Genomic DNA, 109372 nt, shown 5'->3' on the forward strand with positions numbered 1-109372 from the left:
CATCAGGGGCCGCGATACATTCAACAGCGAGCGTGTTAAACGCTGGCACCTCGTGATCCCAGCTTTCCGCCACACCATCAAAGCGCAACTCATCCTTACCGCCCATCGCAGCCAAGACTGTCAGCTTCGATTGTCCAAACCCACGTTCCGTCAGGAACGCCGCGATCTGCGCGGGCGTTTGCGCCCCCGTCGTCAGCACCAACAACCGTGCATCCGGCTGGATGAAGGCAATCATTTGCTCCACAGGACGACCATGCACGGTCAACGTCTCAACATCCGGTAACGACCATCCCATACGGGCAGACGCCAGCTGGAAGGCAGACAATTGCGGATGATACACGATCTCCGCCGGATCAATCGCGCGCCCAATACGCGCCCCCACAGAAAACCACAGTGGATCGCCGGTAACGAGGATGACAGCACGCTTGCCCCGCAGACCCTCAATCGTCTCGATCATCGCATCAAAGGGCGTCGGCCACGCGATCCGTTCGGCCTGCACCGCCTCGGCCAGCGCATGATGCCGCTCGCCGCCAAGGATCACTTCAGCCGCTTCCACAACAGCACGGGTCGCCGGCACAAGACCATCAAGTCCGTCTTCGCCAATCCCCACAACATGCAACCAAGGCGTTGTCGTCATACTTTGTCCTCCGGAAGACCAGCAGCCAGCGCATTGACAGCGGCGGAGGCCATCGCCGATCCACCCTTTCGTCCACGCAGCGCAATGAAATCACAACCACGCGGATCAGCGGCAAGCTCTGCCTTGCTTTCAGCAGCGCCAATAAACCCTACAGGAAACCCGAGGATCACAGCAGGTTTCGGCGCACCCGCATCAATCAACTCAAGCAGATGGAACAGCGCAGTCGGCGCGTTGCCAATCGCCACAACAGCCCCGTCCAGATGATCAGCCCACAGTTCAACCGCGGCAGCAGAACGCGTATTCCCGATATCCTTCGCACGATCAGGTACAGACGGATCATTCAACGTCACAATCACATCGTTATCCGCAGGCAAATAACGACGAATAATCCCCGCACCAACCATTTCGCAGTCACACAACACAGGTTTACCTGCCCGCAATGCGTCATGCCCCCGAACGGCGGCATCAGGCGAAAACGCTAGGCGATCCGCAATCTCGACCATGCCGCAGCTATGGATCAACCGCGTGACAACGGGCTGCATCGCAGGGGCAAAGCGATCCAGCTTTGCCTCGCGCCGCACGGTCGCAAAGCTGGCCGCATAAATAGCACTTGGATCTTTTTCATACGGTCGCACTGTCTGGCCTTCTGATCAGGATTTCGATTTCCGCGCGCTTTCCGGCCCGTGCGGATGTTTCGCATGGGGGTATTCTGCGTGGTGGTGATGGTCGTGATCATGGTGATGATGATCGTGGCTATGCCCATGGTCGTGATGATGATGGTGGTGGTGGTCCGCCTCAACCAGTCGGCACATCCCCGTACAGAACGTATCACACAACGCACAATCCGCGACATTCGACCCCGGCGCATTTGCCCCTTGGCCCTCAACATGGTGGTGGTGGCTTTCTTGAACGGCCCCCACTTCGCCTTCAAACCCAACGACGCCCGTGCGGTACTTGCACAGCACGCAGGTGGGCGGCGGCACGGCAGCAAAAGCGGGATGATCGCCACCCGACAATTGTTCGCGCTGTTCAGGCGTAATCTTGCGCACGTCACCGCCGCCGATCTCAAGCACCTGCGTCCGATACTGGCATGTCCCGCAATTCGGCGGCGGGTTGTCACCAACCTGCTCGATGATCCGCTCTGCAAACGTCGCCAGCACCTGCGGATGATCCCCAAGATAACCGGCCTTCACAAAATCAATGTCGGGATATTCGACGGCAACCTGATCCGTAAACCCATAAATCCGGTCGATCAAAATGCCCGAGAATAGGAAATACGGAAACACAATCACACGCTTGTATCCAAGCCGCGTCACATGCTGCAAACACGGCTCGACCAGCGGGAAGGTCACACCGGAAAAACCAACCTCGTGCCAGCCAAACCCCATGCCTTCGGCGACCATGCGGGCGATCTTGGCCACATTGCCATTCGCATCAGGGTCAGACGCACCACGGCCAATCACGACCAAACAGGTCTCTTCCAACGGCAATTCACCCAGATCGGCATTCGCTTGATCAACTGCTTCGCGAATACGACCAGCGGCAGCCGCGATCATCTTGGGATCAACACCCAATTCACGGCCATAAGACACGGTGATGCCGTGCTTCGCCGCGTAGGTATTCAAAACAGTCGGAATGTCATTCTTTGCATGCATCGCCGCGAACAACATGCCCGGCACGGCCAGCACGCGGTCGCAACCTGCTTCGCGCAACTTGTCCAAACCATCGCGGATCACAGGGTTTGCGAATTCCAGATAGCCGTAGTCGGTCATCCAATCGTCGGGCAACAACGCAGGCAGTTTATCCGCCAAGGTCGCAAATTCATCGACCGCAGATTGGCTGCGCGACCCGTGGCCGCAAATCATGACACCTGTTTTCACGCGGGTTCCCCTTCTTCTTCCAATTCGGGTTCGACCTCTGCGTCGGTCTCTTTCTTGCCCTTTAGGGCCCCGTAAATGCCGGTCAGGATCGCCAGACCAATCGCAGCCCCAGCAACCCAATGGTCGTGACCTGCCAAATCGGCCAAATGCCCCGGATGGGCCTGCGCCGATGATCCGGCAACCGCCAAGAGAAGTGTCAAAATGATCCGCATCTGATCCTCCAAGTTCTGCCCTATACGCCAGAAACCCCACGCAACCGCATGAGGGAGGTCCGACGACGTGATCCATGGTCCCCTCTAGGGTCAACCGGACGGATCACCAACCTCTCTGGCCCTTTCGGGCTTCGTCTATTGGGGTGGTATATGGACCAACGGCATGACCCGCAATGGGACAAAACGGCAGTCGCGCGCCGAATGCGACGCGTAGATGTGTGCATCAATGCGCAGAACCTGCGCTTGAACAGGGGTTTGTCGGCAGTCCGACCTCGCCTAAATCAGTCACAACACAGTTTTGAAAGGACATCCCCAATGGGACAACTTGTTGACGGCGAATGGCATGACGTTTGGTACGACACAAAGAAATCCGGCGGGGCATTTGTGCGGTCCACCGCAAAGTTTCGCAATTGGATCACCGCAGACGGGTCTGCGGGACCAACAGGCGACGCAGGCTTCAAAGCCGAAAGCGGGCGCTATCATCTCTATATTTCAAACGCTTGCCCATGGGCGCACCGGACAATGGTGTTTCGCGCCTTGAAAGACCTTACCGAACACATCGACGTGTCTGTTGTGCATCCCGAAATGCTGTCGGAAGGATGGACATTCGAGGTGGATGGCAACGGGGCGACAGGCGACAAACTATTCGGCCTGCCGTTTGCCCGCGACATTTACCTGAAAGCTGACCCGCAAATTTCGGGCCGTGTGACGGTGCCGATCCTGTGGGACAAAAAGCAGAACACAATCGTGTCTAACGAATCGTCCGAAATCATTCGGATGTTCAACAGCGCGTTTAACGACATCACCGGTAACACCGCCGATTTCTGGCCAGAGGCCCAGCGCGACACGATCGAAGAAATCAACACGCGAATCTATGACACTGTGAACAACGGCGTCTACAAATCCGGCTTCGCGACCACGCAAGACGCTTATGATGCCGCCGTTGGTCCGTTGTTCGATAGCCTTGACTGGATCGAAGGCATTTTGGCCGAAAACCGCTACCTGACCGGCGACACGATCACCGAAGCAGATTGGCGGCTTTGGACGACCCTGATCCGGTTCGACATGGTTTATCACCAGCACTTCAAATGTAACCGCAAACGGATCATTGATTACCCGAATATCTGGGGGTTCACACGCGAACTATATCAATGGCCGGGCGTGAAAGAGACGGTGAACATGGATCACATCGTGCGTCACTATCACTACAGTCACGAAACGATTAACCCGAACCGGATCATCCCGACCAATCCTGTGATTGATTTTGATGCGCCGCACGGGCGCGGGTGATCAAAAGGCGCTTGCTGCGCGGGCGTCCCGGCTAGCGGAATTGCCATAATGATGAACGATCGCCGCCAAGTCACTTGGCGGCGTTCCTGTTTCAACAAAGGCGCGGGCGTTGGCGCTGTGCGAAAAAATCGATCCATCCGAAAAGAAGGTCGTATCTGTCACAAAAACGACATTTGCGCGTGGTTGATTAAAATTAGCAAAGTCCGCGACGGTCAGCGCACTGCCTTCGCGCAGGACCAGATCAAGCACGATCACGTCGAAGGTCTGCTTTTGGAGAAGAACAAGCGCGTCGTCACCCGTTTCGACGACCGTCACAGTAGCCTGCAATCGTTCCAAGTGGCGGGCCCACAAGGCCCCCAATTCGGTCTTACTTTGTACGATCAATACACGCATGGCACCTTCTCACTAAACTTTGGTTCGAGGAATCGAACGGTTACCACTACAATCATTAACGGCTGCTCAAGCTTTCTGTGCCTAAAATCCTAAGGAATGGTTAACTGCCAATCAGCCTGCGTTCAAAACAGGCACGATCCCGCCAATTCGCTTGCCGAACCGGCCAAAATCAGCTTGAAACGCATCAAAATTGTATGAGGCACGTCAAGAATGACAACTTGGATCACGGTTTGCGACACCTGTAAGCGTCCGGAATGGACCGAAGGCGAAGACACAATCACCGACGGAGAACAGCTCGCCAGCCTTGTTGAAGCCGCCGCTGCAGGCGTGCCAGACATCAAAACACGACGTGTGTCCTGCCTGATGGGCTGCAAACACGGCTGCAACGTGTCGATCCAAGCTCACGGGAAACTGGCCTACACCTTGGGCGACTTCACACCGGAACAGGACGCTGCCGAGGGTATTGTGACCTACGCGACATCACACGCGGCATCCGAAACAGGCCAAGTGCCCTACCGCACATGGCCGCAAGCGATCAAAGGGCACTTCGTCACGCGCCACCAGCCGATCCCAACTGACGACACCACAGAATGATTGATGCCCCTGCAAAACGCGACCACGGCGGCGGGCTGGATGCGGCAATTGCCCAGTACGGCGGCACGCGCGCGCAATGGCTGGACCTATCCACGGGTATAAATCCTGTGCCCTACCCGATCCCGACGCTGTCGCCCGACGCATGGACAGCCCTGCCTGACAGCGGCGCATTTGACCTGATCACAGCGCGCGCCCGCGCCTATTGGTCCGTTCCCAAAGGGGCAGCCTGTCTCGCAACGGCAGGCGCATCATCGGTCATTGCGCAACTGCCGCGCCTGACAACTGCTGGCCGCGTCAATATTCCTGGCCCGACGTACAATGAACATGCGGCCGCGTTTCAATCCGCGAACTGGTTTGCTGATCCGGACGGAGCAAATGCGACCGTCGCCGTGAATCCAAATAACCCAGACGGGCGGATATGGCAGGCGTCAGACATCACGGGCGACCTGCGGATCATCGACGAAAGCTTTGCTGACGTGATTCCCGATCAATCCCTCATCGCAGAAGCCGCCAAACCCGGCACGGTCATCCTGAAAAGCTTTGGCAAATTCTGGGGGCTCGCGGGGCTGCGTCTTGGTTTCGCCATTGGCGATCCGGCGATCATCACCGCCCTAAAAGAAGCCTTAGGCCCATGGCAGGTGTCCGGCCCAGCCTTGCAAATCGGGGCAGAGGCGTTAGCCGATCCCCAATGGGCGGATGAAACCCGCGCCCGCCTGTCCGCAGATGCAAACCGCTTGGACGCCCTACTGGAAAGCAAAGGCGCGATCACTCTTGGTGGCACAAGCCTGTTCCGCCTGTACGAAGTCGATGATGCAAAAGCCGCCCAAGCCCAGCTTGCGCAATCCAAAATCTGGTCGCGGACATTTCCATACGATAACACATGGCTCCGCCTTGGATTGCCTGCACCTGATCAGTGGGACCAGCTTGAAGGTGCCTTTTGACCGTTCTTTTCGCGATGATCCTTGATGGGATCTTTGGCGAACCCAAATGGCTGTGGTCGCGCGTCCCACACCCTGCTGTCATCATGGGAAAGGCCGTCGGCCATATCGACACGACATACAACACAGGCACAAACCGCAAAACCAAAGGCGCGATCAGTTTCGCGGCCTTGGCGATTGCCGCGCTGATACTTGGCATGATCATCGCCGCCATTCCGGGCATTTGGGCGGACGTTATTCTTGGGGCGATGCTGATCGCACAGCGATCCCTTGTCGAACACGTGGCCGCCGTCGGCACTGGCCTGCGCATGTCTCTACAACAAGGGCGCCGTGCCGTGGCGATGATCGTCAGCCGCGACACGCGTGACATGACCACATCAGACGTCACCCGCAGCGCGATCGAAAGCGGGTCCGAGAATTTCAGCGACGGCGTCATCGCCCCGATCTTCTGGTTCGCAATTGGCGGCCTTCCGGCCTTGCTGGTCTATAAGATCACCAATACCGCCGACAGCATGATCGGGTACAAAACACCGCGCCACCTTCAATTCGGCTGGGCAGCGGCGCGTTTCGACGATCTGCTGAACTGGGTGCCTGCCCGCCTGACAGCACTGCTGATCTGGGCGACAGATCGCCAAACACCATTTGCCAAAATCGCCGACGACGCAAACCTGCACAGGTCCCCCAACGCAGGTTGGCCAGAGGCCGCGATGGCCTACAAGCAAAACGTCGCACTGGCCGGCCCACGCAGTTACGACGGCAAACTAACGCTATTCCCCTATGTCAACGAGGCGGGCAAGCACACCCTCGGCCCCGACGACATCGCCCAAATTACGCAAACGTTGTGGGCGGCGTGGTGGATGACGCTCGTCATCGCGCTGTTTGTCGCCATCATCTAATCACAACCGTTGCGCGCAGTGGCACGGCTGTTACCTTTCGCAAAACCTAACTGACAGGAACCGCCATGCGCCGCCTCGCTTTCGCCCTTTCCATGCTCGCAAGCCCTGCTGTGGCGCAAACCTGCGGTGGACCGCTTCCCGCGTTTCTCGCAGGCGTCAAAGCCGAAGCCGTCGCGAACGGTTTGTCCCCCACCGCCGCTGATCGCGTGCTGAACGGCGCGCAAATTGATCAACGCGTGCTGAACGCGGATCGGTCCCAAGGCGTGTTTCAAAAAGATTTCATCGCGTTTTCCCGTGCTTTGATCAGCCAAAACCGGATCGACAATGGCGTTGCGGCTGCACGACGCAACGCTGCCACCTTTGACCGGATCGAAGCGCAATTCGGCATCCCCCGCGAAGTCATTCTGGCCTTTTGGGCCTTTGAAACCGACTACGGCAGCTTCCAAGGCGATTTTAACACACGCAACGCGCTTGTGACGTTGGCGCATGATTGCCGCCGCCCCGAACTGTTCCGCCCGCAGTTAATCGCAGCGATTGAATTGAACGAACGCGGCAATTTTAACCCCGACACAACAACAGGCGCATGGGCAGGCGAAATTGGCCAAGTCCAAATGCTGCCCGGCGATATCATCGAAAGCGGATTGGACGGCGACGGGGACGGCAAAATTGATCTGAAAGGATCAGCCGCCGATGCGCTGATGTCCGGCGCAAATGTGTTGTCAGGTTTAGGATGGAAACCTAACCAACCTTGGTTGCAAGAAATCCGCGTGCCAGACACCTTGGATTGGGCACAAACCGGTCTGAAACACCCCAAAACCGTTGCCGAATGGAACGCACTTGGCGTGTCGTCCCGCGACGGAACCGCCCCCACGAACCTGACGGCCCGCGTCGTTCTGCCAATGGGGCGCAACGGGCCAGCGTTCTTCGCCTACGACAACTTCGACGTCTATTTCGAATGGAACCAAAGCTTCGTTTACGTCACCACCGCCGCCTATTTCGCGACACGGCTCGCAGGTGGTCCGGTCTACGATGCAGGCAACCCGACAGCGGGCCTGTCGGGCGATCAAATGCAAGCGCTCCAAAGCAAACTTGCGGCTCGCGGGCATGACGTGGGCGGCATCGACGGCATCCTCGGCGCGAAAACCCGCGATGCGATCCAAGTGGAACAACAACGGCTGGGCCTACCTGCGGACGCATGGCCAACCACCGGACTTTTGAACGCACTATGAAACGGTTTTTCAAAGCATTCGCTGTTCTCGTTCTTATCGCAATTGCTGCGTTCTTCTATTTCGCGCCGTCTTATGTCGCCGCCGAACGCAATGCCCTGCGACCACACGCGCCCTACCAGATCAGCGATCAGGCACAGGCGCTTCACGACAGTCTGATCATCGGCGATTGGCACGCAGACGCGCTGCTTTGGGATCGCAATCTGCTCAAACGCAGCGACATCGGACACGTCGACATCCCGCGTCTGCTAGAAGGTAATGTCGCCATCCAGATGTTCACGGCTGTCACGAAAAGTCCGGCGGGCCAAAACATCCATGAAAATTCGGCCGACGCCACAGACAACATCACATTGTTGGCAATCGGACAGCTCTGGCCGCCCCGCACATGGAACAGCCTATTGGAACGAGCGCTGTACCAAGCCGAAAAACTGCACCACTTCGCGGACAAGAGCGAACAGTTGCGGGTCATCGAAACGCAATCCGACCTCGAACAGCTCCTCGCGGATCGGGCTGCAGGCCAAAACGTGGTCGGCGGGCTTCTGGGCATCGAAGGCGCGCATCCGCTCGAAGGTGATATCGCCAACCTCGAAAAACTCACCGACGCGGGCCACCGCATGATCGCGCTGCAACATTTCTTCGACAACGCACTCGGCGGATCGCTGCATGGCGAAAACAACGCAGGGCTCACCGATTTTGGCCGCGAAGTTGTGACGCAAGTCGAACAACGCAACCTGATCCTTGATCTGGCCCATTCGTCGCCTCAGGTCGCACGCGATGTGCTTGCGATCACGGACATGCCCATCGTAGTCAGCCACACTGGCATTTTTGGGGCCTGCCCGAGCGAACGGAACTACGACGACGCACTGATGCAAGATATCGCAGCCAGAGGCGGTGTCATCGCAATTGGTTATTGGCGCACGGCCGTCTGTGATGACAGTCCAGCGGGCATCGCACGCAGCATTCAGACAGCGATTGATCTGGTTGGCGAAAACCACGTCAGCCTCGGGTCAGATTTCGACGGGTCGGTCACAACATCGTTCGACACATCTGAACTGGCGGCCATCACGCAGGCGCTTGTCGACATCGGGACTCCCGAAACGCAAATTCGCAAAGTCATGGGTGAAAACATGCTGCGGGTGTTGCGGGCACGGCTGCCAAGCTAGCGCGATAGTCAAAGCCCCACACAACAACTCCACGCTGTGGTCAAAATCCTGACACAGGGCTCGGTCACCCTTTTAGGACAATTATTCCTAACGAGTATTCGAGCAAATCCAATGATAGCACTCCGCGCAATTCCGTTTTCGTTCAACATCCTGTGGCAATACATCATCGTTTTCCCGATCATGGTGTGCGGACTGGCGGGGCTTTCGTTTCTCGCGATCATCGTGGCCTTTCAATTATTCTTCCGGTCGGGCAGCAGCGAAGCTGGCGCATTTGCTGTCGGTGCGCTTTTCGTGACATTGCTTGCTGCGATCTATTCGTTCCCAATGCTGATCGGCATGCGACTGGGGTTAACGACACGCGGACACAAACCCGCCGGAAACTTCTGGAGCCTGATTATTCCGGCAAGCGGTTACGGCCTTCTTGTTGGTCTCATGACCGCGCTGATTTCCCTCGCACTGGCCTTTTTCTACATGCGCAGCATATCCATGTCTGTGACCGACATCCGCGTGTTGTTTGAAAACGCGTCACCCGAATACATTGCCAGATACGTGCTTTCCGACATCCCGCTCTTGGTTAAATTCGTGGTCATTGGTTGGGTTATCTTCACTGCATTCTATGCAGCACTGCTTGTGCCGCTCGCATCCGTCGCCATTGGCCGCGACCCAAGCGGCAATCCACATACGCCGTTTGCGGGTTTCGGGGCGGGTTTCGTTCCGCTACTCGCCCTCGTGCTATTAGGCTACGCTTTGTCAGAAATCAGCGTACCCGCCGCAGAATGGTTCGCTGGTCTCATCGGGCAAGGTGACCGCCTAGCCGGAATTCTGACGATCATCGACTTGATGGCGGATGACCAAATCCCGCTCCAATGGAACTGGGAAATCGGAGCTGTTCTGATCATGGGCCTCATCTTTTGGCTCTGGACGATCAGCCTGCTCAGCGCAGGCGCCACGCTCGTCTACATTGATCGTTTTGACAAACACAAAGCCGAACGCGCGGAAAAGATGAAGGTCGAACGCCTTGCACCAGAAGAAGCACGCGCTTTGTGGAAACAACGTATGCCAGGTCACGCACCAACATAACGGGACGGCGGGAGGGGCGTCGTGCTTGCACGCGCGTCTCCCAGCCGTTTAGGCAACCATCGCCTCGGCCTTCTTCAGGTCTACGGACACAAGCTGCGACACACCCTGTTCGCCCATCGTCACACCGAACAGCCGATCCATGCGCGACATCGTCACCGCGTGGTGGGTGATGATCAAGAACCGCGTATCTGTGCGGCGTGTCATCTCGTCCAGCATATCACAGAACCGGTTCACGTTGGCATCATCCAACGGCGCATCCACCTCATCAAGAACACAGATCGGCGCAGGGTTCGCGAGGAACACCGCAAAGATCAGTGCCATCGCAGTCAGGGTCTGTTCCCCACCCGACAACAGCGACAACGTGGACAGCTTCTTACCGGGTGGCTGGCACAGAATCTCTAGCCCCGCATCCAATGGATCGTCCGATTCCACCAACTCGAGCCGCGCTTCACCGCCACCAAACAGGTGCGTAAACAGCAAACCAAAATTCTCGTTCACCTGTTCAAACGCTGTCAGCAGCCGTTCACGACCTTCTTTGTTCAACGATGCAATCCCCGTGCGCAGCGTTGCAATCGCGCCTTCTAGATCGCTTTTTTCGTTCACCAGAAGGTCATGCTCTTCCTGCACTTCCTTCGCGTCTTCTTCGGCCCGCAGGTTCACGGCGCCCAGCGCATCACGTTGCCGCTTATACTGGTTCACCTGACCTTCGATCACATCAACGGCAGGCATGCTGTCCACGTCAACATCCAATCGCGTCAGCAGTTCAGCAGGCGACATTTCTTGCGCTTCCATGATCCGTTCTTCGGCATAAGCCACGGTTTCCTTAGCGGCATCTGATCGCGCCTCGGACCGCGCCCGCGCCTCACGCGCCTCTGACGCCGTGCGTTCCGAATCCCGCTCGGCCACCGCCGCATTGCGCAACGCCGTCTCAGCCGTGACCAACACATCAGACGCCGCCGCACGCCGCCCTTCAGCCTCATCCACGGCATCCGCCAATTCGGCACGTTTTTCTGCAATCTCTTCCGGTGCCGCAGCCGCCTCAGCCAATTCTGCCTCGGACGCAGCCCTGCGATCCGCCAGTTCCGACGTCCGTTTATTCGCCGTTTCAAGCCGGTATTTCCAGCCGGACACTTCCTTCGTGATTTCCTGCGACCGCTTCAACCGCGCATCACCCTCGCGGCGCAATTCATCATAGGCGGACCGGCGGGTCATCATCATGATCCTTGCGGCTTCCACGGTCATCTTAATATCTTCAACGCGTCCGCGCGCCTCATCCAGATCCTCAAGACCCGTCGCCGCGGCTTCCGCCTCGGTCAGCGCCTTACGCGCGATCATCGCCTCTTCGACATAGCGCTTCATCGCAAGGTTGGACGCTTCCAACTTCCCGCTCGCGAGATCGCGATCCGCCTCAGCACGCGACGCCGCCCTGTTCGCCTCGGCCACCAAACGATCCGCATCACGCCGCGCCGTCCGCGCCGTTTGATCCGCAGCCGTCAAATCCGCCAAACGACGCGTCAAAATCTCATGGGCCTGTGCGGCACCCGTGGCCTTCGCCGCAACCTCTTCCAGATCCCGTTTCAATTCGACCAACCGGTTCAACTGCTGCAACCGCAATGCAGCCGCAGACGGGGCATCCTCTGACGCGGCACGGAAACCGTCCCAGCGCCAAACATCACCCTCAACAGACACCAGCCGCTGCCCCGGTTTCAAAACCGCCTGCAACTGCGCGCCTTCTTCCTGCTTCACCAGCCCGACCTGCGACATCCGCCGTTCCAGCACCTCAGGCACATCAACGAATTCGGTCAACGGCTTCACAGAATCCGGCAAAGCCTGCACCGACAAATACGCAGGCAAATTAGCCCAACCCGATGCGGCATCAGGCGAAATCGCAGGGGCCCGCAGATCATCGGCCAAAGCCGCACCAAGCGCCTTTTCATACCCCGACTGCACCGTCAGCAGATCAAGCACCTGCCCACCCTCAGCCGTATCCCGTTCAACCAATTTCGCCAGCGCATTAACCTCGGCCCGCAGCGCATTTGCCTCGCCTTCAGCCTCTGACCGTTGGGACCGCGCATCGCTTTCCATCGTCTGGCATTCAGCACGGGCGGCTTCGGTTTCCACCAGCGTTTCATCTGCATTCGCAGCCGTCATTACCGCCTGCTCTTCCGCAGCTTCGGCCATCTCGAAATCCGCCTCGGCCTTTTCCAAGGCCTGCGTTGCCGCTTCCATCGCTTCTTTCGCGCGGGCGGCTTCCGTTTCGTTCTTTTCCAGTGTCGTGCGGCTATCGTCCAACAGACGTTTCGCGGACTGGTGACGGGCAGCAAGCCGCGCCACATCTTCGGTCAACGTTTGCAGATCATCTTCACGCTCTTGCAGCTTTGCGGCCCCTTCGCGGGCACCGTCATTCGCTTCCTCAAGCGCATCCTCATGGCCAACACCGGCCTTCGCAATCTCTGCCGCTTCCCATTCCAGCCGCTCAATGGTGTCGCCCGCATCGCGGTTCAACCCGCCTTCGCGTTCCATATCCTTGGTCAGCTGTTCGATACGGGATTCGAGCGTCGCAATCGTTTCGACCGCGCGGCTTTCCTGCTCGGACAAGGTATCGCGCTGCACCATCAACCGCTGCAAAACCGCTGCAGCAATCGCTTCTTCTTCGCGTAACGCAGGCAACGCTTCTTCCGCCAATTGGCGTGCAGTCGTGGCCTGTAACGCCTCTTTTTCCGCAGCCGCCGCAGCAACCGTACGCTCACGCAACTGACCAGCAGCAGCGATCAAGCCTTCGTCGGCCTCGCGCCAACGCCGATAAAGCAACATGCCTTCGGCCTGACGCAACGCATCGCCAATTTCGCGATAACGGGCAGCTTGGCGCGCCTGACGGGCAAGCTGCGACAGTTGTGACGCCAACTGCTCAACCACATCATCAACGCGCACGAGGTTTGTCTCTGCGCCCTTCAGCTTCAGTTCCGCCTCGTGACGCCGCTGATACAGCCCCGAAATCCCGGCGGCTTCTTCCAAAATCCGACGGCGGGCTTTGGGCTTCGCATTGATCAGCTCTGAAATCTGACCCTGACGGACCAAGGCAGGCGAATGCGCACCTGTTGATGCATCCGCGAACAACATCTGCACATCACGCGCGCGGACATCTTTCGTGCTGACCTTATACGCAGACCCCGCATCGCGTGTGATCCGGCGCACAACTTCCAGATTATCCGAATCGTTGAACGCAGCGGGCGCGAGCCTGTCAAAGTTATCAATCTGCAACGACACTTCGGCAAAGTTACGGGCAGGACGGGTCGCTGTGCCCGCAAAAATCACATCTTCCATCCCGCCACCGCGCATCGCCTTGGCCCGATTCTCGCCCATAACCCAGCGCAAAGCCTCAAGAAGGTTAGATTTTCCGCATCCATTCGGGCCCACAACGCCAGTCAGCCCATCCGCGATAATCAAATCGGTCGGATCGACAAAGCTTTTAAAGCCATTCAAGCGAAGCTTACTAAAACGCACAGATACAGGGCCTACAGTGATTCTAACGGTCCGAAACCATCGCCCGCGACAGCGGACAAAGTCAACAAATCCACCCCGCATATGGCCAAATCCAGCCACTTATCCACAAGATATTGCGCAAATCGACCTTTCGCCTGTTCAAGACGCCGCCCGCCGGAGACATCCGATTTTTCTGGATAAATCGTGCCCCAGCCACTGCTGACGCCGCATCACAGACAAATCGCGTCGGTTTCATCCTTGACCCGCCGCCCCGCACAGCGCACAAAACACAGGCATGGTTCCCCGCACGGTGCAAAGCATCAGGGGATCAAACGGGAATGTGGACAGGGCCGATCCCAATTCGGAGGCCCAAAACCACAGCCGCCCCCGCGACTGTATGCGGAGAGTGCTTTGTTAAGACGCCACTGGGAAACCGGGAAGGCAACAAAGCGCATCGACCCGCAAGCCAGGAGACCGGCCTTGCATGACGACAACCCATCCCCGTCGGGTGTGACGGGCAAAGGAGAAAAGACATGAAGACCGAAGCACGCGCAATCGCCGCTCCACAAACTAAATCCGTATCCTCGACATTGTCGTTGTTTGCCGCCGCATTTATCGGCCTTGGCATCATCGCTGTCGCTGGCCACGTACAGGCATCCACATTGCATGACGCTGCACACGACGTGCGTCACGCAACTGGCTTTCCCTGCCACTAAACACACCACACATCATGTTTAGCAAAGTTGTCGTCAGCGCATTGATCGCTGGCTTTGGGGCAGGTCTGTTCGCAGCCGTGCTCCAATTCGCATTCGTGCAGCCTATTCTGCTACACGCTGAATTGTTTGAAACCGGTGCGTTGACCCATTTCGGTTCTGATCCGTCCGCCGCGCATGTCGCACACGAGGGCGGTATCGACATTATGCGCGATGGTCTCAGCATCATGTTCTCTGCACTGATCTACGTGGGCTACGCGCTTATGCTGCTGGCCTTGATGGTCTTCGCTGAAGAACGCGGTCAACCCATCACAGCACGCACAGGACTGATCTGGGGCATCGCGGGCTGGATCACCGTACAAATGGCACCCGCCTTTGGTCTTGCGCCTGAATTGCCCGGCATGAACGCCGCTGATGTCGAAGCGAGGCAAATCTGGTGGTTCGCCACGGTTGCGGCAACGGGCCTTGGCCTGTGGTTCATCGCGTTTGGGCGCAATTGGGCGATGTGGGGCGTTGCCATCATCCTGCTCGCTGCACCGCATATCATCGGCGCACCAATGCCCGACACGCTGACCGGACCGGCCCCACCTGAACTGGGCGCAGAATTCGCAGCTCGGGCCATAGGCACGGGCCTTGCCGTCTGGGCGGTGCTTGGCCTGCTGTTAGGCGCTGTCTGGTCCAAAAACCTAGGAGAAGCGTGATGCGTCTGCTCCTCCTCTTTATCATCGGTCTCACCTTCGGCTTTGGCGGCGGCTTCCTTGTAGCTGGCGGCATGGGCCCGTCATCACACGACCACGCTGGTCACGGCGATATGGGCCACGACATGTCCGGCCTACTGGAATGGGAAGGCACAGCACCCGACCTGTCCATCATGCTGATGCCCGACATGGGCGACGCGGCTAACCTGCATATCATGGCGGACGGTTTCACCTTCACGCCAGAAACGGTCAACACGGACCCGACCCAAGGCACGGGCCACGCCCACATCTACATCGACGGGGTGAAACTGGCGCGCACCTACAGCAACTGGTTCCACATCGATCATATCGAGACCGGTCAAGTGATCCGCGTCACGCTCAACGCCGACAATCACGCGGAATGGGGCAAAAACGGGCAACCACTGGCCGTCGAGATCACAGCCCCATGACCTACAGTGCTGGCACCCGCGTCTTGAGACAAAACCGGAGCCGTCCGGCAGGCCGGGCGTCAGCCACCCATCCATCCGACGTGTCGTCATACAACCGCGCAAACGCCACCGCATCGTCCGCATCCGCGTCGGTCAGTCCGGCAAACACATACGTGGCCTTCCCATCCGCTTGGACGGCCATCGACACAGGCTCTGCACAGGCCGACAGGCATTCGTGCATCACAACTTCCCAACCTGTCGCCCGTCCACGCAACGCATCTGCTAGCGCCACACCGGGTCCGTCACAGGTTTTACAAATCACAAGTCGCTTGGTCATAATGACCCCATACCAAGCCACCCAGACATTGGACATACATCATGGCAGCTAAAATTCCCGCCACCGTCGTCACTGGCTTCCTTGGCGCCGGTAAAACCACGCTCATCCGGCACATGCTGCAAAACGCAGAAGGCAAACGGATCGCATTGATCATCAACGAATTCGGTGATCTCGGCGTTGATGGTGACATTCTCAAAGGGTGCGGTGATGAGGTTTGCACCGAAGACGATATCGTTGAACTGTCCAACGGCTGCATCTGCTGCACCGTGGCCGACGACTTCATCCCAACGATGGAACAGCTTCTGGCGCGTGACCCAAAACCCGACCACATCGTGATCGAAACCTCCGGCCTCGCCCTGCCGCAACCACTTGTCCGCGCTTTCAACTGGCCGGGCATTTCCACCAAAGTCACCGTCGATGGCGTCGTTACCGTGGTTGACGGGCGTGCTGTCACCGACGGCCAATTCGCGCACAACATCGCGGCAGTGGACGCACAACGGGCGCAAGACGAAAACCTCGACCACGAAACACCGCTGTCTGAATTGTTCGAAGACCAAATCGCCTGCGCCGACATGATCGTCGTGAACAAGGCAGACCTGCTATCCGACGACGAGGTCACAACGCTCACCACCAAACTCAAAACCGACAGCCGCGCTGGCGTACAGGTGGTTAAGGCCGCCATGGGCGCCCTACCCGTCGACGTGCTGCTTGGCCAAGGCATCGGATCAGAGGCTGACCTCGAAGCTCGCCACGAAATCCATCACCATCATCACCACCATGATGATGACCACCACGACGACGATCATCACCATGATCACGAACATGAACACGGCCACGACGAATTCGAATCCTTCATCGTCACACGCGGCGAAATCGCTGATGCGGCAGCCTTCGCAACCCAAGTCAGCGACACAATCCGCGCGTACAACATCCTGCGTCTCAAAGGCTTCGTCGCGGTCACAGGCAAACCCATGCGGCAAACGCTGCAGGCGGTTGGCCCGCGCGTAGACACCTACTTCGACCAACCCTTCGGCGACGCACCACGCGAAACCCGTCTGGTTGTCATCGGCGAAGCAGGACTTGACCAAGCAGCCATCACAAAGGCCCTGACAGCATGATCATAGTGGCGGAAACAGACCCGCGTGAACCGGCAACCACAGCGCTACTCAAAGCAAGCCATGCGTTGATGGAATCCCTGTTTCCGCCCGAAGATAACTTCTACCTCGACGTGAACGACCTCGTGTCACCGGATATCAAATTCTACACGGCACGCGAAAATGGCACCGTTCTGGGAACAGGCGCAATCGCGCTCAAACCAGACTACGCCGAAGTCAAATCCATGTTCGTGTCCGAAGACGCACGCGGCAAAGGCGTGGCAGGCGCAATCCTGCGCCAACTCGAAGACACAGCGCGGGACGCGGGTGCAACAATGATGAAACTGGAAACCGGCGACGTCTTACACGCGGCCCACAAACTCTACGAATCCCACGGATTCAAACGCTGCGACGCATTCCCGCCCTACAATGCAGCAGGTTCTTCCATCTTCATGGAAAAACCCCTGACATGACGTGCCCCGGCGGCTCTTCTTTTGGTCAAAAATACCTCGGGGGTTTGGGGGCTGGCCCCCATTCTCACTTTGCTTTCTTCGCTTCAGCCGCGGCTTTCATCCGCGCCAGCAATTCCGCTTTCGTTTCCCGCGCACCAAACGGCTTTTTGCCGGACCCGTGTGCGTTGTGTTCACTATGACGCGGTTGGTTTTTTCCCTTCTTAGGGGCACCCGCAGCTTTATAATCCATGATCCAAACCTCTCATTTGAGGCGCACCTAACACGAGGTTCAACCAGATGCACCTGCTAGCCGCCACCCCCGGTGCAATCGACGACGGGCAAGAACCGGTCGACCTCGGGCAAACCCCTGCGGACGTCATCGTGATCTCTGCGGCGGACACAGAACTGGCCGCCTTGTCTGAGGCGCGTGCCGAAATGGACAGCCCACCGTCCCTGCGGCTCGCCAATATGATGCACCTCCAGCATCCGATGTCGGTCGACCTGCACCTCGACAATTGCGCAACCAAATCGCGGCTCGTGATCGCGCGTGTTCTGGGCGGTGCGGGTTATTGGAAATACGGCCTTGTGCAATACGCCGCGCGCCTGCGCGAGGCGGGTATCACCTTCGTGGCCCTACCCGGTGACGACAAGCCCGACCAAGAACTGCGTGATCTCAGCACATGCACAAACGACGACTACGACGCGCTCTGGTCCTATTTGGTCGAAGGCGGGCCGCAGAACAGCACGAACTTCCTCAGCTATGCGCAGGCCATCATTGATGGCGGGACCAAACCGCAGGCCGCGTCGCCACTCTTACGGGCAGGCGTTTACTGGCCTGGAACTGGCATTTCGTCGGTCGCGGCGGTGCACGCATTGTGCACGCCTTGTGCACGCGTTGTGCCAATCATTTTTTACCGCGCATTGGTGCAGGGCGGCGGGCTTAATCCGATCAATCGTCTGGTGAAATCCCTGCTGCGTGCGGGGCTTCAACCGATGCCAATCTTCGTGGCGTCATTGAAGGATCCACTGTCCGTGGCAACGCTCGACCAGATCTTTCAAGACGCGCCACCTTCGGTGATCCTGAACTGCACAGCCTTCGCCGTTGGGTCGCCGCACGATGGCGACGACAGCCCGCAAAACCCTTTAATTATGGCCTCTGCAAACAATGCACCGGTGTTCCAGGTCATCCTGTCCAGCGCTTCCGAAGACGCATGGACAGACAGCCCCCAAGGCCTGTCCGCACGCGACATCGCGATGAACGTAGCTCTGCCCGAAGTCGACGGGCGCGTGCTGTCCCGCGCGGTCAGCTTCAAGGGCGAAGCCTTCTTCGACGAAGCCACCGAATGCCCGATTGCCACCTACCAAGCCCGCGGCGACAGAATTGATTTCGTCACACAGCTTACCGCAAACTGGGCGCAGCTACGGGAAACGCCCGCGCAGGACAAAAAGACCGCCTTCATTCTTGCCAATTATCCGAACAAAGACGGACGGTTAGCAAATGGCGTGGGCCTCGATACACCCGCCGCGACAATCCACGCGCTCACGCTTTTGAAAGACGCAGGGTACAAAGTCGACGCCCCAAGTGACGCCAAATCTCTGATGGATCAGATCATGGCAGGGCCGACAAACTGGCTCACAGATCGGGCAGATACCGACGGCGGATCGTACCTGCCGCTTGATGTCTATGAAAAGCACTTCAACGCGCTCCCATGGGACATCAAACAACAGATCACAGACAGATGGGGGGCGCCCGATACCGATCCCTTCATCAGCGGAAAGACGGATGCGCAATCTGCGGGTTTCAAGCTCAGCATCCATAACTTCGGAAATGCCGTCGTGGCCCTGCAACCGGCGCGGGGCTACAACATCGACCCGACCGAAACCTACCATTCTCCGGACCTCGTACCGCCGCACAACTACCTCGCCTTCTACTTCTACCTGCGGCACCACTGGGGCGCTGACGCCCTTATTCACATGGGCAAACACGGCAACCTCGAATGGCTGCCGGGCAAAGCGGTGGCGCTTTCGGAAACCTGCTGGCCTGAAGCCGTCTTTGGCCCAACGCCCCATATCTACCCCTTCATCGTCAACGATCCGGGCGAAGGAACCCAAGCCAAACGACGGACATCAGCGGTCATCATTGACCACCTGACGCCACCGCTAACGCGGGCGGAAAGCTATGGACCACTGCGCGATCTCGAAGCGCTGGTCGACGAATACTATGAGGCTGCAGGCGTTGACCCACGTCGCATCGACCACCTGCGCCGCGAAATCCTATCGCTTTCAGATGTCAGCGGATTGTCCAAAGATGCAGCCTTCACCGGCGACCAAGACGGCGATCTGGCAAAGCTTGACGCCTACCTATGTGAATTGAAAGAAGCGCAAATTCGGGACGGGCTGCATATCTTCGGACAATCGCCGACTGCTGATCTTGCGCGTGACCTGACAATCGCCTTAGCACGCGTGCCGCGCGGTGAAGGGAAAGATGGAAATGCTTCGCTACTTCGGGCGATCGCGTCAGACCTCGACCTAACAATTGATCCGCTTGATTGCGATCTGGCGGCACCCGCACTTGAAAAACCTGAACTGCTTGAGCGGCTTACAACTGACACATGGCGGACAAACGGGGATACGGTCGAACGCCTTGAAATTCTGTCTCAGCACCTCCTGCGGGACGGGGGGTGGGGTGATGTGGGCGTAATCCCGCGAGCGTCACAACCCGTCCTCGACGAAATTGCCGCGAACATAACGCCCAAAGTCACGCAATGCGGCCCGGCAGAGTCGGCGGCGCTCCTCACCGCCCTTGCAGGGCACTTCGTCACACCGGGCCCGTCCGGCGCACCCACCCGCGGGCGGCTTGATACGCTTCCTACAGGGCGCAATTTCTACAGCGTCGATAGCCGGGCCGTGCCCACACCGACGGCTTGGGCGCTCGGGTGGAAATCGGCAAACCTACTCATTGAAAAACATCTGCAAGACCACGGCGACTGGCCGCGCACCATGCTTCTGACCGCTTGGGGCACCGCCAACATGCGCACAGGCGGCGACGACATCGCCCAAGCCCTTGCGCTCATGGGCGTCAAACCGAAATGGGACAGCGCCAACCGTCGCGTCACAGGCTTCGAAATCCTTCCGCAAGGCGTGCTTGGCCGCCCACGCGTCGACGTGACCCTGCGGATTTCTGGTTTCTTCCGCGATGCGTTCCCGCAACTGATCGCGCTCGTCGATTCCGCCGCCAAAGCCGTCCAAGAGCTTGATGAGCCGGCTGATCTCAACCCCGCCGCCGCACGCGCCCAAAAGGGCGAAGACACCGCCCGTGTCTTCGGATCAAAACCGGGCGCATATGGTGCGGGCCTGCAAGCCATGATCGACGAACGCCTTTGGGCCGACAAATCAGACCTTGGCGAGGCCTACCTGACTTGGGGGTCATACGCCTATGGCGCTGGCAATGATGGCGCAGAAAAGCGGGCTGCATTTGAACAACGCCTGACCCAGACCGAAGCCGTCGTGCAAAACCAAGACAACCGCGAACACGATATCCTCGATAGTGACGATTATTACCAATTCGAAGGCGGGGCCGCTGCTGCCATCAGCACGTTGCAAGGCCAGGATCGTCCGATCTACCACAACGACCATTCCCGCCCCGAACGTCCTGTCATTCGTACGCTCGAAGATGAAATCGGTCGCGTTGTGCGGTCCCGAGTAGTGAATCCTAAATGGATCAACGGGGTCATGCGGCACGGCTACAAAGGCGCTTTTGAGATGGCCGCGACCGTGGATTATCTATTCGCCTTCGCGGCAACGACTGGTGCCGTTCGCAATCACCATTTCGATCTAGTCGAGAACGCATTTTTGGAGGACGACACCGTCCGAGATTTCATCAACAAGCATAACGCGCCCGCATTGATTGAAATTGCACAAAGGTTGCAAGAAGCGATTGATCGCGATCTTTGGCAGCCGCGATCCAATTCGGCCGCGGCACGCATTCAAGAAATCATCGCCGCGGTTCCGTAACCGCTACGCCATGTTGTGTTGCTGTAGCTGCATCTCGAGCACAGCGTTCTTGATCCATGTGCGGACTGCTGCCAGCCGCTGGCTCAACCGACGGGTTTCGTGGATGACGCTCCAGACTTCGCGGTGAACCGGTGATGTATCCGGCATGGTTTCCAATTGGCCGCCTTCGCGCATGATCACCGATGGTCCCACTGTGGCGTGGCCCGTTGCTATCGCGGCTTCACGGGCTGCGGCATATGACGACACGCGCAAGATCGGAGGCTTTCCGAAGTGCCCAACGCCGCGACGCATGTCCGGCGTCCAATCTAGATCCTCTTGAAGACCAATCCATTCTTTTGGCTTTGTTCCGCGTAACTGGACCAAATCAAAAGAAATGTCCGCAATTTTGCTGGTAATGAGATGGCCTTCTGTCGGCCGACCAAAACGCAATGCGATGTCTGCTTCGCCATACGCCAAAGACAACCGTCGATCCGCGGCGACCAGCGACAATTTCGTATCGGGAAAGCAATTCATTCCGCTTTCAATTTTCGGCGACAGATAATGGGTCAACAAGAATTCAAGCGACGTAATGACAATTGTCTCGCACTCTGTAGAACCACCTTCACCAAGTTGAAATTGATCCAAACCCTTTTTGAAATTCTTTGCTAAAGTCGTCAGTTCTTCGCCTTGCGTCGTGAGAACCCATTTCCCACCCTTCTGCATCTTAAACAGGTCTGTCTCGAAATGGGTCGCGATCCTCTTAATATGTCTCGAAACCGTCGTAGGGTCTGTTCTCAATAGTATAGCGGCCTGCTTCATTGTTCCGCCTTCTTTCAAAGCCAATACATATTGCAGGTCGTTCCAATCCATCATTTCGGTTGATCCCCATCATGGTAATTCCAAAACTAACCATTTGACGTATGGGGCATGCCTAACGATCAGAGAACAGGTGCAAGAGACTAAGAAGCGCCCCAACAGCGCATTTAACCTGACCGTAAGTATAGTGCGCCTATGCGCATTACCCACAAATATCCGGCTGCAGAATTGCAGACGTACTGCTGCAAATGTTCTCGTCGCCATGAGGATTGTTGTTACGTAAGGTAACGATACGAAAGAGTAGGATACAAAATGACTTACAGAACGCCAAAGCAACGCAACCCGCGCTACCTGTCTATACCGACACTTATGGCGTCGCTTGTGTGTGCACATCTCGTGCAGATGGCTTGCGAGCCATTAGAACTGAATGCAATCGCCTGCATCATCGCCTACTTGTTTGGCCTTGCGCTTCCCATCGTCTTGAAGCGCGCCTTGATGCCTGACGACGAATACGCTGACCGTGGTTCGCTAGACCCAAACGACGTCCACAGGCTACCAACCAGCCGTTTTATTACGACCCCCAATGAACGTGCCCCATAACCACAGTGACCGCTCACAGAGTACGTAACCCACTGAATGCGCTACTCCGCACAGTGAACCTACAGGGACTTCGGTCCCTGTTTTTTTGTTTGGGATTGGAAAGGAGAGAAGGCTTAAACGCCAGCTGCCAATACCGCTACGCCCAGATAACTCGCAAAAAGAACCATAGAAAATAAACGCATCTGTCTGCCTCGGCTTGTCTTATCTCGTTTTTTGCCTTGATATCGCCTTATTCACAGAACCGTGAGGGGAAAAATCACAAGGTGACGCCATGTCTTGTGATTGTGGTCAACACGTAACACACTGGGTAGACCACCCACAAAGGATGCCCCGATGACCGACACCCCCCAGCCCGACGACCGCCACGCAATGAAAATGGCCAAGAAGAAGGCCGCGCGCGATAAAATCATGGCGACAAAGACCGACAAAAAGGGTCTCGTGATCGTCCACACCGGCAAAGGTAAGGGTAAATCGTCTGCTGCTTTCGGGATGATTTTCCGGTGCATTGCGCATGATATGAAGTGTGGCGTGGTTCAGTTCATCAAAGGCGGTATGTCAACGGGCGAACGCGATCTGATCCTGTCGAAATTCAGCGACGAATGTGCGTTCCACACAATGGGCGAAGGGTTCACGTGGGAAACGCAGGATAAGAGCCGTGACACCGAAATGGCACAAGCGGCATGGGCCAAGGCGAAAGAACTGATTTTGGACGAGACCAACCAAATGGTCCTGCTGGATGAGATCAACATCGCGATCCGCTACGATTATGTGGATATCAACGAAGTCGTAGAATTCCTTGCCACCCAAAAGCCAGACATGACCCACGTTGTGCTAACAGGCCGCAACGCCCACGCCGACCTGATCGAAATCGCGGACTTGGTGACCGAAATGGAACTGGTCAAGCACCCGTTCCGGTCAGGGATCAAAGCGCAAATCGGGGTGGAATACTAACCCCTTCCTGCGCGAAAAACCTTAGATCGCGAACACGACGCTTAGCATTGTGCCGTCGTTTTGCGTTTCATAGTCAAGGTGCCCGTTCAATTGCACTGCAGCAGCAGACATCAGGCGTGCGCCCATTCCGCTGCGCCCGTCTGCCTCTGCATCGTGGCCGCCGTCTTTGCCCACACCGTTATCACGACAGGTCAGCCGCCCTTCGGCCTGATCTGTCGTAAGCGCGATTTCCACGACACCCGCCCGCCCGTTAGGAAAGGCATGTTTGATGGAATTGGCGACAAATTCACTGACGATCATCCCCAACGCAGACGCCTTGCGCGCATCAAGTGCCACATCAACCGCATCAACTGTCATCTCGACATTATCAGGTGCAACATCGGCAAGCAGTCGCACCACCCGATCAAGATACGGCTTGGTATCAACCGAATTGTGCCCTTTGCTGCCCATTAATTCACTGTGCAGCGTCCCTACCGCGGAAATCCGGCGTTCAACCGTATCCAGCACGCCTTGCGCATCGATGTCGTCGATACTGCGGGCCGCGACGCGCAAAACCGATGCAATCGTCTGCAAGGAATTCTTCACGCGGTGATCCATCTCGGCCTTCAGCGCTTCTTCCAACGCGAGCCGTTTGCGCAGTTCAAGCTGCACCATCACTTGGCGCGACAATGTCTTCAGTGATTGCTTCTGAAACTCGGTCAATTGCCGCGGTTTGTGATCCAGCACACAAAGCGTCCCGATGGGCATGCCGTTGGGGGCCACCAAATTCGCCCCTGCGTAGAACTGCACGCCGACCTCACCGGTATGAAGCGGGTTATCCGCTGTGCGCTGGTCCTTGGACATGTCTGACACTTCCAAGAAGTCATCTTCCAAGATCGCATGCGAGCAAACAGATTGGTCCAATGTCGTTTCAGTCGGATCAAACCCGACCTGCGCCTTGAACCACTGGCGGTCATCATCAACCAAACTGATCAGCGACACGGGTACGTCACAAATAGCCGATGCCAAGGCAACAATATCGTTGAAATCGGCCTCATTCGCGGAATCGAGAACGTCGTACGACGCCAAAGTTGCAAGACGTTGATCCTGTTGGGGATGTTTTTCAGCTAACAACGGAGCGGTCCTTCATAATATGAGGCGTGATCCCTGATAATGGTAAATGCTTTTGACGTTTGCAATGTACCATTCGCAGGCTTTCCCTTTACCTTTGGTCAAGCTGATCACTCAACAGTCACTTGCCCAAAAAAGCGACAGGCTTTACCGATGCCGTGAGGCCGTACAACTTGTGCAAAGGGAACGTCATGTCCAAGCAACCTGTCGCCCCCGTTGTTGATGGGCCCATGCAGCAGACCTTTCAACCGCTTTTGAAGCTCAGCCACCTTACCCCTGTTGCCGAAGGATCGCAGCGGATCATCTATGTGCACCCGACCGATCCGACCAGACTGATCAAAGTGCTAAAACCACTCGCAGACACCAAGCGCCGCGCGAAGCTTGCCACGTTTACGGAACGCCATTTTCCAAGCATCCGGACCCGTTGGACCCGCAAGGAATACGGCGAATACCTGCGGATGATGCTCCGCATCGGCCCCACCGATATTCCGCCCATTACGCATATGTACGGGTTTGTGCAGACGGATGTGGGGTTGGGATGCATTTCAGAAAACGTCACCGACGGTGGTCTCGGTCAGACCCTGCACACGACCAAGGACAATCTGAGTGCCACCGACCTTGCCTTGTTCAATGACACCATCGCACGTCTGTACCGTTTTGGTATTCGGGCCGGTGATATGACCGCCCGCAATTTTGTGTTTGGCCATCGCGAATACGCAGGCCAACAGGGGCCGCGAGAGTGTGTTCTTGTAGATGGGTTCGGCGATATTCACGCGGTCCCGGTCAGATCCATCAATGATTGGTGCAACGCGCTGGGTCTTGACGATAGCTGCAAACGTCTTGCTGCGAAAACCGGCTTGCGGTGGGACGGCAAACAACGTCAATTTAGTCTGAACTAGACAGGAGCCCCCGATGCCAAAACACCGCGTCCTCACCGAATTTGGCATGGGCACGTCGCTCCGCCGTCAGGATTATACCCAAGCGGCCAAACGGGCGCTGCAAGACGCGCTATGGCATAATTCCATCAACATGGCCGAACTCTTTGGGTTCCCGAAAGAAGCCATGATCATTGACGTAGAAATTGCTGTGCAAAATCCGGAACAAGTCGATACCGATGCGTTGCTCGATATCTTTCCTTACGGACAACCCAGTGTAACGGTACACCATGGCGGGCTTGATGTGCCGCGCCCTGACGGCAACCCAACAGTCATCGCCAACGCCGCGATCAATGTATCGTTTATGATGGAGCGGACATAATGGACCAGCGTGTGATCATCGAAATGGGTATGGGCAACGACCTGCACGGCATGGATTATCAAAAGGCGGCCAAACGCGCGATTGAAGATGCGTTTCGCCATTCGACCCTACCCTTGTTTCAAAGCATAGACCTGCCGACCGACGCGATGCGGGTTCAGGTCACGGTTGGCGTGCAGGAACCAGACAAACTGGACACCACCGCACTCGCAAAAATGTTGCCGCGTGGACGCGCTACGGTCACGGCAATCAAAGGCGGGCAGAACGTGGCGAACGCGGAAACCGGTGACACGGCAGTAATCGCAACAGCGGCAGTCGAGGCGTTTTTGCCCAGTCAAAAAGACCACTGGCGGCAAAGCGACGCCTGACTGCGACTTTTGGCCCCCAATATCCTTTGCGAAGCACAGACGCAGGGCCGGATGGCCCTGCAAACAATCGTGTGCGCATTTGCGCTCAATCAGGTCGCGTCACTGCACAGCCTTTTCAGTTGGAAAACCCGGCAGTCGGATTAAGTCCTTTAGCAACAGATTACGAAGGATGAACACATGACAACGCTTCTTGGCATATCAGGCGCTTTACGCGCAAAATCCACTAACACCATGCTCGTGCGCCACGCAGCACAGGTATTCGGCGCAGATGCGTTTATCGAAGCTGACCTGCGGGTTCCGCTGTACGATGGTGATCTCGAAGAAAATGAAGGCATCCCTGCTGCCGTCCAGACACTGTCCGATCAGATTGCACAGGCAGACGCGGTGATCATTGCGTCACCCGAGTACAACAAAAATATCCCCGGCGTTTTGAAGAATGCGTTTGACTGGGTCAGCCGGACAGAAGGCGCGCCATGGGCAGACAAACCCGTCGCCATTATGTCAGCAACGGCCGGTCGGTCTGGCGGTGAACGGACACAAACACACCTTGTTTCAGTCCTTGCGCCATTCCGGCCAAAACTGATCCTTGGGCCAGAGGTTCTTGTTGGCGCGAACTACGAGCAATTCGACGAAGGCGGTTTGCTGAAAAACGAAGTGAACCTCAAAGCGCTCAACGATTTGATGGATCGGTTGAAAGCTGAAATTTAAGCGCGGTTTGATACCTCGATCAAGTTTCCGTCGGGGTCACTAATATACAAAGAAACGATTGGCCCCGTGGCGCCTGTGCGTGCGATGGGGCCTTCAAGAACCTTGATCTCACGTTTATCGAAATGGGCGTGCCACATCGAAAGCTGGGTTTCGCTGAGAAAGCACAAGTCCGCACTGCCCGCCGTTGGTATCTTGGCATGGGGCGCGAATGGCGAAACCGCTGGGTGCAGGTTGATCTTCTGATCCCCGAACGTCAGCGCCCAGCGCGTTGACCCATCGGCAGGTTGGAATGCTTCCACTGTCATCCCCAAAATCCGCGTGTAGAATGCGATGCTGCGATCAACGTCCGCGACGGTCAAAACCAGATGATCAAGCGACGTGACTGCGGGCATTTGCACCCTCCTTCCATTCGGGATAGGCCACATCATGCAGTCGAAAACCCATCAAACGCAATCCATCACCGACACGCTTGATCCGGCGCGGGCCGCCGCCTTGGAAGCTACGCTTGGACAAACACCGTCGATCCAAAGCGGTGATGCCTTGCCGCCGTTTGCCCATCATATTTACTTTTGGGATGCGCAGACTCCTGACGCGCTTGGCCCCGATGGCCACCCTGCGACGGGCGGGTTTATCCCCGACCTAGGATTGCCGCGCCGCATGTGGGCCGCGGGTCGGATTGTGCAGCATCAACCGTTGAAGGCGGGCATCAAGGCCGAAAAAGTCAGAACCGTGGAAGCCGTGACGCGCAAAGACGGGCGTTCAGGCCCATTGGCATTTGTCCGCGTTCGCCACGACATCAAACAGCGTCACGCCTTGGCCGTAACGGAATGGCAAGAACTGGTGTATCGCCCACAAGACGCGCAGCCAGCCGACCCGACACCTGCGCCGAAGGTTGCGGCGCATTCCGAACCGCTGGTATTCACGTCGACCCAGTTGTTTCGCTATTCCGCGCTGACATTCAACGGCCACCGCATTCATTATGATGCTGACTATGCCCGCGATGTCGAAGGTTACGCTGGTCTTGTTGTGCACGGCCCGTTGTTGGCGCATCTTATGATGCAACTAGCCGTCAAACTGTACGGCGGTTTCACCGATTTCAGCTATCGCGGATCGTCCCCATTGATCTTGGGTGAAACAGCCACGCTTTGCGCCAATGACGGTCAGTTTTGGGTGCGTGGTGGCGATGGTCGGTTGTGCACAAGCGGTCAAATCACCGCCTAAAGGTTCTGATCCGCCTGAAACGCATCAGGAATGCGGTCGACGCCGTCCAGGATCAGATCGGCCATGACCTGCCCGACCAGTGGCGCCATACCAAAACCGATCTTGAACCCACCATTGGCTACAAAAGCACCGTCCTCAAACGGATGATGCCCCAACATCGGCGCACGACTGCGACTACGCGGGCGGACCCCAGCCCAGCGTTCAATCACCGGTGCGCCCGATAGCACCGGAAACGCAGCAATGGCGCGCGCGTGGATGTCATCCAGTTGCGCATCCACGGCAGTTGGATCATCAAATTCACGTTCAGACGTGGACCCGACCGCGACCGTGCCATCGGCATGCGGCACGATATGCAAGGCGTCGGCAAACAATTGCGGTGCGCCGATTGCTGCGTGTTTCAACAACAGCGCTTGGCCTTTCACGCCGTTACCGATCTGGCGGGTATGACGGTTTGTCATGTCGACCAACCCTTGCCAGCCTGTGGCCCAAACGACCTTGCCTTCAGCCTTTCCGCTGGTTTCGATCCGCCCGCCAAGTTTTGTGATTGCTGTGGCCAACGCTTTGGTCGCCCGTCGCGGACGGATCAAACCGGACAACGTATCACGCACGACAAAACCGGACGGCGACGGTGGGATCCATGCCCCGAGTGTATCCGCAGGAACCACGTCCCAGATCGCCCGACCTTCCCACAGTTCTGCCGCCGTGACGGCCCGCTTACGTGCCAGATCGACGGCGGCATCATCCGCCAATGGCTGCAAACGCCCTGAGCGTGCATAACCGACATCCTGTCCGGTCAATGTCTGCACTTCGGTCCAGAACTTTTCAGCCATCATCAAGCTTTCGAATTGAAACGCTTTCTTACTGTTCCAGTTTTCCGGCACATGTGGGGCCAATGCGCCAACCAGACCACCGCTGGCCCCAGCTGCGACACCGTTGGGATCAATGATCTGCACCGCTGCACCGCGCACCGCGCAGGCATATCCGACCGAAAGGCCAAACACCCCTGCCCCCATGATCGTCACATCTGCGATTGCCATCGTCGTCTTATCCCCGCAAAGATGCCTTAACCCCAAGACACATGCGACACGTAAGGCAAAACCCCATGCGCGACCAGACAACTGACCTATCTTGGCGCAAAACCAAACTGGGGGACGTGCCTGTTTCGACCCAGTTTGATGACCCGTATTATTCGCTGGATAACGGCTTGGCGGAAACGCGGCATGTGTTTTTGGATGGCAACGATCTGCCTGCGCGGTTTGGTGGGCATATTCACATTGCAGAGTTGGGATTTGGGACAGGGCTGAATTTCCTGACGACTGTTCAGGCGTGGATCGACGCGGGCCGCAAGGGCACGTTCCACTTCACAAGTTTCGAAGGATTTCCGCTAGCTGCGGACGCAGCCCGCACCGCCCATGCAGCATTCCCTGAATTAGGTGATCTCGCGCCGCAACTGCTTTCGATTTGGGATGACGCGATGGAAGGCCCTGCGATTTACGCGCCGGGCGTAACGCTAGAAGTCATCACTGGCGATGTCCGCGAAACCCTGCCCGCGTGGGACGCGCAGGCGGATGCGTGGTTTCTTGACGGATTTTCGCCCGCAAAAAACCCCGAGATGTGGGGGGCAGACGTCATGCAATCCGTCGCCGATCACACCGCCCCGCAAGGTACCATCGCCACATATACTGCGGCAGGCCATGTCAGGCGGGCGCTGGAAGAGGCTGGCTTGACCGTCACGCGCACACCGGGCTTCGGCCGCAAACGTCATATGACCCGTGCTGTGAAAGGCATCTGATGCAGTCCAACAATACGCGCCTTGGCATTCTGTATATGATCGGGACGACATTCGTCTTTGCCGTGCAAGACGGCATTTCGCGCCATTTGGCGGGCGAATACAACGTCCTGATGATTGTGATGATCCGCTATTGGTTCTTTGCCGCCTTCGTCATCGCCATTGCCCGCCGCCAAGCCGGATCGATCAAGGCAGCTGCGGCGACCATGCAGCCAGCTTTGCAGATATTTCGTGGCCTTTTGCTGGGCGTCGAGATTTGCGTGATGGTAACAGGGTTTGTCCTGCTTGGACTTGTCGAAAGCCACGCGATTTTTGCAAGTTATCCGCTGATCGTTGCAGCCCTGTCCGGTCCGATCTTGGGTGAAGCTGTCGGGTGGCGCAGGTGGGCCGCGATTGGGGTAGGCTTCTTCGGCGTTTTGATCATTCTACAACCGGGTATTACCGTCTTTGCGCCTGCCGCGATTGTTCCGCTGATCGCCGCTTTGATGTTTGCGCTTTATTCGCTGCTGACCCGTTATGCTGCACGGAAAGACACTGCTGCTACCAGCTTCTTTTGGACAGGCACGGTTGGGGCGGTTTTGCTGACCGCCATTGGTATTTCATCGTGGGAACCGATGACCGCCCCTGATTGGGCGTGGATGTTGGCGCTTTGCATCACTGGCGCGCTTGGGCATTTCCTGCTGATCAAATGCTATGAAGTGGCAGAGGCCAGTGCCGTGCAGCCTTTCGCCTACCTGCAATTGGTCTTTGCCAGCACGATTGGGATCATTGTTTTTAGCGAAGTGTTAGAGCTTCACGTGGCAGTGGGCGCGGGTCTTGTCATCGCGTCGGGGCTGTTTACCGTTTGGCGGGCAAGGCAAGCTGCCAAGACCTAGTTGCCCGGACGCGATATTGGTCTGATCCCCGGTACGCCATTTGGTGTTGGAATGGGGGCGGGCGTTGCGATGGCTGGTGCGTCAGACGTTGAAACGCTGAGCGGTTCTTCAACGGGTTGCGGCACCGGTCGGGTTTGCGGACGCACCAATGGCTTGTCCCCCACCAACAAAGCCGTAAACGCGATGGGGCCTGTCTGTCCGGTCAGACGCGCACGATAGACAGGGATCGATTCAGTGACCCGCATGACGTAATTGCGCGTTTCGCGGAACGGGATGTGTTCGATCCAATCCACCACATCCGCTTCACCGATCCGCGGATCGCCGCGCTGGTCCATCCATGACCACGGCCTGCTGGGGCCTGCGTTGTAGCCGGCTGCGATCTGGACAGGTGAAAAGCCGAACTGGTCTTGCAGCACGGACAAATACTTTGATCCAAGCTGGGCGTTGTAGGTCCAATCGGACGTTAATCGCGCCTTGGAATAGGGAAGATCCAAGAACCCTGCGACTTCTTGTGCCGTCGCCGGCATCAATTGCATCAGGCCCAGCGCCCCAACGGGGCTGCCTGCACCTGCGTTGAATTCGCTTTCACGCCGCGCAATCGCCAAGGACAATGCGGGTTCAACCGGTAGGTCCATGTCAGCGACACCGTGCATCGGGAAATAGGCGGATGGCACAATGATCCCGCGCGCCGCGGCCGCTTTGCCAAGCAAGACGGCGTAGTACGACTGGTCAATTTCTTCCATCAGAGCCGCCAATCGGCCCGTGTCATCCCCGTCCAACTGTCGGCCGAGTTGCGCGAAGAACTGCGTGGCCAGCCCTCGTTCGCCCGCCTCAAGCAATGCAAGGGCGGCAATCACGAGTTCATTCTCTAAAACATCAGCGCCTTGCCAATCCCGCGCATCCGCCCGCCCCGTCAGAGCAGGATCAAGCGCCATGCCCAATTGTTCGCCTGCGAGCAATCCGTAGAAGCTGGTTTGGTGATCCGACGCTTCGGCATAAGCCAGCGCCGCCGCATTTGCATCACCCAGCGCCTGATAGGCACGCCCGCGCCAGTATCCCGCACGTCCGAGCGAGATCGGCGTATCGACGGCAGCTGCCATTGCGTCAAAATGAGACAAAGCCAAGGTCGCATCATCGAAATAGCGCAGTGCAATGTAGCCCGACAGCCATTCCAGATCGGCGTAAGAACTGCCTTCGGTCAGGAAATGGTTGGACGCGAGATCATAGGCGCTTTGAATACGGCCTTCGCGCATTTCCCAACGCGCCAGAACACGGCGCCAACTGGACCACCGGAATGGTTTGCCTAACGCATCTGCCGACGTTGATCGACCCTTAAGGATCGCGATCGCCTCTGTCCGTTCGCCATCGCTGGCAAGCCAATTGTAACGGTCATAGGCCAATCCGGCGCTTGTCCGCAACGCGGCAGGCACGGCGGCGATGGCGTCATTGATCCCGCGTTCGCGAATGTAGGCGATCCGCGCCGCGACAAGTGCGGCCTGATCATCATCCAACAAAGGCATCATGCGCGCCGCTTCATCGGTCAGCCAGCGCCACAACAGATTGTCGGCACGTTCGACGTGATGGGGTGCGACCACGTCGGCGAAACCATCGAGAATGGCGGTTTGATCCTCAGCCAATAATCGCAGGTTCAGCCACGCCGCGATGATCACGTCTTCTGCCGCGTCAGGATTACCCTGCACGATCAACGCTTCGGCAAGGCGCACTGCCCCTATTCCCGTTTCCGGCGTCCGGTCACCGAACCACGCGATGATGTCTGCGGCATCGCCACCTTTTTCAATCGCGCGTTCCGCTCTTGTATATAGTCGCGTTTGTCCGGGCCAATCCGGATGATTGTCTAGGAATGTGCGGTAATCAGCGAACGATCCGTTACCGTCACGCAATTGCATCCACGTCAGGACATCCCGCGATACTGCATTGTCGACGCTTTCAAGGGCGGCTTGATAGTCACCACCATCTGCCAATTGGATGGCAGCCACCAAGGCCGCGTCGCTGTCTTGTGCGACAGTCGCCGTTGCGCCGAAAGCGATAGCAAGAGCAGATAGGATCAAACGCATGAACAAAGGCCTTTGGAGAGGTGTATCATCAAAGTAAGTGTCTTAGGCTAATACACAATGCTGAACTTGTTCATCGGCGGAAAGCTGTCTAGGTTCCGCGCGACTTCAAATGGGGCGAATCTGCCCCTCGCACATAAGGAAATGCGTCATGATCACAGGGTCTCTTCCCGCGCTCGTCACGCCGTTTACGAACGGCCAGGTGGATCGTGATGCGCTCAAAAAGCTGGTCGATTGGCATATTGATCAGGGCAGCAACGGTTTGGTCCCTGTTGGTACCACAGGCGAAAGCCCGACACTGACCCACGCGGAACACGATGATGTTGTGCGGATCGTGGTCGAAGCGGCAGACGGCCGCATTCCGGTTATCGCTGGTGCAGGGTCAAACAACACGATTGAAACGGTTCGCCTTGTGAAAGCTGCGAAAGAAGCAGGGGCTGCGGCAGCGCTGGTTGTCAGCCCATACTATAACAAGCCGACCCAAGCGGGTCTGATCGCACATTTCACGGCTGCGGCTGACTGCGGTTTGCCGATTGTGCTATACAACATCCCCGGTCGGTCGGTTGTGGACATCACACCAGCGACGATGGGTGAGCTTGCCAAGCACGACATGATCATCGGCGTTAAAGACGCGACCGGCGATTTGGCACGTGTCCCGCGCACGCGCATGACATGCGGCACAGACTTCGTCCAATTATCTGGCGAAGACGCAACTGCGCTCGGCTTCAATGCGCATGGCGGTGTGGGCTGTATTTCGGTCACGGCGAACGTCGCACCCGCACTTTGCGCCGAATTCCAGAACGCGACGCTGGTTGGCGACTATCCAAAGGCGTTAGAATTGCTGGATCGGTTGATGCCACTGCACGAAGCCATCTTCACAGAGCCCGGTTTGGTCGGCGCAAAGTATGGCATGTCCCTTTTAGGCCTGTGCAGCGACGAAGTGCGCCTGCCTTTGGTTGGTCTGACGGACGAAACCAAAGCAAAGGTCAAAGCTGCGATGCAATTCGCCGGTCTGATCGACTAGATTCGCCTTCAATTGCTCACGGCCACGCGAGCCGTTGAAGCAATCGCGCAACAAACAATCACGCGCCAGCGACTACATTGAAACAACCCCGCTTCACATTCTGGAGCGGGGTTTTTTTTCGTGATCATTGCTGTTTGGAATTGAAATAATTCTACCCGCAAAAAGCGCGAAAATGGCCTGTTCTGTGCGGCTTGGAAACGGCCGTTGTGCAGGGTTGCACGGAACTCGCCAAATGGTCGCCAAAAACAAAATCAAGGGGACCAGAGCATCAAATACGTTCTCTTTTTCGTGACAGGGTGTCCCCTTCCCGAACCCCGTTTTTGATCCCATCTTCAACTCATCGAAACGCGGCAAGCTACTGTCGCTTCAAACAAATAACCGACCACCTCCCGGTCACACACATTAAAGGAACACGATCATGACTAACCTGAAAACAATCGTACTCGCAGCAGCTACAATCGCAGCAACCGCAACTACAGCATCTGCTTACAACTCTTTCCCATTCGGTGAGACATTCGCAGAGACAGACCAACTGCAGCTGGACTTTGTACAAGCTGACGGCGCTGGCACAGTCGAAATCTATGACTTCTCAAACGGCGTACGTGGCGCATTGCTCGGCACGGAAGAAATCCGTGGCGGCGTGAACACAAACGTCAAAGTTGACCTTGGTCTCGGTGCAAACCAAGACATCCTCGCAGTCCTGAACGTCGGTGGCACAGAAGTGCTGTCAAAAGACTACGACGTTATCCGCTAAATCAAAAAATTTGGTCGGCCGAGTGTTCTACGGCTGACCTCCCCTCCCCCCAATTTGGCCACCTCCCGGTCACACCCATCAAAGGAATATGAAAATGACAAACTTGAAAACAATCGTACTCGCAGCAGCTACAATCGCAGCAACCGCAACTACAGCATCTGCTTACAACTCTTTCCCATTCGGTGAGACATTCGCAGAGACAGACCAACTGCAGCTGGACTTTGTACAAGCTGACGGCGCTGGCACAGTCGAAATCTATGACTTCTCAAACGGCGTACGTGGCGCATTGCTCGGCACGGAAGAAATCCGTGGCGGCGTGAACACAAACGTCAAAGTTGACCTTGGTCTCGGTGCAAACCAAGACATCCTCGCAGTCCTGAACGTCGGTGGCACAGAAGTGCTGTCAAAAGACTACGACGTTATCCGCTAAGGCAGCGTTCCGTACCAGTCTTCGTCCCCAGATTGGTACAGATCACCCGTCTGCAAAACACCGTCCGCTTCCCCAGCGGGCGGTGTTTTTGTTTTTACCGCCGAAGCCAGTCATCGGCGTATGCCATGTCGACACAGCCACCAAATCGCGCCGCGCGTCCGATTTCCGACTGAAGCCGCTTGATCCGACCAGCCCCCATACGCACCGATGGTTCCGGCCAGAACGCGGTCACGACAAGCGTCGTCCCTTGGCGTTTCATGTCGATCCGACCGATCAGCTGATCACCTTCCATGACTGGAAAGACGTAATACCCGTATTGGCGCTTTGGCGCGGGCACGAAGATTTCGATGCGGTAGTGGAAGCCGAACAATCGCTCTGCCCGTTTCCGGTCACGCAAAGCAGGATCAAACGGCGACATGATCCGCACACGTTGGGACAGGTCGGGAAGGGTTAGGTCATGTACATCGGGCCGCGCGAAACTGCGACGAAGTTTGCCGTCGACACCCGCGACATCCACCTCGATCACACGGCCGTCTGCCAACGCAGCCTTACACCACGCCCGCGCCTCAGCTGGTGTCACCAGTGCAAAGAACGCTGCAATTTCTCCGGATGTGGCAAATCCAAGCTTATCCAAAGCAAATCCACAGGCCCAATCGACCGTATCTTGTTCCGTCAAGCGGGCATTTAAATGCTCGGGCGGAATAACCCGCTCCGTCAGGTCGTAAATCTTTGTGAAATTCTCACGGCGTACCACCGATACCTGCCCTGACCGCCACAGGTATTCCAATGCAGTCTTTGAGGGATGCCAATCCCACCAGCCACCTTTGCCGCGTTCCTCGTCCGTCCCAACGTCGCCCGATGTACAGCAGCCAGTTCCGTCGATGTGGCGCAAAACTTCGTCGATCTTCTTGGTAAAGTCGTCGCGCCGCCATTCTTTCCAGCGACTTTCCAGCCAAGCCGCGTCGCGGACGAATTTGAGCCGCCAGTGCACGAAATGATCCATTGAAATCGCAGACGCATCGTGGGTCCAATGTTCGAACACACCGCGATCCTTGGTGAGCAGATTTGACAGATGCGTCGGTCGATATTGTTGCCTGCGCGTCCACATGATCAGGTCGTGGGCCCGTGCGAATGTGTTCACGGAATCGAGCTGGACAAACCCCAGATCGTTCACGACCTCTTGCAAATCCGCCCCTTTGCCGACTCCAACGGGGGCTGTGACCAGCCCGTGCTTCGCTAAAAAGATATGGCGGGCCTTTGCATTTGGAATAACGGCTACGGTCACAGCTTCTTCTCCCGCTCGTTGCGCTGCTGCACACGGGCGAAACGCATCCCTTCGATCAAGACAGCTGTCAGCAGTCCAAAATTCAACAGCCCGTTAGCCGCGGCCATGCCCCCAAGAATCCGCCATTCCGTCGGCAAGAGGATGTCACCAAAACCCAACGTCGTGAACGCAACCAGAGCGAAATAGACGGACGGTTCCAATGTCTCGAAAATACCAAGACCCAAAAATGTCAGGGCCCAAAGCCAAACGCCGACAGTAATCTGCCCGAGTATCCAAGTCGATACGGCAGCCAACACCATAAACATCTTTAGTCGGTGTGGCGGACGGCCTAACCATTCTCTGGCACGTCCCAACAAGGTTTCCATAATCCAATACCCAAGACTGGCGACACCGATGGACACCAGCAAAAGCAAGCTGCCGATGAAGATTTGTAGGAACATTGGTGGTCCGCCTTAAGGTCAACGTCAGTCGACACTCTGCCCAGACTGGCCTTGTAGAACAACACCCTATCGCCTATCTCAATGCGACCATGGCAAAGAACAAGAAACCCAAAGAAAAGACCAATTACAAAGTCATCGCCGAAAATCGGCGTGCCCGATACGATTATGCAATCGAGGAAGACCTTGAAGTTGGGATCATTCTTACCGGATCCGAGGTGAAATCCCTTCGGATCGGCCAGTCGAATATTGCCGAAAGCTATGCGTCAGTTGAAGATGACGAATTGTGGCTGACCAACGCCTATATCGCCCCCTACGAAGCTGCGATGTTCCCGCATGAAGTCCGGCGCAAGCGCAAGCTGCTGTGCAAACGGCGCGAGCTGATCAAGATGTCGAATGCGACCAACCGTGAGGGCATGACGCTTGTCCCGCTGGTGATGTATTTCAACGACAAAGGCATGGTGAAGCTCAAGATCGCTACCGCTAAGGGTAAAAAGAACCACGACAAGCGGGCCACCGAAGCAAAGCGCGACTGGGGTCGTCAGAAGCAACGTCTTTTGCGGCACGGGGAATAACGCATACATTCTCCCATCTGGCGTTATTCCAAATCCGTGTTAACGTTCCGTCCATAAATTGTGCAATACGCGCAATAGATAAAGGACCGGGGACTATGGAAACACTTATTACACAGCTTATCGCAGGTGCCGTTGGCGGCAACGCAGCAGGCGCAGGCGTTAAATCTGCCTCTATGGGCACAACAATGAACTCTATCGTTGGTCTGATCGGTGGCCTTGGCGGCGGTCAGATCCTTGGCATGCTGACAGGCGGCGCGGCGGTTGCTGGCGAAGCGGCGGCACCAGGTGGCGGTCTTGGCGACATCATCGGGTCTGCCGTTGGTGGTGGTGCCGGTGGCGCGATCCTGACTGCCGTTGTTGGTATGATCAAAAACAAAATGGCTGGTTAATCTTTAACCGCTTTCGAATTCGGGCGTCCCATTGGGGCGCCCTTTTTCGTTTTGGGCCAATGTTTGCTTGTCAGTACACGCCTGTCCCTATAATCACGGCCTCGATCTTTGCGGAGGCCCTATCATGACCGACGACCCACAAACTCTTGTCAGCGCCGACTGGCTTGCGGCACATCTCAAAGATTCCGACCTGCGCATTTTCGACGCCACGTGGTTCCTGCCCGGCATGGAACGCGACGCAAAAGCCGAATACGCCGCAGGTCACATTCCCGGTGCGCGGTTCTTTGACATCGACGAAATCGCTGATCTGCGGTCTGAATTGCCACACATGGCCCCGCCGGTTGAAAAGTTCATGTCCCGCATGCGAGCAATGGGTGTGGGCGACGGCCATCAGGTTGTGGTCTACGACGCGCTTGGTCTGTTTTCGGCGGCCCGCGTGTGGTGGTTGTTTCGTTTGATGGGGCAAAAGAATATCGCCGTGCTGGACGGCGGCCTACCCCAATGGCTGGCAGCAGGACACCCGATCACCAAAGACAAACCAACGATCCGCGATCGCCACATGACCGTAACCCCCCGCAACGAGATGGTGAAGGACGTGACCCAAGTGGCCCGCGCCGCAAAGCTGGGCGATTACACGATCATCGACGCACGCAGCGCAGACCGTTTCCGTGGTGAGGCAGACGAGCCCCGCGAAGGTATGCGCAAAGGCCATATTCCGGGATCGGTGAACGTTCCCTTTACGACGCTGTTGAACACCGACGGCACGATGAAAGACCCTGACGGCATCCGTGCCGTCTTTCATACGGCAGAGGCTGACCTGACGAAGCCTGTGATCACTACATGTGGCTCAGGTGTGACAGCCGCCGTACTGGCGCTGGCTCTCGAACGGATCGGCAAAACCGATCACGCACTTTACGACGGCTCATGGTCCGAATGGGGCATGTACGCCGATCTCCCGATACAAACCGGATAAATACAATGCTTGAAGCACTTAAAGCCCAACCCGCCGATAAAATCCTTGCCTTGATGGCCGCCTACAAGGCCGACCCGCGCGACACCAAAGTTGATCTTGGCGTCGGCGTTTACAAAGACGCATCAGGCAACACGCCTGTCATGCGGGCCGTGAAAGCTGCCGAAAAGCGAATTTTGGAAGACCAGTCATCCAAAGCCTACACAGGCCTTGCTGGTGATCCAGAATTTGGCAACGCGATGATCGACCTCGTGCTGGGCGACGCCGTTGCTCGCGACCGGATCGCTGCCGTCGCCACACCCGGCGGAACAGGTGCCATTCGTCAGGCGCTAGAGCTGATCAAAATGGCAGCCCCTGATGCAACTGTTTGGCTATCCAACCCAACATGGCCAAACCACCCGTCGATCATCAAATACCTCGGCATGAAAATGGCCGAGTACCGGTATTTCGACAACGACACTCGCGGCGTCGATTTCGCGGGCCTGATGGAAGACCTCGGCACTGTGCCAGCAGGCGACGTGGTTCTGATCCACGGCTGCTGCCACAACCCAACAGGCGCCAACCTGACCGCCGATCAATTGGCAGAGGTGATCACCCTGCTGAAATCACGCGGCGCAATCCCGATGGTCGATATCGCCTACCAAGGTTTCGGCGACGGTCTGGACGACGACGCAGCCGCAACGCGCAAAATTGCGTCGTCCTTTGATGAAGTCCTGATCGCGGCGTCTTGCTCCAAGAACTTTGGCATCTACCGCGAGCGGACCGGCATCCTAATGGCGATTTCTGCGACTGCCGACGCGCAGCCGCTGACCCAGCAAACATTGCAGTTCTTGAACCGCCAGAACTATTCCTTCCCGCCAGATCACGGCGCACGCGTTGTGACAACTATCCTGAACGACCCAGACCTACGGGCCGATTGGGAAGCGGAACTGGAAGAAACCCGCAACGGCATGTTGGCCCTGCGTCAACAGCTGGCCGATGAGTTGAAACGCCTGACGAATTCGGATCGCTTCAGCTTTCTTGCGGATCACCGCGGTATGTTCTCGCGCCTTGGCACCACACCAGAGTTGGTTGAAAAACTGCGGGCCGATCACGGCATCTACATGGTTGGCGATAGCCGCATGAACATCGCGGGTCTGAACGAAAAAACGGTCCCGATACTCGCCAAAGCGATTGTTGACGCAGGCATCTAAAACAATCGGGGCGGGCCATAACGGTACCGCCCCTTATCTTTTGGCGGGAAATATCCCCGCCGGAGGCATCTAAGGTCGAATTGACATTGCACCGCAGCGTCAAAATGCTGCGCTCGCAAAATGCGCCTTGCCAACAGCCGCGCAACATTCTACCCATTGAGCAGCTCAAGACGAAACTTTACTGCTCAAAGGATCACGCATGTCATTCCGCCTGCAACCAACGGCCCCTGCACGCCCGAACCGCTGCCAGCTTTTTGGGCCGGGATCGAATACGAAACTATTCCCGAAAATGGCGGCGTCCGACGCAGACGTCATCAACCTCGACCTCGAAGATTCCGTGTCCCCGTCTGACAAAGACGCCGCGCGCGCCAATATCATCGAAGCGATCAACACGATCGACTGGAACACGAAATACCTGTCCGTGCGGATCAATTCACTCGACACACCGTATTGGTATCGCGACGTCGTAGACCTGCTCGAACAGGCTGGCGACCGGATCGACCAGATCATGATCCCAAAGGTCGGGTGCGCGGCAGATGTCTACGCCGTCGACGCCCTGATTACCGCAATTGAACGGGCCAAAGGCAGAACGAAACAAGTGTCCCTTGAGGTCATCATCGAATCCGCAGCGGGCATTGCACACGTCGAAGAAATCGCGGCCTCTTCCCCCCGCTTGCAAGCGATGAGCCTCGGTGCCGCAGATTTTGCGGCGTCCATGGGAATGCAAACTACCGGCATCGGTGGAACGCAAGAAAACTACTACATGCAGCACGGTGAAAACCGTCATTTCTCAGACCCTTGGCATTGGGCACAAGCCGCTATTGTGGCGGCTTGCCGAACCCATGGCATCCTGCCTGTGGATGGGCCATTCGGGGATTTCTCTGACGACGAAGGCTTCCGTGCCCAAGCAAAACGATCCGCGACATTGGGTATGGTCGGCAAATGGGCGATCCATCCGAAGCAAATCGCGTTGGCGAACGAAGTGTTCACACCATCGGATGAAGCCGTCGCCGAAGCCCGCGAAATCCTCGCGGCAATGAAGGACGCAACAGCACGGGGCGAAGGGGCAACGGTCTATAAAGGCCGTCTTGTCGACATCGCCTCCATCAAACAGGCCGAAGTGATCGTCGCGCAATCCGAACTGATTGCAGGCTAATACCTACGGGATGGCGGGAGGGGTGTCGGCGCAGCCGCACGTCTCCCTGCCAACCCGTGCTCAAACCATTGCAACTCCCCCACATCACACCCTATATCTGACGCAACGAAACATAAGGCGCGTCATGACCCAATATCTTGAGTTTGAAAAACCACTGGCCGAGATCGAAGGCAAAGCTAACGAGCTGCGCGCCATGGCCCGCGAAAATCCGGAAGCCGATGTTGAAAAAGAAGCCGCACAGCTTGATCAAAAAGCCGTTGATCTGCTGGACCAGCTTTATGCAAACCTGACACCTTGGCGCAAATGCCAAGTGGCGCGTCATCCTGAACGCCCGCATTGCCAAGATTACATCGACGCTATTTTCACCGAATACACGCCGCTTGCCGGTGACCGGAACTTTGCCGACGATCACGCTGTTATGGGCGGCATCGCCCGTCTGGATGGGCGTCCGGTGATGGTAATCGGTCATGAAAAGGGCAACGACACCAAATCCCGTATTGAACGCAACTTCGGCATGGCCCGCCCTGAAGGGTATCGCAAAGCGATCCGTTTGATGGATATGGCCGACCGTTTTGGTCTTCCTGTCATCACCCTTGTCGACACACCCGGTGCATATCCGGGCAAAGGCGCCGAAGAACGTGGTCAATCCGAAGCAATTGCGCGGTCTACCGAGAAATGTCTCGACCTGTCTGTTCCCCTGATTTCCGTAGTGATTGGTGAAGGCGGGTCAGGTGGCGCTGTTGCTTTTGCCACGGCGAACAAAGTCGCGATGTTGGAACATTCCATCTATTCCGTGATCAGCCCCGAAGGCTGCGCATCCATCCTCTGGAAAGATGCTGGCAAAGCGAATGAAGCGGCAGAAGCATTACGCCTAACCGCACAAAACCTGCACGAAATGGGCGTCTGCGATATGATCATCGCCGAACCCAAAGGTGGCGCACATCGTGCCAGCGAAGATGCGATCGCATCCGTTCAATCCGCGTTGATCGCAATGGTCGATGATCTGGCGAAGCTTCCAGCCGATGAAGTGCGTAAAGCGCGCCGTCAAAAGTACCTCAACCTCGGCTCTAAAGGGTTGGCTGCCTAAGTCATGCAAGCCCTGCGCGGACATTGGCAGCTGATTGTCTTGATCGGCCTTGTGTTCGCGTTGTGGCCCACGCCTGTCATTATACCCTTGAAGATTCTGATCGTGTTCCTGCATGAACTTTCTCATGCGGCGATGACTGTTTTCACTGGCGGTGATGTGCTGAGCCTTACCATTTCCGCTGATCAAGGCGGGGCTGTTTGGTCACGCGGCGGCAACCGTTTCCTCACGCTGACAGCGGGCTATCTGGGGTCGTTACTGATCGGGCTGGCCCTGCTGATCGCAGCGACAAGGTCACACGCAGACCGGATCATCATGGGCCTGTTTGGTGCATTGATGTTGCTGGTGACCGCGCTTTATATCCGCGACGGTTTCGCGATCCTGTTTTGCGTCGGTACTGGGGCGGCCATGCTCGCCACTGCGCGGTTCCTACCCCATGACGTCAATGATCTGATCCTGCGGGTGATCGGCCTAACGAGTATGATCTACGTGCCCTACGACATTTTCAGCGACACGATCCAACGGTCCAATCTGCGGTCAGACGCACGGATGCTCGCCGAGGAATTTGGCGGAGCAACGGTGGTGTGGGGCGGTATTTGGTTGGTGATCAGTCTTTTCGTGATCGGGGTTAGCCTGTGGCGCGGCCTTGGTCCTGCGTCGAACATCACATTCGGCAAGACCAGCTAGATTACCACATCGTCTTTGCGGCACGCGGTGCCCATTCCGCATCATAGGCAGCGCCGTCAAAGCCCGCTTCAACCTCTGCCAACATGTCGCCTACCGTTGGTAAACCCGCGCTTTCATCGCCCGATGTCCATGTCTTGGCCCGCATCAGGGCGCGGGCGCATTGGCTATACACTTCAGCAATGGTGATCACGATCACAGATCGCGGCTTGCGGCCCTTGTCTGAAAAACCGTCCAAAACATCAGGATCAGCCGTCACAATCGCCGTTCCGTTCACGCGGATCACATTGTTTGATCCCGGCACCATGAACATCAGGCTGACACGTCCGTCACTGACAATATTGCGCAGGCTGTCCATACGATTATTGCCGCGCCAGTCCGGCATCAACAGCGTTTTCGCATCTGCAATCCGGACAACAGGGCCATCATCCCCACGCGGCGATGCGTCCGTGCCCGCATCCCCCACAGTGCTGAGAATACAGAACCGAGATCGTTCAATCCAAGCCGCATAGGTCGGTATCAAGTGATCCGTGACCTTGATCACTGACGCCTTGGCCGGCGTGCCATACAACGCTTCGAGCGATGCAATATCAGTGATATGATCAGGCTTTTTCAATTGGAACAAATCCCGCTTCGGCATTCAGACGGTTTGATGCGGCTTCAATGCGCGTCTCGATCAGGTCCATGAATTCCTTTTGCGGCAGACCCGGTTCGATTTCCTCAAGAAATTCGACTACTGCTGTCCCCGGTTTCCGATAAACGCCACGCTTTGGCCAGAACACACCGATGTTCAGCGCCACCGGAACACAAGACTGGCCAAGCTGCCGGTACAATGCCCCCGTACCTGTCTTATACTTCGCATCCACACCGGGTGCGACGCGCGTACCTTGCGGGTAAATGATCAACTGCCCGGGCTGTGCTGCTCCGGCTTTCACGTCGGCGAGCATTTTGACGATCGCCGCACCTCGTTTGCCACGATCAACGGGAATACAGCCCACACGCAGGCCGAACCAACCCAAGATCGGCGCGTACATCAGGATGCGTTTCATGATGAATTTGCCGCGCGGCACCGCCCCATAGATCGCCAGAACATCCAGAAACGACTGGTGCTTCGCTGCGATCATCGTTTCATGCGTTGGTGGCGTTCCGCGGTATTCGACCTTTAGGCCGATCATCCAGCGCGCCATCCAGATAATTGTGTGGCAGTACAGGTGGCAGGCATAAACCGCCGCCCGCGACGAAAACAAAACAAACGGTGCCCACAGGATACCGATGACAGCCATCACCACATACATGCTGAGGTTAAACACAAGGGAACGGACCCATTGGATAGCGTAACTCATGATTGTTCCTTCAACATGCGCAAGGCGGCCATACGCGTCGCGAAAAAGGCGGATATGCCGCCGATAAGTGGGATCACCAGTGGAAATATCCACTGGATGCCCTGAAAGCCAAGACCAGTCAGAAAACCGCCAGCGGCATCAGCGCTTGGCAACAACAGGACTGCACCAAGACCGAATAGCGTGCCAATCGCAGCCCCGCCAAGCCCGCGTAGGGTGAAACGCCGCACAAATGCACGGGCGATATAGGTATCTTTTGCGCCTACCAGCCGCATTACCCGGATCACCTGAGCGTTGGCTGCCAAGGCCGCTTGTGCCGCCAAGGTGATCAAAGCGACCATAGATGCCCCGATCAGAAGGATCGCGACCCAACCAAGACTGCGTAGACGCGATGCAGCTTCGATCAGTGGCTCGCGCCAGCGCGTGTGGTCATCCAATACGGCACCCGGTACTTCGGCCTGCAATCGTGCCCGTAGCCCGGTCGCGTCATATCCGTCGCCGTCTTCGATGATCTCGACCAGTTGCGGGATCGGCAATGTGTCCAGTGGCAAACCGGGGCCGAACCATGGCTCTAGCAACGCTTCTTGTTCTTCGGGCGTCAATGCGCGCGCGGACCCCACGCCGGGGGTGGTTTCAAGTACGGTAATCGCGGCTTGCAGTTGGGCGGCGGCCTGATCTTCTGGTGCGGAAATACGCAATGTCGATGTACGGGCCAGTTCTGCCCCCCACCGATCCGCCAGACGACCTGTGGCCAAGGACAACGCCAATGCGAACACGGCCAGAAACGCCATCGCGCCTGCCGTGAAGACAGTCAAACGCGCGGTGAACCCTGTGGGTGGCACCGTCCGGTCCGCTTGGGCGTCACCAACGAGCAGTTCGAAAATCTTGCGCAACATGTTCATAGTTCCGCCCCCGCCTGCAGCAACTGACCGTCTTTCAAACGTAATACGCGTGCGGCAACCTGCGACTTAGCCGTCCGGATCAGGTTAAGGTCATGGGTCGCAATCAGAACTGTTTTGCCCATTCGGTTCAGTTCAACCAACAACGTCAGCAACCGTTGCGACATCTCCCAATCCACGTTGCCTGTGGGTTCATCTGCGATAATCACATCCGGTGACATAATGACGGCGCGCGCCAAAGCAGCCCGCTGACGTTCGCCCCCGGACAGTTCCGGCGGCAACTGATCCATTTGCTTTGTCAAACCAACCCAGCCAAGCAGATCGGTTAGATTTTCCATCAGATCAAGCCTGTCGGATACGGTCAGCGGCAAGGCGATGTTTTCTGCAATCGACAAGTGATCCAAGAATTCGCAGTTCTGATGCACCACCCCGATCCGCCGACGGATCATCGCGACCTGATCGCGATCCAACGCAGTGGCTGGCGTGTCAAAAACCCGAACTTCGCCTTCTGTGGCTTGCAGTGCGCCGTAGCACAGTTTGAGCAAAGTGGTCTTCCCCGCCCCAGACGGTCCGGTCAGAAAATGAAAAGAACCGGGTTCCAACGTCAGGGTCAATTGAGAGAAAAGTTTTGCCCCGCCATAGTGGTAGGCGACGTTATCAAGTGCAATCACACGAACTTTCCTTTTCCCGGTTGGGATGTGTATTGCCCAAAACTGCAACAGGTTTCAATCAATTCGCGTCCAACTTCGTTGCAAATCATTGGCCTTTCGCGCTGTGATTGATAATTGTTGGTTAACACTCACAAGTCTAACTGCCCTTTGTTGGCAGAAGGAAAACATCCATGCGGCTAATTTGCCCAAATTGTGGCGCCCAATACGCGGTTGCCGATGACGCAATTCCCAGCGGTGGCCGGGACGTGCAATGTTCGAATTGTCAGCACACGTGGTTTGAAACACCAGGTGCGTCAGCGAATGACACACCACCGGAACCACGGAAAATCACGCCACCACCCGCGCCAGAACGCCCAGCGGCAGAACGCCCTGCGGCAGATGCCGACAAGTTCAGTGGGTCCATCGATGATGCTTTCAAAGATGTATCTGACGACGACAATCTGGCGCCTGCACCGCAACCACCAAAGAACCGCAAACCTGTGGATCCGTCGGTTGCGGATATCTTGCGTGAAGAAGCTGCACTTGAAGCAGCACAACGTAAATCTGAATCCGCGGTGAGCATGGAAAGCCAGTCTGATCTCGGCCTCAGCGATCCTACACCTGCGCCGATCAAAGCCCCGGAACCGACGCCAGACGTCGCACCAACGGCTGAAGATCATGATGCGACAGCCACCGCAAAAACGGCAAGCACAGCTGCTAGTGCCGCTGCTGCTGCCCATGCATCGCGTCGTGATCTGTTGCCAGATATCGAAGAAATCAATTCGAGCCTGCGTTCGGATGCGGAACGCGCGGAAGACGGAACAGCCGTTCCAGCCGTAGCCGCAGAAGCCAACCGGAAAAGTTTCAGGCGCGGTTTCATCTCTGTTTTGCTGATTATCATGGTGCTTGTGCTGATCTACATGCAGGCCGACCGCATCGCCGCGGCAGTTCCAGCACTTGCTGGCGCATTGCAAAGCTACGTGGATGCTGTCGATGTTGCCCGCATTTGGTTGGACGACAACGTGCAGGCCATGTTGACTGCAATCGCCACCGAATAACGGCCCCTGTCAGAAACGGTCGAGAAGGCGGCGCAGGTAATCGCGTTCGATTTCCGGCCGTTCCTGATCGGCACTGCGACGACGCAATTCATCAAGCAGTTCTTCGGCGCGGCGATAGACATCCCCGCCCTGCAACATGCCTTCGTCTGTTCCGAACTGACCGCCCTCTGATCCCATTTCACGGCCTAACGGGTCGCGCTGGGATTGTTCGGCACGTTCGGTCGCCCCACCGTCTTGTTCGCCTTGACCGGGTTCTTCGGATTGGTTTTCGGCCAATGCACGGCTAAGTGACCGCATCCCGTTGCGCAATGCGTCCAGCGCTTCAGCTTGGCGGTCAATCGCTTCGGCAAGGTTGCCTTGACCCAATGCGTCTTCCGCACCTTCCATCGCCCGTTCAGCGCGGTTCAACGAATTCTCTGCGATTTCGCCGGCCTCACCATCAAGCGACGGCAGCGCACCGCGCTGGCGTTCCAGTTCATCGCGCAAGGCCTGCTGCCGTTCTGCCAGCGACCGCCCGTCTTCGGCACCTGAACCTTCGCCGCCAGAACCCTGATCATCTTGACCGCCACCTTGGCTGTCCTCACCGACACCTTGACCTGATCCTTGCTGACCATCTTGACCCGGCTGGTTCTGCGACTGACCTTGTTGGCCCTGTTGCTGTCCCTGCTCACCACCTTGCGGTTGCTGCTGACCGGGTTGCTGACCTTGCTGCTGGCCGTTTTCGGCCTGCTGGCGTTCCGGATTGGACCGTTCCTGCAATTCGCGGAACGCATCATCGGACAGTTCTTCCTGCTCGCGCAGCGTATCTTCGAGGTCTTCCATCGCTTGCTGACCCGGCGTGCGTGGGCCATTGCCGCTGCCGTCGCCTTGGGTGATGCGCATATTTTCAAGCATCTGGTTCAGCTGTTCCATGAGTTCGGCAGCTTCGGCCATGCGGCCTTCTTCCATTAGTTCTTGGATGCGATCCATCATCGCTTGCAGTTCGTCGCCAGACAGTTCTTGAGTGTTTTCCGAATTGTCCGCCTGATCGGTCCCGTCTTCATTCGGGTCCATTTCTTCGGCAAGCAGTTGCATGTATTGATCAGTCGCTTCGCGCAATTCATGCATCAGCTCTGCGATTTCTTCGTCCGACGCACCATCGCGCATCGCCTCGGCTAGCCGTTCTTGGGCGCGGGCAAGCCGTTCGCGGGCATCGGCAAGTGTGCCATCCTCAAGCTGAATGGCCAGATCCCAAAGCGCGGTCACGACTTCTGCCTGACCTTCTGCGGTGATCCCCTCGTCCACGAATCCATCAAGCTGGCGAATGATCGCGCGCATCCGCAGATATGTTGTCTCGTTCGAAAACAGCCCTTCGGGGCGGTGCGAAATCGCTTTCATCACATCCGTAATTCGCGACACGTTATCACGCGACCACATCAGGTCGCGGCGCTGTTCGATGATGGATTTCGCGAAGGGCTGGAAAAACCGACGACCGGGCAGGATCAAAGGCTCGGACGGGCTTTGCGCCGTTTGACCGGCAGCATCTGTGACCTCCAAGGTCATGGTCACAGGCAAATTCGCAAGCGGGTGTTCGGACAAATCATCAACGAGGAATTCTTCAAAATCAGTCCGGTCGCCCGTGAACGGCATCGGCAGGTCCAACACCAGCGTTTCAAATCCATCAGGATCAACGGCCAAACCATGACGCCGATCAACGGCATCAAGATCAAGCGCGATGGTAGCTGTGCCGGACACAACGCCGTAATCATCCATCCCCAAGAATGGCTGGGACATTTCGCCCATCGCGTCTGATTCAATCGGTCCGGTTAGTTCAACCAGCGGCGGCTGATCGGCAACCACAAGCAGGTTCCAAACGATGCCATTGTCACCTTCAACGGCGAGCGTACCATCTTGCATGGCAACGAATTGCTGCTGTGTTTCGGGTTCTTCATCTGGATCAGCCGCCGTGCCCGAAACGGTTTCCGCAACGGTCAAAGCGCCCACTTCACCGTAAAGCCGGATCGTGATTTGCGACCCTTCCGGCACGCGCAGCACGCCCTCGGGGATGTCGTTCAGGTAGATCGAAGGCTTGCCCGTATAGGCAGGTGGTTCGACCCAGCCTTCCCAAACAGGGCCAGTGGCAAGCGTTTGACCAGCGGGTTCAACCAATGTTCCGACACGCAGTACCGACCCGAATAGCAACGCCACGACAAAAAACAGCAGCGCGATAAAACGCAGCCCGTAGGGGTCGCGGTCCGAAATGCGCAGATCAGGTTCGACAAAGGTTGCCTGTTTGGTGCGGTCTTCCATGCGGGCGACGTGAGCATTCCACACGGCTTCTGATTCGGGATCACCTGCGCCAATCGCTTGGGTATCGGCAATCGCGGCGATGGGTCGTCCGGGTAAGGCCGCATCAACGCGCGCGACGGCGGCTTCCCGCGCCGGCATCTGGAACCGACGCAGGCCCCAGATGAATGCGACAATCAGGAAGGCGACGCCGACGGTGCCCAAACCCCAAAGCCAAGGACGTGTCAGAAGATCGTGCCAGCCAAACATCAGCGGCGCGATCAACACAAACAACACCGACCAGAACGGCCAGAACGCCCGCGTCACGCCTTCGGCCACCATACCCAGACGGGTCGCGGCGATGGGAAACGCCAAGTGGCGCATATGGTCAGGGGCTGTCGGGCGCTGTGTCAGAGTATCGGGTCCTTTTATCTGACCCTTACCTTAACGGATCAGAGCCATGTTGGAAGCGTATCGCGTGCAATCATCTCTTCATAGGTAGGGCGTGCGCGAATAACCGCAAATTGATCGCCATTCACCAGAACCTCGGGGATCAATGGACGCGAGTTATATTCGGACGCCATCACGGCGCCGTAAGCACCAGCAGAGCGGAACGCGATCAGGTCGTCAGCTTTGACTTCGGTCATCACACGACCTTTGGCAAAGGTATCACCGCTTTCGCAGATAGGTCCGACGATATCGTATTTCGCAGGCTCCGCGCCCGGCACCGATTCGATGATCGGGTCGATGTCGTGGTAGGCTTCGTACATTGCAGGGCGGATCAGATCGTTCATCGCGCCGTCAATGATCATGAACTGTCGATCTTCACCTTCTTTGATGTAGATGACCTTAGATACGAGCAGTCCAGCGTTGCCCGAAATCAGACGACCCGGTTCAATCTCGATCTCGCAGCCAAGGTGGCCAACGGTCCGTTTGATCAATTCGCCATATTCAGACGGCAGCGGCGGGGCCTCGTTGGACCGCGCGTAAGGGATACCCAGACCGCCGCCGAGATCAAGGCGCGTGATTTCGTGACCATCCGCGCGCAGCGTTTCAGTCAGTTCAGCAACCTTCAGATAGGCGGCTTCGAACGGAGCCAAGTCAGTCAACTGCGACCCGATATGCACATCGATCCCGATGACCTTCAGGCCCTTCAGTTTCGCGGCCATCGCGTAAACTTCGCGGGCGCGGCTGATTGGAATGCCGAATTTGTTCTCGGATTTGCCAGTTGCGATCTTGGCGTGGGTCTTTGCATCAACATCAGGGTTCACGCGGACGGTGATCGGGGCCACGACGCCCAAGTCCTGCGCCACACGGTCGAGCACGATCATTTCCGGTTCGCTTTCGACGTTGAACTGGCGAATGCCACCTTCCAATGCCATGCGCATTTCATCAACGGTTTTGCCAACACCGGAAAAAACGATCTTGTCGCCCGGAACGCCGGCCGCCTTTGCGCGGAAATATTCACCGCCAGACACCACGTCCATGCCAGCGCCAGCATCGGCTAAAACTTTGATGATCGCCTGATTGGACAGGGATTTCATGGCAAAGCATACCAGATGATCCAAACCATCCAGCGCATCATCGAATAATTTGAAGTGACGGGTCAGGGTCGCGGTCGAATAAACATAAAACGGCGTGCCGACGCTTGCCGCGATTTCAGCGACAGGAACGTCTTCAGCGAACAATTGTCCATCGCGATACAGAAAATGATCCATGGGCCCGACCTTTCAAACAGATTCCGCGTCTATTACCAGATTCCGTGTGAAGCCCAAGCGCCTATTCTTTCATCGCGTCAGAGAAAATTCGCCGTTCTGATCACATTTTTACGACTTGGGGGTGCATTCAGAAATGAGAGGATTAAGTGGAGGCTATATTCGACGTAATGTTTCGTAAGTCCCATTTTTCGCCCCGAAGGTTTCCACGATGGAACAGCCGCCCCGTCAGTCCCTATTTTGGATTGCGTCATATCCGAAATCTGGCAACACATGGCTTCGCGTTTTTCTCGCCAACTATTTGCTTGGCGGCGAAGATCCCTTGCCGATCAATTCGGTCGGCAAGCTTGGCTATGCAGACGCGGACGCCCGCCACTATGAACGCGCCAACGGCGGCGATTACGATCTGGCTGATGCGGCCAAGACGGTCGCTTTGCGCAATAGGTTCCTGCTGAGAACTGCGATCACCGGACCGAAGGTGGCGCTTGTCAAAACCCACAATTACAACAGTACCATTAACGGCACGCCTTTGATCCCTGCCCCGTACACGCGCGGTGCCATCTACGTTGCGCGCCACCCTGGCGATGTGGCGATTTCATTCGCCAGCCACTACGGATTAAGCATCGACGATGCGATAGAGCGGATGCGCGAACATAACGCCGTGGTCGGCGGGTCCCAAGGCACGGCACTACAGTTCACATCCGATTGGTCGTCTCACGTGCAAAGCTGGGCGGGTGCCAAGACCCACAACGTGCGCGTCATTCGTTACGAAGACATGCATGATGCACCAGTCGAAACATTCGGCCTCGTCCTGCGCCATATTGGTGTGGCCGTGGATAAGGCGAAGTTAGCACGTGCGATCAATAACTCACGTTTTGAAGAATTGAAACGTCAGGAAAAAGCGGACGGATTCACCGAAAACACGGAACACCAGCCACGCTTTTTCCGCAAAGGAATTGCAGGGGCTTGGCGCGATATCCTGACGGCCGATCAAATCAAGACGGTGACCCGCGACCACGGCAATGCCATCAAGGCGCTAGGCTACAGTTAAGTTTTGGGTGCGGACCGGAAATAAAGGTAAAGCGGCAAACCGCAGCTGACACCGATACAGAATGTTGCAGGGATCGCCACAAGCCGAATCCACGCACGGGTTTGCACAACTTCAACGACAATCCAGATTGTCAGCGTTACCGCCGCAATGGTCAGATCCCAAACAAGACCCGAACTGGCCGCGTTCGCGTGCCATGCATCAACCATCACCATGATGTCCCAGCCGTTGGTCTGAAACCACTGGATAAAATAATACATCGGGTGGATTGCACCCCAGATCGCCAGTGCCAGCCAAATCATCCGCATTGTCACAACTCCAGCCTTAGGTCATCGCCGCCGAATGGATCGCGCGACTGTTCAGGACGTAAACTGTCGCTATCGGCGTCAAAAACAAGGGCCGCACCGTCACATCCTGCTAGCAACAGGCACATGGCGACGACGCGGATCATGACCTAGTTCAAAGAAGAGCTTTGGCTCACCCCAAGCGAAAATGTCCCGTTCGACAGGCCTAGGCTATTGCCGACAGACACGCCGCCGGACCCGACCGAAAGACTTGTGCTGCCAGACGGGCGCAACGGTGCGCCGTTGGCCCCGCATCCCGCAAGACCCACAGCAACAACCATCAGCACAACAATTTTCATCCCAATTCGTCCTTCCACCGTGCGGCCTGCGCCCGTACGTTAGCAGGGGCTGTGCCGCCAAAGCTGGTGCGCGACGCGACAGAGTTTTTCACACCCAGCACGTCAAACACCGATTGTGTGATATCTTGGTGGACCGACTGCATGTCGGCTAGGGACAATTCTGGCAGGTCGCAAGATTTCGCCTCTGCCATCGCAACAAGCGATCCTGTCACGTGGTGCGCATCGCGGAACGGCAGGCCCAATTCGCGGACCAGCCAATCGGCCAAATCCGTCGCGGTGGAGAAACCAGTCGCAGCGGCGGCTTCTAGTGACGGTACGTTGGCTTCCATATCGGCAACCATACCTGCCATTGCGGCCAGCGCGAGGAACAAATTGTCAGCGGCGTCGAACACTTGCTCTTTGTCTTCTTGCATGTCCTTTGAATAGGTCAGCGGCAGACCTTTCATCACGGTCATCAGCGCAACATTTGCCCCAAAGATACGGCCGATCTTGGCGCGGATCAGTTCAGCCGCATCTGGATTACGCTTTTGCGGCATGATCGACGATCCGGTGGACCATTTGTCGGACATCTTCACAAAACGGAATTGGGCAGAGGACCAGATCACCAGTTCTTCGGCCAAGCGGGACAAGTGCATCGCAGTGATTGAAGACGCAGCAAGGAATTCCAACGCAAAGTCACGATCAGATGTGGCATCCAGCGAATTAGACATAGGCCGATCAAACCCAAGCGCCTGCGCCGTCATGTCACGATCAATCGGGAAGGACGTTCCGGCCAACGCAGCAGCACCCAAAGGCGATGTGTTCATCCGCTTGCGTGCATCGGCAAAACGGGACCGGTCACGGGCGAACATTTCGACATAGGCCAGCATGTGGTGGCCCCACGTGACAGGCTGCGCGACCTGCAGGTGCGTGAATCCGGGCATGACCCAGTCGGCACCAGCTTCGGCTTGGCCCAACAACGACTTCATCAACGTCTCAAGTGCTGCATCAGCCGCGTCACATTGGTCACGGACCCATAGACGGAAATCGACAGCAACCTGATCGTTCCGCGACCGACCCGTGTGCAAACGACCAGCCGGTTCGCCGATCAAATCCTTCAGCCGCGCTTCGACATTCATGTGAATATCTTCGAGCGCGGTGGAAAACGGAAATTCTCCGGTTTCAATCTCTGACAACACCGTGAGCAGGCCTTCACGGATCGCTTCGGCGTCGTTATCCGTAATGATGCCTGTGGCGGCCAACATGGCGGCATGGGCACGTGAACCAGCAATGTCTTGGGCAGCTAGACGTTGATCGAACCCGATGGATGCGTTGATCGCTTCCATAATGGCGTCCGGTCCAGCGGCAAAACGGCCACCCCACATTGTGTTCGCGGATTTGGTCATGAGAAAGGAAGCCCCGTGCTGAATTTGAAATCTGCTTTGCTTTATACGGCCCTTGGGCTGCTTGCAAATACCGCCATGGCGGATGTCAGCACATTTGAGGCGCTGCGCGAGGGCGATATGCGCAAGCTGAACTTCCATTCCGAGCCGAAACCAGCCTCTGATGAAACATTTGTCGGTGAAGACGGAAGCGAAATGACCTTTGGCGCGTACGAAGGCCAATTCGCGGTGGTCAACTTTTGGGCCACATGGTGTGCCCCCTGCCGGGCCGAAATGCCGCAACTTTCAGACCTGCAAGACCAGCTTGGCAGCGACGAATTTTCTGTTGTGACTATTGCGACCGGCCGCAATCCACGCCCCGCGATGGAACGGTTCTTTGACGAAATTGAAGTCGACAACTTGCCACTGCACGCAGATCCCAGATCGACATTGGCCCGCGACATGGGAGTATTAGGCCTGCCAGTGACCCTTATCCTTGATCCCGAAGGCCGCGAAATTGCGCGACTTCAAGGCGACGCGCACTGGAATAGCGACAGCGCAATTGCCATCCTCGAGGCGATCATAACGCAGGAGTAACAATCCCTGATTGTCGCTTTACTGTCATTATCAGCATGATACGGTCCACCGAATCCGGTTAAACCAAGGACTTGTTACATGTCGCACCAAGCAAAAGTGATCCGCCTCGAACAATTGGCTATGACGATTCGAGCTGAAACGATCAAAATTCTGCCCGGCGCGCCTGATCCAAGAAAACTGGCGCATACCCAGCTGGCCAGCAAGATCGAAGGTTGGGAACAAGCCATCAAGCTTGTGCTGCGCGACATGAAATCGCAAAGCCACTTCAACCATATGGTTCATCGGCACAATCCGGGTGGTCCCAAAGACCATCAGGCCAACCAGCGGCTGCAAAGCGGGCAGAACAACGTCAAACAGATTTCCAATGCTCTGGACAAGGTCATCGCGGAACTGGACGAATTATCCAAGCAGTTCTATGGCGGCGACAACGCCGAAACACGCGCGTTGAAAGGCATTTCATCCGCCCTGAAGAACTGGTCAAAGACGGCAAAGCATTCCGAGACAGGTATCATCGGCACCGCAGCCCCGACCAACACGCAAGCGACCATTCAACAAGCCAAACCGTTCTTGCCGCAAGGTGGTGCGCCGGGCATGTCCGGACCGGGTGCGATTGATGCGTTTACGCTGGTGCTTGGCGCGTTCGTACTGCTGAAGGCACTGGCAAAGAAGAAAAACTAGGCCCGCCCAGCCGTTTCAGACAACATCAACGGATCGACGCCCATACCTTTTAGGGCGGCGGTCCATTTGTGATCATTGGCGCGACCGAACACGATGTCATCATCCGCGTCGCAGGTCAGCCACCCATTCTGTCCGATTTCACCTTCCAGCTGGCCGGGTCCCCATCCCGCGTAACCAAGCGCCATCATCGCGCTTGTCGGGCCCGCGCCCCGCGCAATTTCTTCGATAACGTCCATGGTAGCGGTCATCGAGATATTGTCGTCAACTTCGATGGTCCCGCCTTCGGACGCGTAATCGGTGGAATGCAAAACAAACCCGCGCGACTGTTCGACAGGCCCACCAAGATGGATCCGTATCTTTCGTGCCGTCGGAGCCATTTCGATCTCAAGCTGCTCCAGAAGGTTCGCAAACCGAACTTCGGTGGATGGTTTATTCACGATGATACCCATCGCGCCGTCTTCGGAATGGGCGCAAATGTAGACGACGCTTTTCGCAAAACGATCATCACCCATGATGGGCATGGCGATTAAAAGCTTACCGGTAAGATTTGTTGGCTGCATAGTCATATTCCAATTCTTGCAAGCTTATGCCGGTAGTACAAGTCACACAAAATTTTGCTCGCCAAGACGTGAGTTCAATTACAGCCGTTCCTGACTATGTAGAGGTTATGAAAACACTAACCGCGATTCTTAAGACGACTTGTTTGATGGCTGCGACGCTGGCCTCACCCGCGATGGCGGGCCCTTTTGACGATCTTGCCCGAATCGACGTCATCCCTGGATGGCAAACGCCGTCAGGGACACACATGGCTGGTGTCCGCGTGACATTGCGGCCCGGCTGGAAAACCTATTGGCGTGCACCCGGTGACGCAGGCATCCCGCCGCAGTTTTCATGGACAGGATCGCAGAACATCACTGCCGCCCAATTTCATTGGCCCGTCCCACAGGTCTTTGAACAAGGTGCCATGCAGTCAATCGGGTATCACGATACGCTGGTTCTGCCGATCGAATTGACGCAAGTGGACCCGAATGCGCCCATTCACATGTCTGGCGAAATCACCATTGGCGTGTGCGAAGACATTTGCGTACCCGTTTCATTGCCATTCGATGCCCTACTTCCCGCTGATGGACGCCGCGATGGCGCCATCACCGCGTCGTTGCTGAACCAGCCGGTTTCCGCGCGCGATGCTGGTGTGCAAACCGCAACCTGTGATGTGTCCCCGGGGGAACGCGGCTTGATGGTGACTGCCACGTTAACGATGCCCCCCGCAGGCCAAACAGAGGCCGTTATTGTCGAAGCAGGCAATCCGGAAATTTGGGTGTCGCAGGCAGACATAACGCGCAATGGCGATACTTTGCAGGCGACCGTGGATATGATCCACGCGTCATCCAGCAGCTTTGCGCTTGATCGTTCAGCGATCCGGATCACAGTCCTTGGCAGTGATTACGCCGTTGACGTGCGTGGCTGCCCCAAAGGTTAGGCCTTACGCCACCGCAACGCCAACCCGATGCCAGCGATCATGTAGATTCCCATCAGCGCGACGGCCAAACCGCCTGCGAATATCCCGAACGCAGCCCCGAACCCGCCCGACAACGCAGGCAGGATCGCGACGGCTTGTGGCAACGCAGCACCCGTCACGATCACGGGCCCCAACGTGACAGCAAACAATCCAACCGCCACGCATGCACCCAACATCGCAGGCCATGTTGCCCCGAATTTGCGGACACGCAGCGCACGTTTCGCGGCCCGTATTTGTTTGCCGACATCAGCCTGAATAGCCATCAGCGCAGGAATGATAAACATAACCAACACCATCCCAAACCCAAGCCCGAAGACCAAGGTCACGACGGTTGGCTTCAGAAACTCGGCTTGGTTCGATCCTTCGTAAAGCAGTGGTGCCAGCCCAAGAACCGTCGTCAGTGTTGTCAGCAGCACAGGACGTAATCTGTCCGCTGTCCCGTCGATAATCGCAGGAAAGATACCGCGATCGGCAGCGTATTCATCAATCGTCGTGACCAGCACGATACTGTCGTTGATAATGATCCCAACCATGCCCAGCATGCCGACAACCGTGAACAAGCTCATCGGGATGCCCCATGCGTTATGTCCGTAGATTGTCCCGATCAATGCAAATGGGATCACCGACATCACGACAATCGGGCGCGACCAGCTAGAGAATATCCAAGCAAGCACCAGATAGATACCCACCAGAACCAAGATCAGCCCGTTGCGCGCGTCTTCGACAAAAGCGCGTTCCTGTTCGCTTTGCCCCGACAACGCCGTGTCGACACCAAACCGCGTCTCGATTCCCGGCAAGATATCTTCGTTAATCGAAAGCTGCACTTGGGCGGCACGATCGGCGTCTTCATCATCCAAGTCACCCAGCACAGAAATCAGCAATATCCCGTTTTCACGCCGCACCGTGGAAAACCCTGTCCGGCTTTCGACAGTCACAACGTCAGCCAAAGGCACATAAACGCCGCTCGGTGTTCGGATTTGCGTTCGATCCAGAAAATCAGCGGACAATTCACCTGCCGGAAGTTCCACACGGATCGTCGCAGAGCGGGTGCCATCAGGATAGGACGCCGCTTCGATACCACCCAGTTTTTCACGCAGAACACGGCCAAGCCCGTCAATGTTCAGCCCCAATGCTTGCCCTTGCGGTGTCAGATCAAGGATCAGTTCTTCTTTGTCATAGGCCAGCGTGTCTTCAAGACCGGAAATCTCTGGGAATTGGAGCAGTTCGGTTTTCAACGCTTCGGCCGCTGCTTTCAGCGTTTCGGCATCTGCCCCGAACATCTGGATATCAAGGCTATCGCCACCCGGACCACTGCCCCAAGACCGGAAGCTGACTGTTTCGGCCATAGGATGTTGGCGGACGCTGTCTTGCAGGTCCGATACGAATGTTCCGCTCGTGTAAGGACGGCTATCCGCGTCTATCAATTCAATCGTAATCGCGCCCAGTTGATCCGCACTTTTACTGTCAGCCCCAGACAGGGCGCGGCCAGAATTGCCACCGATTTGCGCGAAGACATAAACAAGCGGATTGATCCCATGTTCATCTTCATATTTCGCGCCCAGCGCTTCGGTCGCGCGTTGCATTTCCTGCATCATCTCGAAGGTATCGTCGCGCGTAGCCCCCGGTAGCATGGCAAAATTACCTGTCACCTGACCCTGTTCAGGCGCGGAAAAGAACCGCCATTGCACGTCGCCCGTGATGACCAAAGCCACCTGCGACGCCAGCAGCACCAACCCGCCCGCAAAAACAGGGTACCGCGCCCAGATGACGCCCGCCATGAATGGCCGGAACAGGTTTTCTTTCACCGCATCGAACCCGCGGTTCACGATCCGCGACGGCATGTCATACCAATGTTCTTTCGATGTCGTGGCAATCGCATGCGACAAGTGGTTCGGCAGAATGAGAAAACATTCGACCAAAGATGCCGCTAAAACAACGATTACGGTAAACGGAATGTCCGCGATCAAGTCGCCGAACCGTCCACCGATCACAACCAGACCAAAGAACGCGATAATGGTTGTGATCGTCGAAGAAAATACAGGGCTGAACATGCGCCGCGCTGCATTCTCGGCTGCTTCAACAGGGTGTTCGCGCAGGTTACGCGCCCTGAAATCTGCGTGTTCACCGACAACGATGGCATCATCGACCACGATCCCAAGCGTGATGATCAGCGCAAAAAGCGAGATCATATTGATGGTCAGACCCGAGACATACATCAGCGCAATCGCCGCGAGCATCGCGACCGGAATACCCGCCGCGACCCAAAACGCTGTGCGCGCATTCAGGAACAAGAATAACAATCCGACGACCAACGCCAACCCCATCAGGCCGTTTTCCAGCAGGATATCCAGACGCGCCTGAATCACCTCTGCCCGCGCGGACACGAGATCAATCTCGACACCTTGTGGCAGTGACGCTTTCAGTTCGTCCGCGACTTCTTGAACAGTGTCTTGGATACCAATCGCGTCGCCTTGCGCGGTACGCTGGACTTCGATCTGGATCGCTGGGTTGCCGCCCACGTAATAGGCGCGTTCACGGTCCACACCTTCAACGCGCACATTGGCCACGTCGCCGATCGTCAGACTAGACCCATCAGGATTAGCTCGCAGAACAATGGCTTCAATTTCATCGGCAGATCGTTTTGCAACACCCGTACGCACACGGGCCGCATTGGACACATCACCCGCAGGATCAGCGGCGGCTTCTTCGCCGATCCGGTCTGCGATGTCAGACAACCCGATGTCATATTCGATTAGCGACAGTGACGGCACTTCGACGATTGTCGAAGGCGCCGCAACGCCGCGAATATTGACCTTTGTGACCCCTTCCGCAAACAGGCGCACAACCATTTCATCGGCAAAACGGCCCAATTGTTCGACGCCAACCGGACCCGTGAGCATGACGTTGGTCACACGATCACGCCACCCGCCGCGCCTGATCTCTGGGTCTTCCGCATCTGTGGGCAGGTTATTTGTACTATCGACAGCGAGCTGCACATCTTCGGCGGCACGATCAATGTCATAGCCGGGTTCAAACTCTAACCGGATACTTGCGCGGCCTTCTTGCGATGTGGCTGCCGATGATGACACGCCTTCAACCGCCAACAACACAGGTTCCAAAACCTGCACGATGGCCGCGTCGACGTCCTCTGCACCAGCGCCCGACCACGCGACATTGACCGACAGATCGTCGACGACAACATCGGGAAAGAACTGCGCCCGCATATTGGGGAATGCGAACAAACCCGCAGACAGCATCAACACCAGCAGCAAGTTCGCCGCCGTCCGATGCCGTGTAAAATATGACAGGATGCCGCCTGCCCCCTTCGTCAAGATCGCGCCACCCGTTGCCATGATCTAGCCCCCCATCCGGCCTTCGATCCGGTTCACTGTTGCGACCGGAATTTCGTCGGCGTCTAGCTGGGACAGAATGCGGGCCTTTGCGTCGTCGGGCATGCGGGATGCTTCGACAAAAGCGACGATCTTTGCTTTGCGTTCAGGATCAAGCGTGACCATTTCAGGCTCTGCTGGAGCTTCATCCGCTTGACCGGGGCGGATCGGGTCCACCTTGATCCCCGCGCCCAACAAAGGCGACCGTTCCGCAACAATCGTTTCACCTGCAAGACCGCGCACGGTGATAATCACGTCGTCACCCTGCCTGCGCAAAAGTTCGACCTGCTCTGACGACAAACGGTCTTCTTCGCCGACGACCAGAACCGTGCCATCAGCGGCCACGGCAGTCGCGGGCACCTGTGCGACGCGGTTCAACACGGGTTCTTCGATCCGGACCGTCACGAAATCACCGGGTCGGAACCCACCAGATCCTTCAAGACGCGCAAACAAAAGTCGCCCTGTCTGGCCTTCGCCAACAGCGGCACTTTCACGGGTGATCTGACCTGTCGCGATCAGATCAACACCTGACACATCAAGACCTACGGAAATCGGCGCGTTTAGCAGATCACCTGCCCCATCCAACAAACGGGCATATTGTGACGTCGACACCCTGAACGACACCTCAAGCGCATCAGGGTCGATCAGTTGGGCAATCCGTTCATTTGCCGTAATCCGACCGCCGGGAATAACGCCAACGTCGGACAGAGCACCGTCGAAATCAGCAGTGACGCGTGTATTGGCGAGGGTACGTTCTGCTTCGCTAAGGGTAATTTGAGCGCGCGCAAGTCTGGTCGTCGCTTGATCCAATCGTGCCTCGGCCTGCGCAACTGATTGCCTGCGTGACAGAACCGCCGCGTCTGATGCTGATGCCGCAAGCTCTGCGGTTTCGACTGCGGCTGCCGTACCGACACCACGTGTCTGCAAATCACGCGCACGCGTCAGGGCTGCCGCACGCAATGTCGCCTGTGATTGCGCCGCGACAAGTTCGTCTTCGTTCAGTGCAAGCCCGCGTTCTGCATCGCGTAATTCGGCCTGCGCGTCCTGCAAATCCGCCCGCACACGGTCCAAGGCAGACTGGGCTTCAAACGGGTCGATCTGGGCAATAACCTGCCCTGCCTTCACCAGCGCGCCTTCGGTCAGGTTTACGTCTGCTTCCAGCACGGTCCCCCCAACAGGGCTGCGCAGATCAAGACTACGCTGGCTTTGCAGTTCACCGAAGACAGTCATAATGGGCGCGATTGTCTGCGGTTCTAACGTCACCACATTGACTGCAAAGACCCGTTCGCGTTGCGGAAAACTACGCGGTTCCTGTGCCATCCGTTCCGTGACAGCCCCACGCACCATGTTCCCGGCCCACGCCATCAACGCCAAAGTGACAGACAACAGGAAGATGCCAACAAGGCTTCGACGTAAAAATCGCATGTTTGTATACTCCTGAAATCAATACGCCCGCGCCCCGCAGACGGATCATTCACTGTATCAAACGACGCGTGAAATCATTTCCGTCGCTGATGTTCGTCTAAACGTGGCATTATTTCTACAAAATTGCAGGGCATGTGCCGATAGTCGAGCTGCTTCACAAGAATTTCATCCCACGCGTCTTTGCACGCTCCCGGACTGCCGGGCAGTGCAAACAGGTACGTTCCGTTCGCAACACCACCCGTCGCACGGCTTTGGATCGCGGATGTTCCGATCTTTTGCATGGAAACGATGGTGAAAACGGTCCCGAATGCGTCGATCTCTTTTTCATAGACATCGCGGTGCGCTTCGACGGTCACGTCACGGCCTGTCAGGCCTGTCCCACCCGTCGAGATGACGACATCTACCGCATCATCCGCACACCATTTACGCAGTTGATCCGCGATCTGATCACGTTCATCCGGCAGGATCATGCGATCCGCAAGCAGATGCCCCGCGTCCTCCAATCGTGCCACAAGCGTGTTGCCCGATTTATCATCGTCCAGCGTCCGCGTGTCACTAACCGTCAGCACAGCGATACGTGTTGGCAAAAAGGCGCGGTCGGTCATGTGGCGAGATCCCTGAGTTTAGCTTGCACCGACAACAAATCAGCCCAAGCGTCGCGTTTCGCAAGCGGGTTCTTCAGCAGCGACACAGGATGCGCCATCGGCATCGCAGGACGTCCAACGACATCGGTCCATTTACCACGCAGGCCCCTGATCCCGCCGCGCCCCAACAACATCTGGCAAGGCGTATTGCCCATCAAAATCACCACATCAGGGTTTGCCAGCGCGATGTGGCGTTCCAGAAACGGACGCATCATTGCGAGGTCTTTGGCATTGGGCAGTGCATCGCCCGGCACCCGCCACGGCATCGCGGTTGTCAGATAAACGGACTGGGCCGCGTCTTCTGCATCTGCACGCAACGAAATTGCATCCATCATCTTGGCCAGCAAATCACCTTGGACACCCGCAAATGGCATGCCCGCCACATCTTCTTCGCGGGACGGTGCGTCGCCTACGATCATCACGCGCGCCGCAGGCTGGCCAGCCGCGAACACCATTTTGCGGGCACCTTTTTTCAGATGGCAATGTTCAAATCCATCAAGCGCGGCGCGAAGCCCGCCGATATCACCGGCACCGGCCGCCGCAGATTGCGCGAGTGCGACTGTATCCAGTTCCTTCACCGCCACGGGAATCGGCGGTTTGCCACCCGCATTCGGGTTCGGCGGCGTTTTAGGTTTGGCTGGTTCCAGATCATAGCGGTTCACGGGCGCTTCACTGATCGCTTCATCAGCGCCCAGTTCGACCTGCCATTCCAGCAGCGCGCGGTCGTCCCAATATGTATCCACAGAATCCATGACCCCATTCATATCCTTCAAATCGGACCTACGGTAGCGCTGATTGCGCGCACCCCGTTGCGTGATCGCAGCCTGCTTCATATAACGGCGCAAACCACGCATAAGGAACCGCCCCATGTCGTTTCGCGCCCAGCATCTTTTGGGGATAGAGCCGCTCCACCCCACAGAAATCACAGCCCTGCTCGATCTGGCGGATCAATATGCCGATAACCCCAATTCTGCGCGGCATCGCAGTACATTGGCCGGCATGACGCAAATCAACATGTTCTTTGAAAACTCGACCCGCACGCAGGCGAGTTTCGAACTGGCGGGCAAACGGCTAGGCGCTGACGTGATGAACATGGCGATGCAGGCGTCATCGCTGAAAAAGGGGGAAACGCTGATTGATACGGCGTTGACCCTGAATGCGATGCACCCCGATCTTTTGGTAGTACGTCATCCACATTCTGGCGCGGTCGATCTGCTGGCCCAGAAGGTCAACGGCGCGGTTCTGAACGCGGGCGACGGCAAACATGAACACCCGACGCAGGCTCTGCTGGATGCGCTGACAATTCGACGCGCAAAAGGCCGTTTGCACAGGCTTTCCGTCGCCATTTGCGGGGATATCGCCCATTCGCGTGTCGCACGGTCCAACATCATGCTGCTTGGTAAAATGGAAAATCGTATCCGCCTGATCGCCCCGCCGACATTGATGCCATCAGGCGTTGCAGAGTTCGGCTGCGAGGTCTTCCACAACATGGAGGAAGGCCTGAAAGACGTCGATGTCGTCATGATGCTACGACTTCAAAAGGAACGGATGGATGGCGGGTTCATCCCGTCAGAACGTGAATATTACCACCGTTACGGGCTGGATGCGGCCAAACTGGCGCACGCCAAACCTGACGCCATTGTCATGCACCCCGGCCCGATGAACCGCGGTGTTGAAATCGACGGGACGATCGCCGACGACATCAACCGGTCTGTTATCCAGACACAGGTCGAAATGGGTGTAGCTGTACGCATGGCCGCGATGGATTTGCTCGCGCGAAACCTACGGGCGCGACGTGGAGCTGCAATCGAAGGTGTCATGGCGTGACAAATGTGATCCTACCTCATGAACACGGTCGTGTTCGCGTGTTTCAGCTTGATCCAATTTTGTCAGGACAGTTGGGCGACACGTATGACGCCCTTGCTGATGCACTGAATGCACCGATCACGGCACCTGATGACGTTCAGATCGTATCAGCGGAAACCCTAAACGAAATTGGTTTGGCGCAATTCCTGATGCTTGGTTACGGGATATCTCAGGCCGATATGACGCCAGAAATGGACCAGCTGAATGGTCTCAAAGGTGACTTTGCCATCATCCGCTCTGGCGCATTCGGGGAAGCGGGCGCAGTGCTGCGCACAGATGGTGCAGCAAAGTTGGTCGCGACATTTACCGAAGAAGGTGCAGCGCCACCGCCGATGACACCGCTTACATCCGATAGTTCACAAGGCACGATCACGCCACCGGATGCCCCCGCGAAGAAACCCAAATCAGACGCCCGTATTGGTGGCATGGTGGCAACCGCCGCCTTGATCGTCATGGGGCTGTTGGTTTGGCTGATGATTTGGATCGGCGGTTAATGTCCGACTTTCCAGCCCTTCAGCCCGACGAGGAAATCCTGTGGGAAGGTCGCCCTGACACCAAACTGCGGTTTGGCATGGCGACAATGGCCACAGGCATTTTTGCGGTTGCATTGGTGCTGGCATGTCTTGGTCTCGCGACGGTGATTGATCGCGCCAATACCGGCAGCTATTGGGCGATCCTTGCGCCTGGCATCGTCGTAGGTGTGGTGATCGTTTTCGCAGGTCCGGTGATGGACAGTCTGACCCGTTACAACACACGCTATCGCCTGACCAATCAACGTATGCTGATCACCAAACCGATTGGTGTGCGATCCGCCAGCTATCCAATCCCGCCGCTCGATGACCTGATCTATCGCAATGGCACGCCGCCTTCGATCTACTTCGCAACACAGGTCAACGGGCGGACCTCAACAGACATCGGTTTCGAACGTATAGCGGATGCCCGCGAAGTGTTCATCCAGATGCGCAAACTTGCCGGAGACACCGATTTATGACACGTCTCACATCAACGGTTCAGCCCTTTAGAAAGACATGCAATGACTAAGCTCTTGTTCATAAACGCACGTTTGATCGACCCAGTGGCGTTGACCGACAAGGCTGGCGCGATACTGGTCGAAGATGGCGCGATCACCCGCGTGTTCGACGAAACCCAACCCGATATGACAGGCCCCACGGTCGTGGATTGTGGTGGTAAATGTCTGGCGCCTGGGATCGTTGATATTGGCGTTAAGGTCTCTGAACCGGGTGAACGGCATAAGGAAAGTTTCCGGTCTGCCGGACGTGCCGCCGCTGCTGGTGGCGTCACCACGATTGTGACGCGCCCAGACACGACGCCCGCGATTGATACACCTGAAACGCTCGAATTCGTTGCACGCCGCGCCGCGTTGGATGCGCCGGTGCGGGTGTTGCCAATGGCGGCCCTGACCAAAGAGCGCGAGGGGCGTGAAATGACGGAAATCGGGCTACTGACCGATGCTGGTGCCGTCGCGTTCACCGATTGCGACCGCGTCGTGACGAATACAAAGGTTTTTTCGCGGGCTTTGACCTACGCTAAATCGCTTGATGCCCTTGTGATTGCCCATGTCCAAGACCCAGGCCTGTCGCATGGCGCGGCCGTCACATCGGGCAAGTTTGCGTCCCTGCGTGGCCTGCCCGGCGTGTCGCCAATGGCCGAACGCATGGGGCTCGATCGTGACATCAGCCTGATTGAGATGACTGGCGCGCGCTACCACGCTGACCAAATCACCACGGCGCGTGCGCTGCCTGCGCTGGAACGCGCCAAGCGGAACGGTTTGCAAGTGACCGCGGGCATCGGCATCCACCATCTAACGCTGAACGAATTGGATGTCGCGGACTACCGGACGTTCTTTAAGATCAAACCGCCGTTGCGGTCCGAAGAAGACCGGGTCGCGGTGGTCCAAGCGGTCGCGGATGGCCTGATCGACATCATCAGTTCGATGCACACACCACAAGACGAAGAAAGCAAACGCCTGCCCTACGAAGAAGCGGCAAGCGGGGCGGTTGGGCTAGAAACGTTGCTGCCTGCCGCACTACGCCTATACCACGAAGACCAAATCGACCTGCCACGCTTGTTCAGAGCACTTTCTCTGAACCCGTCACGTCTGCTGGGTTTGGGAAGCGGACGCATGACGGAAGGTGCGCCTGCCGATCTGGTCTTGTTCGACGCAGATGCGCCATTCGTGCTGAACCGCGAAACGCTACAGTCAAAATCCAAAAATACGCCGTTTGATGGCGCACGTATGCAGGGCCGCGTTTTGGGAACGTGGGTCGCAGGCAATCGCGTGGCGGGGGAATAATCATGCCAGAATTGACAACAGGAATGGGCGGTCTGCTGCTTTGGGCTGCGATCGGTTATCTGCTGGGATCCGTGCCTTACGGCATGATAATCGCGAAGGCACTGAACCTTGGCAATCTGCGCGAAATCGGGTCCGGCAACATCGGGGCGACCAATGTCTTGCGGACCGGTAACAAAAAGGCGGCGGCGCTGACGCTGATCTTTGATGCAGGCAAAGGGGCTGTCGCCGTTCTGCTGGCACGCGCATTTGCAGGCGAAGACGCAGTGCAAATCGCAGCATTGGCGGCATTTCTGGGCCATTGTTTTCCTGTCTGGTTGGGCTTTAAAGGCGGCAAAGGTGTCGCAACCCATCTCGGGATGATGTGGGCATTGGCATGGCCGATTGGGCTGGCATGCTGTCTGACTTGGCTTGCTGTTGCGGCCGTGTTCCGGTTTTCGTCGCTGGCCGCTTTGCTGGCCGCCGGGTTTGCGCCCGCCTTCGCAATCTTCTTCGGATACGGCACATTGATTGTATTGCTGCTGGTCCTCGCCGTGCTGGTCTACCTCCGGCACAGCGCCAACATTGGTCGTCTGCGGGCAGGGACAGAAACCAAGATCGGATCAAAGAAGGCCGAATGACACCTTCCGCCTGATCCACCACGCAGCCGCCCCGACACCGCCAAAAACACCGAGCGGCCCAAAATCGACGCCCGCATAATACAGCAGGGCAATCGTCAACGCGATCAGGATCGGCAGGTGCGTTAACGGGCGCAGTGTGTCTGCGAGGCTTTGTATGCGCAGCACCCAAGCGATGAAAAAGATCGGCGGTCCGGCGAGAAGCACACCAGCCCACGCTCCCATAACAAAGGCGCTTCCCGCCTGAGGGTGTAGTGCAGTGATCCCAGTCACCGGCAAAGCCAGTAGAATGATCATGATCCAGCGGGGATTCAGCAGAAACGACAAAGTGCCCCTTTCTTAGGACTGAAACCGGTGGCGGCAGTAGCACACGGTGCGGAAAACCGGACCTTGCGTCAAGCATGTAGGTCTCGTTAATCTTCACACATCATTAAACATTTCATTTCTCACCGACAAAGGCCATTTCTCATGGATTTCCAAACTTCCGTCAAAACGTGCTTCAATAAATACGCCGACTTTACGGGTCGCGCCCGTCGTTCAGAACTGTGGTGGTTCGCAATGTTTGCCTTCGTCCTTGGGCTGGTCACAACTGCGTTGGATGCGATGTTGGGCACGTTTGGGATTTTGAATGCAATCGGTTCGCTTGCGATCCTTTTACCTAGCATTGCGGTTGGCGTGCGTCGCCTGCACGACCGCGACATGGTCGGCTGGTGGTACCTGATCGCCTTTATTCCCGCGGTCGGCGCCATCGCCTTGATCATCATTTTCTGCCTCAAGGGCACTGAAGGACCAAACCGGTTCGGCGCAGACCCGCTTGCTTAAGTGAACGACGGTTCGCGTTAACCACGTGTTAGGGCGAATCGTTCAAATGTGACGTAAGACAAACGTTGACCTTGCGCCGCGCCGAACGCGTAGCTTAGCATCCAATGGCCGCCTAAAGTGGCGGATGAATATGTCTGGCAAAGCCGGACAGGATCGCAAATGTTCAACGTTTGTCTTTAAACCAGCGCTTAGTAGGAAAAATCGCTGTAGATCTTTTTCAGATCACCGTTCCAGTCGCCATTGTAGTGATCCAGCAATTCATCCGCAGGCGTTTTGCCTGTCTCGATGGTTTCATGCAGCGCGTTCAGGAAATGGGTTTCGTCCGCGACCATGCCGCCTGCACCGGGTTTCGCCCGTGCTTTCAGGCCAGCATGTGAAATTGCCACCACTTCGCGCGCCAGATCGTGCATGTTGATGCCGTCGACCTTGGCCTGTAACCCATCAATGGATGCCGCCACGCGCAGTGCTTCGCGTTGTTCAGCGGTCCAGTCTTTGCACAAGTCCCACGCGGCATCCAAAGCCGTCTGGTCGTACATCATGCCAACCCAGAACGCGGGCAAGGCACACAACCGCCGCCAAGGGCCGCCATCCGCGCCGCGCATTTCAATGAACTGTTTGATCCGCGCTTCAGGGAAAACGGTTGTCAGATGATCCGCCCAGTCGGACAACAATGGCTTTTCACCGGGTAGCGCAGGCAATTCGCCCTTCAGGAAATCGCGGAACGACATGCCCAGCGCGTCGATATATTTTCCGTCGCGGTAGACAAAATACATCGGCACATCGAGCACCCAATCGACCCAGCGTTCAAACCCCATACCGTCTTCAAAAACCCAAGGCAGCATGCCCGTGCGACTATCATCCAAGCTACGCCAGATGCGCGAACGCCACGATTTGTGACCGTTCGGCGTGCCTTCAAAGAAGGGTGAATTCGCAAAAAGCGCAGTCGCCACAGGCTGCAACGCCAGCGACGTGCGCAGCTTTTGCACCATGTCGGCTTCAGACCCGAAATCGAGGTTGACCTGAACCGTACAGGTCCGGCGCATCATCTGTGTCCCGTGCGTGCCGACCTTTTCCATATAAGCATTCATCAGCTTATAACGACCCTTGGGCATCAGCGGCATTTGGTCGTGCGTCCATTCGGGGGCAGCGCCCAAACCGATGAACTTCACGCCAATTTCGTCCGCGACAGACTTCACTTCTTCAAGGTGGGTATTCACTTCGTCACAGGTCTGGTGAATCGTCTCGAGCGGCGCACCGGACAGTTCCAACTGGCCACCCGGTTCGAGCGACACATTTGCCCCGTCTTTGGTCAAGCCGATGATGTTGCCACCTTCTTCGACAGGTGCCCAATTGTAACGGGTTTTCAGGCCATTCAGCACCGCCTTGATCGACCGATCACCTTCGTATGGCAATGGCATCAGACTGTCTTGGCAATACCCGAACTTTTCGTGCTCGGTGCCGATACGCCAGTCTTCTTTTGGCTTACAGCCCTTCGACAGCATTTCTGCCAGTTGAGAATGATCTTCGATCAGGCCGCCGCCGGTTTGGGGAATGGACATCTGCTGGTCTTTCTCAACTTGGAATATTCTGGATTTATCTGGTGAACCCAGTCTCGGGTTAATGCAAGAGATGAACTGGTCTCTGCCAGATCACAACACGTTGTGCTGGTGGATCAGATAGGACGCCCAACAGCTTTTCAGTCTTCAAATCAGGTAAGGCCGAGAACACATCAAACAAGGCTTCGGCCCCTGTGGCGGTTGTCGGAATCGCGATGTCGCAGGCTTCTGGTCCGGTTAACACCCAATAAGGGGCGGGATGTCCTGTGGGGTCAAAGCTTAGCCGCGACATATCGTTGATGTCCATGACACCGCCATCAAGCGGGCCGAAATAGGCCAACCTACGTTCAGTGATCTGCACAATCCCCGGGCCATCACTGCCTTGGCGAAACCGCCCGCGCTGGATGCCCGCGACCAGCAGCATCACACCGATCGCCGCAATGATATACCCCAGCCAAGTCACAAACCCGAGGCCAGTGATGGACCACCAAACGCCAAGTGCCAACACCAGCAAGGCACCCCAAACATCGCGAAACCGCCAGATCGTGGCTTTCGCTTCGGGTCGAAAGAAATCAGCCATGGGCGACCTGTGCATCCTCGTAAATCGCGATGGCAAAACTGCCGGTGCGTTCAAATCCAATCGCCACATAAGCGCGTGCCGCAGCATCATTCGCCGCCGACAACACAGCTGTTGTGACTCCATCAATAGACGCTTCCATGAGGTGCATCGCAAGGGCCACCCGCGCAAAACCGCGTGACCTGAATTCTGGTGGCGTATAAACGCCGCCGATTTGCACTATCTCTGGCAGCTGCGCGTTGAAGCCTGTCATTGAAACAGGCACCCCATCTTTGAACAAAACGCGGTGCGAATCCGCCGCGAGGTAGGCGTCGATTTCCCTGATCGCGCGATCATGCGCCACGTCTTTTGGAGCCTCTAGCGTGTCCATTTGATAATGGGCCCGCCAGTCGATCAATAAGGCGCGTGATGCTGCGGACAGGGGGTGGAGCGAAAAACCATCAACATCCGGCATTCCCATATCCGCAATGTTCAGAACAAACGACGGCTCGGTGGCGTCAAGATTTGCCTTGCGGGTCAGGCCCGTCGCATGGCGCACCGCCGCGACCTGTTGGCCTTCGCCGATGAAACCTTTGATTTGCCGTCCTTTGATCACCGACGCGACACTGGCCCAATCGCCGTTTGGGCAACATGGAAATACGATCCCTTCCGCGCTGATCGTCAGCACATCCGTGATCTTGTCGCCATCTTTGGCCACCCAAGCACTGATCGCGCGCGGATGGCTGCTGCCCATGCCGTAGCGGGTTAGGTTTGTCAGTGGGAACATCAGGATTGGCGCGTGGGCGAGCATGAAATCGACCAAGGCTTCCCGATCCCCGTCGTCTACACGGATCATTGCCAATCGCCCATCGCATTCTGCCAAAGCGTCAAAGCAGCCACAGCGGCTGTTTCTGCCCGCAATATACGCGGACCCAGACTAATTATCTGTGAATATGGCAGATTTCGCAGCATTTCGCGTTCTTCGGGGGAAAACCCACCCTCTGGCCCAATCAGGATTGCAGCACCATTTTCCGGTGGCGGTCCGGTAAAACCTGCCGTCTCACCAATCATCGCTTCGTCGCAGAAATAAAGCGTGCGCGACGCATCCCATCCGGCCAGCACTTGTTTCAACTTCGCAGGCGCGGTCATTTCGGGCACAAAAGTACCGCCGCATTGTTCGGTCGCCTCGACCACCTGCGCTTGCAGTTTCTCAAGCCGCACGCGGTCCCCGTTATTCGTATAGGCAGTCTGCACCGGCATAATCTTTGCCGCCCCGAGTTCGGTTGCTTTTTCCACGATGAACGACATGCGTTCTTTGCGGATCGGCGCGAACAAGAGCCAAAGGTCAGGGGGATACTGCATCGGTTTGGTCTGCGCCTGACAGGCCAGCACGCCGCCGCGTTTTCCTGCCTCGGCGACTTCTGCGTCCCATTCACCATCACGCCCGTTGATCAACGACAGGACTGTGCCTGCCGACATGCGCATCACCCCGAATAGATAATGGGCTTGATCCCGCGACAACGGAACCAATTGCCCTTCACCAAGGGGATGATCTACATAAAGACGAACTTTCGATGCCATAGGCGGACTTTATGACCGAGATCGACAAGACGCCAGAGGGCGAAGCCCAATTCGGGACAGTTGCGGACAGCGCTGACAATTGGGTCGACCATTTCGCGCCTTCGCCAACACGTGGGTATCTGCGTTTATCGCGTGCTGATCGGCCAATTGGGACATGGCTGTTGTATGTTCCCTGTCTGTGGGCCGTCGCATTGGCGAGCCTCATGACAGATAGTTTCACGACGTTTAGCGTTTGGATCATCGCAGGATGCGGCATCGGGGCCTTCCTGATGCGCGGTGCTGGATGCACGTGGAACGACATCACTGACCGCCAATTTGATGCAAAGGTCGCAAGAACCCGATCACGACCCATTCCATCTGGACAGGTGTCTGTGAAAGGCGCCTATATCTGGATGGCCGCGCAGGCGCTGGTTTCGCTCGCCATCTTGCTGACCTTCCCGATGACCGCAATCGGGCTGGGATTCTTGTCGATCATACCTGTCGCCATTTATCCATTCGCAAAACGGTTCACATGGTGGCCGCAGGTGTTTCTGGGTCTTGCATTCAACTGGGGCGCATTGCTGGCATGGGCCGCGTCAACAGGCAGCTTAGGCTGGCCGGCGGTCGCCCTATATGTCGCTGGGATATCGTGGACGCTGTTCTACGACACCATCTATGCCCATCAAGACACTGAAGACGACGCGCTGATCGGGGTTAAATCAACGGCCCGTCTGTTTGGCGACAACACCAGCACTTGGCTACGGTATTTCCTGATCGGGACAGTCCTTTTGCTGGGACTTGCTGTTGTCATGGCGACCATTGATCGGTCGTTCTTGTCGCTTGTCGTTGCCCTCGGCGGGCCTTGGGCGATGGGTTGGCACCTGATGTGGCAATTGGGCCGGTTCGACCCTGACGACAACGACAGGTTGCTGATGCTATTCCGGTCAAACCGGAACGCAGGCTTAATCCCGCTGGTCTTTTTCGCCGTCGCGTTTTTCCTTTGATTGAACCTTAGGCATTTGGGGCCTATGCAGTTGATGCAAATATGAGAAAATTTCAAAAGTAATGCGTCTATCTGCCTTATTCACCCGCCTCGTCGTTTTTGCAGCCGCCGCTGGCGTCTGCGTCGTCTCTGCGCGGGCAGCGGTTACATTCATCGAAGAACGGTCCGTCGTGGGCGTGCGTGAAGTCCTAATAGATCAAGGGCATGACTGGGCTTCTGTGGTCAGTGATGGACTGCAAGTTGTGCTGGAAGGCCAAGCCCCATCCGAAGCTGTTCGGTTCCGCGCTATTTCCGCAGCAGGGAGCATCGTGGACGCCAGCCGCGTCATCGACAACATGGACGTGATTGATTCGCAGTCTATCGCACCGCCCGAATTTGCGATTGAAATTCTGCGCAACGACAGCGGCGTATCCTTGATTGGGCTAATCCCCGCCGATACCGACCGCGAAGCGCTGGCTGAACGGATCGCGGACATCGCTGACGGCCAAGACGTCACTGATCTGCTCGAAGTTGCGGATTATCCCGTTCCCGAAACGTGGCAACCTGCCCTGAACTATGCGCTGCGCGCTTTGTCTGATTTGCCGCGCTCGAAAATCTCTGTTTCGTCGAAACGTGTGCTTGTGAATGCAATCACCGATTCCGAACTGGAAAAAGCGGAACTGGAAAGCAACCTGTCCCGCAATAAACCGACAAATGTTTGGGTTACGGTCGATCTAACGGCACCGCGGCCTGTCATTTCTCCATTCACCACACGCTTTGCAATCGACGAAGAAGGGGCACATTTCGATGCCTGTGCTGTTGATAGCACCGAAGCATTGTCCGCCATCGTTGCCGCCGCAGAAGATGCAGGATTTACAGGCGACCCCGGCTGTATCGAAGCGCTCGGCGTGCCATCACGGACTTGGGGCGAAGCGGTCGCTTTGTCGATTACGGCGGTCAAAGATCTTGGCGGCGGCACTGTCACGATCTCTGATACCGATATCGCGCTTGTCGCGCAGCAAGGCACCGCGCAAACCACATTCGACCGCGTCGTTGGTCAGTTGGAAAATGCGTTGCCAGACGTCTATGCGCTTGCGTCAGATCTACCACGCGCACCGACCGATCCATCCGCAGGACCACCGCAATTCACGATTACACGTAGCCCTGAAGGTGCTGTGCAATTGCGCGGACGCGTGCCGGACGAACTGACCAATACAACAGCGGGCAACTATGCATCCGCAAAGTTCGGGCAAAGCAACGTAACGATCGGCACGCGCGTTGTTGACGACCTTCCATCCGGTTGGGTCATCCGCGTGCTGGCTGGCATCGAAGCGATGTCTGAATTGTCTAACGGGTCCGTCGTCGTTGAACCAGCTTCCGTCACTGTGCGCGGCAAAACGGGATCAGAGACAGCGCAGGCTGATATCTCTCGCCTGCTGATTGATAAACTGGGACAATCGGCCGAATTCGATATCGAAGTTGAATATGTCAAAGAACTTGATCCGATTGCAGGTCTGCCAACGCCGGAAGAATGCGTTGCCAAGATCACCGAAGTCACGGCTGTCCGGAAAATTACATTCGATCCCGGTGCATCGTCGATCACGTCCGACACAACAGCTGTTGTCGATGAAATCGCGGATATTCTGAAACGCTGCCCTGATCTGCGGATCGAAATTGCGGGCTATACAGACAGCCAAGGCCGCGAAGAAATGAATGCGCAACTGTCGCAAGAACGGGCCAGCGCCGTGCTTGATGCGCTGCGTGCCCGCCGTGTTCCGGTTTCCAGTTTTGAAGCAAAAGGCTATGGTGAGGCTGATCCAATTGCGGATAATGACACAGCCGAAGGTCGTGAAGCGAACAGGCGTATTGAATTCCGGCTTATTGTGCCCGAAACAACACCCGAAGTACCAACGGCGCTAGAAGAAGCCGAAGCACCAGCACAAGAATAAGAACGGACCTGACGTGAATAGAACCGAATTTATCATTGCCACCGCAATTATCCTTTTTGTGGCCTTTGCCCTTGGATGGTTCGCGAGCTGGCTGATCAACCGGTTTACCCGTGTGACCAAAGCCGAAATCGGTGAATTGGATAAGATGGCCCAATCCCTGCACGACGCCGAAGAAACGCGCGATCAGGCGATTACTTATTTGCAGCAGCGTGAAGCTGAAATGACCAACCAACACGCCCAAACCGAAGCCGAATTGCGGGCCGCCATGGATGGCCTACGCGAAGCACGGCGCGAGGCGGAAGAACTGCGCAGCTATATCGAACGGCAAAACGCCGGATAAGGCTTCGATTCTTCCAGAAAATTCGACCTTAATCGCGCGGGGCAGCGGCCCTTTTCAAGCGGTCATTGATTGCGGCACCCAATCCAGTTTGCGGAATTGGCGATACCGCAATATGCGCAGCACCCATCTCGTCCAACTGATGCAGGCAGGCAAACAACTGCGATGCGGCCTCTATCAGATCACCACTTAGCGACAGATTGACGTCCGCGTCTACCGGACCAAACCCCAACAGCACCTCACCGTCGTGCAGTTCCTTCGCGTTCAAGCGGACCGTTCCTTTCGGCGCATAATGCGATGCCAATTGTCCCGGTGCTTGCGGCGTCTCCGGATCATCGGGCTGCAAAAGCGGCTGACCAAGACAGGCCGACAATGCTTCGACTGGAACCCCGCCTGTCCGCAACAATGCAGGCGCACCCACACAGGCTACAATCGTCGATTCGACGCCGACGGGGCAAGCACCGCCATCCAGCACAGCATCAATCCGACCATCCAAGCCCGCCAATACATGATCGGCCGTCGTCGGACTAATCCGCCCCGACAGATTGGCTGACGGAGCCGCAACCGGCCCACCGAACGCAGTTAGGACATCACGCGCGAGCGGGTGATCGGGCACACGCACGGCCAATGTGTCCAATCCTGCCGTGACCAGCTTGCTGATGCCCGCGTCAGGCTTAATCGGCAGCACCAGCGTCAATGCGCCCGGCCAAAATGCCTGCGCTAAACGCTGCGCATCATCATTGAAAACACAATATATCTCTGCCGCCGCCAAGTCGGGGACATGCACAATCAACGGATTGAATGACGGACGCCCCTTTGCTTCGTAAATGCGCGCAACGGCTGTATCATCGCGTGCATCAGCGCCAAGCCCGTACACAGTTTCAGTCGGGACCGCGACCAGCCCACCGTCCGCCCAAATATGCGCCGCTTGTGCGATTCCGCGCGGGTCTGCGGTCAGTCGACGTGAGGCGGCAAAAGTCATGACGTGGCGTTTCAGTTGATGGGGTGCCGGACATGGCACATTTTGCGGGTAACTTTTACCCATAAGCGCGGCTTGCGTTCTTGCCAAGCCGCAGCCGCCCTCAGGAGGTCCTCATGCCATATCGTGCACCGGTCCAAGACATTCGTTTTCTCATGGACACCATCGCAGGCTTTGGCGCCGTTGCGGACACCGATCGCTTCGCGGATGCGACGTCTGACACGGTAGAGGCCATCCTGACAGAAGCCGCCAAGATGTGCGAAAACGTACTCGCGCCATTGCAACGACCCGGTGACCTACATCCGGCTGTTCTGGAAAACGGCGTTGTGCGCACATCCCCGGGTTTCGCTGACGGCTACAAAGCAATCGCAGAAGGCGGCTGGATCGGGATTTCAGCCGCGCCTGACTTTGGCGGCATGGGCCTTCCGATGACGCTGACAACGGCTGTGAACGATATGATGTCGTCTGCTTGCCTGTCGTTGCAGTTGAACCCGTTGATGTCGCAGGGCCAGATCGAAGCACTGGAGCATCACGCGTCAGACGAGATCAAAGATCTGTATCTGCCGAAACTCATTTCTGGCGAATGGTGCGGCACAATGAACCTGACCGAACCGCAGGCCGGTTCTGACGTCGGTGCGCTGCGGTCAAAGGCCGAACCAAACGGCGACGGCAGCTATGCAATTTCCGGCCAGAAAATCTATATCTCTTGGGGCGACAACGACTTTACCGAAAACGTCTGCCACCTTGTGCTAGCCCGTCTGCCGGATAGCGTCCCTGGTACAAAAGGCATCAGTCTGTTCATGGTGCCAAAGTTCATTCCAGACGCAGACGGCAACCTTGGCGAACGCAATGATCTGCGCGTTGTGTCACTGGAACACAAAATGGGGCTGCATGGGTCCCCGACCGCTGTGATGGAATATTCCGGTGCAAAAGGCTGGCTCGTCGGTCCTGAAAACGGCGGTATGGCCGCCATGTTCACGATGATGAACAACGCCCGTTTGGGCGTGGGTGTGCAGGGCCTTGGTGTTGCCGAAGGCGCTTTGCAGCATGCGATTGCTTACGCAAATGAACGCAAACAAGGCAAAGCACCCGGCACAGGTGCGATTATCGAACACGCTGACGTGCGCCGCATGCTGGCGACGATGAAGGCAGAGGTTTTTGCCGCCCGCGCTATCGCTTTGATGAATGCTGTCGCCATCGACATGACAACAGCGACTGACGATCCGAAATGGAAAGCACGCGCTGCGTTCCTGACGCCGATCTGCAAAGCATTCGGAACAGACACAGGTATCGATGTGGCCTCAATGGGCGTGCAAGTACACGGCGGCATGGGCTTCATCGAAGAAACAGGGGCCGCGCAATACTCCCGCGATGTCCGCGTGACCGCGATCTACGAAGGCACCAACGGCATCCAAGCTATGGACCTCGTTGCACGTAAACTGATGGACGGCGGTGATGCTGCATTCGCTTTGCTTGAAGAAATTCAAGACATCACAGACGCCACGAAGAAGAAATTTCCGAACCTCGCCGAAGCTGTTTGGCAGGCGATCGAAAACCTACGTGAAACGACAGAATGGTTGGTCGCGCAGGATGATCTGACGGACCGTTTCGCGGGCGCTGTTCCTTACCTGCGCGCATTTGCGCGCGTCTTGGGTGGTCATGCGCATCTGCAGGCTGCTGTCGCGGGTGATGCTTCGCGCGAACGCCTTGCACGGTTCTATATCAATCGGTTACTGCCTGAGCACGCCAGCCTTTTGGCGCATACGCGCACCGGCAGCGCTGATCTGATGGCCATCACACCAGACGATTTCGCAGCCTAAGCGGCCAACGCCGACAGGACATGCAATGACAACGCCGTTGATTACCTACACTTGGGACACACCACCACCCGAGGGTGCGGCGATCACGGTCGCCGACGGCGTCCTTTGGATGCGCCTACCGTTACCCATGGCACTGGACCACGTGAACATCTTTGCTTTCGATGAAGGCGAGAGCTGGACAATCATCGATACCGGATTTTCGTCGCGAAAAGGCAAGGCAATCTGGGAAACCCTGCTGGCGGGCCCACTGCAAGGCAAACCCGTGTCCCGCCTGATCGTCACTCATCACCACCCTGATCACGTCGGTCTTGCTGGCTGGTTCATCGCCAAGGGTGCCGAATTGCTGATGCCGCGCACCGGCTGGCTGATGACACGGATGCTGACGCTGGACGAACAACCCACCTACACAGACGAAGCGCTTGATTTCTATCTCCGCGCGGGCATGTCTGCCGAAGAATTCGCGCATCGCAAAACCGAACGTCCATTTAACTTCGCCGATTGCGTTGATCCCCTGCCGATGGGGTACACGCGACTGGTCGATGGTGACACCGTCCAATTCGGTGGTCGGACATGGGACATCCGCATGGGCAACGGCCACGCCCCTGAACATGCAACTTTCTGGTCGCGTGATGACAATCTGGTGGTCGGCGGCGATCAATTACTGCCCTCTATCAGCGCGAACCTTGGTGTGTATCCAACCGAACCAGACGCTGATCCGGTCCAAGAATGGCTAACGGCCTGCGAAAGCTTTCAGCCCTTTGCGACAGATGACCAGTTGGTCTTGCCGGGCCACAAACTGCCGTTCACAGGTCTGCCACTACGCCTACGTCAGATGATCGAAAACCATCACGGGGCGCTGGAACGGTTGATCGAACACCTGAAAGAACCGCGCACAGGTGGCGAATGCTTTGTGCCACTGTTCAAACGCAAGATCGGGCGCAGTGCTTACGGTCTGGCGCTGGTCGAGGCGCTGGCACACCTCAACCACCTGCACCAGACAGGCATCGCCACACGCACCATGGGGGACGATGGCGCATGGCGATGGCAGACTTAAGCGACAAGCGATCGCATCTCGTTTTGTTCAGGGCCTAAACGACACAACGTATGTTGTTCGATGGCGTTCCACCCCGTCGCCATGCCAGTCAACGGTTCTGACGCAATCGCACGGCCACCATTATCGAGCGTACCTGACACATAAAGCGTCGGCGCAATCCCGTCTGCCCCGTAACGAAACCCGTACAGGCTTTCACCGTCGCTCAGCACGCATGTCATTTTCACGGGGCTCATGACGTCCTGCGCTGTGATGGCGGCAACCGTTTTGCGCATCGCCTCTGCAGGATCGTTATCCAAACCGTTGGCAAGCAGCGTTAGAAAGATCATCTCGCTATCTGTCGTGCCACGACGCGCAGCATACAGATCATCGGGCAAAGCCGCCTCCATCTGCCGCCGGATCGCGGGGAAGTGCGGGATCTGACCGTTATGGCAAAAGGACCAACGCCCGTGGCTAAACGGATGGCAATTCACACGGCTGGTTTCGCCCATTGTTGATGCGCGCACGTGCGCGATAAACAACGGCGACCGCACCATGCGGCACAGGTTCGTCAGATTATCGTCCGCCCACGCGGGTAGCACGTCGCGATACAAACCGGGCAAATCCGACGTATCATTGTACCAACTGACCCCAAACCCGTCACCATTCACGGCCAGCTTGGCTTCGTTCGCTTTCTGGCTTTGAGCCAGCAACGAGTGGTTCGGACGGACGATGATATTCTCAAGCGGGATTTCAGGCCCAATATACGACGCGATCCGGCACATTAGTGACGGGCCGTGATCCGACCATGCAAGCGCATCAAGATACGGCTTGCTGTCGTTTCACATAAGGCAGGGATGATTGCGTGAAGCAAAGCCGCAAACGCCGCAACACCCAACCAGAACGCAAAGCCAAACGCGAATTTCATGTGACCAAAATAGGTTTCGTTCACAGTTGCCGGATGGTCAGTGAAAAGGCGTGCGATGACACCGGATTGGGTCGGGGAAGACAAATCAGACATTGGGGCGGCTCCTGTGCGTGGGTTGCTGCAACATTAACATCGCATCCCGCAAAAAAACGTCCCAAACATCCCTTCCACTTCGTCAATCAATGGGACATCATCCCAACATGATGGAAAAATTAGACACAATCGACAAGTCGATCCTGACGCACCTGCAACAGGATGCCACTTTGTCCGTCGACGACCTGTCCGAACGCGTGAATCTATCGCGCAACGCCACATGGCGGCGCGTGAAACAATTGGAGCAGCACAGCGTGATCACGGGCCGCGTCGCCTTGGTCGATCCCAAACGCGCCGGCTGCCCTTTGACCGCGATGGTTCTGATCAAGACGAACCAACACGAAGCCGGTTGGATCGATACGTTCCGCAAAGCATTGGCAGGGATGCCCGAAATTGTCGGGGCTTACCGGATGACAGGGGATCTGGATTACGTCCTACGCGTACGGGTCGCAGATGTGCCCGCCTACGACGCCTTCTACAAACGACTAACATCACGAATTTCTGTATCGGACATCTCGGCCAGCTTTGTTATGGAGGAGATCAAAGAAACAACGGCGGTGCCCCTCTCATGAACGACGAAATCGTAACTTCAGCCGAAGCGCTTGAAAATGACATCTTGCCGAAGATCAAAGAGGTGCACACCACCGATCAGGACTGCCCTTCCGAAGGTGATCTGCCCAAAGCGATGAAAGAACCCGCCGCCAAGAAAAGTCCGGCACAATGGGCGTACGAACGGATCATCCTCTATATTCAGAATTTCGAGAAACAGCTCGACAGCGATCACGAAGTTGGGCTTGGCTTCGTCGGCGGCGACGCAGGTGTGATGAAAATCGAAGGTCTGGGATATTTTGACCCCGATATCGTCACCTATTACGGGACCAATGGCGCTGGTGCAAAAACGCAGCTGGTGCAACACGTCAGCCAGTTGAATGTCATGTTGGTGTCCAGTCCAAAGCGTGTGGATCAAGCCGAACCGAACCGGATCGGGTTTCAACTTGCCTCTGCCCTAGAACGTGATGCGGAAGATGCGGCAACTTAACCCGCCCTACACACGTGACAGTGCACACTGAATCAGCTAGGACAGCGCAAAATCTATCAAGAAGGGCCACGATCATGGCAGACCACAAGCACGGCGAAATGGACATCACAGTTCAAGAAAAGACGTTTGACGGCTTTATCAAGATGGTGACACGCGGCACGATCGCAATCATCGTCTTTCTGATCTTCTTGGCGCTCGTCGGCGGCTAATGACTGCGACGCTCACCCGACGCGCGTTTGTGGTGGGCGCACCTTTTGCGCTTGCGGCCTGTTCGGCTGAACCGGTCTGGGCACCCGATACCGCGGTGAACGCCGCAGTATATCGCAGCAATGGCCCAAGCGTGCTGACCCTCTTTACCGTCAAGAATGTCAGCTCTGGAAATGGGGCCCATTCCGGGTTGTTAATCGACGCGGAACAGCGCGTTCTGTTTGATCCAGCCGGAAGCTTCAAAGCAACCAGCACACCGGAACGCAACGACGTTTTGTTCGGCTTTAGCCCTGCGGCGGAACGGGCCTATATCTCTTTCCATGCCCGTAGCGAATTTTACGTTGTCATCCAAAAAGTGACAGTATTAGCAGCCGTCGCTGATCAGGCGCTACGACTTGCGCTCGCCAATGGCGCAGAACCTAAAGCACACTGCAGCCGCTCCATTTCCGGATTGCTGACGCAGCTTCCCGGCTTCGATGCTGTCGGCAGTTCGTGGTTCCCGAATAATCTATCGGACGATTTTGCAGCCGTAACTGGCGTGACCACGCGTGAAGTGCGCGAACAGGACTAAAACTGCCCTGTCAGGTACAGGCCCGCATAAAGCGTGGCCGCCCCTGCCCCGATAGCCCACAAAAGGTTCTTCTTCCAAATACCGACAGCCAGCGTTGCAATAGCGGCCGCCACACGCACTGGGTCTAGATCACCGCCAGTTGCATCCGGCCAAACGACCAAAGGTGCCACCATCGCAGGCAGCACGGCGACTGGCGTATAGCGCAACAAGCGCAGCACAATCGGCGGCATTGGGCGATCACCAATCAGCCCCAAGAACGAAAACCGGATCAGGTAGGTCCCGATCCCAAGCGCCACGATGATCAGCCAAATTTCTGCATCTGAAAAGGTCATGTCCGCTTCTCCATCCAGCTTTCAACGATCACGCCTGTCACCATCGCGCAGCCTGCCGCAATCAGCAGGCCTGATCCGGATGGCAACCAGATCAACGCAAGCCCGACACACATCGACACAAACGCAGCAACCACATGCGCCAAAGTTCGCATCATCGGCCCGATCATCGCCAAAAACGTAATCGGCAAAGCGAAATCCAACGCGTATTCTGGCGGGATCGATGTCCCGACAAGCGCGCCAATGGCCGTAAACATGATCCACACCGGAACCAGAGGCGTCGCTGTCCCCATAAAGAACCAGAACCTGTCCGAAACAGACATCGGTGTGGATTCGTATTCAGACATTGACGCCATGTAGCATTGATCAAAAAGAAAATACGCCACCGCAGCGCGCCGCCAAAGCGGGGCCGTTCCCAACCACGGCACCAATGACGCGGAATACATCGCCATGCGCAGGTTCACAGCCAACGCGGCCAACAGGACCAGCGCAATAGATGCACCGTCCACCATCATCTGCATCGCTGCAAATTGGGCGGCCCCCGCAATCACGACGACAGAAAACCCCATCGCCTGCGATAAACTAAGCCCAGCTTCAATTGCGACGACACCAAACAGCATTGAAAACGGGGCTGCGACAAACACAAACGGCCAACCGTCGCGAATGCCTGCAAGATAGGCGGATTTCTCAGTAGCAGATAACATGGGTTCAGCCTAAGTTGTTGTGCGGCCCCTAACGCTTAGCGCCGACCCAAAGGAATGACAATTGGCTCAGCTTGACGATATTTCCGGCTATATCATTGCGCCCGACCCTTCTGCGGGACGGCTGACGCGAGCCGTTCAAGGAACAGATCAGCACGGGCAACCGACGCACCTGAATGTCGTCGAAGAACGCCCGCTGACCATTTTTCTCAACAGCCGCGAAATTGTCACGGCGATGACAATCGGGGATTATCCGGAATTCCTCGCCCTGGGGTTCTTGAAGAACCAAGGCATGCTGGCCGATGGCGAAGACGTGACGGGCGTCGACTATGATGAAGAACTGGAAACCGTAGTTGTGCGCACCGCGTCTGCGACCACCTTTGAAGAAAAGCTGCAAAAGAAAACACGCACCAGCGGCTGTGCGGTTGGGACCGTCTTTGGCGATATGATGGAGGGGCTGGAAAACGTCGCGCTGCCCGAAACGACGGTAAAGACATCCGACCTTTATGCGCTGGCGGCCCACATCAACCGAACACCATCGCTCTACCTGACGGCGGGGGCGATCCACGGGACCGTCCTGTGCCAAGGCAACCAACCACTGGTGTATATGGAGGACGTGGGTCGCCATAACGCCGTCGATAAAATCGCAGGCTGGATGCTGTCTGATAAAGTGCCCGCCGCTGACAAAATCCTTTACACAACTGGACGACTGACGTCCGAGATGGTCATCAAAACCGCGCTCATGGGCATTCCGGTTCTCGCATCACGGTCGGGTTTCACCGCTTGGGGCGCTGAAATTGCGCAGCAATGTGGGCTGACCCTGATCGGGCGCATGAAAGGACAGCGCTTCGTCTGCCTGTCCGGCGAACACCGACTCATCCGCGACGCGGACCCATCGCAAATCGCCGATGAACCGAAAAAATCAGGCCGGAAAACAGGATGACGAATTACTGCCTGCCATTTTACCTGTCCGGAACAACACCCAGCACAAGGCCGACCCCATGAAACAACCACTCGGTGTGATCCTTGCGGGCGGACAGGCCACGCGTATGGGCGGCGTTGACAAATGCCTGCTGCCCCTTGGCGGGCAAACCCTGCTCAAGCGTGTGATCGACAGGCTGGACCCGCAGACGGACGGCGTGATTCTGAACGCCAATGGCGACGCAACCCGATTTGCCGACTACGGCATCGCGGTTGTGGCGGACAGCATCACCGGTTTCGCCGGCCCCCTGTCCGGCGTTCTTGCGGGGTTGGATCACGCGGCCGACTTGGGGCACAGCCATATCATCACAGCGGCCGCCGATACCCCGTTTTTCCCGTGTGACCTGACGCCCCAGCTTTTGCTTGCAGGCGAAACAACTGGTCTCGCGCTCGCCGCGTCCCCGTCCGGCAGGCAACCCACGTTTGGTCTGTGGCCGGTCGCTTTGCGTGACGATCTGCGCGCTGCATTAAACGATGGCCTGCGCAAAGTCGTGATGTGGACGCAAAAGCACAACGCTGGCACCGCTGAATTCCCTAATGATCAAGCGTTCTTCAACGTGAACACGCCCGAAGACCTCAAGACAGCAGAGGCGATGCTATGAAAATATTTGGCGTCACAGGTTACAAGAACGCAGGCAAAACCGGTTTGATGGAACGTCTGGTAACGGAAATCACGGGGCGCGGATTTACCGTTTCGACCCTTAAACATGCACACCACAGTTTTGACATCGACCACCCCGGCAAAGACAGCTACCGACATCGCGCGGCGGGGGCGCATCAGGTTGTGCTGTCATCCGGCAATCGTTGGGCGATGATGACCGAACTGCGCGACACGCCTGAACCACCGCTTGCCGATCTGCTCGCACAAATGGCGCCTGTCGATTTGATTTTAGTTGAAGGGTGGAAACGCGACAACCACCCTAAGATCGAAGCCTTTCGCGCTGCCCCAAACAACCCGCTCATCGCCACGAATGATCCGACGATCAAGGCTGTTGCTTCGGACACCCAGCTTGACGTTGATCGTCCGGTTTTTGATCTGAACGACACGACAACCATCGCAGACTTCATCCTGTCAGAGACAGGCCTATGACCTACGATAGCTTCGTCATGGTCGATTGGTCCGGCGGCAATGATCGGGGGGCGAAACCGACCAGTGATGCAATTTGGGTAGGCGTCAGTCAGGGCGATACGTCCAAGAATCCGATGTATTTTCGCAATCGACAGGTCTTTGCGAACTGGGCGCAGGATTTTTTCGAAACCGAACTAACTGCTGGCCGAACTGCCATGATCGGGTTTGATTTTCCTTTCGGGTATCCCACAGGATTTGGCCAACACCTGACAGGCACCAATGATCCGCTTGCGATCTGGGACTGGCTCACCGACCGCGTGGAAGACACCCCAAAAGCCAATAATCGCTTCGATTTGGCAGGACAGATCAACGCGACGCTGCCCGGTATTGGCCCGTTCTGGGGGAACGGTCTGGGGCGCGATATTGATCATCTACCCCGCAAAGGTCTGGCGCGCACGCAAAATCCGTTCCCCGAACGGCGTGCGGTCGAACATCTTGCGAAGGGCGCGTTCACCTGTTGGCAACTATCAGGGGCTGGTGCGGTCGGGTCGCAAATCATCATGGGCCTGCCTGTCTTGCAAAAGCTAAGGCTGGCATTTCCTGATCAAATCAACGTCTGGCCGTTTGAAAATCTCACCGCCCCAATCAGTTTTGTTGAAATCTGGCCAACGCTTTTTGCAGGCCAAGGCCCCGATCATATCATCAAAGACGCCCATCAGGTCATGGCAACCGCGCACCATCTTGCACAAAGAACTGTTACACAACTTCACGCAGACTTGCACATCAGCGCCCCTGTCGAGGGTTGGATTCTTGGCGTGAGAGACCCACACTTATGACCATGGGCCTGATACCTCCTCCTCTGCGGAACGATTGTTTCGCAATGCCGCAAGGCGCTCATTGGACACCTGTGTCTGATGCGCTGGCCCATTTGCGCGCAAAATTGCACCCGGTCTGCGGGGCAGAGGGTATACCGCTGGCCGAAGGTACAGATCGTATTTTGGCCGGACCTGCCATTGCGCTACGTGCCCATCCGCCAGTCACAAACGCCGCTGTTGATGGGTATGCGTTCAAGGGGCCAATTTCCGACGGGGCGCATGAACTCCCGCTCGTCGCAGGGCGCGCCGCCGCTGGCGATCCCTTCGCAGGCACGGTCCCGTCCGGCCACGCCGTTCGCATTCTGACGGGCGCGGATGTACCTGCAGGAACTGACACCATCATCCTGCAAGAAGACGTCACCAGCAGCGCAGACGCCATAGCCTTTCACGGGCCTTTAAAAACCGGCGCGAATGCGCGGCAGGCGGGCGAAGACATGGCGAAGGGCGCCACGATTTTCCAAGGGCGCCGCAAGCTGTCGCCGTGCGATTTGGCGACCCTCGCTTCTGCGGGTGTTGGTCGACTGAATGTGCGCAAACGACTGCGTGTGGGCGTTTTGTCGACCGGAGATGAATTAATTGAACCTGGCACAATGGCACGACCTGGCAAGATCTATGATGCCAATCGCCCGATGCTATGCGCCGCTATCAAGGCGTGGGGCTACGATCTGATCGACCTTGGCATCGCTGGTGATGACCGCGACACAATCAAGAATACGCTGGATCAAGCCGCACAAGATTGCGACGTCATTCTGACATCCGGCGGTGCATCCGCCGGTGACGAAGACCACATATCTGCTCTGCTGGCCAATACCGGATCATTGGCACTGTGGCGGATGGCAATCAAACCAGGTCGCCCCTTGGCGCTTGGCATTTGGGACAAAACCCCTGTTTTTGGCCTACCGGGTAATCCCGTTGCGGCCGCCGTTTGCGCAATGATCTTTGCACGACCTGCATTGTCCGTCTTGGCGGGCGCGGGCTGGGCAGAACCGATCTGCTACAAATTGCCAGCTGCATTCACCAAAACTAAAAAAGCAGGGCGTCAGGAATACCTGCGCGCGCGCCTGACCCGCCAAGGCGAGGTTGAAATCTTCGGGTCCGAAGGATCGGGCCGTGTCTCTGGGTTAAGCTGGGCGACCGGTCTTGTGGCCCTGCCCGATCATGCCATGTCCATTGAACCGGGCACGCCTGTTACCTACATGCCTTTTACTGAAATGGGTTTGTAGGGCATCAAAAAATGCGCACTCAGGCAGGCATCCCCGATGGGGCCGAAGCACACGCCGCGGCGCTTTATTGGGACGCCTTCGGACAGAAGCTCGGGATGACGATGGGGCCACGCGACAAGGCGCTCCAGTTCATTCAGCGCGTCATGGACCCGAACCACGCGATCTGTGCAACCGATGATGATGGCCAATTGTTAGGAGTCGTCGGATTCAAAACCTATGATGGTGCCTTCGTCGGCGGCGATTACAGCGATCTAGTCGCGATCTATGGCCACATCGGGGCGATCTGGCGGGCAGCTCTGCTTGCACTGCTTGACCGCGATGTCGAAAACAAACGCTTCCTTATGGACGGTATTTTCGTGGACGCCGCCGCCCGCGGTCAAGGGATCGGTAGCGCCCTGTTGCACACCATTATGCAAGAAGGACGCGATCGCGGATATCCGGAACTGCGCCTTGATGTCATCGACACCAACCCCCGCGCCAAATCGCTTTACGAACGCCACGGTTTTACAAAACTGAAAACCAGCCACCTCGGCCCATTACGTCACGTGTTCAAGTTCCGCAGCGCGACCACGATGATCAAGGCGCTCTGATCTTCTTTTGGTCGTAAATATCTCGGGAGTGTGAGGGCAGCGCCCTCACATTTTTCGCAGAAAAATACTTAGCCCGACCCGATCAAAGCACCTGCTGCAAAGACCAACGCACCGCCCAGAACGACCTGAAAGACCGCCTTCACAAACGGCGTCTGCATGTATTTGTTCTGAATCCATGCAATCGCCCAAAGCTCAACGAACACCACAATCAAGGCAATGATCGTCGCGGTCCAGAAATCTGCGATCAGATACGGCAACGCATGGCCTAGCCCGCCGATGGTGGTCATGACACCCGCAGCGACGCCGCGCTTGTACGGCGATCCACGGCCAGAGATTTGACCATCATCAGATGCGGCTTCAGTAAAGCCCATCGAAATACCCGCGCCGACAGATGCGGCCAGCCCGACGAGAAAAGTCGTCCATGTATCCTGCGTCGCAAATGCCACGGCAAAAATCGGGGCCAAGGTCGACACTGACCCATCCATCAGACCTGCAAGGCCGGGTTGGACCCATGTCAGCACAAACTGGCGATGGGCCGCATCATCTTCTTGGCTTTTAGCATCAGCACCCAGATGGGTTTCGGCAAGATCACCGGCCAAATCGGCATGTCCCGCTTCCGCAGCCGCCAGATCACCCAACAACTTACGGGTGGCGGCATCGGTCACACGGGCGGCAGCCGTTTCATAAAACCGCTGGGCGTCGCTTTCCATTTGCGACGCTTCGCTGCGGACACGGTCCAGCGACAGGTTCTCGATCAACCAAACGGGGCGACGGGCATAGTAACCTGCCACATGTTCGCGGCGGATCAACGGGATCATATCGCCAAACCGCGCTTGGTGCAGATCAATCAAACGCTGGCGGTGACCGTCTTCCTCAACAGCCATGCCGTCAAATACCGCAGCCGACGCCGGATAATCCTCGCGCAATGCCTGTGCATATTGGCGGTAAATGCGGGCATCATCTTCTTCGGATGATATGGCGAGCGCTAGTATTTCCTGTTCAGACAAATCTTTGAACTGACGACGATGGGCAAATCCGGGAATCATGGCAGACCTCAATTTAGAATGATTCTAATATAGGCAAAGTTCCGCAGGGGGCAAGGCGCGCGCACTTGCCCAAAGTGAACTGAATAGTTTATATTCCCCTCACCCCCCTATGAAAGCAATACACCATGCCCGACGGCACCCTGCCCACAATTAAAAAAGGTCGCAAATTTGCGCAAGTTCTAGAAGGCGCGCGTAAAGTCTTTATGGCTGACGGCTTTGAAGGGGCCAGCGTTGATGACATTGCCAAAACGGCTCAGGTGTCTAAGGCGACGCTGTACAGCTACTTTCCCGACAAACGCCTGTTGTTCATGGAAGTCGCACGGGCCGAATGCCAACGCCAAGCTGAAGGCGCGATCGCGACCATCGACATGGACAGCCCTGTGCGGGAAGTTCTGCACGACATAGCGCTGCAAATGGTCCACTTTCTCACGTCGGATTTCGGACTGCGCATCTTTCGGATTTGTGTTGGTGAAAGTGACCGTTTTCCCGAACTTGGACAAGAATTCTACGAAAGCGGCCCCATGATGGTGCGCTCACGGATCGTTGATTATTTGACCGATGCGACCCTGCGTGGCGATCTACAGATCGCAGATGTGCCTTTGGCGGCAGACCAATTCGCGGAGCTTTGCAAAGCAGACCTATTCCCGCGCATTGTCTTCAGCATGGACCGGACATTTTCACAGGCCGAGATTGACCGTGTCGTCGATGGCGCCGTGGCCATGTTCATGGCCTGTTACGGGACAAACCCCGCAAAAACGTAATAGGGGCCGCAAAGCGCGACCCCTCTCGTGTTCATTTGGGTGGTTTAGAATTCAACAACGGCCCGAATAGATTTGCCTTCGTGCATCAAATCAAATCCATGATTAATTTCATCCAATGACAGTTTGTGCGTGATCATCGGATCAATCTCGATCTTGCCGTCCATGTACCAATCCACGATCTTCGGCACGTCCGTCCGGCCAGATGCGCCACCAAACGCGGTCCCGCGCCAGCTGCGACCTGTGACCAACTGGAATGGCCGTGTGGAAATTTCTGCACCCGCAGGGGCCACGCCGATGATGATGCTTTCACCCCAGCCTTTGTGGGCCGCTTCCAATGCTGTGCGCATCACGCCGACATTGCCCGTGGCATCAAAGGTATAATCCGCACCACCGCCAGTCAGTTCGACCAAATGGGCAACCAGATCACCTTCGACTTTCGAAGGGTTCACAAAGTCGGTCATGCCGAAATGCGTCGCCATCTCGACCTTGCCATCATTCAGATCGACACCAACAATCTGATCCGCGCCCGCAAGGCGTAGACCTTGGATCACGTTCAGACCAATGCCCCCCAAACCAAAGACAATACCGGTCGATCCGATCTCGACTTTCGCCGTGTTGATCACAGCGCCGATCCCCGTCGTCACACCGCAACCGATATAACAAATCTTATCAAACGGGGCGTCTTTACGGACCTTCGCGAGCGCAATTTCAGGCACAACAGTGTGGTTCGCGAAGGTGGAACAGCCCATGTAGTGATGGATCGGCGTGCCATCGAGCATGGAAAAGCGTGTCGATCCGTCGGGTAGAAGCCCAGCACCCTGCGTCGACCGGATTTTCTGGCACAGGTTTGTCTTCGGGTTCAGGCAGTATTCGCATTCGCGACATTCTGGCGTGTACAGCGGGATCACGTGATCGCCGACTTCCAGCGATGTCACACCTTCACCAACTTCTATCACAACGCCTGCGCCTTCATGGCCTAGGATCGCAGGGAAAATACCTTCGGGGTCGTCGCCAGACCGGGTAAATTCATCCGTGTGACATAGACCCGTTGCCTTGATCTCGACCAAAACTTCACCCGCACGCGGGTCTTCAAGATTGACCTCCATAATCTCAAGGGGTTTTCCGGCCGCTACGGCGACAGCTGCACGAGTACGCATGGGCGTGACCTTTCTATAATGTGTCTCATGTCAGTCTTGCGGGCAAAAACATCCTCTTTCAAGGGTGCAATCAGACAGCGTTCAGGGCTTGCCAAGACAAACCACGACACGGCAAAGTGCATTCATGAAAAAATATGTTCTTCTTTCCGCTTTTGCCGCTGTTGTTCTCGGCGGTTGCGCAGGTACATCAGGCAACGCGCCTGTCGACGAAACCGACCCGTGTGGTGCGCAAGGCCATACCGCATTGCTTGGATCGAACATCGCTGCTGTGACACTGCCTGCCGATCTGAATGACAGGGTCGTAGGGCCTGACACCGTTGTCACCACAGATTACGTGCCCGGTCGGTTGAATATCGAAACCAACGCAGATGGCATGATTATTGGTCTGTCATGCGGGTAACTGTTGTCGTTGTAGCACTTTGCGCCCTCGCGGCATGCAGCACCCGCCCCCCAGCCATTGTCGCACCTACGGTTGATCCGGTCCCCGTCGGGGCAGCAGATACATGTGGGGCCACACCCTTCGGCTATCTGGTTGGCCAAGACGCAACAGCGCTTGAACGCGTCCTGATCCTGCGCCAAGTCCGCGTCATCAGACCGGGTGACGCCGTGACCGAAGATCTGCGACCTGAACGTATCAACTTTTATATTGGAGCGGATGAACGCATCCGGACAATCACATGCGGTTAACTATTTTGGCCTTGTTTGGCACCCTTTGCACAGCTTGCATCCCTGCGACCCCCATCATTGAACCTCCGGTCGCCAATCCGATCCCGACCGGTCTTGACGATACTTGCGGGGCCGCGCGGTATAGCGGGATCATCGGGCAAGATGCTTTTGTTCTGGAACGCGGTTTCCGGCCTGGCGAAATTCGGATCATCCGCCCCGGCACTGTGGCAAGCCAAGAATACCACCCCGACCGGCTTGGGTTCGAGATCGGTGCGAACAACACGATCCGCCGGATCATCTGCGGCTAAAAACCATCAGTCTAATGCGTCGGCATGTGGTTTGATGTGTGGGAAAGTTCACAAAGTCTCCGGTGCCGCACACTGGGTGGGGGCTATCGAATGCAGCACCGGAGTAGCACTTTGCTGAGTACTGGTTTGACGTTTGCAAGTGGCAGCATGTCGTTCGGTCCAAGGCATTGTACCGTTCATTTTGGGGCAAGATTGGGGCGTTGTGGGTAAAAGCCTTGATTCCTTGCCCTGTTGCCCCAAAATGATCCCTATGACTTTGACATCACTCCACCGCCCGCTGCCCGAACAGGTCGCTTTTCACCGCACCGAATTATCCGTGATCATGTCGCTTTACGGTCGGATGGTGGCCGCAGGCGAATGGCGGGATTACGGAATATCATCCCTGCGAGATTTCGCCGTTTTTTCCGTCTTCAAGCGGACCGCTGAAAACCCGATCTACCGGATTGAAAAGCGCCCCAAATTGCGGATGAAGCAGGGTCAATATGTGCTGATCGGCATCGACGGTCAGGTGCTGAAGCGCGGGAATGACCTGAAATCCGTGCTGCGGGTGCTTGAACGGAAATTGATCCGCATCGTCGATTGATCGGTCAGCGTAGCAACGATGGCGCCTAAACGATCCGTTTCCGCGCAGTGATATCTCCATCGCCTTGCGCCTTGATCCGAATAGTTGCGGCTGTGATGGGTTCATAGGCCGTCGCCATGTGGTGCGCATTAGCATGCAACAACACATCCGCATCGACCATGATACCAACATGACCTTTCCAAAACATCAGATCACCGCGCTGTAGCGGCGCGTCGGGCGCGATATCTTGCCCCAGTTCCGCTTGCTGCATATCACTATCGCCCGGACAGAAATGACCACAGGCCTGTAGACCGGCTTGCACCAGCCCCGAACAATCGACACCTGCGGTGCTATTGCCACCCCACAGGTAAGGTGTTCCAAAATATAGCTGTGCGACTGTGACAGGATCGGCGAATGGCCGATCAAGCGGGCGCAAATGCTTTTTCGGAATGAAGCCCTGTGGCGTCTCGTACATCTTGGGGCGCTCATCAATGACCGTGACCTGCGCCCCGAAAGTCAGGCGCATCAGGTCGGCTGATTTGAAGCTTTCGGTCTCGTAAGCATGGGTCGCCGCCGTCGCGATCCGAAACGTGGGCGCTTTGGTGTCGTCAAGCGTATCGCTGGGCACATAGCCTACGTATCCATCCGCATCTGATTGAATGAATGACCACCCGTCGTGGGTTTCAAACACAGTCACGCCCGCCCCTAGCAACAGCTGACGATCCCGTTTTCCCGCAGGCTTTGCGCAAAGATCAACGATAGGGCGCGTGACTCGCATTGGCGTGCCGTCAACGTATTTTTCAGCGGCGACGATGCCCTGCAAATGGCGCGCCGCGACGCGTCCGTTTGCAGGTGTGATCCGGCGGTCCGTCACAGGTTAAGCATCGCAGGCAATGCCGCAAGGATCGCGCGCGCGCCCATGCCAACGCCGCCCTTCGGACGGGCTGGTTGCGCGACAGGCTGCCAGCCGTAGACATCAAAATGCATGTAAGGCGCTTCAACGAAACGGCGCAGGAACAGCGCCGCCGTGATCGTTCCCGCAAATCCCCCTTTGGGCGCGTTGTCCAGATCAGCAATCCCCGGTTCGATCATGGATTCGTAAGGTTCGTGGAACGGCAACCGCCAGACCGGATCAGCCACATCAATCGCAGCAGTTTCAAGCGCTTGGACGCATTTCATCTCGTTGGTGAAGTACGGCGAAATGTCAGGGCCAACCGCCACACGCGCAGCGCCGGTCAACGTCGCCATAGAAATCACCAGATCAGGTGTCGCTTCATCCGCGAGCGCAAGCGCGTCAGCCAGCACCAGCCGCCCTTCGGCGTCGGTGTTATTGATCTCGACGGTCAAACCTTTGCGAGACGTCAAAATGTCCTGTGGCCGGAACGCTGTGCCATCAATGCTGTTTTCGACGGCAGGGATCAGCACCCGCAACCGCAGCGGCAGTTTAAGCGCCATGATCATATGCGCGAGGCCAAGCACAGTCGCGGAACCGCCCATGTCCTTTTTCATCAGTCCCATAGATGCACCCGGTTTGATATTCAGACCGCCAGTGTCAAAACACACGCCTTTCCCGACCAATGTCAGTGTCGGACCATCATCACCCCATGTCATGTCCATAAGGCGCGGGGCGCGATGTGGGTCGGGACCAACGGCACGGCCAACGGTATGGATCATGGGAAAATTCTGTTCGAGCAGATCATCACCCGTGGTCACATGCAGCAACGCACTATGCTCATCAGCCAACGCACGTGTCGCGGCCTCCAGATCACCGGGGCCCATGTCGGCGGTTGGCGTGTTGATCAGATCGCGGGTCAATGCCTCGCCCGCCGCAATGATTTCCAGCCGCGCCGCATCAACACCTTCGGGTGCTTTCAATTGAGCGATTGGTTTCGACGGCTTGACGTACCGGTCAAACGAATATCCCGCCAAAAGCCAACCAAGCGCAGCTTCTTCCAACGCTAATCCATCCAGACCAGCGGCAATGTGATAAGTTGCGACAGGCAGCTTTGTCGCGGCTTCCGCAATTTGGAACCGACCACGCGCGCGAGCTCTCGCAGTCCCAAATCCAACCAGCGCACAGGCAATCGCACCATCCGCACTAGGCACGACTAAGGTCTGCCCCAAGCTGCCGACAAAAGCGTTGGTATCCGCCCAAGCGCGTGCTTCGGCGGGAATAGCGTCCAAATTTTCAGAAGAAATTACGTAAAGAGGGATGCTTTCTGCATCGTCCGGGGCAAACGTCAGCGACATATCTCATCCTATTTCGGGCATTTTGCGCCAGACTAGCAACACAGGTCAGGGCTGCAAGGATGATCGTGACGGAACCGCAGGGAACCTCTGGACCGGATCAGTGGGAATAGTGGCGGAAATCCCAAACATGGCTGACTGCCGCATCAAACGCGCGTTCGAGGCGGGCCAAAGTCGCACCAAGCGCCACACCGCACTGCATTTCAGCCGCGTTAGATGTGTGCCGCGCAACCAAAGCAACTTCGGTCAGGCCAATCTGTTCGGCAACGGCAGCTAAACGCTTGGCAGGGGCGCAAATTTCCGAAAACGCGCCCGTTGTGCGGCCATTCTGCAGATAGTCCAGTTTGGCAGCGATATCTTCCAAAGCGCGGCAAACGATATCTTCGGCCTCATGATCAGGCAATGCGGCGAACAACGTGCGTAAAGGGGCAGGATCCATCGTAAACTGTTCCTCACATCGCAAGACAGCGATGCGGGCAGCGGGGCGGGCTGGCGGCGGTGCCAGAAGGGGGCTGTGATAAGTCATACCCTTGTTATAGCGTACGTTGGTATCCGAAGTGTTGATCCGGACAATTGAAAAGGTTCAAAAACCTCTCGAAATCCGAGCAAATTCGACATATCAGCCAAGGAACTTTTCGGGAGTACCACAATGCCATACCGCCGCCCCCTACCCGCCTATCTGGCCAAGCGCTACCAAGGTTGGAAAGCCACGACCTACACAGAGAACAAAAGCTGGTACAAGCATTTGGCGGAAGACGGGCAGCATCCGCGTGCGATGGTCATTTCCTGCTGCGACAGTCGGGTCCATGTGACGTCAATCTTTGGGGCAGATTCAGGCGAATTCTTTATTCACCGGAACGTGGCCAACCTTGTGCCACCCTACAACCCAGACGGTGACTATCACGGGACGTCTGCAGCAATCGAATACGCTGTGAATTCCCTTAAGGTCTCGCACCTGATCGTCATGGGTCATTCGACCTGTGGCGGGGTCGCTGGCTGCTACCACATGTGTTCAGGCAACGCGCCGGAGCTGGAAGAAAAGACTAGCTTTGTTGGCCGCTGGATGGACATTTTGCGCCCCGGCTATGACCGTTTGCCTAATGGAACTGACGAAGAACGGCTGACGGCACTGGAAAAAGAATCCGTGCTGGTGTCGCTTGAAAACCTGATGACCTTCCCGTTCGTCAAGGACGCGGTAGAAGGCGAACGCCTGTCGCTTCATGGGCTGTGGAACGACATCGGCGAAGGCACACTGGAAGAATTCGATCTCGAAAACGGCTATCACGCGATCTGATCATTAGTCAGTCGACTTTACACGAAATGCACCCGCCCCAAACGCTTTGCGCAAGTTTGGGGCGGGTGGCAAACGGCGCTTTAGTTTTCAGTGCCCTCAATGATCGCAATGACCTTTTCGTAAAGCTGTTGAGCCGGCAAACCGCGGGCTGAGTATTCTTCGATCCACGCCTGCGCCGCAGGTGTCGCGACCTCGTCTTTGATTGATGCAATGATATCGTCGCGCAATGTCAGCACCGCAATTTCGTTTTCAGCCAATGCCGGACCCCACGCGTCCATTGTGGCCCCTTCGTAATACGCAACATAATGATCAAGCGCCTCATCCACGGATGACATCAGCGCATCGCGGTGTGCTTCGTTCAGGGCGCTCAACGCTTTCGTGTTCACCACAACCGGGCAATTCACAGTTCCGGGGTTCAAATTGCTGGTCCACCATGACCCCTGATCAACGGTGCCAAATGCCATATGGGCATGCGGTGCAAAACTGACGGCGCGAACTTCACCCGATGCCATTGCCGCTTGAACTTCCGGGGCCGGAATGGACACCAATTCACCGCCGAGCGCTTCGATCGCTTTGCCGACACCGCCTGTTGCGCGGACGGTTAATCCCGTGAAATCGGACAGGGAAGACGGCAGGTTTCCAGCGCCCATGATATTGTACTGTGGCAACGGCGACGGCATCAAAAGGGTCGCGTTCCAGCGTGACATATCGATTTGGGTGATCGGGTCACGATAAACAGCCAACGAAAGCGCGATCTCCTGTTCGAGCGATGTAACCCCCAAAAACGGCAGCTCAAGCACTGTGATCGTTGGGTTCTTTTCCGGATGATATCCTGCGCAGAACTGCGCCATTTCAAAGCTACCCTTTGAAATTCCATCCAAATTTTCGCGACTAGGCGCCAAGCCACCGTAGGAAATATTCAGCCTAAATTCGTTGTTCGTCTTCTCGGCAACCAGTTCAGCCAACTTTTCGACGTGCTCAGTAAAGGCACGACGTTCCCCCCACAGCGAAACGTCCCATTCGGCGGCTCCTGCGATTTGTGTACTCACGCAAAGGATCGTGGCGGCTGTCGCGATTAGGCTTCTGGTCATATTGTATCTCCTCCCGGCATTATCTATTTTCTGCTCAAAAAAGAGGCTACAGCAGCGCCACCATCGCATTCATGAAGAAATCCGCGCACCGATTGCCTGCCAGACTGCGGAATTCCGCAGGTTGGCTTCGCTTTTCTCGGAATTCTGCACTTGCAGCATCTGGACGTAACGCTAAGTAAGCTAAAACTGCATAAGGACCGACATGACCGACATTTTCGATCTTGCCGCCGCGAACCTGATTTCGCCAATTATTCTTAGCTTTGCGCTTGGTCTTGCTGCAGCACTTGCCCGATCCGACCTGACAATCCCCGAAGCCGTGGCCAAAGGCATGTCGATCTACCTTTTGTTCGCCATCGGCTTCAAAGGTGGCGCATCGGTTGCAGCCCACGGTGTGGATGGCACGCTGTTGTCGGCAGTCGCGGCAGGTATCGTTCTGTCGTTCGGCTTGCCATTCGTCGCCTTCGCTCTGCTGAAAATATTGACCAAACTCGATGCGACGGACGCGGCCGCTGTCGCCGCGCACTACGGGTCAATTTCGATCGTGACCTTTGTGGCCGCTACATCCGTCCTTGAAGGCAAAATGATCGACGCCGAAGGTTACATGGTCGCAGTCGCCGCCGCGATGGAAGCCCCGGCGATCCTGTCCGCCTTGTGGTTGGTCGCCCGATCCGGATCAGGCGGCAAAATGGCGCCCGGATTGATGCGGGAAATCATGCTGAACGGATCCATCGTCTTGCTTGTCGGTGCCTTCGCGATCGGCGCGGTGACGGGCGAAAAAGGACTTGCCGAGATTGAATCCTTTATCGTGAACCCATTCAAAGGCGTGCTGTGCCTGTTCTTGCTCGACATGGGCCTGATCGCGGGGCGCGGACTGCGCCAAGCCAAAGGGGTCGTGACACTACCGATGGTCGCCTTCGGCATCGCCATGCCGCTTGTCGGTAGCATCATCGGACTGGCACTGGGAATGTTGATTGGTCTGTCGCTGGGCGGGATCGTTCTGATGATGGTGCTCGCCGCCTCTGCCAGCTACATCGCCGTGCCTGCCGCGATGCGGGTGGCGTTGCCACAAGCGAACCCAGCGGTGTACCTGACACTGTCGCTCGGGGTAACGTTCCCCTTCAACCTGACACTCGGCATTCCGATCTACCTCGCGATTGCCCAAGCAATGACCGGAGCCTGATATGGAAATGCACGACGCTAAACGGGTATCTATCGTCATCGAAGCCCCGCTGGAAAGCCGCCTAACCGACGCTTTAAACACCGCAGGGGTGACAGGCTACACGATCATGCCAGTGATCGGTGGATCAGGCCGATCCGGACAGTGGACCCGCGACGGCCAAGTCGGCAGATCGGGCATGGTGAACGTGGTGTGCCTGATTAAACCAGAACGGCTCGACGGCCTACTAGAAGCCGCATTCGCAGTGGTTGAACCCCATATTGGCGTTGTATCCGTGACCGACGCGCAAGTGCTACGCGCAGAACGGTTCTGATACGCAATCGGGCCGCGCAATATGCACGGCCCGTTCGCTATTTTCTAAATCGTTAGGTTACATTCTTAAGCGACTACAGACCGCCAGTCACAAACGGGTGCTGGTCCACGTAGGTTTCGTCAGACCGGTACATCAGGCGGTTTTCCAACGACCGTAGATCGGCAAGGTAGGCATTAACCGCTTCGTTCGCTGGGATACCCAAATCTGTCGCGGCTTGTGTCCAGGCATTCAGATCCGTCAAAGAACTCAACCAAAGGTCATCAAGCAAAGCTTTATCGGCTTTTGCGAAGTTCAGACCAAGGTCCAACATCCGCGACCGGAAAGAGTTGTCGAAATCGTCCCACGCGGCAGACCGATGGGCCAGCGCTTCGCCCGATACTTCGCGGATTGCAGCCTGGTCTTCAGCCGAAATTTGCACCCATGCGTCGTTAGACATCACAACCGAAAACGTTGGCGTATAAAGGCCGTTATCAACTTCCATCACAGAAACGGTCGATTCTTCGTTCCAGATACCAAGCGCAATCGCAGCGCCGTGTGCCAAGAAGAACGTCGGGTCGTTGTCATGGGTCGCTTCATAGGTCGCGGTCCAATCCGCGACTTCGGCCCGCATTGCGGCAGGACCACGTGTATCCAGCCCGTCAAAATACGGGATCGCATAGTCGTTTTTCGCAGCAATGCCTTCACCAGCCACGACCGGCATGCTTTCGTCACGCCAGATATGAGCAGCCGGCGAGGCGATAAAGCCAAGCAGCTCTGCTTCGGGGAAATAGTCAGCTTTCGCCAAATAATCCTCGTGCAAACGCCACATGGACACGGCAGTCTGTTCGGCGGAGCCACCGAACATCGGCTCCATCGACAATTGCAGTAACGGGTGGCTGTCTGCCAAATGTGAATTCAGGGCGTATGTCGCATCCACCGCACCGCTTGTGACCAGATCAAGCTGGGCTGCATGATCACGGTTCATAACTTCTGGATCAACGAAGGTCACGCGCCCTTCAGTCACCTCTGCAATTTCGGCGAGATAGGCATCAACGATCCCGCTGTTAATGATGAATGGCGGGGCGGATGCTTTGTTAAAGGTAAAGATCAACTGATCCTCGACAGCAGCCACAACAGTTCCATCATCAGACAGACACGGCACCATGAAATTCTGACCAATATAGATCATATCAGGGTTTGCACCGATGGTATCGACGTTCGCGGTGTAGATTGGTTGATACAACAGCGATCCGTAGGCCCGCAGACTAATACCGCTTAGGGTATCACCACTGACAACTGTATAGGTCTGGCCACATGCGATATCGATTGCGTTGCTTTGGGTGGCCGCCGAAATCGAAGACGGCAAAGTAATTGCGCAGACAACTGCGCCTTTTATAAAACTATTCATTTGGAACCTCTAAAACTTAACGCGCCGCGGAAAAAAGCGGCGTTTACAAGATCAGAAGACCAAATCAATTTGTCGAAACAATGGCGCAATTTTAATATCATTGTGCACATTTCGAAACCAAAAGAAAAAGGGTAGCTCCCGTTGGGAACTACCCTTTTCTACGTCACACCGCCCCTCACATCGACGCAGATCACATAAGCGTCCAGCGAAGCAGGCCCCCGCCAAGGGCATCGGTGTTCAGCAAACGGGTGCTGGCCTCAAACAAGGCCAGCAACACGATCAGGATCAATCAAGGTACGTAACCGGAAGTTCGGACTGCGGACCACAGCGTACAGGCAAGCCAGGTGCGGTACGGGAATATTCACGACTAACGCCGGTGTAATGCGGACAGCCGTCCACGAGGCTTGTCATTTTGGTCGAAACAGTTTGACTGCTTGTCCCCATGCAGGCTGTTGTGGACAAAAGAGCGATTGCGGCAAAAGTAATTTTGAACATGGTTCTTCCTTTTTGGTGAACGTCTGTTTTGAGATTTGTAGTATAATTCTGGTGTTAGGCAGTCCGTGCGCCGTTCGGAACACGGTGGGAAACGATCAACCGCAATAGCGGTGTGATTTGGTACTCTGTATGAGACACAACGCACTTGATTGCGCGGCTGGTACGAGACACAGGTCCGTTAACGTTTTGCGCTTTTCGTGCTGGCTTCTTTTCGTCGGCACGATCTTGCATGATATCATCAGCACTACGCGTCAGTCGGTCTAAAAAGTCGCCTTCAATCTCAGGAAAAGGAGTGGCAGCTCCTTTGCTTATCGTCAGTTTCATTTCATCGCCCCCAGTTGCGGATTGATTAATTAATCTCGCAAAACGAAAGTGAATTTCATGGGAAGTGACTTTTCTATTTCCCCGGACGTAACGTAAAAATGAGAAAAAAACCGTAAAATCAATAAGAAGGCAATTTTTAAAAAAATGCAAAAATAGGCAGTTTTTGTCAGAATCGCCCAATTTTCGTTAACTTTTGCCCGCAAAATGAGCGCACATCGGCCTCAAAATTGCATCGAATCGAAACAGAATCGATTAGATTCCCGATACTGTTTATCTTTCTTGCTTAATGCAAAAAGTTAACAAAGCTGGGCTGTTGCCGAATTGGAAACAATGACAATATTTCGCCATAATAGTTAACACATTTCGATGTATAATACATTTTCACCAATTCGTTAATATTTTATTAACATGAAATTAACTAAATCAATTGATACAGCCAACGAAAAGGCGGCTGCCTAATTGCACACCGCCTCTTCGCTTTTAAATTCATAACAGACTTCACATATTCGGAAAATAGTCTTCGCAATTCCCTTCGCGATACACATCCGCCGTACAGCAGTGCAGACCGCCGCCAAAAGCATAGGCATCGCGCAATTCGACTTCGACAACTTCCATACCCAGCTTGTCCATTTGTTCAGCTTGATAGACTTCTGATTTCTCAACACAGACCGTTTTCGGATCGAGCACCAACACGTTCATAGAAAGCCACGTTGATGAATAGCATAGCGGCGGCGGCGTATTATGCGCGGGCTGTGCCGCATCGTGGATTTCCCAACCGTTCTTTTCAAACATTGCGCGTTGATCTTCCGGCAAACGGCGTTGCGGATTGTTCAGGATCAATCCTGGGCGCAGCGGCGTAAAAGTCGCGTCGATATGGATCGGATAGGGATCACCGGGGAAATTAACTGTATGCACGCGATGATCAGGGAAATGACGCCGCAGCCATTCGATGCCTTTCAGGTTCGTTGTGAACCCGTGCTGCACAACCAGATCGCGGCCAAATCGCAGCACGTCAGCAGCGTCGAACAACGGTTCTTCCTCGGTGGTGACAAAGAACTTCTCAGCGGCCCATTGCAGGCGCTTTGCGTTGCCAATCTTATCGCTCAGATAATCGGGATGATAATCCGCATCCGTCAAACGCGGCTTTGGCGCGCTTTCATGGCGGAAATTCGGGTCTTCATTGAAATACCGCTGCATCAGCGGGCGATAGTTTAGGTATTCGAACCAGCGGCAACGATACGACATCGTCGCCTCGAGCATTTCAGATCCGACCGTCAGCAGCACGTCACGCGGCGGCATACAGCCAAACTGGCTATCTGTGTGGAAGTCAGGCGTCGTCGCGGGCAGCGAATGATCAATGCTCGTCGGGCGATCCACACGAATACCACGGGCCTGCAATTGCGCCGCAAAATTATTGAGCAGTTCATTCGCCCGATCAATCGTTTCCTGCGGACGGCGTCCCCATTGGCCGCGCATGTCGCTGTCTTCGGGGACCTTCGCATCAAGGGCTGGTTCTTCGGGCGGAATATGGCAATCATCAGCACGGCCAACGATCACGTGTTTCAGTGGGTCCCATTCGTTCCAGCTATTGACGACAGTCTTTTGCATCTTGTTCTCCCAAACATTTCAAAAATGGGTAGTCACAAAATTTTTGCCTGACAAGCGTTAGAAAAAAGCGCGCCGTAGCAGGTTAATCCCCATCAGCAGGAAGACCCACAAAATGACCTGCCGGAACTTCGCGGGGTCCATACGCCTGCGGATCGCCTCGCCGATTGTGAAACCAATCAACGTGGGCACAATCATCATGATCGACATCGGGGCAGTTTCTCCGTTCAGCAATCCGGTTTGCCAAAAGCCCACGATTAACGGAACGGTCCCGATCAGGATCAAAACGCCAGCGGCTCGGACAAATTCCTCGGCCTCCACGCGGCGGGCAATCAGATAGGTGACCAAAGGCGGCGACCAAATGCTCGTGAAGCCACCCAGCACACCAGCAGCGATCCCCGTGATCACCTGACCAAGCCCGTCACGATGATCCGGCAACGCGGGCGGGGTACGGGCAAGGCTGGTGACCGCAAAGATCACAATAGCGACGCCAATCACACCGATCAGAAAATCAGGAGGCACCTTGGCCGTGAAAAAGGTCGTGATCATCAGGGATACGACCATAAACGCGACCAGCACCTTATACCGGCGCAACGTATCCAGGCCGACGCCCGTGCGGTACACCTGCCAGATGTTCGCGATCAGCATGGGAAACACGACAACCGCGATGGCAAAATGGGGCGGGCTGAACTGGCTCATGATGCCAATCGACACCGTCGGCATCCCGATCCCGACCAGCCCTTTAACAGACCCCGCGAAGATAAAGACGATAGCGATTAGAAAAGCGAACTGGTCAAAGGCGAACATGGTGCAGGGGCTTTCCAACAAAATTCAGCCGGACCCTAGGCGGTTCGCCATCGGGTTCCAAGCGGCGTTTCGCGCTGAACAGTTGCCGCACATTTATGTGACCGGCAGGCACGGAACCTATGGGCTTTGTCATGGTTCCCCGTCTGAACCGCAAATAAAAAGGTGACGACGACATGGCAAAGACACTGACACCCAACACGACTTTCCCCGACATGACGGTCGCAACGCTTGACGGCGACAACGTAACATTGGGCAAACCAAATCCCGACAACGGGGACTGGAAACTGGTGGTTGTCTATCGCGGCAAGCACTGTCCAATTTGCAAGAACTACCTGACAGAGCTCAACGGCATGCTGGATGATTTCGCAGCTATCAACGTGGACGTCATCGCCGTTTCAGCCGACCCAAAAGAAAAAGCCGAAGCATCAGCAGCCGACATCGGGTACAAAGGCAAACTGGCCTACGACCTCAGCATTGCGCAGATGCAAGAATTGGGCGTCTATATCTCAGACCCGCGCAGCCCTGAAGAAACCGATCGCCCGTTTGCAGAACCCGCAACATTCGTGATTCGTGGCGATGGCAATCTGCATATTGTCGACGTTTCAAACGCGCCATTCTCGCGACCCGCACTGGGAGGCATCTTGAGCGGACTGAAATTTATCCGCGAAAAAGACTACCCCGTCCGCGGTACACACAGCAGCTGACCAAACAAAAAGGCCCCGCATCCCTGCGAGGCCTTTTCTACAATCTCTCAGGCAATTCAGCCCTTCTTCAGGCACTCACGTCCCAGCAACTCCGCGATCTGTACTGCGTTCAAAGCGGCACCCTTGCGCAGGTTGTCAGATACGCACCACAGGTTCAGGCCGTTGTCGATCGTGCTGTCCTGACGGATGCGCGAAATGAACGTTGCGAAGTCGCCGACGCATTCGATCGGGGTCACATAACCGCCGTCTTCGCGTTTATCGATGACCATGATGCCCGGTGCTTCGCGCAGGATGTCGCGGGCTTCGTCTTCGTCGAGGAATTCTTCGAATTCGATGTTGATCGATTCTGAATGGCCAACGAATACAGGCACGCGCACACAGGTCGCCGTCACCTTTATGTTCTTGTCGACGATTTTCTTCGTCTCAACGACCATCTTCCACTCTTCTTTCGTGGTGCCGTCTTCCATGAACACGTCGATGTGCGGGATCACGTTGAACGCGATCTGCTTGGTGAACACGTCTTGGGTCTTGTTGTCAGTCGGGTTGTAGATCGACTTTGTCTCGTCCCACAGCGCATCAATCGCAGCTTTACCGCCGCCAGATACGGATTGGTACGTGGACACAACAACGCGTTTGATCTTTGCACGGTCATGCAAAGGCTTCAGCGCCACAACCATCTGTGCGGTCGAACAGTTCGGGTTCGCGATGATGTTCTTGTTTTTATAGTCGTGCACGGCCTCTGGGTTCACCTCTGGCACGATCAGCGGAATGTCCGGATCGTAGCGGTACAGAGATGAGTTATCGATGACCACGCAGCCCGCTTTCGCAGCTACTGGCGCGTATTTCTTTGTCGCTTCAGAACCGACAGCGAACAACGCCATATCCCAGCCCGTGAAGTCAAACGTATCAAGGTCTTTCGTCTTCAGGGTTTTGTCGCCAAATGACACTTCCGTGCCCAGCGATTTACGGCTGGCCAGTACTTCAATTTCATCCACAGGGAACTGACGTTCCGCGAGGATATTGAGCATTTCGTGACCCACATTACCTGTGGCGCCAACGATGACGATTTTGTAACCCATTGATCCTATCCTTGGTTAAACCGACGCCCCTTTACCGCGCAGGTCCAGCAAAAGAAAGGGGGATCACTAATCCGTGCGATCGGTCACAAAGAAATAAGCGATCAAGCCACACAAGACTGTCACAAGGAAGAACGCGAAGATCAGGCCGTATGCAGTGGTGAACCCGCCTGCCATGCCGACACCATAAGTATGCAGCGGCGCAGTCGCGAATTGCGCAACGCCAACACCGCCGATGCTGAACAGGTTGACCAGTGTCACACCGCGTCCTGTCAGGTGGGCTGGAAAGAACGCCTTGGAATGGGCGACCAACAGCGGGAACGTGCTGCCGCCAAACCCGATAATTGCCAACAGCGCCGCGGATACCCAAACACCGGGATCGGGGACGATTGACAGGATCAAAAGCGACACGACGCTCAGCGTGTTGCCCGCAATGATGACCCATTTGCGGGTCCGAAATAGCCGTTCTAACGGACCGTAGGCGAAACTCGCCGCGATCATGGCAAGGCCCATCACAAAGGTCACCTGCCCGATCAGACTGACATCTGCCCCATACACATCACGCAAATACGGCCCCGCCCATAGACCGCGCAGACCAGCCGCAGGCGCATAGTTCACGAACATCAGCGCGAAAAGCGGCCAAAGCTGCGGCATCTTCAGCAGATCAAACACCGATCCACGATGCTCTGTCTCGACCTTCGGCGGGTTCTTGACCGTGACCCAGATCAGCGCAGCGACCAATAGCGACACGATGCCAAGCCCCTGCATCGTTTCGCGCCAGCCGTATGTCGTGACGGCCCACGCCATCGGCGACGCGCCAGCCAGATTGCCGAGCGATCCAATCCCGATTGTCGCACCCGCCAGTGTTGCAAAGACAGCTGGCGAATAGGTGCGCGCAAAAATGAAATAGCTGGCCATCAAAACAGGCGCACAACCAAGGCCGATCAGACCCATCGCAATGATCACATGGATCGGGCTTTGGGCCATCGCAAAGACAAACGCGCCCCCGCCCGCGCCCAGCGCGAACATCACAACAGCCGTCAATTTTGGCCCGACACGATCCAGCGCAATCCCAATCGGGATTTGCATCGCCGCAAAGACGAGGAACCAAACACCGGATGCGGCCGCAAGATCATCCGGCATCGCGCCAATATCGACCTGCAGATCAGGTGCCAGAACCGCCAAGAACGCGCGGTAAAACTGGGACAGGCCGTAAGCCAGCACCAATACGGCAATGCCTAACTTCATGACAACGCAACTCCGATGGTGTGATCCACGGCCAGCGCAGGTGATGAAAGAACCGGAATGCCAAGATCGCGCAATGCAGGCTCCGCAACACGCATCGACGCTTGCCCCAAGACAACGCAATCATGGCCAGCAGCAACGGCGCGAATAGAGCTTGCAATCGCATCGGCGAACCCCGCCATATCGCCCGCTTTGAAAAACGCCCACGCGCCATCGCAAAGGTGAACGGTCGGGGTTAGATTTGCGCCCGCCTCCATCAACAGGTCCAGCGATGCGGCACGTGTGCTTTCTAGACAAAGCGCCAATAGCGGTTTTGGACCAACGTCCGCAGCCACGTTCATGACAGGCCGATCAATCCGCACCACTTTCGGATTGCCCAGCTGATCCACCAGCGGACCCAGCGTCGAACAAGTGCACAGGATCGCATCCGCTTCATCCAGTGCCGCGACCGCGTTCATGAACGGCTCTTCGACCATCGCGATGCCGCCGACTTGAGCCTGCGCCAAAAGATCGTCGCGGATTACATGAATGACCTGAGCATCGGGCGCTTTATCAGCGAACAAATCTGTAAATGTTGCGACGTGAACCTGCGCGGTGTGAAGACAAGCAATACGCATTTTGGTGACCCTCCCTCAGGCAGATGATGTCTGACATGCAGCTCGATGGGCAACAAGAGGCGGAAACGCTGGACACATGCTTCTGTCAGGATAAGCTGACAGTATGATCGAAACTCCGTCCTTCGCTGACCCTGCCCCACGCAACTTATGCACCGACTGTGGCGTGTCTCGCATGAAGGACCCAAGCGCGTGTGGCACCGCTTGCCAATTCATCAAACCCACATATCCGTTGGCTGAAACACAGACACACGGGCGATCTGCGATGTCGTCAGGGGACGAGGTTTTCTTTGGGGTAACTCAGAAAATGTATCGCGCCGCCCTGAAGAACCCGCGCCAAGGCGCACAATGGACCGGCCTTACAACGCGGCTCGCCGAACGGTTACTCGAAACCGGAACAGTTGATGCGGTGCTTTGCATGGTGCCCGATCCTGACGATCGCTGGAAACCGCAACCCGCGTTGATCACGCAAGCCGCGGACATGGCACAAGCGCGGGGGATGCGGATGGGCTACGCGCCGCTTCTAGCGCTGCTCGAACCGGCAATTGCAGCAGGACACGCGCGGATCGCGGTGATCGGAATACCCTGTCAGATCTATGCGTTGCGTGCGCTTGAGGCAAAGCTGGGGTTCGACCGCATTTATGTCATTGGCACCCCATGTTCGGACAACACAACAACCGCGAATTTCCATGACTTTCTTGGCAGGCTAACGGATCAACCCGACACCGTCACATATCTGGAATTCAAAGCAGACTACCATGTTGAACTGCGCTTTACTGATGGCACCATCCGCAACATTCCTTTCCTACAGCTGCCCCTGTCCGATCTGCCGCGCGACTTTTTCCCGCTGACCTGCAAGACCTGTGTCGATTATACAAACCGGCTGTCGGATATCACGGTGGGATATATGGCCGGTATGGGCGACCAATGGGTGATCGTCCGCAATGATCGTGGTGCGGAAATGCTTGCCGGATTGGGCGACGAGGTATCGCTGACGGCGCCCAGTTCCAAAGGCAATCGCACATCATCCGTCAAAGGCTTTCTAGAGAACACGAAACTTGCGGCAGGTGGATTGCCGTTGCGACGCATGCCCAATTGGTTGCGTCCCATCATGGGGGTCTTGATGCCGTTGCTGGGGCCAAAGGGGCTCGAATTTGCCAAAGCACGTTTGGAAATGAAAGCTGTTGAAACGATCCTGCATTTGCGTCGCGAAGAGCCAGCCAAAATGAAGAACATGGTCCCCGACCACGTATGGAAGCTTGCCGCGAAATATGGCCTGACGCGGTCCGACGACGAAAAATGATGACAGCGACCTAAAACGGGAACCGAGTCGCACACACACCCCGCACAGAATGATTTGCGAATCCCTCAAGAGACGTTTCTCCGCTTCTTTGAAACAAAAATATCAATTTTAACTTAACATTTTCAACGCTTTGATCGAATTATTGCACCCATTAATGCAACCGGTTGCAAAATGAAAACCCCATGCCTACAGTGGTGATACGAAATCCGGGGGAGTCCTTTTCAGATGTTGCCAATGGCGCTCAATCACATGACGGTTCCGACATTGTCGGCGCAGGACGTGCTTGGACTGGCGGCCGCAGTGGGCTGCGTGGGCGTCGAATTTCGCAATGATTTGAACCGTCCACTCTTTGAAGGCACATCAGCGAACCACATCAAGGATTTGGCGGCTGATCTGCGGATCGACATTCTTGCTTTGGCTGAAGTGAAAGCGTTTAACGACGCGCCCGAAACCAAGGTAGCCGCCGCAAAAAGCCTTATGGAAACGGCGCAAGCGTGTGGCGCACATGGTGTCGCATTGATCCCAGCCGTAGCTAGCGGCATCGTTGATCGCACTCAGCAGCGGGACGCGTTGCGGAACGCGCTACACATCTTTCAACCGATACTGACCGATATGAACCTGATCGGGTTCATCGAACCGCTTGGCTTTGAGACCAGCACACTGCGACACAAGGATGATGTGGCGCTTGTACTGGCTGAAATAGGCAATCCGACCTGTTTCAAGATCGTCCATGATACGTTCCACCATCATTTGTCAGGTGATACCGCTTTTCACGCTAACCTCACCGGATTGGTTCATATCTCCGGCATCATTGATCCTGCGCCAAAAACGCAAGACATGACGGATGCCCACCGCGTTTTGGTTGATGCCGAAGATCGGCTTGGCAACGTCATTCAATTGAAAGCCTTACAGTCACAAGGCTACGCAGGGCCCGCATCATTCGAATGCTTTGCCCCAGATATTCACGCCATGACAGACCCCGCCACAGCGCTGGCAAAGTCTATCGCATTCATCACCTCAAACCTTTCGGCGCAAGCCGCATGAGGGGGGATGAACTCAACGCCCTGAACTACAGGGCCCCGGTTTTTGAATCATGTGCGCCGGGCACATTCCTTGGGAGGAAAACAATGAAAAAAGTACTTTTGGCCGCTGGCCTGACAACCCTGATGGGCACGACAGCAATTGCTGAAATGCAAATCGGTGTGTCCGTCGCACGTTTCGACGACAACGGTCTGACCGTGATGCGGAACGGCATGACAGCATTTGACGAAGCAAGCGACGACGTCGCATTGCAGGTTGAAGACGCGACTGATGATGTGGCCAAGCAGCTTGACCAGATCAACAACTTCATCGCGTCCGGCGTTGATGCGATCATCGTGAACGCAGTTGACACAAACGCAACTGAAGCGATGTCAAACGCAGCGGCATCCGCTGGCGTTCCACTGGTTTACGTCAACCGCCAGCCGATCAACATGGACACACTGCCAGACGGTCAGGCGTTCGTTGCATCCAATGAAATCGAATCCGGCACATTGGCCGCGTTCCAAATGTGCCGTCAGCTGCGCGCTGAAGGCAAAGCAGGCGGTGCGGCTGCATATGTTCTGGTTGGTCAGCTGTCTAACCAAGCTGCTGTTCAGCGGACCAAAGATTTCCATGACGTGATCGGCATGGACATGTGTAACTTCATCACAATCGTGGATGAGCAGACAGCAAACT

Annotated in this window: 124 protein-coding genes and 1 riboswitch (2 of these 125 only partly in view); of the genes, 70 read left to right on the top strand and 54 right to left on the bottom strand. The window is 56.4% G+C overall.

Translation table 11 applies throughout. The features are described 5' to 3' along the window. The 4 genes in view from cbiE to AC0L7R_RS16500 are tightly spaced (at most 15 nt apart) and all read right to left on the bottom strand, a layout consistent with a single transcriptional unit that may run on beyond the window. On the bottom strand, window positions 1-637 hold the 5' portion of the coding sequence (gene cbiE, locus AC0L7R_RS16485) for a precorrin-6y C5,15-methyltransferase (decarboxylating) subunit CbiE (RefSeq protein ID WP_473657930.1). Its footprint begins 569 nt before the window's first position; only the first 637 of its 1206 coding nucleotides appear in the window; it begins with the start codon at window positions 635-637; its stop codon lies beyond the left edge, outside the window. Beyond that, window positions 634-1272, bottom strand: coding sequence for a precorrin-8X methylmutase (locus AC0L7R_RS16490; RefSeq protein WP_473657931.1), 639 nt, complete (start codon window positions 1270-1272; stop codon window positions 634-636). The genes cbiE and AC0L7R_RS16490 overlap by 4 nt, the downstream gene beginning before the upstream one ends. Before the next feature lie 15 nt (window positions 1273-1287). Beyond that, window positions 1288-2517: a CbiX/SirB N-terminal domain-containing protein gene (locus tag AC0L7R_RS16495; RefSeq protein ID WP_473657932.1), complete on the bottom strand. Its 1230-nt coding sequence runs from the start codon at window positions 2515-2517 to the stop codon at window positions 1288-1290. After that, window positions 2514-2729, bottom strand: coding sequence for a DUF6732 family protein (locus tag AC0L7R_RS16500; RefSeq protein ID WP_473657934.1), 216 nt, complete (start codon window positions 2727-2729; stop codon window positions 2514-2516). The genes AC0L7R_RS16495 and AC0L7R_RS16500 overlap by 4 nt, the downstream gene beginning before the upstream one ends. A 315-nt stretch (window positions 2730-3044) precedes the next feature. Between AC0L7R_RS16500 and AC0L7R_RS16505 the strand changes: the two genes are divergently transcribed. Continuing rightward, on the top strand, window positions 3045-4019 hold the full coding sequence (locus tag AC0L7R_RS16505) for a glutathione S-transferase C-terminal domain-containing protein (protein WP_473657935.1): 975 nt from the start codon (window positions 3045-3047) through the stop codon (window positions 4017-4019). On the opposite strand, the gene AC0L7R_RS16510 is transcribed toward AC0L7R_RS16505, so the two are convergent. Then, window positions 4020-4412: a response regulator gene (locus tag AC0L7R_RS16510; protein ID WP_247128483.1), complete on the bottom strand. Its 393-nt coding sequence runs from the start codon at window positions 4410-4412 to the stop codon at window positions 4020-4022. Window positions 4413-4622: 210 nt separating this feature from the next. Between AC0L7R_RS16510 and AC0L7R_RS16515 the strand changes: the two genes are divergently transcribed. The 6 genes from AC0L7R_RS16515 to AC0L7R_RS16540 all read left to right on the top strand — a co-directional run bounded on the left by AC0L7R_RS16515 (window position 4623) and on the right by AC0L7R_RS16540 (window position 10309). Then, window positions 4623-5006, top strand: a complete 384-nt coding sequence (locus tag AC0L7R_RS16515; protein WP_473657937.1) for a DUF1636 family protein — start codon at window positions 4623-4625, stop codon at window positions 5004-5006. Then, window positions 5003-5947 (top strand): aminotransferase class I/II-fold pyridoxal phosphate-dependent enzyme, encoded by a 945-nt coding sequence (locus AC0L7R_RS16520; protein ID WP_473657939.1) that lies wholly within the window; start codon window positions 5003-5005, stop codon window positions 5945-5947. Before AC0L7R_RS16515 ends, AC0L7R_RS16520 begins: the two co-directional genes overlap by 4 nt. Further along, the gene (gene cbiB, locus AC0L7R_RS16525) at window positions 5944-6840 is read left to right on the top strand and encodes an adenosylcobinamide-phosphate synthase CbiB (protein ID WP_473657941.1); all 897 of its coding nucleotides are present in this window, start codon (window positions 5944-5946) and stop codon (window positions 6838-6840) included. Before AC0L7R_RS16520 ends, cbiB begins: the two co-directional genes overlap by 4 nt. A gap of 65 nt (window positions 6841-6905) precedes the next feature. Then, on the top strand, window positions 6906-8069 hold the full coding sequence (locus AC0L7R_RS16530; protein WP_473657942.1) for a lytic murein transglycosylase: 1164 nt from the start codon (window positions 6906-6908) through the stop codon (window positions 8067-8069). After that, window positions 8066-9229 (top strand): membrane dipeptidase, encoded by a 1164-nt coding sequence (locus AC0L7R_RS16535; protein ID WP_473657943.1) that lies wholly within the window; start codon window positions 8066-8068, stop codon window positions 9227-9229. The genes AC0L7R_RS16530 and AC0L7R_RS16535 overlap by 4 nt, the downstream gene beginning before the upstream one ends. Before the next feature lie 111 nt (window positions 9230-9340). Continuing rightward, window positions 9341-10309 (top strand): hypothetical protein, encoded by a 969-nt coding sequence (locus AC0L7R_RS16540; RefSeq protein WP_473657944.1) that lies wholly within the window; start codon window positions 9341-9343, stop codon window positions 10307-10309. Between the two features lie 48 nt (window positions 10310-10357). Here the strand turns inward: AC0L7R_RS16540 and smc are convergent, their stop codons facing one another. After that, a complete protein-coding gene (gene smc, locus AC0L7R_RS16545) occupies window positions 10358-13813 on the bottom strand; it encodes a chromosome segregation protein SMC (RefSeq protein ID WP_473657945.1) in 3456 nt (1151 codons plus the stop codon). 258 nt (window positions 13814-14071) lie between these two features. Beyond that, window positions 14072-14289: riboswitch (cobalamin riboswitch) on the top strand. 36 nt (window positions 14290-14325) lie between these two features. Here smc and AC0L7R_RS16550 point away from each other — a divergent pair. The 3 genes from AC0L7R_RS16550 to AC0L7R_RS16560 are packed head-to-tail and all read left to right on the top strand — an operon-like array spanning window position 14326 to window position 15652. After that, entirely contained in the window at window positions 14326-14508 is a 183-nt protein-coding gene (locus tag AC0L7R_RS16550; RefSeq protein WP_247128491.1) for a CbtB domain-containing protein, read from the top strand. Between the two features lie 14 nt (window positions 14509-14522). After that, on the top strand, window positions 14523-15206 hold the full coding sequence (locus AC0L7R_RS16555; protein ID WP_473657947.1) for a CbtA family protein: 684 nt from the start codon (window positions 14523-14525) through the stop codon (window positions 15204-15206). Next, on the top strand, window positions 15206-15652 hold the full coding sequence (locus tag AC0L7R_RS16560; protein WP_473657948.1) for a hypothetical protein: 447 nt from the start codon (window positions 15206-15208) through the stop codon (window positions 15650-15652). The genes AC0L7R_RS16555 and AC0L7R_RS16560 overlap by 1 nt, the downstream gene beginning before the upstream one ends. Before the next feature lies 1 nt (window position 15653). Here AC0L7R_RS16560 and AC0L7R_RS16565 read toward each other — a convergent pair whose 3' ends face one another. Continuing rightward, entirely contained in the window at window positions 15654-15968 is a 315-nt protein-coding gene (locus tag AC0L7R_RS16565) for a DUF1636 family protein (RefSeq protein WP_473657949.1), read from the bottom strand. Window positions 15969-16009: 41 nt separating this feature from the next. Between AC0L7R_RS16565 and cobW the strand changes: the two genes are divergently transcribed. Continuing rightward, entirely contained in the window at window positions 16010-17086 is a 1077-nt protein-coding gene (cobW, locus tag AC0L7R_RS16570; protein WP_473657950.1) for a cobalamin biosynthesis protein CobW, read from the top strand. Continuing rightward, window positions 17083-17535: a GNAT family N-acetyltransferase gene (locus AC0L7R_RS16575; protein ID WP_473657952.1), complete on the top strand. Its 453-nt coding sequence runs from the start codon at window positions 17083-17085 to the stop codon at window positions 17533-17535. The genes cobW and AC0L7R_RS16575 overlap by 4 nt, the downstream gene beginning before the upstream one ends. Before the next feature lie 64 nt (window positions 17536-17599). On the opposite strand, the gene AC0L7R_RS16580 is transcribed toward AC0L7R_RS16575, so the two are convergent. Next, on the bottom strand, window positions 17600-17764 hold the full coding sequence (locus AC0L7R_RS16580; protein WP_348107267.1) for a hypothetical protein: 165 nt from the start codon (window positions 17762-17764) through the stop codon (window positions 17600-17602). A 47-nt stretch (window positions 17765-17811) separates the two neighbouring features. Here AC0L7R_RS16580 and cobN point away from each other — a divergent pair, with 47 nt between their 5' ends. Further along, a complete protein-coding gene (cobN, locus tag AC0L7R_RS16585) occupies window positions 17812-21528 on the top strand; it encodes a cobaltochelatase subunit CobN (protein WP_473657953.1) in 3717 nt (1238 codons plus the stop codon). Between the two features lie 3 nt (window positions 21529-21531). Here cobN and AC0L7R_RS16590 read toward each other — a convergent pair whose 3' ends face one another. Further along, window positions 21532-22380 carry a LysR substrate-binding domain-containing protein gene (locus AC0L7R_RS16590; protein WP_473657954.1) on the bottom strand — a complete coding sequence of 283 codons (849 nt, stop codon included), beginning with the start codon at window positions 22378-22380 and terminating at the stop codon, window positions 21532-21534. A 255-nt stretch (window positions 22381-22635) separates the two neighbouring features. On the opposite strand from AC0L7R_RS16590, the gene AC0L7R_RS16595 reads away from it, so the two are divergent. Both AC0L7R_RS16595 and cobO read left to right on the top strand, forming a co-directional pair. Then, window positions 22636-22923, top strand: a complete 288-nt coding sequence (locus AC0L7R_RS16595; RefSeq protein ID WP_473657955.1) for a hypothetical protein — start codon at window positions 22636-22638, stop codon at window positions 22921-22923. 333 nt (window positions 22924-23256) lie between these two features. Then, window positions 23257-23874, top strand: a complete 618-nt coding sequence (gene cobO, locus AC0L7R_RS16600) for a cob(I)yrinic acid a,c-diamide adenosyltransferase (protein ID WP_473657957.1) — start codon at window positions 23257-23259, stop codon at window positions 23872-23874. A 21-nt stretch (window positions 23875-23895) separates the two neighbouring features. Here the strand turns inward: cobO and AC0L7R_RS16605 are convergent, their stop codons facing one another. Further along, complete coding sequence (locus AC0L7R_RS16605; RefSeq protein ID WP_473657958.1) at window positions 23896-24987, bottom strand: histidine kinase dimerization/phosphoacceptor domain -containing protein; 1092 nt, start codon at window positions 24985-24987, stop codon at window positions 23896-23898. Window positions 24988-25175: 188 nt separating this feature from the next. Here AC0L7R_RS16605 and AC0L7R_RS16610 point away from each other — a divergent pair, with 188 nt between their 5' ends. From AC0L7R_RS16610 to AC0L7R_RS16625, 4 genes are all read left to right on the top strand, one after another. Then, window positions 25176-25883 carry a YrbL family protein gene (locus AC0L7R_RS16610; RefSeq protein WP_473657960.1) on the top strand — a complete coding sequence of 236 codons (708 nt, stop codon included), beginning with the start codon at window positions 25176-25178 and terminating at the stop codon, window positions 25881-25883. A gap of 13 nt (window positions 25884-25896) precedes the next feature. After that, a complete protein-coding gene (locus AC0L7R_RS16615) occupies window positions 25897-26241 on the top strand; it encodes a Lin0512 family protein (protein ID WP_473657961.1) in 345 nt (114 codons plus the stop codon). Then, a complete protein-coding gene (locus tag AC0L7R_RS16620) occupies window positions 26238-26606 on the top strand; it encodes a Lin0512 family protein (RefSeq protein WP_473660449.1) in 369 nt (122 codons plus the stop codon). The genes AC0L7R_RS16615 and AC0L7R_RS16620 overlap by 4 nt, the downstream gene beginning before the upstream one ends. A gap of 177 nt (window positions 26607-26783) precedes the next feature. Then, window positions 26784-27314 (top strand): NAD(P)H-dependent oxidoreductase, encoded by a 531-nt coding sequence (locus AC0L7R_RS16625; RefSeq protein WP_473657962.1) that lies wholly within the window; start codon window positions 26784-26786, stop codon window positions 27312-27314. On the opposite strand, the gene AC0L7R_RS16630 is transcribed toward AC0L7R_RS16625, so the two are convergent. Beyond that, a complete protein-coding gene (locus AC0L7R_RS16630) occupies window positions 27311-27706 on the bottom strand; it encodes a VOC family protein (protein ID WP_473657963.1) in 396 nt (131 codons plus the stop codon). The two genes, AC0L7R_RS16625 and AC0L7R_RS16630, sit on opposite strands and share 4 nt — an antisense overlap. 34 nt (window positions 27707-27740) lie before the next feature. On the opposite strand from AC0L7R_RS16630, the gene AC0L7R_RS16635 reads away from it, so the two are divergent. Continuing rightward, window positions 27741-28535, top strand: coding sequence for an HTD2 family dehydratase (locus AC0L7R_RS16635; protein WP_473657964.1), 795 nt, complete (start codon window positions 27741-27743; stop codon window positions 28533-28535). On the opposite strand, the gene AC0L7R_RS16640 is transcribed toward AC0L7R_RS16635, so the two are convergent. Then, window positions 28532-29572 (bottom strand): FAD-dependent oxidoreductase, encoded by a 1041-nt coding sequence (locus AC0L7R_RS16640; RefSeq protein WP_473657965.1) that lies wholly within the window; start codon window positions 29570-29572, stop codon window positions 28532-28534. The two genes, AC0L7R_RS16635 and AC0L7R_RS16640, sit on opposite strands and share 4 nt — an antisense overlap. Before the next feature lie 65 nt (window positions 29573-29637). On the opposite strand from AC0L7R_RS16640, the gene mnmC2 reads away from it, so the two are divergent. Both mnmC2 and AC0L7R_RS16650 read left to right on the top strand, forming a co-directional pair. Then, window positions 29638-30327, top strand: a complete 690-nt coding sequence (gene mnmC2 / locus AC0L7R_RS16645) for a tRNA (5-methylaminomethyl-2-thiouridine)(34)-methyltransferase MnmC2 (protein ID WP_473657966.1) — start codon at window positions 29638-29640, stop codon at window positions 30325-30327. Then, on the top strand, window positions 30327-31199 hold the full coding sequence (locus AC0L7R_RS16650) for an EamA family transporter (protein WP_473657967.1): 873 nt from the start codon (window positions 30327-30329) through the stop codon (window positions 31197-31199). The genes mnmC2 and AC0L7R_RS16650 overlap by 1 nt, the downstream gene beginning before the upstream one ends. Here the strand turns inward: AC0L7R_RS16650 and AC0L7R_RS16655 are convergent. After that, window positions 31196-33274 carry a transglycosylase SLT domain-containing protein gene (locus AC0L7R_RS16655; RefSeq protein WP_473657968.1) on the bottom strand — a complete coding sequence of 693 codons (2079 nt, stop codon included), beginning with the start codon at window positions 33272-33274 and terminating at the stop codon, window positions 31196-31198. The genes AC0L7R_RS16650 and AC0L7R_RS16655 overlap by 4 nt on opposite strands. A 148-nt stretch (window positions 33275-33422) precedes the next feature. Between AC0L7R_RS16655 and dapA the strand changes: the two genes are divergently transcribed. The 3 genes from dapA (at window position 33423) to AC0L7R_RS16670 (ending at window position 35479) form a co-directional block, all read left to right on the top strand. Next, window positions 33423-34295, top strand: coding sequence for a 4-hydroxy-tetrahydrodipicolinate synthase (dapA, locus tag AC0L7R_RS16660; protein WP_473657969.1), 873 nt, complete (start codon window positions 33423-33425; stop codon window positions 34293-34295). A 418-nt stretch (window positions 34296-34713) separates the two neighbouring features. Beyond that, window positions 34714-35049 (top strand): hypothetical protein, encoded by a 336-nt coding sequence (locus tag AC0L7R_RS16665; protein WP_473657970.1) that lies wholly within the window; start codon window positions 34714-34716, stop codon window positions 35047-35049. 94 nt (window positions 35050-35143) lie between these two features. After that, window positions 35144-35479 carry a hypothetical protein gene (locus AC0L7R_RS16670; protein WP_473657970.1) on the top strand — a complete coding sequence of 112 codons (336 nt, stop codon included), beginning with the start codon at window positions 35144-35146 and terminating at the stop codon, window positions 35477-35479. Window positions 35480-35573: 94 nt separating this feature from the next. Here AC0L7R_RS16670 and AC0L7R_RS16675 read toward each other — a convergent pair whose 3' ends face one another. Together AC0L7R_RS16675 and AC0L7R_RS16680 are read right to left on the bottom strand one after the other, a co-directional pair. Next, window positions 35574-36764 (bottom strand): DNA glycosylase AlkZ-like family protein, encoded by a 1191-nt coding sequence (locus tag AC0L7R_RS16675; protein WP_473657971.1) that lies wholly within the window; start codon window positions 36762-36764, stop codon window positions 35574-35576. Then, window positions 36761-37204 (bottom strand): ion channel, encoded by a 444-nt coding sequence (locus tag AC0L7R_RS16680; protein WP_473657973.1) that lies wholly within the window; start codon window positions 37202-37204, stop codon window positions 36761-36763. Before AC0L7R_RS16680 ends, AC0L7R_RS16675 begins: the two co-directional genes overlap by 4 nt. Before the next feature lie 89 nt (window positions 37205-37293). Here AC0L7R_RS16680 and smpB point away from each other — a divergent pair, with 89 nt between their 5' ends. The 7 genes from smpB (at window position 37294) to AC0L7R_RS16715 (ending at window position 43255) form a co-directional block, all read left to right on the top strand. Further along, window positions 37294-37776, top strand: coding sequence for an SsrA-binding protein SmpB (gene smpB / locus AC0L7R_RS16685; RefSeq protein WP_247128733.1), 483 nt, complete (start codon window positions 37294-37296; stop codon window positions 37774-37776). Between the two features lie 95 nt (window positions 37777-37871). Next, the gene (locus tag AC0L7R_RS16690) at window positions 37872-38165 is read left to right on the top strand and encodes a hypothetical protein (RefSeq protein ID WP_247128517.1); all 294 of its coding nucleotides are present in this window, start codon (window positions 37872-37874) and stop codon (window positions 38163-38165) included. Between the two features lie 124 nt (window positions 38166-38289). Next, window positions 38290-39138 (top strand): 3-mercaptopyruvate sulfurtransferase, encoded by an 849-nt coding sequence (sseA, locus tag AC0L7R_RS16695; RefSeq protein ID WP_473657974.1) that lies wholly within the window; start codon window positions 38290-38292, stop codon window positions 39136-39138. Window positions 39139-39143: 5 nt separating this feature from the next. After that, a complete protein-coding gene (locus AC0L7R_RS16700) occupies window positions 39144-40328 on the top strand; it encodes an aromatic amino acid transaminase (protein ID WP_473657975.1) in 1185 nt (394 codons plus the stop codon). Between the two features lie 199 nt (window positions 40329-40527). After that, window positions 40528-41484: an L-malyl-CoA/beta-methylmalyl-CoA lyase gene (locus tag AC0L7R_RS16705; protein ID WP_473657976.1), complete on the top strand. Its 957-nt coding sequence runs from the start codon at window positions 40528-40530 to the stop codon at window positions 41482-41484. Between the two features lie 124 nt (window positions 41485-41608). Continuing rightward, on the top strand, window positions 41609-42571 hold the full coding sequence (locus tag AC0L7R_RS16710) for an acetyl-CoA carboxylase carboxyltransferase subunit alpha (protein ID WP_473657977.1): 963 nt from the start codon (window positions 41609-41611) through the stop codon (window positions 42569-42571). 3 nt (window positions 42572-42574) lie between these two features. Next, a complete protein-coding gene (locus AC0L7R_RS16715; protein ID WP_473657978.1) occupies window positions 42575-43255 on the top strand; it encodes a M50 family metallopeptidase in 681 nt (226 codons plus the stop codon). A gap of 1 nt (window position 43256) precedes the next feature. Here the strand turns inward: AC0L7R_RS16715 and AC0L7R_RS16720 are convergent, their stop codons facing one another. Genes AC0L7R_RS16720 through AC0L7R_RS16735 form a run of 4 tightly spaced genes read right to left on the bottom strand, consistent with a single transcriptional unit; the run spans window position 43257 to window position 46162 of the window. Continuing rightward, window positions 43257-43868 (bottom strand): MSMEG_1061 family FMN-dependent PPOX-type flavoprotein, encoded by a 612-nt coding sequence (locus tag AC0L7R_RS16720; protein ID WP_473657979.1) that lies wholly within the window; start codon window positions 43866-43868, stop codon window positions 43257-43259. Then, complete coding sequence (locus AC0L7R_RS16725; protein WP_473657980.1) at window positions 43855-44595, bottom strand: 1-acyl-sn-glycerol-3-phosphate acyltransferase; 741 nt, start codon at window positions 44593-44595, stop codon at window positions 43855-43857. The genes AC0L7R_RS16720 and AC0L7R_RS16725 overlap by 14 nt, the downstream gene beginning before the upstream one ends. Continuing rightward, on the bottom strand, window positions 44592-45494 hold the full coding sequence (locus AC0L7R_RS16730) for an FtsX-like permease family protein (protein ID WP_473657981.1): 903 nt from the start codon (window positions 45492-45494) through the stop codon (window positions 44592-44594). The genes AC0L7R_RS16725 and AC0L7R_RS16730 overlap by 4 nt, the downstream gene beginning before the upstream one ends. Beyond that, entirely contained in the window at window positions 45491-46162 is a 672-nt protein-coding gene (locus tag AC0L7R_RS16735; RefSeq protein WP_473657982.1) for a cell division ATP-binding protein FtsE, read from the bottom strand. The genes AC0L7R_RS16730 and AC0L7R_RS16735 overlap by 4 nt, the downstream gene beginning before the upstream one ends. 170 nt (window positions 46163-46332) lie before the next feature. Between AC0L7R_RS16735 and AC0L7R_RS16740 the strand changes: the two genes are divergently transcribed. Then, window positions 46333-47199 (top strand): zinc-ribbon domain-containing protein, encoded by an 867-nt coding sequence (locus AC0L7R_RS16740; protein WP_473657983.1) that lies wholly within the window; start codon window positions 46333-46335, stop codon window positions 47197-47199. 9 nt (window positions 47200-47208) lie between these two features. Here AC0L7R_RS16740 and AC0L7R_RS16745 read toward each other — a convergent pair whose 3' ends face one another. Beyond that, window positions 47209-49848: a DUF4175 family protein gene (locus AC0L7R_RS16745; protein WP_473657984.1), complete on the bottom strand. Its 2640-nt coding sequence runs from the start codon at window positions 49846-49848 to the stop codon at window positions 47209-47211. A 68-nt stretch (window positions 49849-49916) separates the two neighbouring features. After that, the gene (lysA, locus tag AC0L7R_RS16750; RefSeq protein ID WP_473657986.1) at window positions 49917-51182 is read right to left on the bottom strand and encodes a diaminopimelate decarboxylase; all 1266 of its coding nucleotides are present in this window, start codon (window positions 51180-51182) and stop codon (window positions 49917-49919) included. A 208-nt stretch (window positions 51183-51390) separates the two neighbouring features. Here lysA and AC0L7R_RS16755 point away from each other — a divergent pair, with 208 nt between their 5' ends. Beyond that, a complete protein-coding gene (locus tag AC0L7R_RS16755; RefSeq protein WP_473657987.1) occupies window positions 51391-52230 on the top strand; it encodes a sulfotransferase domain-containing protein in 840 nt (279 codons plus the stop codon). On the opposite strand, the gene AC0L7R_RS16760 is transcribed toward AC0L7R_RS16755, so the two are convergent. The 4 genes from AC0L7R_RS16760 to argH are packed head-to-tail and all read right to left on the bottom strand — an operon-like array spanning window position 52227 to window position 54255. Further along, window positions 52227-52535, bottom strand: coding sequence for a DUF2834 domain-containing protein (locus AC0L7R_RS16760; RefSeq protein WP_473657988.1), 309 nt, complete (start codon window positions 52533-52535; stop codon window positions 52227-52229). The genes AC0L7R_RS16755 and AC0L7R_RS16760 overlap by 4 nt on opposite strands. Window positions 52536-52537: 2 nt before the next feature. Continuing rightward, window positions 52538-52678 carry a hypothetical protein gene (locus AC0L7R_RS16765; protein WP_473657989.1) on the bottom strand — a complete coding sequence of 47 codons (141 nt, stop codon included), beginning with the start codon at window positions 52676-52678 and terminating at the stop codon, window positions 52538-52540. A 3-nt stretch (window positions 52679-52681) separates the two neighbouring features. Continuing rightward, on the bottom strand, window positions 52682-52870 hold the full coding sequence (locus AC0L7R_RS16770) for a hypothetical protein (RefSeq protein WP_473657990.1): 189 nt from the start codon (window positions 52868-52870) through the stop codon (window positions 52682-52684). Next, window positions 52867-54255 (bottom strand): argininosuccinate lyase, encoded by a 1389-nt coding sequence (gene argH, locus AC0L7R_RS16775; RefSeq protein WP_473657991.1) that lies wholly within the window; start codon window positions 54253-54255, stop codon window positions 52867-52869. The genes AC0L7R_RS16770 and argH overlap by 4 nt, the downstream gene beginning before the upstream one ends. Window positions 54256-54270: 15 nt before the next feature. Between argH and AC0L7R_RS16780 the strand changes: the two genes are divergently transcribed. Both AC0L7R_RS16780 and AC0L7R_RS16785 read left to right on the top strand, forming a co-directional pair. Next, on the top strand, window positions 54271-54828 hold the full coding sequence (locus AC0L7R_RS16780) for a redoxin domain-containing protein (RefSeq protein WP_473657992.1): 558 nt from the start codon (window positions 54271-54273) through the stop codon (window positions 54826-54828). Between the two features lie 78 nt (window positions 54829-54906). Then, entirely contained in the window at window positions 54907-55506 is a 600-nt protein-coding gene (locus AC0L7R_RS16785; protein ID WP_473657993.1) for a hypothetical protein, read from the top strand. Here the strand turns inward: AC0L7R_RS16785 and AC0L7R_RS16790 are convergent. Beyond that, entirely contained in the window at window positions 55503-56072 is a 570-nt protein-coding gene (locus tag AC0L7R_RS16790) for a YqgE/AlgH family protein (RefSeq protein ID WP_348107415.1), read from the bottom strand. The two genes, AC0L7R_RS16785 and AC0L7R_RS16790, sit on opposite strands and share 4 nt — an antisense overlap. A gap of 101 nt (window positions 56073-56173) precedes the next feature. On the opposite strand from AC0L7R_RS16790, the gene AC0L7R_RS16795 reads away from it, so the two are divergent. After that, window positions 56174-56986: a protein-disulfide reductase DsbD domain-containing protein gene (locus tag AC0L7R_RS16795; RefSeq protein ID WP_473657994.1), complete on the top strand. Its 813-nt coding sequence runs from the start codon at window positions 56174-56176 to the stop codon at window positions 56984-56986. On the opposite strand, the gene AC0L7R_RS16800 is transcribed toward AC0L7R_RS16795, so the two are convergent. The 4 genes from AC0L7R_RS16800 to AC0L7R_RS16815 form a co-directional block, all read right to left on the bottom strand. Continuing rightward, window positions 56983-60378 (bottom strand): efflux RND transporter permease subunit, encoded by a 3396-nt coding sequence (locus AC0L7R_RS16800; protein WP_473657995.1) that lies wholly within the window; start codon window positions 60376-60378, stop codon window positions 56983-56985. The two genes, AC0L7R_RS16795 and AC0L7R_RS16800, sit on opposite strands and share 4 nt — an antisense overlap. Window positions 60379-60381: 3 nt before the next feature. Further along, entirely contained in the window at window positions 60382-61839 is a 1458-nt protein-coding gene (locus AC0L7R_RS16805) for an efflux RND transporter periplasmic adaptor subunit (RefSeq protein ID WP_348394130.1), read from the bottom strand. Window positions 61840-61913: 74 nt separating this feature from the next. After that, the gene (gene moaB, locus AC0L7R_RS16810; RefSeq protein WP_473657997.1) at window positions 61914-62444 is read right to left on the bottom strand and encodes a molybdenum cofactor biosynthesis protein B; all 531 of its coding nucleotides are present in this window, start codon (window positions 62442-62444) and stop codon (window positions 61914-61916) included. After that, the gene (locus AC0L7R_RS16815; RefSeq protein ID WP_473657998.1) at window positions 62441-63337 is read right to left on the bottom strand and encodes a uracil-DNA glycosylase family protein; all 897 of its coding nucleotides are present in this window, start codon (window positions 63335-63337) and stop codon (window positions 62441-62443) included. The genes moaB and AC0L7R_RS16815 overlap by 4 nt, the downstream gene beginning before the upstream one ends. A 13-nt stretch (window positions 63338-63350) precedes the next feature. Between AC0L7R_RS16815 and AC0L7R_RS16820 the strand changes: the two genes are divergently transcribed. The 5 genes from AC0L7R_RS16820 to plsY are packed head-to-tail and all read left to right on the top strand — an operon-like array spanning window position 63351 to window position 67280. Further along, entirely contained in the window at window positions 63351-64310 is a 960-nt protein-coding gene (locus AC0L7R_RS16820) for an aspartate carbamoyltransferase catalytic subunit (RefSeq protein ID WP_247128541.1), read from the top strand. Further along, window positions 64307-64843 (top strand): hypothetical protein, encoded by a 537-nt coding sequence (locus AC0L7R_RS16825; RefSeq protein ID WP_473657999.1) that lies wholly within the window; start codon window positions 64307-64309, stop codon window positions 64841-64843. Before AC0L7R_RS16820 ends, AC0L7R_RS16825 begins: the two co-directional genes overlap by 4 nt. Further along, complete coding sequence (locus tag AC0L7R_RS16830) at window positions 64843-65340, top strand: hypothetical protein (RefSeq protein WP_473658001.1); 498 nt, start codon at window positions 64843-64845, stop codon at window positions 65338-65340. The genes AC0L7R_RS16825 and AC0L7R_RS16830 overlap by 1 nt, the downstream gene beginning before the upstream one ends. Before the next feature lie 42 nt (window positions 65341-65382). After that, on the top strand, window positions 65383-66663 hold the full coding sequence (gene pyrC / locus AC0L7R_RS16835; RefSeq protein ID WP_473658002.1) for a dihydroorotase: 1281 nt from the start codon (window positions 65383-65385) through the stop codon (window positions 66661-66663). A gap of 2 nt (window positions 66664-66665) precedes the next feature. Continuing rightward, the gene (plsY, locus tag AC0L7R_RS16840; protein ID WP_473658003.1) at window positions 66666-67280 is read left to right on the top strand and encodes a glycerol-3-phosphate 1-O-acyltransferase PlsY; all 615 of its coding nucleotides are present in this window, start codon (window positions 66666-66668) and stop codon (window positions 67278-67280) included. Here the strand turns inward: plsY and AC0L7R_RS16845 are convergent. After that, a complete protein-coding gene (locus AC0L7R_RS16845) occupies window positions 67263-67604 on the bottom strand; it encodes a hypothetical protein (protein WP_473658005.1) in 342 nt (113 codons plus the stop codon). The two genes, plsY and AC0L7R_RS16845, sit on opposite strands and share 18 nt — an antisense overlap. Window positions 67605-67745: 141 nt before the next feature. Between AC0L7R_RS16845 and AC0L7R_RS16850 the strand changes: the two genes are divergently transcribed. Continuing rightward, window positions 67746-68099 (top strand): DUF805 domain-containing protein, encoded by a 354-nt coding sequence (locus tag AC0L7R_RS16850; RefSeq protein WP_473658006.1) that lies wholly within the window; start codon window positions 67746-67748, stop codon window positions 68097-68099. A 188-nt stretch (window positions 68100-68287) separates the two neighbouring features. On the opposite strand, the gene AC0L7R_RS16855 is transcribed toward AC0L7R_RS16850, so the two are convergent. The 4 genes from AC0L7R_RS16855 to AC0L7R_RS16870 are packed head-to-tail and all read right to left on the bottom strand — an operon-like array spanning window position 68288 to window position 71792. Next, entirely contained in the window at window positions 68288-69658 is a 1371-nt protein-coding gene (locus AC0L7R_RS16855; RefSeq protein WP_473658007.1) for a glutamate--cysteine ligase, read from the bottom strand. Window positions 69659-69716: 58 nt separating this feature from the next. Next, on the bottom strand, window positions 69717-70235 hold the full coding sequence (locus AC0L7R_RS16860; protein WP_473658009.1) for a hypothetical protein: 519 nt from the start codon (window positions 70233-70235) through the stop codon (window positions 69717-69719). Beyond that, window positions 70228-71067, bottom strand: a complete 840-nt coding sequence (locus AC0L7R_RS16865; RefSeq protein ID WP_473658011.1) for a GNAT family N-acetyltransferase — start codon at window positions 71065-71067, stop codon at window positions 70228-70230. Before AC0L7R_RS16865 ends, AC0L7R_RS16860 begins: the two co-directional genes overlap by 8 nt. Further along, a complete protein-coding gene (locus AC0L7R_RS16870) occupies window positions 71064-71792 on the bottom strand; it encodes a 16S rRNA (uracil(1498)-N(3))-methyltransferase (protein WP_473658012.1) in 729 nt (242 codons plus the stop codon). Before AC0L7R_RS16870 ends, AC0L7R_RS16865 begins: the two co-directional genes overlap by 4 nt. An 11-nt stretch (window positions 71793-71803) precedes the next feature. On the opposite strand from AC0L7R_RS16870, the gene ubiA reads away from it, so the two are divergent. From ubiA to AC0L7R_RS16885, 3 genes are all read left to right on the top strand, one after another. Further along, on the top strand, window positions 71804-72775 hold the full coding sequence (ubiA, locus tag AC0L7R_RS16875) for a 4-hydroxybenzoate octaprenyltransferase (protein ID WP_473658013.1): 972 nt from the start codon (window positions 71804-71806) through the stop codon (window positions 72773-72775). 61 nt (window positions 72776-72836) lie between these two features. Beyond that, window positions 72837-74702, top strand: a complete 1866-nt coding sequence (locus tag AC0L7R_RS16880; RefSeq protein ID WP_473658014.1) for an OmpA family protein — start codon at window positions 72837-72839, stop codon at window positions 74700-74702. Window positions 74703-74715: 13 nt separating this feature from the next. Next, a complete protein-coding gene (locus AC0L7R_RS16885; protein WP_183529693.1) occupies window positions 74716-75042 on the top strand; it encodes a hypothetical protein in 327 nt (108 codons plus the stop codon). 28 nt (window positions 75043-75070) lie between these two features. Here AC0L7R_RS16885 and AC0L7R_RS16890 read toward each other — a convergent pair whose 3' ends face one another. After that, window positions 75071-76021, bottom strand: coding sequence for an L-threonylcarbamoyladenylate synthase (locus AC0L7R_RS16890; RefSeq protein WP_473658015.1), 951 nt, complete (start codon window positions 76019-76021; stop codon window positions 75071-75073). A gap of 113 nt (window positions 76022-76134) precedes the next feature. Between AC0L7R_RS16890 and AC0L7R_RS16895 the strand changes: the two genes are divergently transcribed. After that, a complete protein-coding gene (locus AC0L7R_RS16895; RefSeq protein ID WP_473658017.1) occupies window positions 76135-77838 on the top strand; it encodes an acyl-CoA dehydrogenase family protein in 1704 nt (567 codons plus the stop codon). 25 nt (window positions 77839-77863) lie between these two features. Further along, window positions 77864-78892 (top strand): MBL fold metallo-hydrolase, encoded by a 1029-nt coding sequence (locus AC0L7R_RS16900; RefSeq protein ID WP_473658019.1) that lies wholly within the window; start codon window positions 77864-77866, stop codon window positions 78890-78892. Here the strand turns inward: AC0L7R_RS16900 and AC0L7R_RS16905 are convergent. Together AC0L7R_RS16905 and AC0L7R_RS16910 are read right to left on the bottom strand one after the other, a co-directional pair. Then, the gene (locus AC0L7R_RS16905) at window positions 78889-79653 is read right to left on the bottom strand and encodes a class II glutamine amidotransferase (RefSeq protein ID WP_473658020.1); all 765 of its coding nucleotides are present in this window, start codon (window positions 79651-79653) and stop codon (window positions 78889-78891) included. The two genes, AC0L7R_RS16900 and AC0L7R_RS16905, sit on opposite strands and share 4 nt — an antisense overlap. Then, window positions 79653-79889 carry a DUF6356 family protein gene (locus tag AC0L7R_RS16910; RefSeq protein ID WP_473658022.1) on the bottom strand — a complete coding sequence of 79 codons (237 nt, stop codon included), beginning with the start codon at window positions 79887-79889 and terminating at the stop codon, window positions 79653-79655. Before AC0L7R_RS16910 ends, AC0L7R_RS16905 begins: the two co-directional genes overlap by 1 nt. 107 nt (window positions 79890-79996) lie before the next feature. On the opposite strand from AC0L7R_RS16910, the gene AC0L7R_RS16915 reads away from it, so the two are divergent. The 4 genes from AC0L7R_RS16915 to AC0L7R_RS16930 all read left to right on the top strand — a co-directional run bounded on the left by AC0L7R_RS16915 (window position 79997) and on the right by AC0L7R_RS16930 (window position 81706). Next, on the top strand, window positions 79997-80461 hold the full coding sequence (locus tag AC0L7R_RS16915) for an Lrp/AsnC ligand binding domain-containing protein (RefSeq protein WP_473658023.1): 465 nt from the start codon (window positions 79997-79999) through the stop codon (window positions 80459-80461). Next, a complete protein-coding gene (locus tag AC0L7R_RS16920; protein ID WP_348109355.1) occupies window positions 80458-80928 on the top strand; it encodes a DUF6173 family protein in 471 nt (156 codons plus the stop codon). The genes AC0L7R_RS16915 and AC0L7R_RS16920 overlap by 4 nt, the downstream gene beginning before the upstream one ends. Window positions 80929-81002: 74 nt before the next feature. Continuing rightward, window positions 81003-81137, top strand: a complete 135-nt coding sequence (locus tag AC0L7R_RS16925) for an aa3-type cytochrome c oxidase subunit IV (protein ID WP_247128561.1) — start codon at window positions 81003-81005, stop codon at window positions 81135-81137. After that, window positions 81137-81706 (top strand): hypothetical protein, encoded by a 570-nt coding sequence (locus tag AC0L7R_RS16930; RefSeq protein ID WP_473658024.1) that lies wholly within the window; start codon window positions 81137-81139, stop codon window positions 81704-81706. The genes AC0L7R_RS16925 and AC0L7R_RS16930 overlap by 1 nt, the downstream gene beginning before the upstream one ends. On the opposite strand, the gene AC0L7R_RS16935 is transcribed toward AC0L7R_RS16930, so the two are convergent. Both AC0L7R_RS16935 and AC0L7R_RS16940 read right to left on the bottom strand, forming a co-directional pair. Continuing rightward, a complete protein-coding gene (locus tag AC0L7R_RS16935) occupies window positions 81703-82038 on the bottom strand; it encodes an AzlD domain-containing protein (RefSeq protein ID WP_473658025.1) in 336 nt (111 codons plus the stop codon). The genes AC0L7R_RS16930 and AC0L7R_RS16935 overlap by 4 nt on opposite strands. Further along, a complete protein-coding gene (locus tag AC0L7R_RS16940) occupies window positions 82035-82739 on the bottom strand; it encodes an AzlC family ABC transporter permease (RefSeq protein ID WP_348109352.1) in 705 nt (234 codons plus the stop codon). Before AC0L7R_RS16940 ends, AC0L7R_RS16935 begins: the two co-directional genes overlap by 4 nt. A 61-nt stretch (window positions 82740-82800) precedes the next feature. On the opposite strand from AC0L7R_RS16940, the gene AC0L7R_RS16945 reads away from it, so the two are divergent. The 6 genes from AC0L7R_RS16945 to AC0L7R_RS16970 are packed head-to-tail and all read left to right on the top strand — an operon-like array spanning window position 82801 to window position 87474. Then, window positions 82801-83679 carry a formate dehydrogenase accessory sulfurtransferase FdhD gene (locus AC0L7R_RS16945; RefSeq protein ID WP_473658026.1) on the top strand — a complete coding sequence of 293 codons (879 nt, stop codon included), beginning with the start codon at window positions 82801-82803 and terminating at the stop codon, window positions 83677-83679. 58 nt (window positions 83680-83737) lie between these two features. Continuing rightward, window positions 83738-84319, top strand: a complete 582-nt coding sequence (gene mobA / locus AC0L7R_RS16950; RefSeq protein ID WP_473658027.1) for a molybdenum cofactor guanylyltransferase MobA — start codon at window positions 83738-83740, stop codon at window positions 84317-84319. Then, window positions 84316-84807: a molybdopterin-guanine dinucleotide biosynthesis protein B gene (mobB, locus tag AC0L7R_RS16955; RefSeq protein WP_473658028.1), complete on the top strand. Its 492-nt coding sequence runs from the start codon at window positions 84316-84318 to the stop codon at window positions 84805-84807. The genes mobA and mobB overlap by 4 nt, the downstream gene beginning before the upstream one ends. Continuing rightward, window positions 84804-85622 carry a molybdopterin guanine dinucleotide synthesis gene (locus tag AC0L7R_RS16960; protein ID WP_473658029.1) on the top strand — a complete coding sequence of 273 codons (819 nt, stop codon included), beginning with the start codon at window positions 84804-84806 and terminating at the stop codon, window positions 85620-85622. Before mobB ends, AC0L7R_RS16960 begins: the two co-directional genes overlap by 4 nt. A gap of 44 nt (window positions 85623-85666) precedes the next feature. After that, entirely contained in the window at window positions 85667-86884 is a 1218-nt protein-coding gene (locus tag AC0L7R_RS16965) for a molybdenum cofactor synthesis domain-containing protein (protein ID WP_473658031.1), read from the top strand. Between the two features lie 11 nt (window positions 86885-86895). Then, complete coding sequence (locus AC0L7R_RS16970; RefSeq protein WP_473658032.1) at window positions 86896-87474, top strand: GNAT family N-acetyltransferase; 579 nt, start codon at window positions 86896-86898, stop codon at window positions 87472-87474. A gap of 68 nt (window positions 87475-87542) precedes the next feature. Here the strand turns inward: AC0L7R_RS16970 and mbfA are convergent, their stop codons facing one another. After that, window positions 87543-88520: an iron exporter MbfA gene (gene mbfA, locus AC0L7R_RS16975; RefSeq protein ID WP_473658033.1), complete on the bottom strand. Its 978-nt coding sequence runs from the start codon at window positions 88518-88520 to the stop codon at window positions 87543-87545. Window positions 88521-88645: 125 nt separating this feature from the next. Here mbfA and AC0L7R_RS16980 point away from each other — a divergent pair, with 125 nt between their 5' ends. Beyond that, on the top strand, window positions 88646-89281 hold the full coding sequence (locus AC0L7R_RS16980; protein ID WP_473658034.1) for a TetR/AcrR family transcriptional regulator C-terminal domain-containing protein: 636 nt from the start codon (window positions 88646-88648) through the stop codon (window positions 89279-89281). 44 nt (window positions 89282-89325) lie between these two features. On the opposite strand, the gene AC0L7R_RS16985 is transcribed toward AC0L7R_RS16980, so the two are convergent. Next, window positions 89326-90438 (bottom strand): S-(hydroxymethyl)glutathione dehydrogenase/class III alcohol dehydrogenase, encoded by a 1113-nt coding sequence (locus AC0L7R_RS16985; protein WP_473658035.1) that lies wholly within the window; start codon window positions 90436-90438, stop codon window positions 89326-89328. Window positions 90439-90562: 124 nt separating this feature from the next. On the opposite strand from AC0L7R_RS16985, the gene AC0L7R_RS16990 reads away from it, so the two are divergent. The 4 genes from AC0L7R_RS16990 (at window position 90563) to AC0L7R_RS17005 (ending at window position 91995) form a co-directional block, all read left to right on the top strand. After that, on the top strand, window positions 90563-90838 hold the full coding sequence (locus AC0L7R_RS16990; RefSeq protein ID WP_473658036.1) for an I78 family peptidase inhibitor: 276 nt from the start codon (window positions 90563-90565) through the stop codon (window positions 90836-90838). Continuing rightward, entirely contained in the window at window positions 90829-91125 is a 297-nt protein-coding gene (locus tag AC0L7R_RS16995) for an I78 family peptidase inhibitor (RefSeq protein WP_473658037.1), read from the top strand. The genes AC0L7R_RS16990 and AC0L7R_RS16995 overlap by 10 nt, the downstream gene beginning before the upstream one ends. Further along, window positions 91116-91412 (top strand): I78 family peptidase inhibitor, encoded by a 297-nt coding sequence (locus AC0L7R_RS17000; protein WP_348109854.1) that lies wholly within the window; start codon window positions 91116-91118, stop codon window positions 91410-91412. Before AC0L7R_RS16995 ends, AC0L7R_RS17000 begins: the two co-directional genes overlap by 10 nt. A 250-nt stretch (window positions 91413-91662) precedes the next feature. Beyond that, the gene (locus tag AC0L7R_RS17005; RefSeq protein WP_247128577.1) at window positions 91663-91995 is read left to right on the top strand and encodes a DUF2794 domain-containing protein; all 333 of its coding nucleotides are present in this window, start codon (window positions 91663-91665) and stop codon (window positions 91993-91995) included. Between the two features lie 25 nt (window positions 91996-92020). On the opposite strand, the gene AC0L7R_RS17010 is transcribed toward AC0L7R_RS17005, so the two are convergent. From AC0L7R_RS17010 to AC0L7R_RS17020, 3 genes are all read right to left on the bottom strand, one after another. Beyond that, on the bottom strand, window positions 92021-92848 hold the full coding sequence (locus AC0L7R_RS17010) for an NlpC/P60 family protein (protein WP_473658039.1): 828 nt from the start codon (window positions 92846-92848) through the stop codon (window positions 92021-92023). Further along, entirely contained in the window at window positions 92845-94224 is a 1380-nt protein-coding gene (locus AC0L7R_RS17015; protein ID WP_473658040.1) for a leucyl aminopeptidase family protein, read from the bottom strand. Before AC0L7R_RS17015 ends, AC0L7R_RS17010 begins: the two co-directional genes overlap by 4 nt. Window positions 94225-94321: 97 nt before the next feature. Next, entirely contained in the window at window positions 94322-94660 is a 339-nt protein-coding gene (locus tag AC0L7R_RS17020; RefSeq protein WP_473658041.1) for a hypothetical protein, read from the bottom strand. A 210-nt stretch (window positions 94661-94870) separates the two neighbouring features. Here AC0L7R_RS17020 and AC0L7R_RS17025 point away from each other — a divergent pair, with 210 nt between their 5' ends. Further along, window positions 94871-95515, top strand: coding sequence for a carbonic anhydrase (locus tag AC0L7R_RS17025; protein ID WP_348109846.1), 645 nt, complete (start codon window positions 94871-94873; stop codon window positions 95513-95515). An 80-nt stretch (window positions 95516-95595) separates the two neighbouring features. On the opposite strand, the gene AC0L7R_RS17030 is transcribed toward AC0L7R_RS17025, so the two are convergent. Next, the gene (locus AC0L7R_RS17030; RefSeq protein ID WP_247128582.1) at window positions 95596-96606 is read right to left on the bottom strand and encodes a type 2 periplasmic-binding domain-containing protein; all 1011 of its coding nucleotides are present in this window, start codon (window positions 96604-96606) and stop codon (window positions 95596-95598) included. Between the two features lie 202 nt (window positions 96607-96808). On the opposite strand from AC0L7R_RS17030, the gene AC0L7R_RS17035 reads away from it, so the two are divergent. Beyond that, window positions 96809-97786, top strand: coding sequence for a sodium-dependent bicarbonate transport family permease (locus AC0L7R_RS17035; protein ID WP_473658042.1), 978 nt, complete (start codon window positions 96809-96811; stop codon window positions 97784-97786). Between the two features lies 1 nt (window position 97787). Next, window positions 97788-98096: a P-II family nitrogen regulator gene (locus tag AC0L7R_RS17040; RefSeq protein ID WP_247128584.1), complete on the top strand. Its 309-nt coding sequence runs from the start codon at window positions 97788-97790 to the stop codon at window positions 98094-98096. Window positions 98097-98169: 73 nt separating this feature from the next. Here the strand turns inward: AC0L7R_RS17040 and AC0L7R_RS17045 are convergent, their stop codons facing one another. From AC0L7R_RS17045 to AC0L7R_RS17065, 5 genes are all read right to left on the bottom strand, one after another. Beyond that, complete coding sequence (locus AC0L7R_RS17045) at window positions 98170-99483, bottom strand: LysM peptidoglycan-binding domain-containing protein (protein WP_473658043.1); 1314 nt, start codon at window positions 99481-99483, stop codon at window positions 98170-98172. Window positions 99484-99768: 285 nt separating this feature from the next. Continuing rightward, window positions 99769-99978 (bottom strand): hypothetical protein, encoded by a 210-nt coding sequence (locus tag AC0L7R_RS17050; RefSeq protein WP_473658044.1) that lies wholly within the window; start codon window positions 99976-99978, stop codon window positions 99769-99771. A 54-nt stretch (window positions 99979-100032) separates the two neighbouring features. After that, the gene (locus AC0L7R_RS17055) at window positions 100033-100482 is read right to left on the bottom strand and encodes a hypothetical protein (protein WP_473658045.1); all 450 of its coding nucleotides are present in this window, start codon (window positions 100480-100482) and stop codon (window positions 100033-100035) included. Window positions 100483-100800: 318 nt separating this feature from the next. Then, entirely contained in the window at window positions 100801-101910 is a 1110-nt protein-coding gene (locus AC0L7R_RS17060; RefSeq protein WP_473658046.1) for a serine/threonine protein kinase, read from the bottom strand. 57 nt (window positions 101911-101967) lie between these two features. Further along, the gene (locus AC0L7R_RS17065; RefSeq protein WP_473658047.1) at window positions 101968-102714 is read right to left on the bottom strand and encodes a TSUP family transporter; all 747 of its coding nucleotides are present in this window, start codon (window positions 102712-102714) and stop codon (window positions 101968-101970) included. Between the two features lie 173 nt (window positions 102715-102887). Between AC0L7R_RS17065 and AC0L7R_RS17070 the strand changes: the two genes are divergently transcribed. Continuing rightward, window positions 102888-103418, top strand: coding sequence for a redoxin domain-containing protein (locus AC0L7R_RS17070; protein ID WP_473658049.1), 531 nt, complete (start codon window positions 102888-102890; stop codon window positions 103416-103418). Window positions 103419-103474: 56 nt separating this feature from the next. Here the strand turns inward: AC0L7R_RS17070 and AC0L7R_RS17075 are convergent, their stop codons facing one another. The 3 genes from AC0L7R_RS17075 to AC0L7R_RS17085 form a co-directional block, all read right to left on the bottom strand. After that, a complete protein-coding gene (locus AC0L7R_RS17075) occupies window positions 103475-104497 on the bottom strand; it encodes an aspartate-semialdehyde dehydrogenase (protein WP_348106637.1) in 1023 nt (340 codons plus the stop codon). 66 nt (window positions 104498-104563) lie between these two features. Beyond that, the gene (locus AC0L7R_RS17080) at window positions 104564-105742 is read right to left on the bottom strand and encodes an MFS transporter (RefSeq protein WP_348106638.1); all 1179 of its coding nucleotides are present in this window, start codon (window positions 105740-105742) and stop codon (window positions 104564-104566) included. Beyond that, complete coding sequence (locus AC0L7R_RS17085; protein ID WP_473658050.1) at window positions 105739-106356, bottom strand: aspartate/glutamate racemase family protein; 618 nt, start codon at window positions 106354-106356, stop codon at window positions 105739-105741. Before AC0L7R_RS17085 ends, AC0L7R_RS17080 begins: the two co-directional genes overlap by 4 nt. A 103-nt stretch (window positions 106357-106459) precedes the next feature. Between AC0L7R_RS17085 and AC0L7R_RS17090 the strand changes: the two genes are divergently transcribed. The 3 genes from AC0L7R_RS17090 to AC0L7R_RS17100 all read left to right on the top strand — a co-directional run. Next, entirely contained in the window at window positions 106460-107656 is a 1197-nt protein-coding gene (locus AC0L7R_RS17090) for a Coenzyme F420 hydrogenase/dehydrogenase, beta subunit C-terminal domain (RefSeq protein ID WP_473658051.1), read from the top strand. Window positions 107657-107890: 234 nt separating this feature from the next. Further along, entirely contained in the window at window positions 107891-108700 is an 810-nt protein-coding gene (locus tag AC0L7R_RS17095) for a TIM barrel protein (RefSeq protein ID WP_473658052.1), read from the top strand. 83 nt (window positions 108701-108783) lie between these two features. After that, on the top strand, window positions 108784-109372 hold the 5' portion of the coding sequence (locus AC0L7R_RS17100) for a substrate-binding domain-containing protein (RefSeq protein ID WP_473658053.1). The gene runs 350 nt beyond the window's last position; only the first 589 of its 939 coding nucleotides appear in the window; its start codon is at window positions 108784-108786; its stop codon lies off the right edge, out of view.

The sequence above is a fragment of the Yoonia sp. D2-7 genome (assembly GCF_055809435.1).

What these genes read in the sequence shown, in the direction of transcription:
- AC0L7R_RS16970 (WP_473658032.1), top strand. Translation starts at nt 86,896, where the DNA reads ATGCGCACTCAGGCAGGCATCCCCGATGGGGCCGAAGCACACGCCGCG.
- AC0L7R_RS16530 (WP_473657942.1), top strand. Translation starts at nt 6,906, where the DNA reads ATGCGCCGCCTCGCTTTCGCCCTTTCCATGCTCGCAAGCCCTGCTGTG.
- AC0L7R_RS16725 (WP_473657980.1), bottom strand. Translation starts at nt 44,595, where the DNA reads ATGAGTTACGCTATCCAATGGGTCCGTTCCCTTGTGTTTAACCTCAGC.
- AC0L7R_RS17045 (WP_473658043.1), bottom strand. Translation starts at nt 99,483, where the DNA reads ATGAATAGTTTTATAAAAGGCGCAGTTGTCTGCGCAATTACTTTGCCG.
- AC0L7R_RS17025 (WP_348109846.1), top strand. Translation starts at nt 94,871, where the DNA reads ATGCCATACCGCCGCCCCCTACCCGCCTATCTGGCCAAGCGCTACCAA.
- smpB (WP_247128733.1), top strand. Translation starts at nt 37,294, where the DNA reads ATGGCAAAGAACAAGAAACCCAAAGAAAAGACCAATTACAAAGTCATC.
- AC0L7R_RS16785 (WP_473657993.1), top strand. Translation starts at nt 54,907, where the DNA reads ATGTCGCACCAAGCAAAAGTGATCCGCCTCGAACAATTGGCTATGACG.
- cobN (WP_473657953.1), top strand. Translation starts at nt 17,812, where the DNA reads ATGCACCTGCTAGCCGCCACCCCCGGTGCAATCGACGACGGGCAAGAA.
- AC0L7R_RS16705 (WP_473657976.1), top strand. Translation starts at nt 40,528, where the DNA reads ATGTCATTCCGCCTGCAACCAACGGCCCCTGCACGCCCGAACCGCTGC.
- sseA (WP_473657974.1), top strand. Translation starts at nt 38,290, where the DNA reads ATGACCGACGACCCACAAACTCTTGTCAGCGCCGACTGGCTTGCGGCA.
- AC0L7R_RS17005 (WP_247128577.1), top strand. Translation starts at nt 91,663, where the DNA reads ATGACTTTGACATCACTCCACCGCCCGCTGCCCGAACAGGTCGCTTTT.
- AC0L7R_RS16665 (WP_473657970.1), top strand. Translation starts at nt 34,714, where the DNA reads ATGACTAACCTGAAAACAATCGTACTCGCAGCAGCTACAATCGCAGCA.
- AC0L7R_RS16985 (WP_473658035.1), bottom strand. Translation starts at nt 90,438, where the DNA reads ATGCGTACTCGTGCAGCTGTCGCCGTAGCGGCCGGAAAACCCCTTGAG.
- AC0L7R_RS16595 (WP_473657955.1), top strand. Translation starts at nt 22,636, where the DNA reads ATGACTTACAGAACGCCAAAGCAACGCAACCCGCGCTACCTGTCTATA.
- AC0L7R_RS17000 (WP_348109854.1), top strand. Translation starts at nt 91,116, where the DNA reads ATGCGGTTAACTATTTTGGCCTTGTTTGGCACCCTTTGCACAGCTTGC.
- AC0L7R_RS16690 (WP_247128517.1), top strand. Translation starts at nt 37,872, where the DNA reads ATGGAAACACTTATTACACAGCTTATCGCAGGTGCCGTTGGCGGCAAC.
- AC0L7R_RS16575 (WP_473657952.1), top strand. Translation starts at nt 17,083, where the DNA reads ATGATCATAGTGGCGGAAACAGACCCGCGTGAACCGGCAACCACAGCG.
- AC0L7R_RS16590 (WP_473657954.1), bottom strand. Translation starts at nt 22,380, where the DNA reads ATGATGGATTGGAACGACCTGCAATATGTATTGGCTTTGAAAGAAGGC.
- AC0L7R_RS16540 (WP_473657944.1), top strand. Translation starts at nt 9,341, where the DNA reads ATGATAGCACTCCGCGCAATTCCGTTTTCGTTCAACATCCTGTGGCAA.
- ubiA (WP_473658013.1), top strand. Translation starts at nt 71,804, where the DNA reads ATGACCGAGATCGACAAGACGCCAGAGGGCGAAGCCCAATTCGGGACA.
- AC0L7R_RS16995 (WP_473658037.1), top strand. Translation starts at nt 90,829, where the DNA reads ATGCGGGTAACTGTTGTCGTTGTAGCACTTTGCGCCCTCGCGGCATGC.
- AC0L7R_RS16740 (WP_473657983.1), top strand. Translation starts at nt 46,333, where the DNA reads ATGCGGCTAATTTGCCCAAATTGTGGCGCCCAATACGCGGTTGCCGAT.
- AC0L7R_RS16710 (WP_473657977.1), top strand. Translation starts at nt 41,609, where the DNA reads ATGACCCAATATCTTGAGTTTGAAAAACCACTGGCCGAGATCGAAGGC.
- moaB (WP_473657997.1), bottom strand. Translation starts at nt 62,444, where the DNA reads ATGACCGACCGCGCCTTTTTGCCAACACGTATCGCTGTGCTGACGGTT.
- AC0L7R_RS16500 (WP_473657934.1), bottom strand. Translation starts at nt 2,729, where the DNA reads ATGCGGATCATTTTGACACTTCTCTTGGCGGTTGCCGGATCATCGGCG.
- AC0L7R_RS16580 (WP_348107267.1), bottom strand. Translation starts at nt 17,764, where the DNA reads ATGGATTATAAAGCTGCGGGTGCCCCTAAGAAGGGAAAAAACCAACCG.
- AC0L7R_RS16805 (WP_348394130.1), bottom strand. Translation starts at nt 61,839, where the DNA reads ATGCGATTTTTACGTCGAAGCCTTGTTGGCATCTTCCTGTTGTCTGTC.
- AC0L7R_RS16700 (WP_473657975.1), top strand. Translation starts at nt 39,144, where the DNA reads ATGCTTGAAGCACTTAAAGCCCAACCCGCCGATAAAATCCTTGCCTTG.
- AC0L7R_RS16770 (WP_473657990.1), bottom strand. Translation starts at nt 52,870, where the DNA reads ATGAAAATTGTTGTGCTGATGGTTGTTGCTGTGGGTCTTGCGGGATGC.
- AC0L7R_RS16980 (WP_473658034.1), top strand. Translation starts at nt 88,646, where the DNA reads ATGCCCGACGGCACCCTGCCCACAATTAAAAAAGGTCGCAAATTTGCG.
- AC0L7R_RS16795 (WP_473657994.1), top strand. Translation starts at nt 56,174, where the DNA reads ATGAAAACACTAACCGCGATTCTTAAGACGACTTGTTTGATGGCTGCG.
- AC0L7R_RS16890 (WP_473658015.1), bottom strand. Translation starts at nt 76,021, where the DNA reads ATGACTTTTGCCGCCTCACGTCGACTGACCGCAGACCCGCGCGGAATC.
- AC0L7R_RS16940 (WP_348109352.1), bottom strand. Translation starts at nt 82,739, where the DNA reads ATGTTATCTGCTACTGAGAAATCCGCCTATCTTGCAGGCATTCGCGAC.
- AC0L7R_RS16610 (WP_473657960.1), top strand. Translation starts at nt 25,176, where the DNA reads ATGTCCAAGCAACCTGTCGCCCCCGTTGTTGATGGGCCCATGCAGCAG.
- AC0L7R_RS17065 (WP_473658047.1), bottom strand. Translation starts at nt 102,714, where the DNA reads ATGTTCGCCTTTGACCAGTTCGCTTTTCTAATCGCTATCGTCTTTATC.
- AC0L7R_RS16745 (WP_473657984.1), bottom strand. Translation starts at nt 49,848, where the DNA reads ATGCGCCACTTGGCGTTTCCCATCGCCGCGACCCGTCTGGGTATGGTG.
- AC0L7R_RS17060 (WP_473658046.1), bottom strand. Translation starts at nt 101,910, where the DNA reads ATGCAAAAGACTGTCGTCAATAGCTGGAACGAATGGGACCCACTGAAA.
- AC0L7R_RS16880 (WP_473658014.1), top strand. Translation starts at nt 72,837, where the DNA reads ATGCGTCTATCTGCCTTATTCACCCGCCTCGTCGTTTTTGCAGCCGCC.
- AC0L7R_RS17050 (WP_473658044.1), bottom strand. Translation starts at nt 99,978, where the DNA reads ATGTTCAAAATTACTTTTGCCGCAATCGCTCTTTTGTCCACAACAGCC.
- AC0L7R_RS16655 (WP_473657968.1), bottom strand. Translation starts at nt 33,274, where the DNA reads ATGCGTTTGATCCTATCTGCTCTTGCTATCGCTTTCGGCGCAACGGCG.
- AC0L7R_RS17080 (WP_348106638.1), bottom strand. Translation starts at nt 105,742, where the DNA reads ATGAAGTTAGGCATTGCCGTATTGGTGCTGGCTTACGGCCTGTCCCAG.
- AC0L7R_RS16855 (WP_473658007.1), bottom strand. Translation starts at nt 69,658, where the DNA reads ATGTCCATTCCCCAAACCGGCGGCGGCCTGATCGAAGATCATTCTCAA.
- AC0L7R_RS17085 (WP_473658050.1), bottom strand. Translation starts at nt 106,356, where the DNA reads ATGCGTATTGCTTGTCTTCACACCGCGCAGGTTCACGTCGCAACATTT.
- AC0L7R_RS16915 (WP_473658023.1), top strand. Translation starts at nt 79,997, where the DNA reads ATGATGGAAAAATTAGACACAATCGACAAGTCGATCCTGACGCACCTG.
- AC0L7R_RS16510 (WP_247128483.1), bottom strand. Translation starts at nt 4,412, where the DNA reads ATGCGTGTATTGATCGTACAAAGTAAGACCGAATTGGGGGCCTTGTGG.
- AC0L7R_RS16895 (WP_473658017.1), top strand. Translation starts at nt 76,135, where the DNA reads ATGCCATATCGTGCACCGGTCCAAGACATTCGTTTTCTCATGGACACC.
- AC0L7R_RS16560 (WP_473657948.1), top strand. Translation starts at nt 15,206, where the DNA reads ATGCGTCTGCTCCTCCTCTTTATCATCGGTCTCACCTTCGGCTTTGGC.
- mobA (WP_473658027.1), top strand. Translation starts at nt 83,738, where the DNA reads ATGAAACAACCACTCGGTGTGATCCTTGCGGGCGGACAGGCCACGCGT.
- AC0L7R_RS16815 (WP_473657998.1), bottom strand. Translation starts at nt 63,337, where the DNA reads ATGCGTGGTTTGCGCCGTTATATGAAGCAGGCTGCGATCACGCAACGG.
- AC0L7R_RS16670 (WP_473657970.1), top strand. Translation starts at nt 35,144, where the DNA reads ATGACAAACTTGAAAACAATCGTACTCGCAGCAGCTACAATCGCAGCA.
- plsY (WP_473658003.1), top strand. Translation starts at nt 66,666, where the DNA reads ATGCCAGAATTGACAACAGGAATGGGCGGTCTGCTGCTTTGGGCTGCG.
- AC0L7R_RS17070 (WP_473658049.1), top strand. Translation starts at nt 102,888, where the DNA reads ATGGCAAAGACACTGACACCCAACACGACTTTCCCCGACATGACGGTC.
- cobO (WP_473657957.1), top strand. Translation starts at nt 23,257, where the DNA reads ATGACCGACACCCCCCAGCCCGACGACCGCCACGCAATGAAAATGGCC.
- AC0L7R_RS16730 (WP_473657981.1), bottom strand. Translation starts at nt 45,494, where the DNA reads ATGAACATGTTGCGCAAGATTTTCGAACTGCTCGTTGGTGACGCCCAA.
- AC0L7R_RS16930 (WP_473658024.1), top strand. Translation starts at nt 81,137, where the DNA reads ATGACTGCGACGCTCACCCGACGCGCGTTTGTGGTGGGCGCACCTTTT.
- AC0L7R_RS16935 (WP_473658025.1), bottom strand. Translation starts at nt 82,038, where the DNA reads ATGACCTTTTCAGATGCAGAAATTTGGCTGATCATCGTGGCGCTTGGG.
- AC0L7R_RS16515 (WP_473657937.1), top strand. Translation starts at nt 4,623, where the DNA reads ATGACAACTTGGATCACGGTTTGCGACACCTGTAAGCGTCCGGAATGG.
- AC0L7R_RS16850 (WP_473658006.1), top strand. Translation starts at nt 67,746, where the DNA reads ATGGATTTCCAAACTTCCGTCAAAACGTGCTTCAATAAATACGCCGAC.
- AC0L7R_RS16760 (WP_473657988.1), bottom strand. Translation starts at nt 52,535, where the DNA reads ATGCGGATGATTTGGCTGGCACTGGCGATCTGGGGTGCAATCCACCCG.
- mnmC2 (WP_473657966.1), top strand. Translation starts at nt 29,638, where the DNA reads ATGCGCGACCAGACAACTGACCTATCTTGGCGCAAAACCAAACTGGGG.
- AC0L7R_RS16765 (WP_473657989.1), bottom strand. Translation starts at nt 52,678, where the DNA reads ATGATCCGCGTCGTCGCCATGTGCCTGTTGCTAGCAGGATGTGACGGT.
- cobW (WP_473657950.1), top strand. Translation starts at nt 16,010, where the DNA reads ATGGCAGCTAAAATTCCCGCCACCGTCGTCACTGGCTTCCTTGGCGCC.
- AC0L7R_RS17095 (WP_473658052.1), top strand. Translation starts at nt 107,891, where the DNA reads ATGGCGCTCAATCACATGACGGTTCCGACATTGTCGGCGCAGGACGTG.
- AC0L7R_RS16965 (WP_473658031.1), top strand. Translation starts at nt 85,667, where the DNA reads ATGCCGCAAGGCGCTCATTGGACACCTGTGTCTGATGCGCTGGCCCAT.
- AC0L7R_RS16640 (WP_473657965.1), bottom strand. Translation starts at nt 29,572, where the DNA reads ATGGCAATCGCAGATGTGACGATCATGGGGGCAGGGGTGTTTGGCCTT.
- AC0L7R_RS16900 (WP_473658019.1), top strand. Translation starts at nt 77,864, where the DNA reads ATGACAACGCCGTTGATTACCTACACTTGGGACACACCACCACCCGAG.
- AC0L7R_RS17020 (WP_473658041.1), bottom strand. Translation starts at nt 94,660, where the DNA reads ATGGATCCTGCCCCTTTACGCACGTTGTTCGCCGCATTGCCTGATCAT.
- AC0L7R_RS17075 (WP_348106637.1), bottom strand. Translation starts at nt 104,497, where the DNA reads ATGGGTTACAAAATCGTCATCGTTGGCGCCACAGGTAATGTGGGTCAC.
- AC0L7R_RS16830 (WP_473658001.1), top strand. Translation starts at nt 64,843, where the DNA reads ATGTCCGACTTTCCAGCCCTTCAGCCCGACGAGGAAATCCTGTGGGAA.
- AC0L7R_RS16925 (WP_247128561.1), top strand. Translation starts at nt 81,003, where the DNA reads ATGGCAGACCACAAGCACGGCGAAATGGACATCACAGTTCAAGAAAAG.
- AC0L7R_RS17090 (WP_473658051.1), top strand. Translation starts at nt 106,460, where the DNA reads ATGATCGAAACTCCGTCCTTCGCTGACCCTGCCCCACGCAACTTATGC.
- AC0L7R_RS17015 (WP_473658040.1), bottom strand. Translation starts at nt 94,224, where the DNA reads ATGTCGCTGACGTTTGCCCCGGACGATGCAGAAAGCATCCCTCTTTAC.
- argH (WP_473657991.1), bottom strand. Translation starts at nt 54,255, where the DNA reads ATGACCAAATCCGCGAACACAATGTGGGGTGGCCGTTTTGCCGCTGGA.
- AC0L7R_RS16635 (WP_473657964.1), top strand. Translation starts at nt 27,741, where the DNA reads ATGCAGTCGAAAACCCATCAAACGCAATCCATCACCGACACGCTTGAT.
- AC0L7R_RS16800 (WP_473657995.1), bottom strand. Translation starts at nt 60,378, where the DNA reads ATGGCAACGGGTGGCGCGATCTTGACGAAGGGGGCAGGCGGCATCCTG.
- dapA (WP_473657969.1), top strand. Translation starts at nt 33,423, where the DNA reads ATGATCACAGGGTCTCTTCCCGCGCTCGTCACGCCGTTTACGAACGGC.
- AC0L7R_RS16555 (WP_473657947.1), top strand. Translation starts at nt 14,523, where the DNA reads ATGTTTAGCAAAGTTGTCGTCAGCGCATTGATCGCTGGCTTTGGGGCA.
- AC0L7R_RS16870 (WP_473658012.1), bottom strand. Translation starts at nt 71,792, where the DNA reads ATGGCATCGAAAGTTCGTCTTTATGTAGATCATCCCCTTGGTGAAGGG.
- AC0L7R_RS16535 (WP_473657943.1), top strand. Translation starts at nt 8,066, where the DNA reads ATGAAACGGTTTTTCAAAGCATTCGCTGTTCTCGTTCTTATCGCAATT.
- AC0L7R_RS16565 (WP_473657949.1), bottom strand. Translation starts at nt 15,968, where the DNA reads ATGACCAAGCGACTTGTGATTTGTAAAACCTGTGACGGACCCGGTGTG.
- AC0L7R_RS16755 (WP_473657987.1), top strand. Translation starts at nt 51,391, where the DNA reads ATGGAACAGCCGCCCCGTCAGTCCCTATTTTGGATTGCGTCATATCCG.
- mbfA (WP_473658033.1), bottom strand. Translation starts at nt 88,520, where the DNA reads ATGATTCCCGGATTTGCCCATCGTCGTCAGTTCAAAGATTTGTCTGAA.
- AC0L7R_RS16650 (WP_473657967.1), top strand. Translation starts at nt 30,327, where the DNA reads ATGCAGTCCAACAATACGCGCCTTGGCATTCTGTATATGATCGGGACG.
- AC0L7R_RS16820 (WP_247128541.1), top strand. Translation starts at nt 63,351, where the DNA reads ATGTCGTTTCGCGCCCAGCATCTTTTGGGGATAGAGCCGCTCCACCCC.
- AC0L7R_RS16680 (WP_473657973.1), bottom strand. Translation starts at nt 37,204, where the DNA reads ATGTTCCTACAAATCTTCATCGGCAGCTTGCTTTTGCTGGTGTCCATC.
- AC0L7R_RS16615 (WP_473657961.1), top strand. Translation starts at nt 25,897, where the DNA reads ATGCCAAAACACCGCGTCCTCACCGAATTTGGCATGGGCACGTCGCTC.
- AC0L7R_RS16960 (WP_473658029.1), top strand. Translation starts at nt 84,804, where the DNA reads ATGACCTACGATAGCTTCGTCATGGTCGATTGGTCCGGCGGCAATGAT.
- AC0L7R_RS16625 (WP_473657962.1), top strand. Translation starts at nt 26,784, where the DNA reads ATGACAACGCTTCTTGGCATATCAGGCGCTTTACGCGCAAAATCCACT.
- AC0L7R_RS17030 (WP_247128582.1), bottom strand. Translation starts at nt 96,606, where the DNA reads ATGACCAGAAGCCTAATCGCGACAGCCGCCACGATCCTTTGCGTGAGT.
- AC0L7R_RS16790 (WP_348107415.1), bottom strand. Translation starts at nt 56,072, where the DNA reads ATGACTATGCAGCCAACAAATCTTACCGGTAAGCTTTTAATCGCCATG.
- AC0L7R_RS16715 (WP_473657978.1), top strand. Translation starts at nt 42,575, where the DNA reads ATGCAAGCCCTGCGCGGACATTGGCAGCTGATTGTCTTGATCGGCCTT.
- AC0L7R_RS17035 (WP_473658042.1), top strand. Translation starts at nt 96,809, where the DNA reads ATGACCGACATTTTCGATCTTGCCGCCGCGAACCTGATTTCGCCAATT.
- AC0L7R_RS16910 (WP_473658022.1), bottom strand. Translation starts at nt 79,889, where the DNA reads ATGTCTGATTTGTCTTCCCCGACCCAATCCGGTGTCATCGCACGCCTT.
- AC0L7R_RS16505 (WP_473657935.1), top strand. Translation starts at nt 3,045, where the DNA reads ATGGGACAACTTGTTGACGGCGAATGGCATGACGTTTGGTACGACACA.
- lysA (WP_473657986.1), bottom strand. Translation starts at nt 51,182, where the DNA reads ATGGATCATTTTCTGTATCGCGATGGACAATTGTTCGCTGAAGACGTT.
- AC0L7R_RS16990 (WP_473658036.1), top strand. Translation starts at nt 90,563, where the DNA reads ATGAAAAAATATGTTCTTCTTTCCGCTTTTGCCGCTGTTGTTCTCGGC.
- AC0L7R_RS16865 (WP_473658011.1), bottom strand. Translation starts at nt 71,067, where the DNA reads ATGATCCGTGTAGACGACGGGGATCGGGAAGCCTTGGTCGATTTCATG.
- AC0L7R_RS16920 (WP_348109355.1), top strand. Translation starts at nt 80,458, where the DNA reads ATGAACGACGAAATCGTAACTTCAGCCGAAGCGCTTGAAAATGACATC.
- AC0L7R_RS17040 (WP_247128584.1), top strand. Translation starts at nt 97,788, where the DNA reads ATGGAAATGCACGACGCTAAACGGGTATCTATCGTCATCGAAGCCCCG.
- mobB (WP_473658028.1), top strand. Translation starts at nt 84,316, where the DNA reads ATGAAAATATTTGGCGTCACAGGTTACAAGAACGCAGGCAAAACCGGT.
- AC0L7R_RS16905 (WP_473658020.1), bottom strand. Translation starts at nt 79,653, where the DNA reads ATGTGCCGGATCGCGTCGTATATTGGGCCTGAAATCCCGCTTGAGAAT.
- AC0L7R_RS16860 (WP_473658009.1), bottom strand. Translation starts at nt 70,235, where the DNA reads ATGGCTGATTTCTTTCGACCCGAAGCGAAAGCCACGATCTGGCGGTTT.
- AC0L7R_RS16550 (WP_247128491.1), top strand. Translation starts at nt 14,326, where the DNA reads ATGAAGACCGAAGCACGCGCAATCGCCGCTCCACAAACTAAATCCGTA.
- AC0L7R_RS16520 (WP_473657939.1), top strand. Translation starts at nt 5,003, where the DNA reads ATGATTGATGCCCCTGCAAAACGCGACCACGGCGGCGGGCTGGATGCG.
- AC0L7R_RS16630 (WP_473657963.1), bottom strand. Translation starts at nt 27,706, where the DNA reads ATGCCCGCAGTCACGTCGCTTGATCATCTGGTTTTGACCGTCGCGGAC.
- pyrC (WP_473658002.1), top strand. Translation starts at nt 65,383, where the DNA reads ATGACTAAGCTCTTGTTCATAAACGCACGTTTGATCGACCCAGTGGCG.